The 107,169-nt window shown below is 59.6% G+C and carries 122 protein-coding genes, 6 tRNA genes and 3 rRNA genes (2 of these 131 only partly in view); 70 read left to right on the forward strand and 61 right to left on the reverse strand.

Features of this window, described 5'->3' with window-relative positions:
- The 3 genes from AA0Z93_RS16460 to dnaQ form a co-directional block, all read left to right on the forward strand.
- Positions 1 to 504, forward strand: partial view of a class I SAM-dependent methyltransferase gene (locus AA0Z93_RS16460; protein WP_413047876.1) — the 3' portion only. It extends 255 nt beyond the left edge of the window; the window shows 504 of its 759 coding nt (coding positions 256-759); its start codon lies off the left edge, out of view; it ends in the stop codon at positions 502 to 504.
- Between the two features lie 47 nt (positions 505 to 551).
- Positions 552 to 998 carry a ribonuclease HI gene (gene rnhA, locus AA0Z93_RS16465; RefSeq protein WP_296263882.1) on the forward strand — a complete coding sequence of 149 codons (447 nt, stop codon included), beginning with the start codon at positions 552 to 554 and terminating at the stop codon, positions 996 to 998.
- Positions 999 to 1,082: 84 nt separating this feature from the next.
- Positions 1,083 to 1,823 (forward strand): DNA polymerase III subunit epsilon, encoded by a 741-nt coding sequence (dnaQ, locus tag AA0Z93_RS16470; protein ID WP_413048415.1) that lies wholly within the window; start codon positions 1,083 to 1,085, stop codon positions 1,821 to 1,823.
- 176 nt (positions 1,824 to 1,999) lie between these two features.
- On the opposite strand, the gene AA0Z93_RS16475 is transcribed toward dnaQ, so the two are convergent.
- Positions 2,000 to 2,218: a hypothetical protein gene (locus AA0Z93_RS16475; protein ID WP_413047875.1), complete on the reverse strand. Its 219-nt coding sequence runs from the start codon at positions 2,216 to 2,218 to the stop codon at positions 2,000 to 2,002.
- 154 nt (positions 2,219 to 2,372) lie between these two features.
- On the opposite strand from AA0Z93_RS16475, the gene AA0Z93_RS16480 reads away from it, so the two are divergent.
- From AA0Z93_RS16480 to AA0Z93_RS16515, 8 genes are all read left to right on the forward strand, one after another.
- Positions 2,373 to 2,930, forward strand: a complete 558-nt coding sequence (locus tag AA0Z93_RS16480; protein ID WP_413047874.1) for an NADPH-dependent FMN reductase — start codon at positions 2,373 to 2,375, stop codon at positions 2,928 to 2,930.
- A gap of 72 nt (positions 2,931 to 3,002) precedes the next feature.
- Positions 3,003 to 4,022, forward strand: coding sequence for an AraC family transcriptional regulator (locus AA0Z93_RS16485; RefSeq protein ID WP_413047873.1), 1,020 nt, complete (start codon positions 3,003 to 3,005; stop codon positions 4,020 to 4,022).
- Positions 4,023 to 4,097: 75 nt separating this feature from the next.
- Positions 4,098 to 8,624 (forward strand): NEL-type E3 ubiquitin ligase domain-containing protein, encoded by a 4,527-nt coding sequence (locus AA0Z93_RS16490; RefSeq protein WP_413047872.1) that lies wholly within the window; start codon positions 4,098 to 4,100, stop codon positions 8,622 to 8,624.
- A 159-nt stretch (positions 8,625 to 8,783) separates the two neighbouring features.
- Positions 8,784 to 9,551 carry an SDR family NAD(P)-dependent oxidoreductase gene (locus AA0Z93_RS16495; RefSeq protein WP_413047871.1) on the forward strand — a complete coding sequence of 256 codons (768 nt, stop codon included), beginning with the start codon at positions 8,784 to 8,786 and terminating at the stop codon, positions 9,549 to 9,551.
- A 21-nt stretch (positions 9,552 to 9,572) separates the two neighbouring features.
- Positions 9,573 to 10,766: an acetyl-CoA C-acyltransferase gene (locus tag AA0Z93_RS16500; protein WP_413047870.1), complete on the forward strand. Its 1,194-nt coding sequence runs from the start codon at positions 9,573 to 9,575 to the stop codon at positions 10,764 to 10,766.
- Between the two features lie 8 nt (positions 10,767 to 10,774).
- Positions 10,775 to 11,902: an acyl-CoA dehydrogenase gene (locus AA0Z93_RS16505; RefSeq protein ID WP_413047869.1), complete on the forward strand. Its 1,128-nt coding sequence runs from the start codon at positions 10,775 to 10,777 to the stop codon at positions 11,900 to 11,902.
- Between the two features lie 13 nt (positions 11,903 to 11,915).
- Positions 11,916 to 12,689, forward strand: coding sequence for an enoyl-CoA hydratase (locus AA0Z93_RS16510; protein WP_413047868.1), 774 nt, complete (start codon positions 11,916 to 11,918; stop codon positions 12,687 to 12,689).
- A gap of 263 nt (positions 12,690 to 12,952) precedes the next feature.
- A complete protein-coding gene (locus AA0Z93_RS16515) occupies positions 12,953 to 13,357 on the forward strand; it encodes a TraR/DksA family transcriptional regulator (RefSeq protein WP_413047867.1) in 405 nt (134 codons plus the stop codon).
- On the opposite strand, the gene AA0Z93_RS16520 is transcribed toward AA0Z93_RS16515, so the two are convergent.
- Positions 13,348 to 13,671: a hypothetical protein gene (locus AA0Z93_RS16520; RefSeq protein WP_413047866.1), complete on the reverse strand. Its 324-nt coding sequence runs from the start codon at positions 13,669 to 13,671 to the stop codon at positions 13,348 to 13,350. The two genes, AA0Z93_RS16515 and AA0Z93_RS16520, sit on opposite strands and share 10 nt — an antisense overlap.
- A gap of 307 nt (positions 13,672 to 13,978) precedes the next feature.
- Between AA0Z93_RS16520 and AA0Z93_RS16525 the strand changes: the two genes are divergently transcribed.
- Positions 13,979 to 14,449 carry a hypothetical protein gene (locus tag AA0Z93_RS16525; protein ID WP_413047865.1) on the forward strand — a complete coding sequence of 157 codons (471 nt, stop codon included), beginning with the start codon at positions 13,979 to 13,981 and terminating at the stop codon, positions 14,447 to 14,449.
- A 206-nt stretch (positions 14,450 to 14,655) separates the two neighbouring features.
- On the opposite strand, the gene AA0Z93_RS16530 is transcribed toward AA0Z93_RS16525, so the two are convergent.
- The 7 genes from AA0Z93_RS16530 to AA0Z93_RS16560 form a co-directional block, all read right to left on the reverse strand.
- Positions 14,656 to 15,018: a Na+/H+ antiporter subunit G gene (locus AA0Z93_RS16530; protein WP_413047864.1), complete on the reverse strand. Its 363-nt coding sequence runs from the start codon at positions 15,016 to 15,018 to the stop codon at positions 14,656 to 14,658.
- Positions 15,015 to 15,293 (reverse strand): K+/H+ antiporter subunit F, encoded by a 279-nt coding sequence (locus AA0Z93_RS16535; protein ID WP_413047863.1) that lies wholly within the window; start codon positions 15,291 to 15,293, stop codon positions 15,015 to 15,017. Before AA0Z93_RS16535 ends, AA0Z93_RS16530 begins: the two co-directional genes overlap by 4 nt.
- Complete coding sequence (locus AA0Z93_RS16540) at positions 15,290 to 15,778, reverse strand: Na+/H+ antiporter subunit E (protein WP_413047862.1); 489 nt, start codon at positions 15,776 to 15,778, stop codon at positions 15,290 to 15,292. The genes AA0Z93_RS16535 and AA0Z93_RS16540 overlap by 4 nt, the downstream gene beginning before the upstream one ends.
- On the reverse strand, positions 15,775 to 17,454 hold the full coding sequence (locus tag AA0Z93_RS16545; protein ID WP_413047861.1) for a monovalent cation/H+ antiporter subunit D: 1,680 nt from the start codon (positions 17,452 to 17,454) through the stop codon (positions 15,775 to 15,777). The genes AA0Z93_RS16540 and AA0Z93_RS16545 overlap by 4 nt, the downstream gene beginning before the upstream one ends.
- Positions 17,451 to 17,795, reverse strand: coding sequence for a Na+/H+ antiporter subunit C (locus AA0Z93_RS16550; RefSeq protein ID WP_413047860.1), 345 nt, complete (start codon positions 17,793 to 17,795; stop codon positions 17,451 to 17,453). The genes AA0Z93_RS16545 and AA0Z93_RS16550 overlap by 4 nt, the downstream gene beginning before the upstream one ends.
- On the reverse strand, positions 17,795 to 20,710 hold the full coding sequence (locus AA0Z93_RS16555) for a monovalent cation/H+ antiporter subunit A (RefSeq protein ID WP_413047859.1): 2,916 nt from the start codon (positions 20,708 to 20,710) through the stop codon (positions 17,795 to 17,797). Before AA0Z93_RS16555 ends, AA0Z93_RS16550 begins: the two co-directional genes overlap by 1 nt.
- A 154-nt stretch (positions 20,711 to 20,864) precedes the next feature.
- Positions 20,865 to 21,806 carry a DMT family transporter gene (locus AA0Z93_RS16560; protein WP_413047858.1) on the reverse strand — a complete coding sequence of 314 codons (942 nt, stop codon included), beginning with the start codon at positions 21,804 to 21,806 and terminating at the stop codon, positions 20,865 to 20,867.
- Between the two features lie 83 nt (positions 21,807 to 21,889).
- On the opposite strand from AA0Z93_RS16560, the gene AA0Z93_RS16565 reads away from it, so the two are divergent.
- Together AA0Z93_RS16565 and AA0Z93_RS16570 are read left to right on the forward strand one after the other, a co-directional pair.
- Complete coding sequence (locus AA0Z93_RS16565) at positions 21,890 to 22,450, forward strand: helix-turn-helix domain-containing protein (protein WP_413047857.1); 561 nt, start codon at positions 21,890 to 21,892, stop codon at positions 22,448 to 22,450.
- A 326-nt stretch (positions 22,451 to 22,776) separates the two neighbouring features.
- Positions 22,777 to 24,585, forward strand: coding sequence for an aminopeptidase P family protein (locus AA0Z93_RS16570; RefSeq protein WP_413047856.1), 1,809 nt, complete (start codon positions 22,777 to 22,779; stop codon positions 24,583 to 24,585).
- Positions 24,586 to 24,626: 41 nt separating this feature from the next.
- On the opposite strand, the gene AA0Z93_RS16575 is transcribed toward AA0Z93_RS16570, so the two are convergent.
- Together AA0Z93_RS16575 and rhtA are read right to left on the reverse strand one after the other, a co-directional pair.
- Positions 24,627 to 24,908, reverse strand: coding sequence for a hypothetical protein (locus AA0Z93_RS16575; protein ID WP_413047855.1), 282 nt, complete (start codon positions 24,906 to 24,908; stop codon positions 24,627 to 24,629).
- Between the two features lie 174 nt (positions 24,909 to 25,082).
- Positions 25,083 to 25,970 carry a threonine/homoserine exporter RhtA gene (rhtA, locus tag AA0Z93_RS16580; protein ID WP_413047854.1) on the reverse strand — a complete coding sequence of 296 codons (888 nt, stop codon included), beginning with the start codon at positions 25,968 to 25,970 and terminating at the stop codon, positions 25,083 to 25,085.
- Positions 25,971 to 26,582: 612 nt separating this feature from the next.
- Here rhtA and AA0Z93_RS16585 point away from each other — a divergent pair.
- The 6 genes from AA0Z93_RS16585 (at position 26,583) to AA0Z93_RS16610 (ending at position 32,552) form a co-directional block, all read left to right on the forward strand.
- Positions 26,583 to 28,119, forward strand: a 16S ribosomal RNA gene (locus tag AA0Z93_RS16585).
- An 86-nt stretch (positions 28,120 to 28,205) separates the two neighbouring features.
- Positions 28,206 to 28,282, forward strand: a tRNA-Ile gene (locus AA0Z93_RS16590).
- Positions 28,283 to 28,288: 6 nt separating this feature from the next.
- Positions 28,289 to 28,364: transfer RNA gene (locus tag AA0Z93_RS16595), tRNA-Ala, on the forward strand.
- A gap of 257 nt (positions 28,365 to 28,621) precedes the next feature.
- A 23S ribosomal RNA gene (locus AA0Z93_RS16600) occupies positions 28,622 to 31,513 on the forward strand.
- A gap of 126 nt (positions 31,514 to 31,639) precedes the next feature.
- Positions 31,640 to 31,755: ribosomal RNA gene (gene rrf / locus AA0Z93_RS16605) — 5S ribosomal RNA — on the forward strand.
- The 16S, 23S and 5S rRNA genes sit together here with 2 tRNA genes alongside, the layout of an rRNA operon.
- A 179-nt stretch (positions 31,756 to 31,934) precedes the next feature.
- Positions 31,935 to 32,552 (forward strand): tRNA-(ms[2]io[6]A)-hydroxylase, encoded by a 618-nt coding sequence (locus AA0Z93_RS16610; protein WP_413047853.1) that lies wholly within the window; start codon positions 31,935 to 31,937, stop codon positions 32,550 to 32,552.
- A 24-nt stretch (positions 32,553 to 32,576) separates the two neighbouring features.
- Here AA0Z93_RS16610 and AA0Z93_RS16615 read toward each other — a convergent pair whose 3' ends face one another.
- A complete protein-coding gene (locus AA0Z93_RS16615) occupies positions 32,577 to 32,897 on the reverse strand; it encodes a DUF883 family protein (protein ID WP_413047852.1) in 321 nt (106 codons plus the stop codon).
- 130 nt (positions 32,898 to 33,027) lie between these two features.
- Here AA0Z93_RS16615 and AA0Z93_RS16620 point away from each other — a divergent pair, with 130 nt between their 5' ends.
- The gene (locus tag AA0Z93_RS16620; protein ID WP_413047851.1) at positions 33,028 to 33,291 is read left to right on the forward strand and encodes a hypothetical protein; all 264 of its coding nucleotides are present in this window, start codon (positions 33,028 to 33,030) and stop codon (positions 33,289 to 33,291) included.
- A 79-nt stretch (positions 33,292 to 33,370) separates the two neighbouring features.
- On the opposite strand, the gene AA0Z93_RS16625 is transcribed toward AA0Z93_RS16620, so the two are convergent.
- The 9 genes from AA0Z93_RS16625 to AA0Z93_RS16665 form a co-directional block, all read right to left on the reverse strand.
- Positions 33,371 to 33,859: an LEA type 2 family protein gene (locus AA0Z93_RS16625; protein ID WP_413047850.1), complete on the reverse strand. Its 489-nt coding sequence runs from the start codon at positions 33,857 to 33,859 to the stop codon at positions 33,371 to 33,373.
- A gap of 78 nt (positions 33,860 to 33,937) precedes the next feature.
- Complete coding sequence (locus AA0Z93_RS16630; RefSeq protein ID WP_413047849.1) at positions 33,938 to 34,909, reverse strand: glutathione S-transferase family protein; 972 nt, start codon at positions 34,907 to 34,909, stop codon at positions 33,938 to 33,940.
- Between the two features lie 91 nt (positions 34,910 to 35,000).
- Positions 35,001 to 36,002: a glycosyl transferase family protein gene (locus AA0Z93_RS16635; RefSeq protein WP_413047848.1), complete on the reverse strand. Its 1,002-nt coding sequence runs from the start codon at positions 36,000 to 36,002 to the stop codon at positions 35,001 to 35,003.
- The gene (locus tag AA0Z93_RS16640; RefSeq protein WP_413047847.1) at positions 35,999 to 36,334 is read right to left on the reverse strand and encodes a TusE/DsrC/DsvC family sulfur relay protein; all 336 of its coding nucleotides are present in this window, start codon (positions 36,332 to 36,334) and stop codon (positions 35,999 to 36,001) included. The genes AA0Z93_RS16635 and AA0Z93_RS16640 overlap by 4 nt, the downstream gene beginning before the upstream one ends.
- Positions 36,331 to 36,627, reverse strand: a complete 297-nt coding sequence (tusB, locus tag AA0Z93_RS16645; RefSeq protein ID WP_413047846.1) for a sulfurtransferase complex subunit TusB — start codon at positions 36,625 to 36,627, stop codon at positions 36,331 to 36,333. Before tusB ends, AA0Z93_RS16640 begins: the two co-directional genes overlap by 4 nt.
- Complete coding sequence (gene tusC, locus AA0Z93_RS16650; protein WP_413047845.1) at positions 36,627 to 36,986, reverse strand: sulfurtransferase complex subunit TusC; 360 nt, start codon at positions 36,984 to 36,986, stop codon at positions 36,627 to 36,629. The genes tusB and tusC overlap by 1 nt, the downstream gene beginning before the upstream one ends.
- A 2-nt stretch (positions 36,987 to 36,988) precedes the next feature.
- Positions 36,989 to 37,381: a sulfurtransferase complex subunit TusD gene (tusD, locus tag AA0Z93_RS16655; RefSeq protein ID WP_413048414.1), complete on the reverse strand. Its 393-nt coding sequence runs from the start codon at positions 37,379 to 37,381 to the stop codon at positions 36,989 to 36,991.
- 77 nt (positions 37,382 to 37,458) lie between these two features.
- Positions 37,459 to 38,838, reverse strand: a complete 1,380-nt coding sequence (locus tag AA0Z93_RS16660; protein WP_413047844.1) for a nucleobase:cation symporter-2 family protein — start codon at positions 38,836 to 38,838, stop codon at positions 37,459 to 37,461.
- 176 nt (positions 38,839 to 39,014) lie between these two features.
- Positions 39,015 to 39,686, reverse strand: coding sequence for a Bax inhibitor-1/YccA family protein (locus AA0Z93_RS16665; protein ID WP_413047843.1), 672 nt, complete (start codon positions 39,684 to 39,686; stop codon positions 39,015 to 39,017).
- 123 nt (positions 39,687 to 39,809) lie between these two features.
- Between AA0Z93_RS16665 and AA0Z93_RS16670 the strand changes: the two genes are divergently transcribed.
- Positions 39,810 to 39,897 (forward strand) — tRNA-Ser (locus AA0Z93_RS16670).
- Here AA0Z93_RS16670 and AA0Z93_RS16675 read toward each other — a convergent pair.
- Entirely contained in the window at positions 39,884 to 40,204 is a 321-nt protein-coding gene (locus AA0Z93_RS16675) for a hypothetical protein (protein ID WP_413047842.1), read from the reverse strand. The genes AA0Z93_RS16670 and AA0Z93_RS16675 overlap by 14 nt on opposite strands.
- Before the next feature lie 218 nt (positions 40,205 to 40,422).
- Positions 40,423 to 40,665, reverse strand: coding sequence for a DNA methyltransferase (locus AA0Z93_RS16680; RefSeq protein ID WP_413047841.1), 243 nt, complete (start codon positions 40,663 to 40,665; stop codon positions 40,423 to 40,425).
- A 612-nt stretch (positions 40,666 to 41,277) separates the two neighbouring features.
- On the opposite strand from AA0Z93_RS16680, the gene AA0Z93_RS16685 reads away from it, so the two are divergent.
- Positions 41,278 to 41,445 (forward strand): hypothetical protein, encoded by a 168-nt coding sequence (locus AA0Z93_RS16685; protein ID WP_413047840.1) that lies wholly within the window; start codon positions 41,278 to 41,280, stop codon positions 41,443 to 41,445.
- Between the two features lie 423 nt (positions 41,446 to 41,868).
- On the opposite strand, the gene AA0Z93_RS16690 is transcribed toward AA0Z93_RS16685, so the two are convergent.
- The 5 genes from AA0Z93_RS16690 to AA0Z93_RS16710 form a co-directional block, all read right to left on the reverse strand.
- Positions 41,869 to 42,876 (reverse strand): alpha/beta fold hydrolase, encoded by a 1,008-nt coding sequence (locus AA0Z93_RS16690; protein WP_413047839.1) that lies wholly within the window; start codon positions 42,874 to 42,876, stop codon positions 41,869 to 41,871.
- 166 nt (positions 42,877 to 43,042) lie between these two features.
- Entirely contained in the window at positions 43,043 to 43,969 is a 927-nt protein-coding gene (locus AA0Z93_RS16695) for a pyridoxal-phosphate dependent enzyme (protein ID WP_413047838.1), read from the reverse strand.
- Positions 43,966 to 45,174 carry an MFS transporter gene (locus AA0Z93_RS16700; protein WP_413047837.1) on the reverse strand — a complete coding sequence of 403 codons (1,209 nt, stop codon included), beginning with the start codon at positions 45,172 to 45,174 and terminating at the stop codon, positions 43,966 to 43,968. Before AA0Z93_RS16700 ends, AA0Z93_RS16695 begins: the two co-directional genes overlap by 4 nt.
- On the reverse strand, positions 45,171 to 45,962 hold the full coding sequence (locus AA0Z93_RS16705; protein WP_413047836.1) for an alanyl-tRNA editing protein: 792 nt from the start codon (positions 45,960 to 45,962) through the stop codon (positions 45,171 to 45,173). Before AA0Z93_RS16705 ends, AA0Z93_RS16700 begins: the two co-directional genes overlap by 4 nt.
- A complete protein-coding gene (locus AA0Z93_RS16710; RefSeq protein ID WP_413047835.1) occupies positions 45,959 to 46,669 on the reverse strand; it encodes a serine O-acetyltransferase in 711 nt (236 codons plus the stop codon). The genes AA0Z93_RS16705 and AA0Z93_RS16710 overlap by 4 nt, the downstream gene beginning before the upstream one ends.
- A gap of 168 nt (positions 46,670 to 46,837) precedes the next feature.
- Here AA0Z93_RS16710 and AA0Z93_RS16715 point away from each other — a divergent pair, with 168 nt between their 5' ends.
- The 5 genes from AA0Z93_RS16715 (at position 46,838) to AA0Z93_RS16735 (ending at position 52,941) form a co-directional block, all read left to right on the forward strand.
- Positions 46,838 to 48,184, forward strand: a complete 1,347-nt coding sequence (locus AA0Z93_RS16715; RefSeq protein ID WP_413047834.1) for a PLP-dependent aminotransferase family protein — start codon at positions 46,838 to 46,840, stop codon at positions 48,182 to 48,184.
- 138 nt (positions 48,185 to 48,322) lie between these two features.
- Positions 48,323 to 49,306 (forward strand): phosphogluconate dehydrogenase (NAD(+)-dependent, decarboxylating), encoded by a 984-nt coding sequence (gnd, locus tag AA0Z93_RS16720; protein WP_413047833.1) that lies wholly within the window; start codon positions 48,323 to 48,325, stop codon positions 49,304 to 49,306.
- A complete protein-coding gene (zwf, locus tag AA0Z93_RS16725; protein WP_413047832.1) occupies positions 49,303 to 50,808 on the forward strand; it encodes a glucose-6-phosphate dehydrogenase in 1,506 nt (501 codons plus the stop codon). Before gnd ends, zwf begins: the two co-directional genes overlap by 4 nt.
- Before the next feature lie 63 nt (positions 50,809 to 50,871).
- Positions 50,872 to 52,668 carry a glycoside hydrolase family 15 protein gene (locus AA0Z93_RS16730; protein WP_413047831.1) on the forward strand — a complete coding sequence of 599 codons (1,797 nt, stop codon included), beginning with the start codon at positions 50,872 to 50,874 and terminating at the stop codon, positions 52,666 to 52,668.
- A 60-nt stretch (positions 52,669 to 52,728) separates the two neighbouring features.
- A complete protein-coding gene (locus AA0Z93_RS16735; RefSeq protein ID WP_413047830.1) occupies positions 52,729 to 52,941 on the forward strand; it encodes a hypothetical protein in 213 nt (70 codons plus the stop codon).
- On the opposite strand, the gene AA0Z93_RS16740 is transcribed toward AA0Z93_RS16735, so the two are convergent.
- The 3 genes from AA0Z93_RS16740 to nhaR form a co-directional block, all read right to left on the reverse strand.
- A complete protein-coding gene (locus AA0Z93_RS16740) occupies positions 52,924 to 53,574 on the reverse strand; it encodes a YceH family protein (protein ID WP_413047829.1) in 651 nt (216 codons plus the stop codon). The genes AA0Z93_RS16735 and AA0Z93_RS16740 overlap by 18 nt on opposite strands.
- 100 nt (positions 53,575 to 53,674) lie before the next feature.
- Positions 53,675 to 54,886 (reverse strand): serine/threonine transporter SstT, encoded by a 1,212-nt coding sequence (gene sstT / locus AA0Z93_RS16745; protein WP_413047828.1) that lies wholly within the window; start codon positions 54,884 to 54,886, stop codon positions 53,675 to 53,677.
- A 56-nt stretch (positions 54,887 to 54,942) separates the two neighbouring features.
- A complete protein-coding gene (gene nhaR, locus AA0Z93_RS16750; RefSeq protein WP_413047827.1) occupies positions 54,943 to 55,851 on the reverse strand; it encodes a transcriptional activator NhaR in 909 nt (302 codons plus the stop codon).
- A gap of 132 nt (positions 55,852 to 55,983) precedes the next feature.
- Here nhaR and AA0Z93_RS16755 point away from each other — a divergent pair, with 132 nt between their 5' ends.
- Positions 55,984 to 56,736: a TerC family protein gene (locus AA0Z93_RS16755; RefSeq protein WP_413047826.1), complete on the forward strand. Its 753-nt coding sequence runs from the start codon at positions 55,984 to 55,986 to the stop codon at positions 56,734 to 56,736.
- Between the two features lie 39 nt (positions 56,737 to 56,775).
- On the opposite strand, the gene AA0Z93_RS16760 is transcribed toward AA0Z93_RS16755, so the two are convergent.
- Complete coding sequence (locus AA0Z93_RS16760; protein WP_413047825.1) at positions 56,776 to 56,931, reverse strand: hypothetical protein; 156 nt, start codon at positions 56,929 to 56,931, stop codon at positions 56,776 to 56,778.
- A 192-nt stretch (positions 56,932 to 57,123) separates the two neighbouring features.
- On the opposite strand from AA0Z93_RS16760, the gene AA0Z93_RS16765 reads away from it, so the two are divergent.
- Complete coding sequence (locus AA0Z93_RS16765) at positions 57,124 to 57,810, forward strand: peptidase C39 family protein (RefSeq protein ID WP_413047824.1); 687 nt, start codon at positions 57,124 to 57,126, stop codon at positions 57,808 to 57,810.
- Positions 57,811 to 57,848: 38 nt separating this feature from the next.
- Here the strand turns inward: AA0Z93_RS16765 and AA0Z93_RS16770 are convergent, their stop codons facing one another.
- Positions 57,849 to 59,132, reverse strand: coding sequence for an NAD(P)/FAD-dependent oxidoreductase (locus AA0Z93_RS16770; protein WP_413047823.1), 1,284 nt, complete (start codon positions 59,130 to 59,132; stop codon positions 57,849 to 57,851).
- Between the two features lie 200 nt (positions 59,133 to 59,332).
- On the opposite strand from AA0Z93_RS16770, the gene AA0Z93_RS16775 reads away from it, so the two are divergent.
- The 4 genes from AA0Z93_RS16775 to AA0Z93_RS16790 all read left to right on the forward strand — a co-directional run bounded on the left by AA0Z93_RS16775 (position 59,333) and on the right by AA0Z93_RS16790 (position 60,949).
- Positions 59,333 to 59,409 (forward strand) — tRNA-Val (locus tag AA0Z93_RS16775).
- A gap of 172 nt (positions 59,410 to 59,581) precedes the next feature.
- Positions 59,582 to 59,658: transfer RNA gene (locus AA0Z93_RS16780), tRNA-Val, on the forward strand.
- Between the two features lie 207 nt (positions 59,659 to 59,865).
- Positions 59,866 to 60,435 carry an SPOR domain-containing protein gene (locus AA0Z93_RS16785; protein WP_413047822.1) on the forward strand — a complete coding sequence of 190 codons (570 nt, stop codon included), beginning with the start codon at positions 59,866 to 59,868 and terminating at the stop codon, positions 60,433 to 60,435.
- Between the two features lie 88 nt (positions 60,436 to 60,523).
- On the forward strand, positions 60,524 to 60,949 hold the full coding sequence (locus tag AA0Z93_RS16790) for a GTP pyrophosphokinase (protein ID WP_413047821.1): 426 nt from the start codon (positions 60,524 to 60,526) through the stop codon (positions 60,947 to 60,949).
- A 17-nt stretch (positions 60,950 to 60,966) separates the two neighbouring features.
- On the opposite strand, the gene AA0Z93_RS16795 is transcribed toward AA0Z93_RS16790, so the two are convergent.
- The 10 genes from AA0Z93_RS16795 to AA0Z93_RS16840 form a co-directional block, all read right to left on the reverse strand.
- Positions 60,967 to 61,209, reverse strand: coding sequence for a DUF1654 domain-containing protein (locus AA0Z93_RS16795; RefSeq protein ID WP_413047820.1), 243 nt, complete (start codon positions 61,207 to 61,209; stop codon positions 60,967 to 60,969).
- Between the two features lie 153 nt (positions 61,210 to 61,362).
- On the reverse strand, positions 61,363 to 61,923 hold the full coding sequence (locus AA0Z93_RS16800; RefSeq protein ID WP_413047819.1) for an NUDIX hydrolase: 561 nt from the start codon (positions 61,921 to 61,923) through the stop codon (positions 61,363 to 61,365).
- A gap of 2 nt (positions 61,924 to 61,925) precedes the next feature.
- On the reverse strand, positions 61,926 to 62,681 hold the full coding sequence (locus tag AA0Z93_RS16805) for a GntR family transcriptional regulator (RefSeq protein WP_413047818.1): 756 nt from the start codon (positions 62,679 to 62,681) through the stop codon (positions 61,926 to 61,928).
- 88 nt (positions 62,682 to 62,769) lie between these two features.
- Complete coding sequence (locus tag AA0Z93_RS16810) at positions 62,770 to 63,159, reverse strand: carboxymuconolactone decarboxylase family protein (protein ID WP_413047817.1); 390 nt, start codon at positions 63,157 to 63,159, stop codon at positions 62,770 to 62,772.
- A 136-nt stretch (positions 63,160 to 63,295) separates the two neighbouring features.
- The gene (locus tag AA0Z93_RS16815) at positions 63,296 to 63,781 is read right to left on the reverse strand and encodes a flavin reductase family protein (RefSeq protein ID WP_413047816.1); all 486 of its coding nucleotides are present in this window, start codon (positions 63,779 to 63,781) and stop codon (positions 63,296 to 63,298) included.
- 14 nt (positions 63,782 to 63,795) lie between these two features.
- On the reverse strand, positions 63,796 to 65,277 hold the full coding sequence (locus AA0Z93_RS16820; protein WP_413047815.1) for an aldehyde dehydrogenase: 1,482 nt from the start codon (positions 65,275 to 65,277) through the stop codon (positions 63,796 to 63,798).
- Positions 65,274 to 66,107 (reverse strand): alpha/beta fold hydrolase, encoded by an 834-nt coding sequence (locus tag AA0Z93_RS16825; protein WP_413047814.1) that lies wholly within the window; start codon positions 66,105 to 66,107, stop codon positions 65,274 to 65,276. Before AA0Z93_RS16825 ends, AA0Z93_RS16820 begins: the two co-directional genes overlap by 4 nt.
- Positions 66,108 to 66,166: 59 nt before the next feature.
- Complete coding sequence (locus tag AA0Z93_RS16830; RefSeq protein WP_413047813.1) at positions 66,167 to 66,763, reverse strand: amino acid synthesis family protein; 597 nt, start codon at positions 66,761 to 66,763, stop codon at positions 66,167 to 66,169.
- 231 nt (positions 66,764 to 66,994) lie between these two features.
- Entirely contained in the window at positions 66,995 to 68,038 is a 1,044-nt protein-coding gene (locus tag AA0Z93_RS16835; protein ID WP_413047812.1) for an LLM class flavin-dependent oxidoreductase, read from the reverse strand.
- A 92-nt stretch (positions 68,039 to 68,130) separates the two neighbouring features.
- Positions 68,131 to 68,616, reverse strand: a complete 486-nt coding sequence (locus AA0Z93_RS16840) for a flavin reductase family protein (protein WP_413047811.1) — start codon at positions 68,614 to 68,616, stop codon at positions 68,131 to 68,133.
- A gap of 313 nt (positions 68,617 to 68,929) precedes the next feature.
- On the opposite strand from AA0Z93_RS16840, the gene AA0Z93_RS16845 reads away from it, so the two are divergent.
- Positions 68,930 to 70,342, forward strand: a complete 1,413-nt coding sequence (locus AA0Z93_RS16845) for a purine-cytosine permease family protein (RefSeq protein WP_413047810.1) — start codon at positions 68,930 to 68,932, stop codon at positions 70,340 to 70,342.
- A 191-nt stretch (positions 70,343 to 70,533) separates the two neighbouring features.
- Here the strand turns inward: AA0Z93_RS16845 and AA0Z93_RS16850 are convergent, their stop codons facing one another.
- The gene (locus AA0Z93_RS16850; protein WP_413398537.1) at positions 70,534 to 72,390 is read right to left on the reverse strand and encodes a methyl-accepting chemotaxis protein; all 1,857 of its coding nucleotides are present in this window, start codon (positions 72,388 to 72,390) and stop codon (positions 70,534 to 70,536) included.
- A 103-nt stretch (positions 72,391 to 72,493) separates the two neighbouring features.
- On the opposite strand from AA0Z93_RS16850, the gene sohB reads away from it, so the two are divergent.
- On the forward strand, positions 72,494 to 73,513 hold the full coding sequence (gene sohB / locus AA0Z93_RS16855) for a protease SohB (RefSeq protein ID WP_413047809.1): 1,020 nt from the start codon (positions 72,494 to 72,496) through the stop codon (positions 73,511 to 73,513).
- A gap of 150 nt (positions 73,514 to 73,663) precedes the next feature.
- Positions 73,664 to 73,737, forward strand: a tRNA-Cys gene (locus AA0Z93_RS16860).
- Positions 73,738 to 73,834: 97 nt separating this feature from the next.
- On the opposite strand, the gene AA0Z93_RS16865 is transcribed toward AA0Z93_RS16860, so the two are convergent.
- Positions 73,835 to 74,884 carry a tyrosine-type recombinase/integrase gene (locus AA0Z93_RS16865; RefSeq protein WP_413047808.1) on the reverse strand — a complete coding sequence of 350 codons (1,050 nt, stop codon included), beginning with the start codon at positions 74,882 to 74,884 and terminating at the stop codon, positions 73,835 to 73,837.
- Positions 74,885 to 75,299: 415 nt separating this feature from the next.
- On the opposite strand from AA0Z93_RS16865, the gene AA0Z93_RS16870 reads away from it, so the two are divergent.
- Both AA0Z93_RS16870 and AA0Z93_RS16875 read left to right on the forward strand, forming a co-directional pair.
- Positions 75,300 to 76,178, forward strand: coding sequence for a hypothetical protein (locus AA0Z93_RS16870; protein ID WP_413047807.1), 879 nt, complete (start codon positions 75,300 to 75,302; stop codon positions 76,176 to 76,178).
- Positions 76,179 to 76,193: 15 nt separating this feature from the next.
- Positions 76,194 to 76,733: a hypothetical protein gene (locus AA0Z93_RS16875; RefSeq protein WP_413047806.1), complete on the forward strand. Its 540-nt coding sequence runs from the start codon at positions 76,194 to 76,196 to the stop codon at positions 76,731 to 76,733.
- Between the two features lie 146 nt (positions 76,734 to 76,879).
- On the opposite strand, the gene AA0Z93_RS16880 is transcribed toward AA0Z93_RS16875, so the two are convergent.
- The 6 genes from AA0Z93_RS16880 to AA0Z93_RS16905 form a co-directional block, all read right to left on the reverse strand.
- The gene (locus AA0Z93_RS16880) at positions 76,880 to 77,125 is read right to left on the reverse strand and encodes a DUF4224 domain-containing protein (protein ID WP_413047805.1); all 246 of its coding nucleotides are present in this window, start codon (positions 77,123 to 77,125) and stop codon (positions 76,880 to 76,882) included.
- 39 nt (positions 77,126 to 77,164) lie between these two features.
- Positions 77,165 to 77,662, reverse strand: a complete 498-nt coding sequence (locus AA0Z93_RS16885) for a hypothetical protein (protein WP_413047804.1) — start codon at positions 77,660 to 77,662, stop codon at positions 77,165 to 77,167.
- Positions 77,663 to 77,713: 51 nt separating this feature from the next.
- Positions 77,714 to 78,061: a DUF4406 domain-containing protein gene (locus AA0Z93_RS16890; protein WP_413047803.1), complete on the reverse strand. Its 348-nt coding sequence runs from the start codon at positions 78,059 to 78,061 to the stop codon at positions 77,714 to 77,716.
- 301 nt (positions 78,062 to 78,362) lie between these two features.
- On the reverse strand, positions 78,363 to 78,524 hold the full coding sequence (locus tag AA0Z93_RS16895; RefSeq protein ID WP_413047802.1) for a hypothetical protein: 162 nt from the start codon (positions 78,522 to 78,524) through the stop codon (positions 78,363 to 78,365).
- On the reverse strand, positions 78,521 to 79,015 hold the full coding sequence (locus AA0Z93_RS16900; RefSeq protein WP_413047801.1) for a hypothetical protein: 495 nt from the start codon (positions 79,013 to 79,015) through the stop codon (positions 78,521 to 78,523). Before AA0Z93_RS16900 ends, AA0Z93_RS16895 begins: the two co-directional genes overlap by 4 nt.
- A 65-nt stretch (positions 79,016 to 79,080) precedes the next feature.
- Positions 79,081 to 79,809 (reverse strand): hypothetical protein, encoded by a 729-nt coding sequence (locus AA0Z93_RS16905; RefSeq protein ID WP_413047800.1) that lies wholly within the window; start codon positions 79,807 to 79,809, stop codon positions 79,081 to 79,083.
- Positions 79,810 to 79,859: 50 nt separating this feature from the next.
- On the opposite strand from AA0Z93_RS16905, the gene AA0Z93_RS16910 reads away from it, so the two are divergent.
- Positions 79,860 to 80,792, forward strand: a complete 933-nt coding sequence (locus tag AA0Z93_RS16910) for a hypothetical protein (RefSeq protein ID WP_413047799.1) — start codon at positions 79,860 to 79,862, stop codon at positions 80,790 to 80,792.
- A gap of 30 nt (positions 80,793 to 80,822) precedes the next feature.
- On the opposite strand, the gene AA0Z93_RS16915 is transcribed toward AA0Z93_RS16910, so the two are convergent.
- The 3 genes from AA0Z93_RS16915 to AA0Z93_RS16925 form a co-directional block, all read right to left on the reverse strand.
- A complete protein-coding gene (locus AA0Z93_RS16915) occupies positions 80,823 to 83,012 on the reverse strand; it encodes a DNA cytosine methyltransferase (RefSeq protein WP_413047798.1) in 2,190 nt (729 codons plus the stop codon).
- 52 nt (positions 83,013 to 83,064) lie between these two features.
- Entirely contained in the window at positions 83,065 to 83,829 is a 765-nt protein-coding gene (locus AA0Z93_RS16920) for a hypothetical protein (RefSeq protein ID WP_413047797.1), read from the reverse strand.
- A 654-nt stretch (positions 83,830 to 84,483) separates the two neighbouring features.
- Positions 84,484 to 85,077 (reverse strand): hypothetical protein, encoded by a 594-nt coding sequence (locus AA0Z93_RS16925; protein ID WP_413047796.1) that lies wholly within the window; start codon positions 85,075 to 85,077, stop codon positions 84,484 to 84,486.
- 216 nt (positions 85,078 to 85,293) lie between these two features.
- Here AA0Z93_RS16925 and AA0Z93_RS16930 point away from each other — a divergent pair, with 216 nt between their 5' ends.
- Together AA0Z93_RS16930 and AA0Z93_RS16935 are read left to right on the forward strand one after the other, a co-directional pair.
- Positions 85,294 to 86,298, forward strand: a complete 1,005-nt coding sequence (locus AA0Z93_RS16930; protein WP_413047795.1) for a putative phage abortive infection protein — start codon at positions 85,294 to 85,296, stop codon at positions 86,296 to 86,298.
- Between the two features lie 144 nt (positions 86,299 to 86,442).
- Positions 86,443 to 86,622 (forward strand): hypothetical protein, encoded by a 180-nt coding sequence (locus AA0Z93_RS16935; protein WP_413047794.1) that lies wholly within the window; start codon positions 86,443 to 86,445, stop codon positions 86,620 to 86,622.
- A 208-nt stretch (positions 86,623 to 86,830) separates the two neighbouring features.
- Here the strand turns inward: AA0Z93_RS16935 and AA0Z93_RS16940 are convergent, their stop codons facing one another.
- The 6 genes from AA0Z93_RS16940 to AA0Z93_RS16965 all read right to left on the reverse strand — a co-directional run bounded on the left by AA0Z93_RS16940 (position 86,831) and on the right by AA0Z93_RS16965 (position 90,319).
- Complete coding sequence (locus AA0Z93_RS16940) at positions 86,831 to 87,091, reverse strand: hypothetical protein (RefSeq protein WP_413047793.1); 261 nt, start codon at positions 87,089 to 87,091, stop codon at positions 86,831 to 86,833.
- A gap of 17 nt (positions 87,092 to 87,108) precedes the next feature.
- Positions 87,109 to 87,492, reverse strand: a complete 384-nt coding sequence (locus AA0Z93_RS16945; RefSeq protein WP_413047792.1) for a response regulator transcription factor — start codon at positions 87,490 to 87,492, stop codon at positions 87,109 to 87,111.
- Between the two features lie 646 nt (positions 87,493 to 88,138).
- Positions 88,139 to 88,330, reverse strand: a complete 192-nt coding sequence (gene csrA / locus AA0Z93_RS16950) for a carbon storage regulator CsrA (protein ID WP_413047791.1) — start codon at positions 88,328 to 88,330, stop codon at positions 88,139 to 88,141.
- Between the two features lie 58 nt (positions 88,331 to 88,388).
- Positions 88,389 to 88,568 carry a hypothetical protein gene (locus AA0Z93_RS16955; RefSeq protein WP_413047790.1) on the reverse strand — a complete coding sequence of 60 codons (180 nt, stop codon included), beginning with the start codon at positions 88,566 to 88,568 and terminating at the stop codon, positions 88,389 to 88,391.
- 430 nt (positions 88,569 to 88,998) lie between these two features.
- Positions 88,999 to 89,493 (reverse strand): hypothetical protein, encoded by a 495-nt coding sequence (locus AA0Z93_RS16960; protein WP_413047789.1) that lies wholly within the window; start codon positions 89,491 to 89,493, stop codon positions 88,999 to 89,001.
- 79 nt (positions 89,494 to 89,572) lie between these two features.
- Positions 89,573 to 90,319, reverse strand: a complete 747-nt coding sequence (locus AA0Z93_RS16965) for a LexA family transcriptional regulator (RefSeq protein ID WP_413047788.1) — start codon at positions 90,317 to 90,319, stop codon at positions 89,573 to 89,575.
- A gap of 36 nt (positions 90,320 to 90,355) precedes the next feature.
- On the opposite strand from AA0Z93_RS16965, the gene AA0Z93_RS16970 reads away from it, so the two are divergent.
- The 13 genes from AA0Z93_RS16970 (at position 90,356) to AA0Z93_RS17030 (ending at position 97,340) form a co-directional block, all read left to right on the forward strand.
- Positions 90,356 to 90,595, forward strand: a complete 240-nt coding sequence (locus AA0Z93_RS16970) for a hypothetical protein (RefSeq protein ID WP_413047787.1) — start codon at positions 90,356 to 90,358, stop codon at positions 90,593 to 90,595.
- On the forward strand, positions 90,561 to 91,520 hold the full coding sequence (locus AA0Z93_RS16975) for a phage antirepressor KilAC domain-containing protein (protein WP_413047786.1): 960 nt from the start codon (positions 90,561 to 90,563) through the stop codon (positions 91,518 to 91,520). The genes AA0Z93_RS16970 and AA0Z93_RS16975 overlap by 35 nt, the downstream gene beginning before the upstream one ends.
- 1 nt (position 91,521) lies before the next feature.
- Positions 91,522 to 92,490: a phage replication protein gene (locus AA0Z93_RS16980; RefSeq protein ID WP_413047785.1), complete on the forward strand. Its 969-nt coding sequence runs from the start codon at positions 91,522 to 91,524 to the stop codon at positions 92,488 to 92,490.
- Positions 92,477 to 93,256, forward strand: coding sequence for a hypothetical protein (locus tag AA0Z93_RS16985; protein ID WP_413047784.1), 780 nt, complete (start codon positions 92,477 to 92,479; stop codon positions 93,254 to 93,256). The genes AA0Z93_RS16980 and AA0Z93_RS16985 overlap by 14 nt, the downstream gene beginning before the upstream one ends.
- Positions 93,256 to 93,513 carry a hypothetical protein gene (locus AA0Z93_RS16990; RefSeq protein WP_413047783.1) on the forward strand — a complete coding sequence of 86 codons (258 nt, stop codon included), beginning with the start codon at positions 93,256 to 93,258 and terminating at the stop codon, positions 93,511 to 93,513. The genes AA0Z93_RS16985 and AA0Z93_RS16990 overlap by 1 nt, the downstream gene beginning before the upstream one ends.
- Positions 93,510 to 93,641, forward strand: coding sequence for a hypothetical protein (locus AA0Z93_RS16995; protein ID WP_413047782.1), 132 nt, complete (start codon positions 93,510 to 93,512; stop codon positions 93,639 to 93,641). The genes AA0Z93_RS16990 and AA0Z93_RS16995 overlap by 4 nt, the downstream gene beginning before the upstream one ends.
- Positions 93,638 to 93,934: a DUF1364 domain-containing protein gene (locus AA0Z93_RS17000; RefSeq protein ID WP_413047781.1), complete on the forward strand. Its 297-nt coding sequence runs from the start codon at positions 93,638 to 93,640 to the stop codon at positions 93,932 to 93,934. Before AA0Z93_RS16995 ends, AA0Z93_RS17000 begins: the two co-directional genes overlap by 4 nt.
- The gene (locus AA0Z93_RS17005) at positions 93,931 to 94,359 is read left to right on the forward strand and encodes a VRR-NUC domain-containing protein (protein ID WP_413047780.1); all 429 of its coding nucleotides are present in this window, start codon (positions 93,931 to 93,933) and stop codon (positions 94,357 to 94,359) included. Before AA0Z93_RS17000 ends, AA0Z93_RS17005 begins: the two co-directional genes overlap by 4 nt.
- Complete coding sequence (locus AA0Z93_RS17010) at positions 94,356 to 95,654, forward strand: tyrosine-type recombinase/integrase (protein WP_413047779.1); 1,299 nt, start codon at positions 94,356 to 94,358, stop codon at positions 95,652 to 95,654. Before AA0Z93_RS17005 ends, AA0Z93_RS17010 begins: the two co-directional genes overlap by 4 nt.
- A complete protein-coding gene (locus AA0Z93_RS17015) occupies positions 95,651 to 95,941 on the forward strand; it encodes a hypothetical protein (protein ID WP_413047778.1) in 291 nt (96 codons plus the stop codon). Before AA0Z93_RS17010 ends, AA0Z93_RS17015 begins: the two co-directional genes overlap by 4 nt.
- Entirely contained in the window at positions 95,938 to 96,255 is a 318-nt protein-coding gene (locus AA0Z93_RS17020) for a hypothetical protein (protein WP_413047777.1), read from the forward strand. Before AA0Z93_RS17015 ends, AA0Z93_RS17020 begins: the two co-directional genes overlap by 4 nt.
- Positions 96,256 to 96,261: 6 nt before the next feature.
- Positions 96,262 to 96,651 (forward strand): antiterminator Q family protein, encoded by a 390-nt coding sequence (locus AA0Z93_RS17025; RefSeq protein ID WP_413047776.1) that lies wholly within the window; start codon positions 96,262 to 96,264, stop codon positions 96,649 to 96,651.
- 269 nt (positions 96,652 to 96,920) lie between these two features.
- The gene (locus tag AA0Z93_RS17030; RefSeq protein WP_413047775.1) at positions 96,921 to 97,340 is read left to right on the forward strand and encodes a UDP-N-acetylglucosamine acyltransferase; all 420 of its coding nucleotides are present in this window, start codon (positions 96,921 to 96,923) and stop codon (positions 97,338 to 97,340) included.
- A 147-nt stretch (positions 97,341 to 97,487) separates the two neighbouring features.
- On the opposite strand, the gene AA0Z93_RS17035 is transcribed toward AA0Z93_RS17030, so the two are convergent.
- The gene (locus tag AA0Z93_RS17035) at positions 97,488 to 97,784 is read right to left on the reverse strand and encodes a hypothetical protein (RefSeq protein ID WP_413047774.1); all 297 of its coding nucleotides are present in this window, start codon (positions 97,782 to 97,784) and stop codon (positions 97,488 to 97,490) included.
- 165 nt (positions 97,785 to 97,949) lie between these two features.
- Between AA0Z93_RS17035 and AA0Z93_RS17040 the strand changes: the two genes are divergently transcribed.
- From AA0Z93_RS17040 to AA0Z93_RS17110, 15 genes are all read left to right on the forward strand, one after another.
- On the forward strand, positions 97,950 to 98,321 hold the full coding sequence (locus tag AA0Z93_RS17040) for a chemotaxis protein (protein ID WP_182387794.1): 372 nt from the start codon (positions 97,950 to 97,952) through the stop codon (positions 98,319 to 98,321).
- Complete coding sequence (locus AA0Z93_RS17045) at positions 98,321 to 98,650, forward strand: hypothetical protein (protein ID WP_413047773.1); 330 nt, start codon at positions 98,321 to 98,323, stop codon at positions 98,648 to 98,650. The genes AA0Z93_RS17040 and AA0Z93_RS17045 overlap by 1 nt, the downstream gene beginning before the upstream one ends.
- Complete coding sequence (locus AA0Z93_RS17050) at positions 98,647 to 98,847, forward strand: hypothetical protein (protein ID WP_413047772.1); 201 nt, start codon at positions 98,647 to 98,649, stop codon at positions 98,845 to 98,847. The genes AA0Z93_RS17045 and AA0Z93_RS17050 overlap by 4 nt, the downstream gene beginning before the upstream one ends.
- A 222-nt stretch (positions 98,848 to 99,069) precedes the next feature.
- A complete protein-coding gene (locus AA0Z93_RS17055) occupies positions 99,070 to 99,402 on the forward strand; it encodes an HNH endonuclease (RefSeq protein ID WP_413047771.1) in 333 nt (110 codons plus the stop codon).
- A gap of 297 nt (positions 99,403 to 99,699) precedes the next feature.
- Entirely contained in the window at positions 99,700 to 100,245 is a 546-nt protein-coding gene (locus tag AA0Z93_RS17060) for a terminase small subunit (RefSeq protein WP_413047770.1), read from the forward strand.
- Positions 100,245 to 101,930: a terminase large subunit gene (locus AA0Z93_RS17065; protein ID WP_413048412.1), complete on the forward strand. Its 1,686-nt coding sequence runs from the start codon at positions 100,245 to 100,247 to the stop codon at positions 101,928 to 101,930. Before AA0Z93_RS17060 ends, AA0Z93_RS17065 begins: the two co-directional genes overlap by 1 nt.
- A complete protein-coding gene (locus AA0Z93_RS17070) occupies positions 101,927 to 102,088 on the forward strand; it encodes a hypothetical protein (protein ID WP_413047769.1) in 162 nt (53 codons plus the stop codon). Before AA0Z93_RS17065 ends, AA0Z93_RS17070 begins: the two co-directional genes overlap by 4 nt.
- On the forward strand, positions 102,081 to 103,382 hold the full coding sequence (locus AA0Z93_RS17075; protein WP_413047768.1) for a phage portal protein: 1,302 nt from the start codon (positions 102,081 to 102,083) through the stop codon (positions 103,380 to 103,382). Before AA0Z93_RS17070 ends, AA0Z93_RS17075 begins: the two co-directional genes overlap by 8 nt.
- A gap of 3 nt (positions 103,383 to 103,385) precedes the next feature.
- Entirely contained in the window at positions 103,386 to 104,243 is an 858-nt protein-coding gene (locus AA0Z93_RS17080; RefSeq protein ID WP_413047767.1) for a head maturation protease, ClpP-related, read from the forward strand.
- Positions 104,240 to 105,433, forward strand: coding sequence for a phage major capsid protein (locus tag AA0Z93_RS17085; protein WP_413047766.1), 1,194 nt, complete (start codon positions 104,240 to 104,242; stop codon positions 105,431 to 105,433). The genes AA0Z93_RS17080 and AA0Z93_RS17085 overlap by 4 nt, the downstream gene beginning before the upstream one ends.
- Positions 105,434 to 105,482: 49 nt before the next feature.
- Complete coding sequence (locus AA0Z93_RS17090; protein ID WP_413047765.1) at positions 105,483 to 105,995, forward strand: hypothetical protein; 513 nt, start codon at positions 105,483 to 105,485, stop codon at positions 105,993 to 105,995.
- 3 nt (positions 105,996 to 105,998) lie between these two features.
- Entirely contained in the window at positions 105,999 to 106,340 is a 342-nt protein-coding gene (locus AA0Z93_RS17095) for a head-tail connector protein (protein ID WP_413047764.1), read from the forward strand.
- Entirely contained in the window at positions 106,337 to 106,663 is a 327-nt protein-coding gene (locus AA0Z93_RS17100) for a phage head closure protein (RefSeq protein WP_413047763.1), read from the forward strand. Before AA0Z93_RS17095 ends, AA0Z93_RS17100 begins: the two co-directional genes overlap by 4 nt.
- Before the next feature lie 8 nt (positions 106,664 to 106,671).
- A complete protein-coding gene (locus AA0Z93_RS17105; protein ID WP_413047762.1) occupies positions 106,672 to 106,839 on the forward strand; it encodes a hypothetical protein in 168 nt (55 codons plus the stop codon).
- A 3-nt stretch (positions 106,840 to 106,842) separates the two neighbouring features.
- On the forward strand, positions 106,843 to 107,169 hold the 5' portion of the coding sequence (locus AA0Z93_RS17110; RefSeq protein ID WP_413047761.1) for an HK97-gp10 family putative phage morphogenesis protein. Its footprint extends 174 nt past the window's final position; the window shows 327 of its 501 coding nt (coding positions 1-327); the start codon lies at positions 106,843 to 106,845; its stop codon lies off the right edge, out of view.

The raw sequence follows: 107,169 nt of genomic DNA on the forward strand, positions 1-107,169 counted from the left end.
GAGGAGCAGGCCTGGCCGCTCAGCGAGCATGCGGCCGATGTCGTGGTGCTGCAGCATGGCCTGGACTTCAGCCTCTCGCCCCACGGGCTGCTGCGCGAGGCCGCCATGGCCGTGCGCCCCGGTGGGCACCTGCTGGTGGTCGGCGTCAACCCCTGGAGCACCTGGGGCATGCGCCATCTGCTCGGTAAGGGCGCCTTGCGCAAAGCGCGCTGCATCTCGGCGTCACGGGTCGGCGACTGGCTCAACCTGCTGGGCTTCGCGCTGGAGAAACGTCGGTTCGGGTGCTATCGTCCGCCGCTTTCCTCCAAGGCTTGGCAGCAGCGCCTGATGGGTTGGGAGCAGTGTGCCGGTCGTTGGCAACTGGGCGGCGGCGGGGTCTACGTGCTGGTGGCGCGCAAGATGGTGGTGGGCCTGCGGCCCCTGCGCCAGACGCGCCGGGAGCCGATGGGCAAGCTGTTGCCCATGCCGCTGGCCAAGGTCAATCGCCGGCGCAGCGATGGCTGAGCGTCGCCGCTGCCGAGCCTCGATCATTTCAAGCGAATAGGCAGTACATGACCGATAGCGTCGAGATCTACACCGATGGTGCCTGCAAGGGCAATCCTGGCCTGGGTGGCTGGGGCGTTCTGATCGTCTACAAGGGCGCGGAAAAGGAGCTCTGGGGTGGCGAGCTCAACACCACCAACAACCGCATGGAGCTGATGGCCGCCATCCAGGGCCTGATGGTGCTGACCCGTGAATGCGACGTGGTGCTCACCACTGACTCGCAATACGTCATGAAGGGCATCACCGAATGGATGAGCAACTGGAAGAAGCGCGGCTGGAAGACCGCCGCCAAGGAGCCGGTGAAGAACGCCGACCTCTGGGTGTTGCTCGATGAGCAGGTCAACCGCCACAACGTGACCTGGAAATGGGTCCGCGGCCACATCGGCCACCCTGGCAACGAGCGTGCCGATCAGTTGGCCAACCGTGGCGTCGACGAAGTCCGCGCCAGCCGCTGACCGCTCGTACCTCCGCCCGGCGTCGCAGGCTGGGCTGGGGTACAATCGATGCCTTTTCCTGTGATGCAAGTTGGAGTCACCCGCGTGGAGCAGCAGCAAGACAAACGGCTCATCATCCTCGATACCGAAACCACCGGCATGCCCGTGACTGAGGGGCACCGGGTCATCGAAATCGGTTGTGTCGAAGTCATCGGTCGGCGCCTCACCGGCCGCCATTTCCATGTCTACTTGCAGCCCGACCGCGAAAGCGACGAAGGCGCCATCGGCGTGCACGGCATCACCGATGCATTCCTGATCGGCAAACCGCGCTTCGCCGAAGTGGCCGACGAATTCTTCGACTTCATCCAGGGCGCCACCCTGGTCATCCATAACGCGGCGTTCGACGTCGGCTTCATCAACAACGAATTCGCCTTGGTCGGTCAGCAGGATCGCGCCGACATTTCGCTGCATTGTCCGATCCTCGACACCCTGATGATGGCGCGCTCGCGCCACCCGGGCCAGCGCAACAGCCTCGATGCCTTGTGCAAACGCTATGGCATCGACAACTCCGGGCGCGACCTGCACGGCGCCTTGCTCGACGCCGAATTGCTGGCGGACGTCTACCTGGCCATGACCGGTGGCCAGACCAGCCTGTCGCTGGCTGGCAGTGGTGGCGAAGACGAAGACGGCTCCGCTGCCCGGCCCAGCGAGATTCGCCGGATCAGCGGTCGCCAGCCGGGTCCGGTGTTGCTGGCCAGTGCCGCCGAGCTGGAGGCCCACGCCGAGCGCCTGACCGCCATCGCCAAGGCAGCGGGTGCGCCTGCGCTTTGGGAAAACCTGGGTTGAGACACTTGGCCGGCCTGCGTGCACGAGGGTGGTCGAGATAATGCGTCAGGCGTGCAGCAGCCGCTGACATGAAGGCTGGCCCCACACAGACTGCTGTCATATGTGGGGCCATGTGGGATACCCCGTTGCGTCTGCGGCGATCCAGGGGCAGGTGGGGCACCCGTCCCCAATCATGGTCAGGGGACGCGAATCAGCTCCACGCCGCTGTTGACCAATTCGAAACGGTTTTCGCCCAAATGGTTGACGCGATCGCCGATTGCCAGACGGTAAGTGACGATGGGCGAACCCAGCGAGCTACCGTCTTCCTGCAGGGTCGATTCCTGGAATTCATGAACGGGATAGATGCGGCCTTCAGCGTCACGTGCGTGGAACTGGCCGACCATTACTGCTGCCATGGGCGAGGAAACCTCTGAAATATTAGGAAATGTCTACAGCCATAGACCGATACAGCAGCCAGTAAGTTTTCCGCCGAACTGAAAAAACCCTGAACACGCGCAGTGGTCATCTATAACTACAGCCATTCATTCACAGCAGAGTCGGGAAATCGCCATGAGCCATGAGTATTCGGTAGCCGTCGTCGTCGGCAGTCTGCGCAAGGATTCCTACAACCGTAAAGTGGCCCGCGCGCTCGCGGAGCTCGCGCCCTCCAGCCTGTCGCTGAAGATCGTCGAGATCGGCGATCTGGCCATGTACAACGAAGACATCGAAGCCGACGCGCCTGCGGCCTGGACGCGCTTTCGCGACGAAATCCGCGCGAGCGACGCCGTATTGTTCGTCACGCCCGAGTACAACCGCTCGATTCCCGGCTGCTTGAAAAATGCCATCGACGTGGGCTCGCGGCCGTATGGCCAGAGCGCCTGGAGCGGCAAGCCGACGGCGGTGGCGAGCGTATCGCCCGGTGCATTGGGCGGCTTTGGCGCCAATCATGCCGTACGCCAGACCCTGGTGTTTCTCGACATGCCGTGCATGCAAATGCCCGAAGCCTATGTCGGTGGCGCTGCCAACCTGTTCGACGACGCCGGCAAGCTGAACGAGAAAACCCGCCCCTTCCTGCAATCGTTCATCGACCGCTTCGCCGGTTGGGTGAAGCTCAACCGTTCGGTCTGATTCGAGCGGGTTTGTCCGGGTGGGCCAGCTAGGTAAGATGGCCCACTTCCTTGAGCCTGGGTGCCCGCGGTGATGAGCGACAAAGACACCATTTCCATGCACTTGGTGCGCGAGGCACTCCTGCAAAGTTGCCCAGCCGGGTCTGACAGCCATGCCCTGTTGCAACGTCTGGGCATCGACCCTCAGTCCGTTCAGCAGCCTGACGGCCGTCTTCCCAGCCAGACCTACGCCGCCTTGTGGCGGCGCCTGGCACGACAATGCGACGACGAATTCTTCGCCATGGACCCACGCGGTTTGCCGCTCGGCAGCCTGGCCTTCATGGGGCGTGCGAGTGTGGTCCAGGCCAGCGTTGGCGACGGGCTCGAGACCGCGCTGCAATACCTGGGCCTGGCATTGGCTCACCTCAAACCTCGACTGCTGCGCGAGCGCAGTATCGCGCAGATCGTGCTAGACGAACCCCATCCGGCGCCACAGCGCGCCTTCGCCTACTTCACGTTGTGGATGATCGTCCACGGTCTGGCCTGTTGGCTTGCAGGGCGACGCATTGCCATTCTGGCCGTAGACCTGCGTTGCGCTGCGCCGCCGTTCTGCGATGACTACCGGGTGATGTTTTCCGAAAACCTGCGCTTCGATCGTCCAACCACGCGCATGATCATTGCGGCCGACAGCCTGGATCAGCCGATTCGGCGCACCGTTCAGGAGCTGCAGCAGTTTCTTGCCCATGCGCCGGGCAACATTTTGGTCCGCTACCGGGACCCCTCCAGCCTGGGACGACGCATCCGCACCGACCTGCTGGCCCAGGATCCGGCGCAATGGCCTGACGCGGCCTGCTTGGCCAAGCGTCTGTGCCTGTCGTTGTCGACGCTGCGACGGCGCTTGGCCGAGGAGGGACAGAGCTATCAAGGCGTGAAAGACAGCGTGCGCCGCGAACTGGCGGTGAGCTGGTTGGCCGATCCGCAGATCAGTCTGGTCGAGGTGGCCGAGCGGCTTGGCTATGCCGACAACAGTTCGTTCTACAAAGCCTTCCGCAAATGGTTCGGCTGCAACCCTGGGCACTACCGCACACTCAGCGGCGCTACCGACCAGCGCTGACTCGTGGAGTGAATTCCAGCTGCTTTTTGCGCTGCCGTTTCTGCACCTTGGACGCTTTTCGTCCAGGAGCTGCTCATGCCCCCTCCCATCGATCCACAAGGCGCGCCCTACACCGACCAGTTCATCAGGTCGTTGCTCAAACCCTGGCTTGCCGACGCCACAGCGGCGCAGATCAACGGTTTGCGTGACCGTTTCCAGGCTTACCGCATCAGCCATGAGCGCGTTCGCCAGGCTACCGTCGAGCTCATTTCGTTGCAGGACTTCGCCAAGCGGGCGTTCGACCGGCATCTGGCCAGATTTCTGCCGCATGGTGCAAACGTCGAGCAGCTGGAATGGCTCGTGGTGAGGCCAAGCATTCCCAGCATTTCGATGCCCGGCTGGACCATCTTGCAGCCGGTTTACCGCCGTGAACCGGCGTTGTTGAGGCTGATGCAGAACTTCCCTGCCGATACGTCCTACCCCATTGGCACAGGTTTGGTCACGGCCGGTGGCTTCGACCTGTTGACACCCGATACCGATGCCTTGATCGCGCAGTGTCGTCTTGCCGATGTCGGCGCCGCCTACCAGCAGTTGCTCAACGATACCTTCAGCGAACAGACCCGCGCTCTGTTGGCCGAAGACAAGCGTGCCGGCTGTCTGCTGACGGCTGAAGTGGCTTTGCTCAAAGGACGGTTGTCCGCTCCCGCGCACGCGGCGCTGGAGAACTTGCTCCGCTCGAGCGCCACTGCTTGTGGCGATTGCCTGCAGGCGACTGTGGTGCGCGTGAGCATGCTCGGTCGGCTGTTGGCGGATGTCCTGGCCATCGAACTGCGCGATGCTCAAAACCGATGGCAAGGCGTGTTGCTGTACATGCCAAGCGATCCGGTTCGCGCGTTGCGTACGTTCGCCAATTGGACGCAAGTGCATACGGCCTTGCTGGACGATCTGCGGGCGCAGTCCGATCACCAGACGTTCGCGCAGCTTGTCGGTCTGGAGCAGCGACCTGCGTTTCTCAAGCAGCTCGGCCAACGACTGAAGGACGATGTGCCTGACCTCGAAGTGCAGGCGCAAGCGATCGCAGGCGATCCCTTCACGCAGTTGGTGGCCTCGCAAGTGGAGACCCTCAGGGCGGACGCCAAATTGCTGTTGGTGCCCTCGTCGCTGGCCGACGCCACGGCGGCGCGGGAGCGGCGTGAGCAATGGCAGAGCGCCGGATTGGCGTTGGCAGGCCTGGCCGGCTTCTTCGTTCCGGTGGTGGGCGCGGTGCTCCTGGGGCAAATGGTGGTGCAAGTGCTGTCGGAGGCCTTCGAAGGCGTGCAGGACTGGAGCCATGGGCACCAGCACGAAGCGCTGGAGCATTTTCTGGGTGTCGCTGAGACGGTCGCCGTAACCGCAGCCGTGGCCGGCGGCGCCACCTTGGTAGCAAGGGGGTTCGCTCGCAGCCGGCTGGTCGATGGCTTGCAACCGGTGATCCTGGACAGTGGCGAGAAACGCTTGTGGTCGGCCGATCCAAGTGCTTACGAGGTGCCGGCTCCGCAAGCCCAACTGCAGTCCGATGGCCTCTACGGCGATGGCAAGCGGCGTTGGCTGCGCATGGGCGAGGCCTGGTACGAAGTGCACCGACCCGATGTCGACGGGCCATGGCGGTTGCGCCATCCGCAGCGGCCGCACACATATGGCCCACCCGTACAGCACAACGGCGAGCGCGGCTGGCGGCTGTTCCTGGCCCGGCCCTTGGAGTGGCATGACGAATCACAGATGCTCAACACCCTTTGGCCCCACGACCCCCCGCTGAACGTCAATCAAGTTGAGCAGGTGTTGAGGATTGCCGGTACTGACGGGGACGAGTTACGTGGCCTGTTGGTGGAGAGTCGGCCGCTGCCGTTGAACTTGCGTGAAGCGATGCGGCGTTTCGAAGGGCGCCTGCGCATCGATCGATTCTTCACTGGACTGGCTCAGGGGCATCCCACCCAAGACGGGCAGATCCAAGCATGGTGCCTTTCGCAGCCGAACATCGCCGGGCTCGATGCTGATTCCATGCGGGAAACGCTCTTGGCGCAGGAAACGGCCCTGCGTCGTCCGCTGTTGGAGCACCTGACCCAGATGCGCTTGCCCGACGAGGCATTGATGCGTTTGGTGCAACGAGACTTTCCCAGTTTGGCAGATGCGTATGCCGAAGAAGCGATCCGCGAGGTGGGCGAGGTCGAGCGAAAACTGGCGCTGATCGAGCGCCGCCTGCCCATGGCCATGGCGCAGAGGGCGCGGTCGATCAGGCAACAGGCTCGCTTGAGTCGAGCGATCGAAGGCATGTATTTCGCCGAGTCGTTCAGCGATGACACAGCCGACCTGGTCGTCGCCTTGCTGCGCCGTCTGCCGCATTGGCCTTCTGCGTTCAATATCGAGGTGCGCGCGGGCAGTGCATGGGGGCGTCGTATTGCGATCATGAATCCTCAGGCCGACCCTCAGACACTGCGAATCCTGGTGCACTCGGGGGAGCGCTTCACGCTGTACGACGGCGACGAACGTGCTGTGGAGCTGGAACTCGACCATTCGCAAGACGTGTTCGAAACGCTGGCAGCGTTGCTCTCGCACGATCAGCTGCAGCAGCTTGGCCTGGGTATGGCCTCGAAGGCGACGGGTTTGCGCGATCGCTTGCTCCGGCAATTGCCCGAAACCATCGATCGTCGGTTGGAACTGCTGGGCTGGCGCGCCGAGGCGCGTAGGTTCAACCCAGGCCAACGCTTGCCCGATGGCCGTGTGGGTTATCTGCTCAATGGCCGGGGCCGGCCGTCGCATGCCGATCAGGTGCTACGCGATCGTATCCGAGCCATTTTCCCAGGGCTCAGCGAAGCCGACGTGGATCGTTATCTGGGCGTTCTACAAGCGTCAGGCCTTTCGCCTTTCGATGCGTTGCTCGAGCAGGAAGTCGCTTGGTGGCGCTTGGACCGGGCGCTCACTCGCTGGACGCACGAACAGTCGGATAGCAATATCCGCACTCGGTGCCAGCAACTGGCGTTGCGTTTGCGAAATTGCTGGAGGCTGCTTGGCAGGCGTACATCGGGGCCGGGCGGACTCGGCTTCGAGGAACGTCTGGACCTGAGCGGCATATCCATTCAGACGCTACCGGAATTACCAGACGGGGTTGAATTCGATCATATCTCGGTGCTCGTGCTGCGCAACATGCACCTGCGCGAGGCGCCCACGAGTTTCCTGCAGGCATTCCGCAATCTGCGCAGGCTCAACTTGGGCAGTAACGAGTTGGAACGCATACCCGTTGGTCTGGCTTACATACCGAGTCTGGAAGCGTTGAGCCTCGACCACAACCGGATTCGCCTGAGCATACAGGGCGAGAATATCCTGAGCAGTATGTCGAATTTGCGATCTTTGAACCTCAGCTACAACCCCTTGGTGTCGTTCAACAGAGGCCTGCACCATTTATCCCGCTTGTACTGGATCAGCCTGCGCAACTGCCAGTTGAGGACCTGGCCAATGGGTCTCGATCTGTGCAGCTTCCTGGAATCGATCGACTTGCGTGATAACCATCTGAATGCCATTCCAGAGACCGTGCTGCAGATGCCCTTGGCCTTCCGGCGGACACTGATGGTGCAGAACAACCCACTCGACTTCAGGCAACTGCAAGCTTTGTTGAGCGTGGAGCCTCATCCCGTGGCCCATGCAGGCGGGCTTGCCGTTCCTGAAGTGGGATTGTCGCCGAGCGAGGCGCGTGAAGAATGGCTCGGTCGAACGTCGGACACTCAACGCAGCCTGCATGCGACTCGGTGGGACAATCTGGCGGCCCACCCTGGCAGCAGCGGGCTGATCGACTTGTTCGGACAACTCTCCCGTACCTCCGATTTCGTCCAGGCGCCTGCCCATTTGAGTGAGCAGGTCTGGTCGATGATCGCTGCGCTGGACAGCGATAGCGGGCTGCGCGAAGCGATTTTCAGCCGTGCCAACGAACCTACCACTTGCGCGGACAGCGTGGCCGAGCGCTTCAGTGACTTGCAGGTGCAAGTGCTGGAAACCCAGGCCAATGCCGAAGCCAACGTTGAGACCGAAGCTGATGAGCAAAGTCGCGCGATGCGGTTGATCGCCTTGGGTCGGCGTCTGTGGCGCTTGGCGCGCGTGGAGGCGTTCGCGCGACAGGACATGCAACAGCGTGTCGCCGAGGACCGTGGAGTCGATGAGATCGAGGTGAGCCTGTATTACCGGGTGCGCTTGGCCGCCCCCCTGGATTTGCCGTTCCAGCCTGCCAGCATGCATTACGTGCGAATCGCCAACGTGCCTCAGGAAGACCTGGATCGAGCCTTGGAGTACGTGCGCAATGGTGAAACCGACCAGGCGGTGGCCGAGAGTCTGGTACAGCGCCCGTTCTGGCAACGTTATCTGCAAGCACGCCACGAGCAGGCCTTCGCTCGGGTTCAGGAGGACTTCGATAGCGAAGGCTCGGCACTGGACGAGCAGATGGACAGCCTGAGCAGCGAAGTGTATCGCCAGCGTTGGGATGAGCTGAGTGTGCGTTGCGAAAGTGCCCTTGAGGCGCTGCGTCTGCAATTGACGCTCGAGCTGCTCGAGACCCTCGACACGCAAGTGCCGTCAGGCTCGAGCGCTCGCACCCGCTGACGACGGCCGGCATTGGCCAAAGCGGTCATGCACGCTGACGGCTTTGACCATTGCCCCCGTTCTGCGCACGGCGCGAACATGCTCGCCACGACGGTGATGCCGATTTCCTGCTGCGTAACGACCACCCAAGCACCGTCGTTGAGCATGAGGACGACGGACATGATCATCGACAATTCCCATTTCATCATCAGTGGCGCAGCTTCCGGGCTCGGCGCGGCTACTGCGCGCATGCTCGTCGAGGCCGGTGCGCGGGTCACCCTGCTCGACCTCAATGCGAGTGCGGTGCAGGCCAAAGCCTGCGAGCTGGGTGCCAACGCTCGCTTCGCCGTCGCCGACATCCGCGACGAAGGCGCCACCCAAACGGCACTGGACCGTGCGCTGGAGGATTTCGGCAGCCTGCATGGATTGATCAACTGCGCAGGCATCGTGGCCGGTGAGAAAGTACTGGGCAAACAAGGACCGCATGCGCTCGACAGCTTCGTGCGGGTCATTGGCGTGAACCTGATCGGCAGTTTCAACCTGATGCGTCTGGCCGCCGCAGCCATGGCCGACAATCCGGCCAATGCCGAGGGCGAGCGCGGAGTGATCATCAACACCGCCTCGGTCGCTGCCTTCGATGGTCAGATCGGACAGGCCGCCTATGCGGCGTCCAAAGGCGCCATAGCCAGCATGACGTTGCCCGTTGCGCGCGAGCTGGCCCGTCATGGCATCCGCGTGATGACCATTGCCCCCGGCATCTTCGAAACGCCGATGATGGCAGGCATGAGCGAAGACGTGCGCGCCTCGCTCGCCGCCGGTGTGCCGTTTCCAGCGCGCCTGGGGCGTCCCGAGGAATACGCGGCGCTGGCGCGCCACATCATTGAAAACAGCATGCTCAATGGCGAGGTGATCCGTCTGGACGGCGCCTTGCGCATGGCCGCTCGTTGAACTTTCACAAGGAGACTGTTCATGCCGCTTTCCGCTGACCCCATCGTCATCGTCAGTGCCGTGCGCACGCCTATGGGCGGGCTGCAAGGCGATCTCGCATCGAAAACCGCGCCACAGCTGGGCGCCATCGCCATCGCGGCCGCCGTCGAGCGGGCCGGCGTAGCGCCTGCCGAGGTGGAACAGGTGCTGTTCGGCTGCGTTCTGCCCGCAGGCCTGGGCCAAGCTCCCGCGCGCCAAGCGGCGTTGGGAGCGGGGCTGCCGACTTCGACCACCTGCACCACACTGAACAAGATGTGCGGCTCTGGCATGCAGGCATTGCTGCTCGGCCACGACCTGCTGCGTGCAGAGAGCGCCGATGTGGTGGTGGTCGGCGGCATGGAAAGCATGAGCAACGCGCCCTATCTGCTCGACAAGGCGCGCAACGGTTACCGCATGGGCCATGGCAAGGTGCTCGACCACATGTTTCTCGACGGTCTGGAAGACGCCTATGACAAAGGTCGGCTGATGGGCACCTTCGCCGAGGACTGCGCGCAAACCCACGGTTTCAGCCGCGAGCAGCAGGACGCCTTCGCCATCGCCTCGCTGACCCGTGCCCAGCAGGCCATGGCGGCGGGTCGCTTCAGCGCCGAGATCGTTCCGGTGCAAGTCGCCGAAGGCAAGCAAACGCGGGTGGTCAGCGAAGACGAGCAGCCGCCCAAGGCACGTTTGGAAAAAATCCCCCAGCTGCGCCCCGCGTTTCGCGCCGACGGCACGGTGACCGCCGCCAATGCCAGTTCGATCTCCGACGGCGCCGCGGCGTTGCTGTTGATGCGTCGCTCCCAGGCCGAACGGCGGGGGCTGACACCATTGGCGCTGATCCATGGGCATGCGGCCTTCGCCGACGCGCCCGGCCTATTCCCCACCGCGCCCATCGGCGCCATCGAACGCTTGATGGCACGTACCGGCTGGTCCTTGGCCGAAGTCGACCTGTTCGAAATCAACGAAGCCTTTGCCGTGGTGACCCTGGCGGCGATGCAGCGACTGGCGCTGCCCCATGACAAGGTCAATGTGCACGGTGGCGCCTGTGCCCTCGGTCATCCTATCGGCGCCTCGGGGGCGCGGATCGTGGTGACGCTGCTGTCGGCGCTGCGTCAGAACGGCCTGCGTCGGGGCGTGGCCGCCATCTGCATCGGCGGCGGCGAAGCCACGGCGATCGCCGTCGAATGCCTGTACTGAGGTGAGCCATGTTGATCGATGAAGAGCAGCAACAGATTGCCGACGCCATCCGCGGGTTCGCCCAGGAGCGGCTCAAGCCATTCGCCGCGCAGTGGGACAAAGCCCATCGCTTTCCTCGCGAAGCCATCGACGAGATGGCTGCCCTGAGTTTGTTCGGCATGCTGGTACCGGAGCAGTGGAGTGGCAGCGACACCGGCTACGTGGCCTATGCCTTGGCCCTCGAAGAAATCGCGGCCGGGGACGGCTCGTGTTCGACCATCATGAGCGTGCACAACTCGGTGGGTTGCGTGCCGATCCTCAACTTCGGCAACGAAGTGCAGAAGCAGCGCTTCCTCACGCCATTGGCGCGAGGCGAAATGCTCGGTGCCTTCGCCCTGACCGAACCCCAGGCAGGTTCCGACGCCAGCCGCCTGAAAACCCGCGCCCGGCGCGACGGCGAGCATTACGTGCTCGACGGCAGCAAGCAATTCATCACTTCGGGGCAGAATGCCGGCGTGGTGATCGTCTTCGCCGTCACCGACCCCGAGGCGGGCAAACGTGGCATCAGCGCCTTCATCGTGCCGACCGATACGCCGGGCTACCAGGTCGCGCGGGTCGAAGACAAACTCGGCCAACACGCCTCCGACACCTGTCAATTGCATTTCGACGGGCTGCGCATTCCGCTCGCCAATCGTCTGGGCGAGGAGGGCGAGGGGTATCGTATCGCCCTGGCCAACCTAGAAGGCGGGCGCATCGGCATCGCCGCACAGTCGGTGGGGATGGCCCGAGCGGCGTTCGAGGTGGCGCGCGACTACGCCCGCGAACGGCAAAGTTTCGGCAAGGCGCTGGTCGAGCATCAGGCCGTGGCATTCCGTCTGGCCGACATGGCTACGCGTATCGCCGTGGCGCGGCAGATGGTGCTACATGCCGCAGCGCTGCGCGATGCCGGGCGCCCTGCGCTGGTGGAGGCGTCGATGGCCAAGCTGTTCGCGTCCGAGATGGCCGAGCAGGTCTGCTCCGATGCCTTGCAGACCTTGGGCGGATATGGCTATCTGAGCGACTTCCCGCTGGAACGGATCTATCGAGATGTGCGTGTATGCCAGATCTACGAGGGCACCAGCGACATCCAGCGCATGGTCATTGCGCGCAACCTTTGAAGGAGCAGATTGCATGGCATTCGAAAGCATCGTGTTGGACATCCACGGCAAAGTCGGGCTGATCACCCTCAACCGCCCTCAGGCCCTCAATGCCCTGAACGCGCAGATCGTCGCCGAGATCAATCAGGCTCTCGACCAACTGGAACGCGATCCGCAGATCGGCTGTGTGGTGCTGACCGGTTCGGCCAAGGCCTTCGCTGCGGGTGCCGACATCAAGGAGATGGCCGAACTCAGCTACCCGCAGATCTACACCGAAGACCTGTTCAGCGACGCCGACCGCATCGCCAACCGGCGCAAGCCGATCATCGCCGCGGTGTCGGGCTTCGCCTTGGGTGGCGGCTGCGAACTGGCGATGATGTGCGATTTCATTCTGGCCGCCGACAACGCCAGGTTCGGTCAGCCCGAGATTAACCTCGGTGTACTGCCCGGCATGGGTGGCACCCAGCGCCTGACCCGCGCCGTGGGTAAGGCCAAGGCCATGGAGCTGTGCCTGAGCGGTCGCCTGATGGATGCCGAAGAGGCCGAGCGCGCCGGGCTGGTAGCGCGTATCGTGCCTCAGGCCGACCTGCTCGAAGAGGCGTTGAAAGTGGCGGCCACCATCGCCAGCAAGTCGATTCCTGTGGCGATGATGGTCAAGGAAAGCGTCAACCGTGCGTTCGAAGTCACCCTCAGCGAGGGCGTGCGTTTCGAGCGGCGGGTGTTCCATGCGGCCTTCGCCACTGAGGACCAGAAAGAGGGTATGGCCGCTTTCGTCGCCAAGCGTGCGGCCCAGTTCAAGGATCGCTGATGCGGTGTCACGCCTTGTTGCCAAGCGTAGTGACGAGCGGCGCTACCTCGAGTGCCCGGCCGTTTTGATGCATTGCCAGACCCATGAATGCACGCCTTTTCAGAACCGGTCGATTCATTTAGGTTGCCCACCGCGACGCGGCACCTTAGACTGCCGCCCCCTGCAAACGAGCGTCGCACTGGCGCTCGAACAATTCCGTTGCCTTTGCGCGACGCTGGCGGCCCACGGGCCGCCCAAATGCACCTATTTTCATAGAGAAGTCGATGACCAAGGAACAGTTACTGGCCATGTCGGCCGATGACTACATGAATGCCGATCAGCTCGCCTACTTCACTTCGCTTTTGCAAGCGATGAAAGTCGACACCCATGAGCGCATCGAGCTGAGCCGTAGCACCATCGAGAGCCTGGACACCCCGTCGGACCCTGCCGACGTCGCTTCCGTCGAAGAAGAGCGGCACTGGCTGGTCAATGCCATTGAGCGCGACCAGCGTCTGTTGCCGCAGCTGGAAATGGCTCTGGGTCGCATCGTGGACGAAAGCTTTGGCTGGTGTGACGACAGCGGCGAACCTATCGGCTTGCAGCGTTTGTTGATCAGCCCCACAACCAAATACTGCATCGAGGCCCAAGAGCGCCACGAGCAGCTTGATCGCCACTCGCGTCAGGTGTGATCGCCAGATTGTCGGAAAGCCCCAGAGAGAAATCCCTGGGGCTTTCGCATGTCTGCGGAAAAGAGAAGGCTGAACCTGTGCATCGGCATGGGGTCAAGTGCTGGCGTCACGCGGTGTGAGAGCTCGAGCGATTTGGCCAGTAAGCAGGCATCCAGGTGCAGTCGGCGAAACCCCTTGATCCGGCCGGTGGCACTTTCCATGATGTGGAAGAAGTCCACGCCCGCTGGAATGACGATGAATCGCGGTAAGTTTATGCCGAGCTTTGCGTAGGGGCTGTCCTTTTCCTCTCGACGAATTTCGGTGTTTTCGTGCATATTCTTTTCTCGGAATGTTCGGGTAGATGCCAAGGCTGATTTTCTCTGAAAGCCTGGATATCTATCGCGCCTTTGTTAGCCCTTTTGTTGTCAGACGTTACGTCTCGTTTCGACAGAAAACACCGCGTGCCTGATTGGGGAAACGACTTAAGCCGGGATGTCACCATTCCTGCACGGGCCGTAGCCTACTTCGACAGACATGGTACGCGGTGATCAGTAGTCTTCCACTTCAACTTGAAGTCCCGCTGCCCGGTCTTGCGCGTATGCCATCCGGGAGCAGGGTGTAACCGTTTCGAGGATTTATTCATTGGCAGTCAGTACGCTGGATACACACGCATTGTTTGTCCTGGGTGATTTGCGTGCCCAACTCGTCAAACTGTTTCAGGGGCGTTTCGTTTACATCAGCGAACAAAGCCCGGAAGGGTTGTACATGGCTGAAGTCGATCTTGAAAACGCGTTGGTGGTCGACGATAAGCAGCGCCTGGAGCTCAAGGTCGGTGACCATTTCCGCGCCGCCGTACTGCCCAGCCGCGAGGGTGGGAAGCTGGAGCTACGCTTTCGCGACATCAAATTCAACGTTTATGGCGTCGGCGATTACGCCTTCGTTTCGGTCGAGCAAGGCGAAGGCATCGTGTTCCGCGAAGGGCATGGCGTCATGTTGGTGTTCGCCGCGCATCAACAAGTACCCGAGGGTCTGGGCAAGCTGCTCAAAGCGGTGACTGGCAAGGTTGCGAAGTGGCGTAAGGGCGAGCTGACCACGTTCAAGGCCAGTGAGTGACATCTGCTCAGCCTCAGTGCTCGCTTCGCAAGGTTGATGATGATCTTGCACATCAAGCTAATGCAATGCACTGGCTGAGCAAGCGAGACGAGCCTCAGGGAAGCTGGCATGGTCGGGGTCGCAACTCAGCTCTATCAGACACGTCCGCTAGCGCTGGCCAGGCAAACGTGCCGCGAACTGCAGCGGCTTGCAGGTGGCCAGCGATGCTAGTTACCTCCGTCCCGTCCGCTGACCTCTTCAGGCACATCCTCACCCGCAGCGCGTTTGCGAAACAGCGCTGCCCTGGCCAGTAGCAGCGTCGTGACCGGCACCGTGATCGACAGCAGAATCGGTATCAGCCAAGCGTGCAGTACCAGGCTTTGCTTGAGGCTGGAAAAATACAGGATCGATGCCAGCGCCACGCACCACGCTCCCAGCGTCGAGGCTAGAGCCGGAGGGTGCATGCGTTGGAAATAGTCTTTGAGACGCACCAGCCCAAATGCACCCAACACTGCGAACGAACTACCGGTCAGCAGTAGCACTGCCGTGATCGCTTCCAGCCAGAAGGGCAGTTCGACACTTTCGGTCATTCGATCACCTCGCCTCGCAACAGGAATTTGGCCAGTGCGAACGAGCCTACGAAGCCGAATAGCGCAATCAGTAGCGCACCTTCGAAGTAGGTGTCACTGGCATAACGGATGCCCAGCACCAACATCATCAACATTCCCAATATGTACAGGTAGTCCAACGCCAGGACCCGGTCTTGCGCGGAAGGGCCGCGAAACAGCCTGACCAGCGCCAGGCACATGGCGATGCTGAGGATGAACAAACTGGCAAGAACGGTATTGGCGAGCAGCCCGGTCATTCGAAGATCTCCATCAGGGGGCGTTCGTAGACGCGCTTGAAATGCTCGATGAAGGCGGCTTCGTCTTCGAGATGAAACACATGCAACAACAACGTGCTACGGTCCAGCGCCAGTTCGGACCAGACCGTGCCCGGCACGACCGTGGTGATCATCGACAGCGCAGCCAGCCCATGTGTGTCGCGCAGATCCAGAGGAATATGGACGAATACCGAACGGGGTGGACGAGAGCTCAAGGTCAGCACCTTGACCGCCACTTGCAAGTTGGAGTGGATGACATCGTAACCTACGCGCCCGATCAGTTTTGCAATGGTCCAGGGACGCCTTACGTGAGCATGCTGAGGGCGAAGTGGGGCAAGAAGCAGCGGTGCGAACAGCGCAAGCCCAGCCGCCAGTAAGATGTTGCCAGGACTGACCGAAAGGTTGAGCAACAGCCACAGTACGAAGAGCGCTGCCGATAACAAAGGTGCAGGGAACAGACGGCTCATGGCTGCGCCTCCAGTTGCGGGTTGGTCGGCCCTGGCAGGGGTTTGCTCGACAGCACGGCCTCGATGTAGCGGTCTGGCGTTTGCAGGCTGGCGGAGGCGTCTTGGGTATATCTGAGTACAGGTTCTGCTTTGATGCTCAAAGCCAGGCACAATCCCAACAGGATCACGATCGGTACGCATTCGTAGCGGCGCAATACAGGAGATGGACGTTCTCCGGGTTTCCAGAACCGCTGGATACCTACTCGCCCGAAAGCGATCAGCGAGGCCAGCCCCGACAGCACCAGCAAGGTGATCAGCGACCAACCGGTGAACGGCAATGTTTGCTCGGGTGCCACACCCAGGCCTAGAGGATTGAATAGCGCACTGATCAAGCCCAGCTTGCCGATAAAGCCCGACAGCGGGGGCATGCCGATGACTAGAAGGGCGCAGGCGATGAAGGTCAAGCCAAGGAACGCCATGGTCCAAGGAATCACCTGGCCGATGACCGCCTTTTGATTGTCGTCGAGGTTGATTCCCCGTGGCGGATGGAGGGACTCCAGCGGTGCTGGCACGGCATCTTCTTCATCGTACAGCGGCTGCTCGTTGGCCGAACGCGAGCGTTCGATCAGTTCGGCCAGCAGGAACAGCGCGCTCAATGCCAGTGTCGAGCTGATCAGGTAGAACAGTGCGGCGCCGGTCAGCATGGGTTGGCCGAATCCAACCGCCGCCAGTAAAGTCCCGGCCGATACCAGAATGCTCAGCGATCCCATGCGTTCCAGACGTTGCGCTGCCAGTAGCGATACCGCCGCCACCGCCAAGGTGGCCAAGCCACCGTAGATCAGCCACTGGCCTCCAAAATGCGCCGACGCCCCTGCCTGACCGGAAAACAACAGCATCCATAGGCGCAATATGGCGTACAGGCCTACCTTGGTCATGATGGCAAAAAGCGCTGCCACCGGTGCGCTGGCTGAGGCGTAAGCCGGGACCAACCAGAAATTCAGCGGCCATATACCTGCCTTGGCCAGGAAGGCTACTGCCAGGATCGCCGCGCCGGCGTGCAGGAGTCCGCGGTCCGCTTCGGGCACCAGTGGGATTTTCAACGCCAGGTCGGCCAGGTTCAGTGTTCCCGTAACGCCGTAGATCATGGCTGCGCCGATCAGAAACAGTGATGAAGCGAACAGGTTGATCGCGATGTAGTGCAGGCCGGCCTTGACCCGTGCGCGCCCAGAGCCGTGCAGCAGCAAGCCATAGGAGGCTGCGAGCAGCACTTCGAAAAACACGAACAGGTTGAAAAGGTCCGCCGTCAGAAAGGCTCCATACAGACCCATCAGCTGCACTTGGAACAGCGCATGGAAACTGGCGCCGGCGTTGGCCCAGCGTGCACGGGCGAAGAGCAGGGCGCTAACGCCGAGTATCCCGGTAAGGGTCAACATCAACGCTGACAGATGATCGACTACCAGCACGATGCCAAAAGGCGCTGGCCAATTGCCGGGCAGGTAGACGCCAATCGATTCGGCAGACCCCTGGCTTTTCACCCACAACAGCAAAGTCACCGCAACACTGAGCCCGACGCAACTCGAGAGCAGGTTCAAGCGCGCCTTGAGCTGGCGGTGTTTCTCGCCGAGCAGCAGCATAAGGGCTGCAGTCAGCAGCGGCAGCAGAATGGGCATGACGATCATTTGGTTCATCAGACTCATTCTTCGCGCTCCCGGCCATCGACATGGTCGGTCCCGGTCAGCCCCCGCGAAGCCAACATCACAACCAGAAACAGCGCGGTCATGGCAAAGCTGATGACGATCGCGGTCAGTACCAGCGCTTGTGGCAAGGGGTCGGTGTAGTGCAGTAAGTCTTGCGGTACACCGGCTTTGATGATCGGTTCCTTGCCGATGAAAAGGCTGCCCATGCTGAAGATGAACAGGTTCACTCCATAGGAAAGCAGGCACAAGCCCATGATCACTTGATATGTACGTGGGCGCAGAATCAGCCATACGCCCGAGGCGGCGAGCACTCCGATGGCAACGGCAATCACTTCTTCCATCAGGCAGCTCCTGCTTGCTTGGGTTTGCTCTGGCCGCCTGGGCGGTAGGCGCGGATCGACTGGTGGGCAAGGGCCGTCAGAATCAGCAGGGTCGACCCGACCACTACGCTGAACACGCCGACATCGAACAGCAGTGCGCTGGCCACATGCATCTCACCTAGCACTGGCAAATCCAGGTGAGCGGTGTGGGTGGTCAGGAATGGGTAGCCCAGGGTCATGGCGCCGACGCCTGTGAGCGTTGCGCACAGCAGGCCGACACCCATCCAGCGTAGAGGCCGCAAGCTCATCTGCGCTTCGACCCACTGGGTGCCCGCCACCATGTATTGAAGAATGAATGCCACGGACATCACCAGGCCCGCGACGAAGCCGCCCCCAGGTTGGTTGTGGCCTCGCATGAACAGATACATCGACACGAGCAGCGCCATCGGCAACAGCAGTCGCACCAACACCGCAGGCACCATCATGAAGCCCAGCGCAGTGTCGGCAGCATTGCGCGGGTTGACCAGATCGGTGATCACGTCGGGAGCCAGGCGGCGCTGCTGGGCAGGCAACTGCATGGTTTCCTTGGGCGGCCTGAAGCGTCGCAGCAGGGCGAATACGGTCATGCCCACCGCTACCAGGACGGTGATCTCGCCGAGGGTGTCGAAGCCGCGGAAGTCGACCAGCATCACGTTCACCACGTTGGTGCCGCCGCCTTCGGGCAGGGCCCGGCTCAGATAGAAGGAAGAAATGATGTTGGGCGTAGGGCGCGTCAGCATGGCGTAGGACAGCAGCGCCATGCCGCCGCCGACCAGGCTCGCTAATACAAGGTCGCGCACTCGACGCATCCGCGCGCGGTCCAGGCTGCCTGGTAGCGGCGATACGCCCTCCAACCGCCGTGGCAGCCAGCGCAAGCCAAGCAGAATCAATACGGTCGTCACCACCTCGACCACCAGTTGGGTCAGCGCCAGGTCGGGCGCCGAAAACCAGACGAACGTGATGCAGGTCATCAGGCCACAGACGCTGACCATCGTCAGTGCCGCCAAGCGATGGTACTTGGCTTGCCAGGCAGCGCCGATGGCACAGGCGATCGCGATCAGCCAAAGCGCCACGAACACGCCCGAGCCCGGAATCTTCGGTCGCTCGCCCCAGGTCAGGCCGCTGTAGAACATCGGGATCAACCCCGCCATGAATGCAGCCAGCACCAACATGAACAGCTGGGTTTGCAGACGACGGCTGGTCAACGATCTCTCGATTCGTTGCGCCAACAACATAAGATGGACCTGACCTCGCTCGAACAGCCGTTTGCCGTTCAATCTTCCAATCAGCGGGGGGTAGTGGAAACGGCCACGGCGCAGTTGCTTGCGCAGCACGAGATAGAGCACGACGCCACCCGACATGGCCACCAGGCTCATGATCATGGGCAGGTTCCAGCCGTGCCAGATGGCCAGGCTGTATTCCGGTAACGGTCCGCCGACCACGGGCAATGCCGCAGCGGCCAGCAGGGGAGCAATGGATTGCGCCGGAAAAATACCGACGACCAGGCAAGCCAGGACCAACAGCTCGACCGGCGCGCGCATCCAGCGTGGCGGCTCGTGGGGAATGTGCGGCAGATCTTTGGCAGGTGGGCCGAAGAACACATCGACCGTGAAGCGCAGCGCGTACGCCACGCTGAATGTACCGGCGAGGGTGGCAATGACCGGTAGTGCGATTTCGACCCACACCGACGAGCTGATGAAAACGGTTTCCGCGAAAAACATCTCTTTGGACAGGAAACCATTGAGCAGAGGTACGCCAGCCATCGAGGCGCTGGCGACCATGGCCAATGTCGCCGTGTAAGGAAGCAGACGGAACAAACCACTCAAACGCCGAATGTCGCGGGTGCCGCTTTCGTGGTCGATGATGCCTGCGGCCATGAACAACGACGCCTTGAACGTAGCGTGGTTGAGGATGTGGAACACTGCGGCGACCGCCGCCAGCGGGCTGTTCAGCCCCAGTAGCAGGGTGATCAAACCCAGGTGGCTGATGGTCGAATAAGCCAGAAGTCCTTTCAGGTCGTTCTGGAACATGGCGGCGAAGGCGCCTAACAGGAGCGTGCAAGCCCCTGCGCCGCCGACGATCCAGAACCACTCCTCACTGCCTGAGAGTACAGGCCAGAACCTTGCCAGCAGGAAGACGCCCGCCTTGACCATGGTGGCCGAATGCAGATAAGCCGATACCGGCGTAGGAGCTGCCATTGCATGCGGTAGCCAGAAATGAAAGGGGAATTGAGCGCTCTTGCTCAGCGCACCGATCAGGATCAGTGGCAGAAACACCGGATACAGCGCGTGCTGGCGAATCGCGTCACCCGCCGCGAGGATCTGGTCGATATCGTAACTGCCCACCACATGCCCCAACAGCAAAGCGCCGACCAATAGGCACAAGCCTCCCGCGCCAGTCACCATCAGCGCCATGTAGGCGCCGCGCCTGGCATCGGCCCGGTGGTGCCAATAGCCGATGAGCAGGAAGGAAAACAGGCTGGTCAGTTCCCAGAAGAACACCAATTGAATGAGGTTGCCGGATATCACCAGGCCCAGCATGGCGCCCATGAACGCAAGGAAGAATGCGAAGAACCGCGGCACTGGGTCTTGCGGAGACATGTAATAGCGCGCATACAGCGACACCAGCGTGCCTATGCCCAGCACCAGGAGGCTGAACATCCAGGCGAAGCCATCCATGCGCAAGACGAGGTTGAGCCCTAGACTCGGAAGCCAGAGGAACTCTTCGCGTATGACACCGCCGTCGGCGATTTGCGGGTAGAGAAATGCCACCTGGAGGGTGCCGGCCAGCGCTACCACTCCCGCAAGAATGGATTCGGCATTGCGCGCGTTGTGCGGCAAGACGGCCGCCAGGCAACTGCCTATGAAGGGCAGAAGCAATAGCACTATCAAGGACATAGCGTTCCAATCGGCAGGAGTTTGCAAAGAATGATACGTGCCGGAATGTTGATCACCAACACGTAAGCTGTCGCAGAATCCTACAAACCGACGGCAATTTCGTACTTTTCTATTACATGGTTTGTCGATTTGCCGCGGTTGGCATGGGGCGCTGCTAGATTTTGTCCTCGCAGCATCGCCCAGGTTCAAAGTCTTTGCCGGGTTTGGGTCGGCGTTGGAGCTTGAGTTCGCTGACCACCACTGCAAGCACGATCAGGCCTGCGCCGACCAACGCCAGGCCAGGCAGGCGTTCGCCGGCGAGTCGTCCGATCAGACCGGCCCATACCGGCTCGCCGGCGTAGATGAGCGTTGCCCTAGTTGGCGATACCGATTTCTGTGCCCAGTTCATCGCCACTTGAATGATTGCGCTCATCGCGCCCAGGCCCAGTGCGCTGAGTACCAGAAGCCATGAGACGTCAGGCACCGACTCTTGGGTCGGTGCCATCATCAGGAATGAAAGCAGCGAGGCTGTGGCCAATTGCACGACGGTCACTCGCCGCACATCGACCTTGCCTGCATAACGGCTGATCAAGATGATTTCGGCAGCAATGGCTATGGCGCTCACCAGTGTCACGCTTTCGCCCCAGCTCAACTCCAGCGTGCCTGCTTGGGGCCCTGCCAAAAGCATCAGCCCGATGAATGCCAGGCAGATGCCCAGACTGGGCATGAGTCCCGGGCGACGGCCGAGCACCAACCATTGCAACAACGGAACGAAAGGCACATACAGAGCCGTGATGAACGCCGACTGGCTACTGCTGATCGTCTGTAGACCCATGGTTTGCAAACCATAGCCCAACATGATGCAGATACCGATGAACATTCCGGCCTTCAGCTCAAGCAGCGTCAACCTGGGCAGGCTGCGCGAGCAGATCATGCCCACGAATACAGCCGCTGCCGCAAAGCGCAGCCCCACGAAAAACATGGGTCCACTGACCGCCATGACGTTGTGCACCAGAAGGAATGTTCCTCCCCATAAGAAGGTGATGAAGATCAACACCATCTCGGCTCGGCTCAACTGAAACGAATGGTGCGGCTTGCGGTTTGGAGCATTGTTCATCGACTTGCACGCTCGAAGAGGGCGGCGCACAATCGCCGCAAAGTGAGCAGTATACTGCGCAATCCAGAACAGTGAGCAAGGGTGTGTCCAAATCTTCCGAAGGTCGTGGATCTGTGCTGCAGCACGTGAGTTTTAACGTCCGCCAGTTGCGCATTGCGGCTGCCATGAGTCAGACCGCATTGGCGGAACGTTCGGGTGTCAGTCGTAGAATGCTCGTGGCGATCGAGGCGGGTGAGAAGAACGTCAGTCTCGCGACGCTTGATCGTGTGGCCCATGCGCTACACGTGCCCTTCAGTCAGCTGATCCAGGCGGCAGATGAGCAGAACGATCGCCGCATCAATGAATTGGCTTGGGTTGGCAAGGCCGGCAGCAAGGCTGTTTTGTTGGGTGCAAGCCCGTCCACGCGTGAAGTGGAGCTATGGGAATGGCGCCTTGAACCCGGCGAGCACTACGTCAGCGAGGCCGATGCAGAGGGCTGGAGCGAGCAGATCTATATCGCTGAAGGGTGCTTGACCCTCGTTATCGAAGGTGCCGAGCATGTTTTGCCCGCCGGCGATTTCTTCGTGTTCGCCAGCAACTGCCAATACGGGTACCGCAATGACGGTGACGTTTTGGTCCGGTTCGTACGAAATGTCGTGATTTGATTCAGTGTCTGCGCCCGCTCAAGCTCGGGCTCAGGGCTATGGCGGTGGTCGACCGAACGTGCCGCTAGGCGTCAGGGGCCACTGAGCCAGCCCATAGTCAGTTCGCATTATTTGGTGTCGTGGTGGCTGTATCTATGTGGCGGCGTTTCGTCATGCTTTGCATTCCATTGCGAAGACCGCTTTGTAAGCCTCCAAGGACTTCTGTAGGAAAAGGCTATAAATGTTGTCGAATTTGCCGCATTTAACGGAAGGAGTTCAGTGCAGGCTATGAGCACGGGCTGGGCTGCTACAGTGGGACTCTTGACTAATTTGGAGGCGAAGTGTGCATGAGTAATCAGTCCTTGGTTCTGCCAACCGTGCCGCACCGTATCGCGCAAATGCGCGAGGTGATGCAGCGCGCGGGTGTGGATGCGCTATTGATACCTTCCGCCGACCCGCATCTGTCCGAATACCTTCCCGAGCATTGGCAGGGTCGCCGATGGCTTAGCGGCTTTCAGGGTTCGGTCGGCACTCTGGTCATCACTGCGCGATTTGCCGGGCTGTGGGCTGACAGCCGTTACTGGGAGCAGGCGACGGTCGAACTCGACGGCAGCGGGGTGGCGTTGATCAAGTTTGAGCCGGGTCAGCTTTCGCCTGCGCAGTGGCTGGTTGAACAGGTGCCAGCCGGGGGTGTGGTAAGCGTCGACGGCAATGTGATGGCTTTGGCCAGCGGCCGCGACCTGCGTGCCAATCTGGAAGCGCGCGGCGTTGTTCTTCGAACGCATGCCGATTTGCTGAACGACGTTTGGACCGATCGTCCCGCTCTGCCACGCTTTCCTGTGTATGAGCACGAATTCCCTTACGCCACTGTCAGTCGCTCCAGCAAGCTCGCCGCGCTGCGTGAAACCATGCTTCACAAGGGCGTGCAAGCACACGTCATCGCTGCGCTTGACGATATCGCCTGGCTATTCAATCTGCGCGGCAGCGATGTGGCCTACAATCCGCTGTTTCTCGCCTACGCATTGGTCGAGCCGCAGCGTGCGCTATTGTTCATCGACAAAAGCAAAGTCGACGAGCCCTTACGCCGCTCGCTTGAAGGCGATGGCATAGAGCTGCGTGATTACAGGGACATAGACAGGGTTTTGCAGACTCTTTGCCCTGGCACGCGGCTGCTTCTGGATCCGGCTCGAGTCACTCTGGGGCTGGTCGCAAACCTTCAGCCCGATATTGAGCTTATAGAAGCCATCAATCCTATCCAGCTTAATAAGTCACAAAAGGCTGATGGCGACATGGTCCATGTTCGACATGCGATGGAACAGGACGGTGCTGCTTTGTGCGAGTTCTTCGCATGGCTTGAGTCCAGTCTGGGCCTTCGAGAAGTGACTGAGCTTACCATCGACGAGCAACTGACTGCTGCCCGGTCCCGGCGCAAAGACTTTGTTTCGCCAAGTTTCGCCACTATTGCAGCGTTCAACGCGAACGGTGCCATGCCACATTATCGTGCCACTGCCCAATCACATGCTCGGATCGAAGGTAACGGTCTACTGTTGATCGATTCTGGAGGGCAGTACCTGGGAGGTACGACCGACATCACCCGGATGGTGCCTGTCGGTGAGCCGAGCGCCGAGCAACGGCACGATTGCACGCGTGTGCTCAAGGGTGTCATCGCTTTGTCACGCGCGCGCTTTCCTGAGGGCATCCCTTCTCCAATGCTAGATGCGATCGCGCGTGCGCCGATTTGGGCTGAGCAAGTGGATTACGGTCATGGAACCGGGCATGGCGTGGGCTACTTTCTCAACGTTCACGAAGGGCCCCAGGTGATTGCCTTTCGTTCGACGGCTTCGGAGCACACAGCCATGCGTGCCAGGATGATCACCTCGATCGAACCTGGCACCTATCGTCCTGGGCGATGGGGTGTGCGTATCGAGAACTTGGTAGTGACGCGCGATGTAGGCTGCAGCGAATTCGGCCGTTTTCTGGATTTCGAGACCCTGACCCTGTGTCCGATCGATACGCGTTGCCTATTGATCGACATGCTTGATGCGAGCGAGCGTGGATGGCTCAACGCCTACCATGACCAGGTATTCCACCGCCTGGCCCCGCTGCTGGAGCGCGATGCGCTGATTTGGTTGGAGAAGCGTACTCAAAGCATTTGAGTGCTTTTTGTGGGGCAGCCGGCAGGGCTGCCTTGGAAGTCTCAACGGCAAATGACGATCATGCTGCGGCTGGTGTAGCCAGCCGGATTTATGCCAAAAAGATAGTCGCCAGGCTCGGATTTCGCAGCGCCTGAACGAGCGATGACCTTGTAGTCCTTAGGGGTGCAGGCGCTAGCGGCACTGCTGAAACACTTCTCCCAGGAGGAGGAGAGGCCCGAACAGTCAATGTGCAAGCCTTTTTTACCCCGTTTGACCTCGGTTTTGGTATTCGCGGCGCACGCCGCCAAAGCAAGGATCGCCAGGATGAGGACGATACGTTTCATTTCTGTCCTTATACATGCCGGGCCGCTGACCTGGCAGTGTGGTAATCACAGGGTTGGATCCTGGCTGCATGCCAGATCACATCGACTCAGGTAAAGCTGCTGAAGCGGAGATCAGCTTAAATCGAGCCAATGAGTGGAACAATAGTTTCGGTGTGAATGCAAACAATTCTTACATCAGTCGACTGCCAGGGGAGGAGCTGTTTGTTCGCGCATGGTCAAGGTCGCACCTACGGAAGCGATGATGATCGCCAAAATCGCCAACCATTGGGTCTTGGTCAGCGTCTCGCTGAGAAAGATCAATCCGGATAGCGCAGCGATCGCAGGCTCGATGCTCATGAGCGTGCCGAAGGTGCGTGCCGGAAGCCGGGTGAGGGCAATCATTTCGAGGCTATAGGGAAGAGCCGTGGATAAAATAGCCACGCCTAAGGCTGCCGGGATGAGTGCGGGGTTCAGTAGTGCGTTGCCTGCATGCGCGACACCTACTGGCGCGATGAAAACTGCTGCGATGACGACGCCCAAGGCGGCGGTTTGTACGCCATGCTCTGATCCGGCCTTTTGACCGTAGAGAATGTAAAGTGCCCAGCATGCTCCAGCACCCAAGGCGTAGCTGGCGCCGACCAAGTCGATTGCTGTACCTGATCTGCCAAGAGGTATCAGAAGAGCAAGCCCGGTTACCGCCAATAGGATCCAGATGAAATCAACCAGGCGGCGTGAGCCTAGAAGGGCCACGGCTAGAGGGCCGGTGAATTCCAAGGCAACGGCAATACCTAAAGGAACGGTTCGCACCGACATATAGAAAAGCAGGTTCATACCGCCAAGCGCCATTCCATAAATGATCACGCTGCGCCATGTGTTGACATCCATACGGACTCTCCAGGGCCGGAGCAGGAGCACCATGATCACGCTGGCGAAGATCAGTCGAAGAGAGGTAGTGCCTTGTGCACCTATAAAAGGGAATAGGCTCTTAGCCAGCGAGGCGCCAGATTGAATGGAAAGCATCGCAATCAGCAGAAGGCCGACAGGAAAAATCACGCCTTTGAAAGGGCGGAGAGAGGTGCTCATAAATGGCGCATGTGTCCTGGGAGATCGGTTGTGTGCACTATGTTGCGCAATGTGGCGCGTTGACGGCAAGCGGGTTTTTATGAGGTGGCTGTAAGGGAGCCTGAGAAAATGTCTGCTCAAGATGCGAATAAGCGCTTGACGCCTCCTCAGATCTCTTTATACTGCGCACCACTTCCGGGGCAAACGGAACGGAAAACTCCTTGAGATTCAATGAGTTGAACGTTTTCTGAAAGCTGGAAGCGTTTCGATCTACTGATCGGCAGCGGTGAAAAAGGCAGTTGACAGCAGGTTGTAACGCTGTATGATTCGCCTCCCGCTACGAGAGATCGCAGCGAGCCAAGTGGTTGAAGTTGAACGAGATTCTCGCAAAACACTTCAAAATAAACACTTGACAGACACTGAGGACAGCGTAGAATGCGCGCCTCGGTTGAGACGAAAGGCTCAACCAACCGCTCTTTAACAATTTGAATCAAGCAATTCGTGTGGGTGCTTGTGAGTACGGACTGATAGTCACCAAGATTATCAGCATCACAAGTGACCATGCGAGAAATCACATAGTCATTTGAGATTGCTGAGCCAAGTTTAGGGTTTCTTAAAAACCCAAGCAGTATTGAACTGAAGAGTTTGATCATGGCTCAGATTGAACGCTGGCGGCAGGCCTAACACATGCAAGTCGAGCGGATGAGAAGAGCTTGCTCTTCGATTCAGCGGCGGACGGGTGAGTAATGCCTAGGAATCTGCCTGGTAGTGGGGGACAACGTTTCGAAAGGAACGCTAATACCGCATACGTCCTACGGGAGAAAGCAGGGGACCTTCGGGCCTTGCGCTATCAGATGAGCCTAGGTCGGATTAGCTTGTTGGTGAGGTAATGGCTCACCAAGGCGACGATCCGTAACTGGTCTGAGAGGATGATCAGTCACACTGGAACTGAGACACGGTCCAGACTCCTACGGGAGGCAGCAGTGGGGAATATTGGACAATGGGCGAAAGCCTGATCCAGCCATGCCGCGTGTGTGAAGAAGGTCTTCGGATTGTAAAGCACTTTAAGTTGGGAGGAAGGGCAGCTAGCGAATACCTGGTTGTTTTGACGTTACCGACAGAATAAGCACCGGCTAACTCTGTGCCAGCAGCCGCGGTAATACAGAGGGTGCAAGCGTTAATCGGAATTACTGGGCGTAAAGCGCGCGTAGGTGGTTTGTTAAGTTGGATGTGAAAGCCCCGGGCTCAACCTGGGAACTGCATCCAAAACTGGCAAGCTAGAGTATGGTAGAGGGTGGTGGAATTTCCTGTGTAGCGGTGAAATGCGTAGATATAGGAAGGAACACCAGTGGCGAAGGCGACCACCTGGACTGATACTGACACTGAGGTGCGAAAGCGTGGGGAGCAAACAGGATTAGATACCCTGGTAGTCCACGCCGTAAACGATGTCAACTAGCCGTTGGAATCCTTGAGATTTTAGTGGCGCAGCTAACGCATTAAGTTGACCGCCTGGGGAGTACGGCCGCAAGGTTAAAACTCAAATGAATTGACGGGGGCCCGCACAAGCGGTGGAGCATGTGGTTTAATTCGAAGCAACGCGAAGAACCTTACCAGGCCTTGACATGCAGAGAACGTTCCAGAGATGGATCGGTGCCTTCGGGAACTCTGACACAGGTGCTGCATGGCTGTCGTCAGCTCGTGTCGTGAGATGTTGGGTTAAGTCCCGTAACGAGCGCAACCCTTGTCCTTAGTTACCAGCACGTTATGGTGGGCACTCTAAGGAGACTGCCGGTGACAAACCGGAGGAAGGTGGGGATGACGTCAAGTCATCATGGCCCTTACGGCCTGGGCTACACACGTGCTACAATGGTCGGTACAGAGGGTTGCCAAGCCGCGAGGTGGAGCTAATCTCACAAAACCGATCGTAGTCCGGATCGCAGTCTGCAACTCGACTGCGTGAAGTCGGAATCGCTAGTAATCGTGAATCAGAATGTCACGGTGAATACGTTCCCGGGCCTTGTACACACCGCCCGTCACACCATGGGAGTGGGTTGCACCAGAAGTAGCTAGTCTAACCTTCGGGGGGACGGTTACCACGGTGTGATTCATGACTGGGGTGAAGTCGTAACAAGGTAGCCGTAGGGGAACCTGCGGCTGGATCACCTCCTTAATCGACGACATCAGCCTGCTGATGAGCTCCCACACGAATTGCTTGATTCATTGTACGAAGACGATGCTGTAACGCGACCCTGTTATAGGTCTGTAGCTCAGTTGGTTAGAGCGCACCCCTGATAAGGGTGAGGTCGGCAGTTCAAATCTGCCCAGACCTACCAGCTTCTGGGGCCATAGCTCAGCTGGGAGAGCGCCTGCCTTGCACGCAGGAGGTCAGCGGTTCGATCCCGCTTGGCTCCACCACCTTTTAGCATCGTTTGCTGTTCAGAACTTAGAAATGAACATTCCACCCAGGTCATCGGGTGCGCTGAATGTTGATTTCTGACTTTTGTCAGATCGTTCTTTAAAAATTCGGATATGTGATAGAAATAGACTGATGGCCACTTTCACTGGTGGTGATCAGGCTAAGGTAAAATTTGTGAGTTCTGCGCGAGAGCGCAACATGCGAATTTTCGGCGAATGTCGTCTTCATAGTATAACCAGATTGCTTGGGGTTATATGGTCAAGTGAAGAAGCGCATACGGTGGATGCCTTGGCAGTCAGAGGCGATGAAAGACGTGGTAGCCTGCGATAAGCTTTGGGGAGTCGGCAAACAGACTGTGATCCAGAGATCTCTGAATGGGGGAACCCAACCAGCACAAGCTGGTTATCTTGTACTGAATACATAGGTGCAAGAGGCGAACCAGGGGAACTGAAACATCTAAGTACCCTGAGGAAAAGAAATCAACCGAGATTCCCTTAGTAGTGGCGAGCGAACGGGGACCAGCCCTTAAGTTGGTTTGAGAGTAGTGGAACGCTCTGGAAAGTGCGGCCATAGTGGGTGATAGCCCCGTACACGAAACGCTCTTATCAATGAAATCGAGTAGGACGGAGCACGAGAAACTTTGTCTGAATATGGGGGGACCATCCTCCAAGGCTAAATACTACTGACTGACCGATAGTGAACCAGTACCGTGAGGGAAAGGCGAAAAGAACCCCGGAGAGGGGAGTGAAATAGATCCTGAAACCGTATGCGTACAAGCAGTGGGAGCCTACTTTGTTAGGTGACTGCGTACCTTTTGTATAATGGGTCAGCGACTTATATTCAGTGGCGAGCTTAACCGAATAGGGGAGGCGTAGCGAAAGCGAGTCTTAATAGGGCGTTTAGTCGCTGGGTATAGACCCGAAACCGGGCGATCTATCCATGGGCAGGTTGAAGGTTAGGTAACACTGACTGGAGGACCGAACCGACTACCGTTGAAAAGTTAGCGGATGACCTGTGGATCGGAGTGAAAGGCTAATCAAGCTCGGAGATAGCTGGTTCTCCTCGAAAGCTATTTAGGTAGCGCCTCATGTATCACTGTAGGGGGTAGAGCACTGTTTCGGCTAGGGGGTCATCCCGACTTACCAAACCGATGCAAACTCCGAATACCTACAAGTGCCGAGCATGGGAGACACACGGCGGGTGCTAACGTCCGTCGTGAAAAGGGAAACAACCCAGACCGTCAGCTAAGGTCCCAAAATCCTGGTTAAGTGGGAAACGATGTGGGAAGGCTTAGACAGCTAGGAGGTTGGCTTAGAAGCAGCCACCCTTTAAAGAAAGCGTAATAGCTCACTAGTCGAGTCGGCCTGCGCGGAAGATGTAACGGGGCTCAAACCAGGTACCGAAGCTACGGGTATCACCTTTGGTGATGCGGTAGAGGAGCGTTCTGTAAGCCTGTGAAGGTGAGTTGAGAAGCTTGCTGGAGGTATCAGAAGTGCGAATGCTGACATGAGTAACGACAATGCGAGTGAAAAACTCGCACGCCGAAAGACCAAGGTTTCCTGCGCAACGTTAATCGACGCAGGGTTAGTCGGTCCCTAAGGCGAGGCTGAAAAGCGTAGTCGATGGAAAACAGGTTAATATTCCTGTACTTGCAGTTATTGCGATGGAGGGACGGAGAAGGCTAGGCCAGCTTGGCGTTGGTTGTCCAAGTTTAAGGTGGTAGGCTGAGATCTTAGGCAAATCCGGGATCTCAAGGCCGAGAGCTGATGACGAGTTGCCTTTAGGCGACGAAGTGGTTGATGCCATGCTTCCAAGAAAAGCTCCTAAGCTTCAGATAACTGGGAACCGTACCCCAAACCGACACAGGTGGTTGGGTAGAGAATACCAAGGCGCTTGAGAGAACTCGGGTGAAGGAACTAGGCAAAATGGCACCGTAACTTCGGGAGAAGGTGCGCCGGTGAGGGTGAAGGACTTGCTCCGTAAGCTCATGCCGGTCGAAGATACCAGGCCGCTGCGACTGTTTATTAAAAACACAGCACTCTGCAAACACGAAAGTGGACGTATAGGGTGTGACGCCTGCCCGGTGCCGGAAGGTTAATTGATGGGGTTAGCGCAAGCGAAGCTCTTGATCGAAGCCCCGGTAAACGGCGGCCGTAACTATAACGGTCCTAAGGTAGCGAAATTCCTTGTCGGGTAAGTTCCGACCTGCACGAATGGCGTAACGATGGCGGCGCTGTCTCCACCCGAGACTCAGTGAAATTGAAATCGCTGTGAAGATGCAGTGTATCCGCGGCTAGACGGAAAGACCCCGTGAACCTTTACTATAGCTTTGCACTGGACTTTGAATTTGCTTGTGTAGGATAGGTGGGAGGCTTTGAAGTGGGGACGCCAGTCCTCATGGAGCCATCCTTGAAATACCACCCTGGCAACTTTGAGGTTCTAACTCAGGTCCGTCATCCGGATCGAGGACAGTGTATGGTGGGTAGTTTGACTGGGGCGGTCTCCTCCCAAAGAGTAACGGAGGAGTACGAAGGTGCGCTCAGACCGGTCGGAAATCGGTCGTAGAGTATAAAGGCAAAAGCGCGCTTGACTGCGAGACCCACACGTCGAGCAGGTACGAAAGTAGGTCTTAGTGATCCGGTGGTTCTGTATGGAAGGGCCATCGCTCAACGGATAAAAGGTACTCCGGGGATAACAGGCTGATACCGCCCAAGAGTTCATATCGACGGCGGTGTTTGGCACCTCGATGTCGGCTCATCACATCCTGGGGCTGAAGCCGGTCCCAAGGGTATGGCTGTTCGCCATTTAAAGTGGTACGCGAGCTGGGTTTAGAACGTCGTGAGACAGTTCGGTCCCTATCTGCCGTGGACGTTTGAGATTTGAGAGGGGCTGCTCCTAGTACGAGAGGACCGGAGTGGACGAACCTCTGGTGTTCCGGTTGTCACGCCAGTGGCATTGCCGGGTAGCTATGTTCGGAAGAGATAACCGCTGAAAGCATCTAAGCGGGAAACTTGCCTCAAGATGAGATCTCACTGGGATCTTGAATCCCCTAAAGGGCCGTCGAAGACTACGACGTTGATAGGTTGGGTGTGTAAGCGCTGTGAGGCGTTGAGCTAACCAATACTAATTGCCCGTGAGGCTTGACCATATAACACCCAAGCAATCTGCCAAGACGCAGGTTGTGTGTAAGACGCATCGCCGAAGATTCGCACACAGATCATCACATATCCGAATTGGCTGGCCCGTCGGCAACGACGTACCGGCAACCGAATTTCTTGACGACCATAGAGCATTGGAACCACCTGATCCCATCCCGAACTCAGCAGTGAAACGATGCATCGCCGATGGTAGTGTGGGGTTTCCCCATGTGAGAGTAGGTCATCGTCAAGATTCATTTCGCAAAACCCCTATCTGCGCGAGCAGGTAGGGGTTTTGTCTTTTCTGAAAACTTCAAGTATTCATTGATCGACCTGTTCAAGGATCGTTGATGTATCCCGGTAAGAACCTGACGTAGGCTACTACATCGGTATAATCGCCCATCCAGCAAGATCCGCGTATTTGAGAGAGCCATGTCCCTGACACCCGAAATCGACGCTTTTCTAGGTTGCCATACTCCTGACGCCTGGATTGAAGCCGCGCTCGCAGATCAGGAAACCCTGCTGATCGACCACAAAAATTGCGAATTTAAGGCCGCCAGCACTGCGCTAAGTCTGATTGCCAAATACAACGGGCATCTTGATTTGATCCATATGATGTCGCGTCTGGCGCGTGAAGAGTTGGTGCATCATGAGCAGGTCTTACGCATCATGAAACGCCGAGGTATAGAGTTGCGTCCAGTGTCCGCAGGCCGTTATGCCTCAGCACTGCGTCGCGCGGTCAGAGCGCATGAACCGGCCAAATTGGTAGACACGTTGATAGTAGGCGCTTTCATCGAGGCTCGCAGTTGCGAGCGCTTTGCAGCTTTGGTCCCTCACCTAGATGAAGAACTTGCCACCTTCTATCACGGTTTGTTGAAAAGTGAGGCACGGCATTACCAAGGATACCTGAAGCTTGCCTATCATTATGGCGAGCACTCGGATGTCGATAGGGTGATCGGAAAGGTAAGAGAGGTCGAAGCTGGATTGATCAGTTCCGTAGATCAGGAAATGCGTTTCCACAGTGGTGTGCCATCAGTCGGGGCCGCTTGATCCCTCAAACGGCCCGGATCTGATTTAGTAACGGCGGCCCAAAAGCAAACCGACTACGAGACCAAAACCTGCCGAAACAGCCACTGTCTGCCATGGATGACCACCGATGTACTCTTGAGTGGCTTCAACGGCAGGTTGCGCTTTGTCGCGAAGGCTGCTTGCGGCATCGCGAGCTTCGCGTAGCTTAGTGCTAATCTGCCCGCGTAGGGTTTCTGCCTCTTCGCCTACCAATGTCGCACTTTGGCTGAGTAATTTTTCAGACTCCTCGATCAACGATTGCAGGTCGCTAAAAACTTGGTCCTTGATCTGGTCGGTGTCGACTTGTGCAGTGGATTTCCTGGGCATGGATACGTCCTCGTTGAGTGGGAATACAGAAATGGATACCGTTGGGCAAGGAAAGTTGCAACCGGTTTCCGCTCCCTGGGGTCTCCCGTGTAGAATGCCGACCTCGTTTTCAGGCAGGAGGACCATCGGCATGAGTTTCAATTTGGCCAACATGAGCTTCGTCGAACGCGCTCAAATCGAGGCTGAGAAATCCAGGCTCTTCGACTTCTGGCAAGGCAACCTCGGTAAGGCCAAGGGCGAGGCGGCACGGCTCATCTCTGAGAAATCCCGACGCAAAGGCAAATGGTCCGAGTGGGCCAGAGCAGAGTTGGATGCCTTGAGTCCCGCAGAGTACGGAAGCCTGGTACGCCTTGAGGTGAACAAGATGATGGCTGCGGCTGGCAACAACCGCTGACAGCGTTTGCGGGAATAGCGCGGCATATGAGCCAGCGCCTATCCCTTCCCGAAGATGGGTATAGGATAAAGCTACTCGCTCACATGCCGTCGTCTCTAGCCATATTCAAGCGTCCTTTTTCTTCAAAACGTACGATGCCTGATGACCCGGTTGCCAGCTTTCCTCGCAATCGATAAGGCATGTCCTCGAGCGATATCGTCCGCCTCATACCGTAAGCCTGGCGTATTATCGCCAACGCGCTCACGCTCACAGGCACTGCAAAGACCTGTTCGCCATACCCTTCGATATGCCCTTGCTGGCTGCTGACGCCCGAAGCGAACGGTTGCCCATTGATGCTCAGGTTCACGACCAATCCTTTGACGTCCAGAGAATCCTGGTTCGGATTTTGCGCTCTAAGTTTGAGCTCCATGCGTAGCTCAAGATCTTCTCCAGGCAGTGGCTCGATACCAATCACGGTGACCCTCACTGGGTCTCGGGGCGCAAGCATGGAGCAGGCGCTAAGCGCAAAGATCAAGGCTAGAGCCATCAGTAACCACATGGGAAAGGAAAAACGCGTTGGTACAGTCATGAGCAGGATCCCAGGGTAAGCCCAATTCGTCGTTGGGGTTGTGTCAGGCAAGATCGCTCTCTGTGCATGGCATCTGTATCAGTTCGATTGGACGGCCTGCCAGATTCCACGGCCCGGTAGACGCTCCCGGTCGTGTTGTGTATTGAATTCCTGCTGTGGACCCTTGGGCACGATCCCATTCGGATTGATGGTCGTATGGCTCAGGTAGTAGTGCTTTTGAATATGCTCCATATTTACGGTCGAAGCGATACCGGGCCACTGGTACAGCTCACGTAGCCAATTCGACAAGTTAGGATAATCGTAGACACGGCGCAGATTACATTTGAAATGCCCATGATATACAGCATCGAATCGTATCAATGTCGTGAACAAGCGCACATCCGCCTCGGTCAGGTAAGCCCCGGCCAGATAGCGGCTGTGTTCGAGTCGACCCTCCAGCGCTTGCAGTTCACTGAAGACCCCATCGAAGGCTTGCTCGTAGGCTTTCTGCGTTGTGGCGAAGCCAGCCTGGTAGACGCCATTGTTGACGGCTGGGTAAATGCGCGAATTGAGCTCGTCGATGGTGGCGCGTAGCGGCTCAGGATAGAGGTCTAGAGTATTGCCGGTTGATTCGTCGAAGGCTGAGTTGAATATGCGGATGATGTCCGCCGACTCGTTGTTGACGATACGCTGCTCTTGGCAGTCCCACAGAACCGGAACTGTCACACGTCCGTTGTAATGAGGGTCGTCTTGGGTATAACGCTGATAAAGGTATCGAAGCCCGTCAAGCTTGTCGCCGGTCGAGCCCTCGTGCTGATCGAAGGTCCAGCCGTGCTCGGCCATCCGCCAACTCACTACAGACACGTCGATCAGTGGGGCCAGGCCCTTGAGTTCGCGCAAGATCAGCGCACGATGCGCCCAGGGGCAGGCCAGTGATACGTAGAGGTGGTACCGACCCGATTCGGCTTTGGGCAACGGGTTGCGTCGTTGTGCCTGCTCGCGTTTGAACGCGCCTTCCTCATCGCTTTCGTACCATTGGTCATGCCACTGCCCATCGATCAAAAGGCCCATGCCGTCTTCCTCGCAACGTGATGTTTGCCGTTGGAGCCCAGCAGGCTGGCAGTGTTCGAATGGATGGCATAAACGTTTCTGTTCGTGGGTGTTATCGAGCGGTGCCGCGTGCACTCCAGTATTGGCGCGCTGTCTCGAATGCCTGCTCGCGCTCGCTGCCTAAACCGCGCAATGCCAGGGCCATGGTGGAGACGATCGCCAATTCACCATAGCTGTCATGCGCTTTGCCCTGCCAGACATCCATAAGGTTTTGGGGTTGCAAGGTTGCGGGCTTTACATGGCGCTGTGCACTCAGTGCAGGCCATTGCTCGTCCCAAGCCTGACCACCGGTTGCACCGTATAGATGACTGAGCACGTCCGGGTTGATCTCGATTTCGCCGCCGTCACCTTTGACTACGATGGCATGGTCGCCCAATAGTTGACTGGCCTCACGGTGTACGGCCTGGTAGCCAGGGTGGAAAATGCTTTGCAAAGCGCAGCGAGCGGCCAACGGGTTGAGTACCCGAGCCAGCGAATGGATGGGGGAGCGCAAGCCAAGCAGGTTGCGCAGGTCGATCATTCGCTGCAGTTGTGGCGCCCAGTCTTGCAGCGGGAAAAAGGCCAGGGCGTGTTGGTCCAGCGCACTGGCCACCGCCCGCCAATTGCGACACAAGGGAATGTCCAGCAGACCGAGCACTTGCTCGGTGTAAAGCCGCCCTTCGGTATGCGCTCCACCACCATGTAACAGGATACGTATGCCATTGGCTGCCAGACATTTGGCCGCAAGCAGATACCAAGGCAGATGGCGCTTTTTGCCAGCATAGGTCGGCCAATCGAGATCAACCGCGATGCAGGGCGGGTTAAGATGCTGGCGTAGCGCCTCGGTGAATCCGGCCAACTCCTCGGCGGTTTCTTCCTTGTGCCTGAGCAGCATGAGGAACGCGCCTAATTGAGCGTCTTCTACCTGTTCTTCCAACAGCATGCCCATAGCAGCTCTAGCTTCCTCACGAGTCAAGCCTCGCGCTCCACGTTTGCCTTTGCCAAGCGTACGGACGAATTCGGCGAAAGGGTGCTCGGCAGGTGTTACCAGAGTTAGGGGACGTGGTTCGGTCATATGCAGTTGGTCGGTTTGGGAAGGCCGGCAAGCTTGGCGGCGAGCTTGGCAGGAGTGCCGTTAAACAGGCGATTCAAATGAGAGCTACTGCCTTTTTCCGGGCCTAGATGGAGGGCGGCATATTTGACCAGGGGTCGGGTAGCAGGCGATAGCTGATACTGTTCGTAGAAGGCTCTGAGCAGGGCGAGAATCTCCCAATGATCGGGTGTCAGTTCGATGCCTTCACGCTGCGCCAGCAACAGCGCTACAGGCTCGGACCACTTGTCCAGATCGACGAGGAAACCTTCTTCATCCAGGCTTGCCGAGTGTCCGCAGATGTCCAACGCGTTCATAGCCAGCTGTTCACCTTATCGTAATACAGCGACAGTTCAACGAAGCCTGGATAGTCGAGACCTTTGGCGTAATCCTGAGAAATGGCCCTGGCGTACAGATCTTCTTGCAACGCGAACAAGCGCCCCTGCAGTTGCGCGGCACGCAACTGCAATGCGGTTTCACTGCCTGGGCGCAACCCGCTGACTGCCTCGCCACACAGCAGTAAAGCGTCTTTAGCGCCGAGTATACGCAGGCAGCTGTCAAGCCGGTCATCGCTCCAGAGAGCATGCGCGATTATGTGCAGGGTTGCCATTAGAGGGTCACCACTTGGTCGAAACGCTCGAACAAGACGCTCAGTTCATCATCATCGAGCACTTCGACGGCCAAAGCCAAGGACTGTTCGCCGAGGCCGCGCCTGACCAGGCTGGAACGGCTGGCGAACAGTTGGTCGACGCCGAACATGGGCAATGCTTGCAAATTGGCGCTGAGGTTCTTTTGTTCAAGATGCACAGGTTGCTGGTCGATCGCCAGTTGCAAGACACCGTCATCGAGAAACAGCATGCCTAGCTCCAGATCGAACGCGCCCCCTGCCAAGGCGATGTCCAAGGCTTCGCGAGCTCCTGGGCCACTCCAGGGTCCTTGGCGGCTGATGACCAGCATGGATTTGGCCATTCTCAATCGCCTCCGAAACAGATCAAGCGATCAGCCAGCTGCGCCGCTTCATGCAGTTGGCCCAGGCCGGACAACTCCCAAGGCGCTGGCAGGTTCGCGGCAGGTCGCTGGTAGCGCTGGGCTTCTTCCTGATTGAGCACGCCACGCCGCAACGCTGCGGCGATACAGACGACTGCGTCGAGTCGATGACCCTGGATGAACGCACGCCACTGCATGGCGACATCGGTTTCGTCTTGGGGTACGACGATATTGGCCGAGGCGCTGTTGACGCCATCTTGGTAGAAGAACAAGCGCGTAATGTCATGCCCACTTTCAAGCACCGCTTCGGCGAAACGCAGTGCACGACGGGAGGAGGGCGCGTGGGCGGGAGAGAAGACCGCGATTGCGAATTTCATGGACGACTCTGACAGAGAACTGCCGCCATGATAGAGCAAAAAGCCTTGAGCGGCAGTCTCTGCATTGTTGCCGCGGCTCAAGAGCAACGGCCGCCTTCGGGCAGAAACCAGTTGAGCAGCAGGGCGCAGATTCCACCAGTGGCCACGCCGGATTCCAACACGGCGCGCACGGCGCTTGGCATGTGGGCTAGGAATTCGGGCACCTGCGCCACCCCCAATCCTAGGGCGAGGGACACGGCGATGATGAGTAGCGCCCTACGATCGAGCGTCGTGCTGGCCAGGATGTTGATGCCCGACGCCGCTACTGCGCCAAACATCACCATGGCCGCTCCGCCCAATACCGGTTCAGGCACTGCCTGGATGATACCCGCCACGCTCGGGAAAAGCCCCAACAGCACCAGCATGGCAGCGATCCAGATGCCGATGTGGCGGCTGGCAATACCGGTCAGCTGAATAACGCCATTGTTCTGGGCAAAGATCGAGCTGGGGAAGGTATTGAATATCCCTGCCAGCAGCGAGTTGGCACCATTGACCAATACACCGCCCTTGATCCGCTGCATCCACACCGGGCCTTCGACTGGTTGCTGCGACACTTTGCTGGTGGCAGTCACATCGCCGATGGCTTCCAGGGAAGTCACCAGGTAGATGACCAGCATGGGGATGAACAATGCCCAGGAAAACCCGAGCCCAAAGTGGAGGGGGGCGGGTACCTGAAACAAGGCCGCCTCGTGCATGCCAGTGAAATCGAGCCTTCCCAGGTAACCGGCCAAGGCATAGCCGGCCACCAGTGCAATCACGATCGCACAACTGCGCATCCAGACCACGGGAATGCGGTTGAGCAACACGATGATTGCAAGTACCACCCCCGAAAGCAGCAGGTTTTCGCGGTTGGCGAAGGTACCGTCGGCCATCGCCGAAAAGCCGCCACCCATGCTGATCAAGCCGACCTTTATCAGCGTAAGGCCGATCATCAGTACGACGATCCCGGTTACAAGAGGCGTGATCAGGCGTTTGACAAAGGGCAAGGTACGTGAAATGCCCATCTCGATGAACGAGCCCGCGATCACCACGCCAAAAATGGCTGCCATCACTGCTTCTACGGACGTGCCTTGCTTGACCATCAACGATCCGCCGGCGATCAATGGCCCGACAAAGTTGAAACTGGTCCCTTGCACGACCAGCAGCCCTGCGCCAAACGGCCCGAAGCGCCGACACTGAACGAAGGTTGCGATGCCGGAGATCACTAGCGACATGGACACGATCAGATTGGTATCGCGTGATGACACACCAAGTGCCTGGCAGATCAGCAGGCCAGGCGTGACGATTGGTACGATGATGGCTAGCAGGTGTTGCAGGGCTGCCAGAATACCGATCCAAGGGCGAGGTTTGTCATCAAGCCCGAGGATTAGATCGTGGGAAGGCGCAGACGCGCCAGTACCGTGCTCGTGCGAACTCATGGAAGGCTGCCCCAGGGAAAAAGGAGCGCATTCTACGGCCCTGATGGTCGTTGGGGTAGAGGAACGGGCTGGGCGCGTGCCGCATGCTTAGGAAAGAGGAAAGCGGGTGATACCGATCCAGAGACAATGAAAAGCCCGCCGAAGCGGGCTTTGGACAGCGGGTTAGCAAGAAGGCATCAGTCGTCGCGGCCCATCAGGCCGAACAGCTGCAACAAACTGACAAAGAGGTTGTAGATCGATACATACAGGCTGATCGTCGCCATGATGTAGTTGCGCTCGCCGCCGTGGATGATCGCACTGGTCTGGAACAAGATGCAGACCGACGAGAACAGGACGAAGCCGGCGCTGATCGCTAGCTGCAAGCCACTGATCTGGAAGAAGAAGCTGGCAACCACAGCACCCAAAAGAACGAAGAAGCCTGCTGTGATGAAACCGCTGAGGAAGCTCATATCCTTACGGCTGATCAGCACGTAGGCCGACAGGCCACCGAACACCAGCGCCGTCATGGCGAATGCCGAGCTTACGACCTCGGCGCCACCAGCCATGCCTAGATAGCGGTTGAGAATCGGGCCGAGGATGAAGCCCATGAAACCGGTCAGAGCGAAGGTTGAGACCAAGCCCCAGACAGAGTCGCGCAGCTTCGCGGTCAAGAAGAACAAGCCATAGAAGCCGATCAGCACCATGAATACGTTAGGGTAGCCGACACGCATCTGCTGGGCGATGAAGGCCATGACGCCGCTGAAGGCGAGGGTAAGTGCCAATAGGCCGTAAGTGTTGCGCAGGACTTTGCTGACCTCCTGCTGCTCGATCTGCTGACCGTCCCGGACGGCGTAATCCTGTTCGCGCATGGCGACGCTCCTGTGGGTATTGAAACATGTAGTCGCAAGAGCATATCAGAGCCCTGAGAAAGCGCGACATAGAGAGTTTGACAGCTTGTGTCATTGAGGTATTATGGCGCCCGCAAAACAGCTGGAAGCGTGGCCGAGTGGTTTAAGGCAACGGTCTTGAAAACCGTCGATGGGCAACTATCCTAGGGTTCGAATCCCTACGCTTCCGCCACGTTCAAACCCCCGACGAATCGGGGGTTTTTGCGTTTTTGGGGCGCGCAAAATTCCTGAGTGATCGGCTCAGTACAGCGTCTATTTTGGAAGCGCTTCCGGTACTTTTCCTGTCTGATGGGTTTTGCCAACGCTCCGACCCTTCGGTGAACGCGTTTTGTGATGTCGCCCTTGATGTGTCCCAACAGCATGCTCGCGTGCTCGACAGCGGTGATCTCCGACGCGGCCTTCGGGCGAATGTCGCGGAACTGGAACTGAGTGATGCGGCCGGCAAGCACTTGGTTTCCTGCTGCAGTTGCTGCTTTCACTGCTCCTCCCGCGCATCGTCCCAGCGATGCCGGAGCATCGCAGCAGTGACACGCTTAACCCGACTCAGTCAGCAGCAGGTAAGGAGACGAGTACGCGTGATGCCGTTCCTGCATTGTTCGGGTACGCACGCATGGCCGCTCCTCACCGGAGTAACGTGGACTGAATGGGAAGGGGTAGGTCGTTACGCGGCTGGTGTGTGGTCCAGCAGAAAATCCATCTACGCCGCGCCTTCGATCCAGGCCGTGCCGATGCGCTGGCGGGAGAGGGCTGAATATTCGGGGTTCAGCTCGCAAATGACCGATTGGCGACCTTCCTGCATGGCGACAAGCGCCATGGTGCCGGCGCCGCCGAACGGGTCGAACACCAGCCCGCTGCGTGGCGCACCGGCCAGTACGCAAGGCCGGATCAGGTTGGGCGGGAAGGTAGCGAAATGGGCGCCTTCGAAGCTAGCGGTGGCCACCCTTCAAACACTGCGCTCGTTCCGCGTTTTCGTCGTAGTCGACATCAGCGCGGCGGGCGCGGTGCTGGTTGGTCTGGCCATGCTCGCAACTGGTGTATTTGATGTTGCGCGCGAAGCTATTGCGTCTGCTCCCGCCAACGGCCTTCATCGGTCCGTTGGTCTTTGCGGGCTGGCGGCTGCTCCCGGCCTGGCTGCCTACGTCCTGGCTCCACCGCTAGACTAAGCTGGCTGGCGTAGCAGCCGCCCAGATCCACCCACAGCGTGCCGTCATCGTGCAGCATGCGCCGGACCTCGCAAAGTACGGCGACCAAGTTGTCGACAAACTCACGCGCAGAGGCCTCCAGCCCGATTTGGCGGTCGACGCCGTAGTCACGCAACCCGAAGTAAGGCGGGCATCGTGATGCAGGTATGCACGGACCGATCCGGCAGCATCCGCATCATATCGATGCAGTCGCCCATCAGAATTCGGTGTTGCTGAGTCGTGGCTTGCTCCGTGCGGGCAGGTGCCGCCTTCGCCAGGCAGGCGTTATCGTTGATTAAGGGAAGTCTCTCCCTCCGTTTGAGCCAGATATCGAACCCTGATAGGGTCGAAGCTCTATTCAAGGAGCCTGTATGAGGAGAATCAAGATTTTTGCGTTGACTGCTGGCGCCGTCCTTATGGCCCTGTCGAGCATTGCCGTCACCTTCAAAGGCTTCACTGCAAACCACTGGAACTTGGCTACGGTACCCATCTTTGTGGCATTAGCCAGTTCGTTTTGGAGGCTGGCCAAGGCTTCGTGAGACGTTGAAGGGCAGCACACCAACCAAAAGTAAAGAGGTGATGGGTTTGCGTGAGCGGCTCAAGGCGTTCCAGCTATGGTTCAACCCCAAGCGCAGGCGGTGGGCCGGCGTGACGCTGATAGCGCTCGGGGTGGTCGGGATGTTTCTCAATCCGCAAAGCCGCTGGGGCTTGGTGCTTGGGACTGGGATCTATTGGTTTTGCACGGCATTGCCGCCTGTACTCGGCGGAAAGCGTTGAGGCGCTGTAGGGCAGTTCGAGTTCAGGTCTGGCGGACCTTGAAACCGAACATGCACTCGATGTCGTGGTACTCGCAGCGTTGATATGCCTTGTACTTGCCGAGCAAGCCCAGACAACCTATTCCAACAGCCACCCCTCGCCCTCGATCCAGCGCGAAGTGCAATAGCGTTCGGCCCCCCGAAGAATCACTTCCCTAACCACCCCACCAAAGTCTCATTGAACGCCCTCGGCTCCTCCATCTGCGGCGCATGCCCCAACTTGGCGAACTCGATCAGCTCAGCGCCCGGTATGGCCTTCTGCGCAGCCTTGCCAAGCGCCGGATAGTCCCCAAGCTTGGCTTTCACTTCTGCCGAAGCGATATCGCTGCCAATCGCCGTGGTATCGGTTTGTCCGATCATCAACAGGGTAGGCACCTGTATCTTGGGAAACTCGTACACCACCGGCTGCGTGAAGATCATGTCGTAGACCAGCGCTGAGTTCCAAGCCACCGCCTTCTTGCCAGGCCCGGCGTTCAAACCAGCCAGCATGTCCACCCACGTATCGTACTCGGGCTTCCAGCGGCCGTCGTAGTAGGTCTTCTGTTCGTAAGCTTTGATGGATTGGGCGGTGACTTTCAGTTCACGCTCGAACCACTGGTCCACCGTTCGATAGGGCACCCCCATGGCCTTCCAGTCTTCCAGACCGATCGGGTTGACCAGTACCAGCTTCGACGTATCGGTGGGGTACATCAGCGCGTATCGAACGGCCAGCATACCGCCGGTCGAGTGGCCGACCACGCTTGCCTTGTCGACCCCCAAGTGCTGCAACAGTGCGTGTGTGTTGTGGGCCAGCTGCTGAAACGTGTACTGGTAGTGTTCAGGTTTGCTCGAAGAACAGAACCCGACTTGGTCGGGTGCGATGACCCGATAACCTGCTTCGCTGAGCTGCTTGATAGTGCCTTCCCAGGTCGCTGCGCAGAAGTTTTTGCCATGCAGCAAAACGGCCGTGCCTAACGTCGATTTGCGATCCTTGGGCGGCACGTCCAGATAGCCCATCTGCAGATCCTTGCCCTGCGACCTGAATGCCAGCTGTTTCAAAGGATAGGGGTAGGCGAAACCTTCCAGCTGCGGGCCATAGACATTGGCCGCGCTGGCCTGCTGCACACCTGCGCACAACAGGCCGACGAGGGCTGACGATCGTATTTTGCTTTTCATGTTCGCTTGTCCCTATCTTCAGCACTTGCGCCCCCTCGATAACCCCGGGGGGCATGACGACAAATGTCGACGACTCCTTCTACGAGAACGACGCGCGGGCAATAATTCCCCACCGCAGCTGCTAATTTAGGCCAAGCCCCACTTTCGGCACGCCTGTTCTTTGCCATCATCCCTCGCACCGCGCAGCCGAACGCTGCGCGTGCTCGGCCACCGACTTCTGTAGGTCCTGATACCAGAAGCCCGCGTCGTAGGCGATGGTCACGATCGTTCTGTGCGCATGCGCAGGTTGACGCACCATGCGTTGAGCCACCGCCAGACAGGCTGCTGCCGTATTGCCGACGAAGGCGCCGCTCTGCATATAGAAGGTGCGCTGCGCCATCAGCATCTCTTCCTGTGTAACGCTGCAATGCCGATCCACCAGTGTCCAGTCCAGAAAGGGCGGGCAGACGCCGACCGCCATGCCTTCGAAGCGATGGTCGGCGAAGATGCCTGCTTTCGAATCGCAGCCCGCCGGATCGACCAACACGGTTTCGACGTCGAAGCCATGATCTTTAAGCCCCAGGGTGATACCGGTGAAACTTGCGCCGGTGCCCGCGCAGCCTACGAACAGCACCTCCTTGCCAGCCCGCGCTTTGATCAATTGGCAGGCCAGTTCCGTGGCGGTCTGGTAGCGGTGCGCGTCGACGCCCACGGTATTGTTGAACTGATCGGTGTAGAAGTACGACTTGCCCAACGCGGCTTGCTGCTCCAGCCGATGCATCACCACGTCCTTGGGCGTAGCGCCTGCCAACAGCATGTCCTTGCCGATCAGCGTGGCACCGAAGCATTCGAGCAGATCACGTTTGGTCTGGCTGAAGCTCAGCCCCACCGCCAGCTCCACGGCGATGTCGTGGCGGTGACAGGCGGCGATCAAGCCGAAGCCGAAATTGCCGCCGGTTTTCTCGATGACGGTGGTCTCGCCCGGCACGATGTCGCCGCTGCGCACCGCACAGTCGATGATGTGCTTGGCGGCTCGGTATTTATGGCTGCCACCCGGGTTGTGCATTTCCAGCTTGGTGAGAATGCGCTCGGCGGTGCGGATCAGTTTGCTCATTTGCTGGTGCTCACGGCCGTGTAGTGCGACTGCGCGTTGCCATGCAAGACATAAAGAGTCGCCAACAACAAGGCTACGCATAGCCCCAGGCACAGTGCATTGCTGCCCACCCAGCCGATCGAGCCAAGCAGCACCGCCGGCGTGAAGGCGCCCAAGGTCGCGCATACGGCAATGGCCAGATCGTTCTTGCCCTGCATGTGCATGGCACCGGGGCTGTTTTGCAGACTCTGCGCCAGCAGCGCGCCGCCGCCGACGTAGGTCAGGTTCCAGCCCAGGCCCAGGACGATCAACGAAACGGTCATGGCCGCGTAACCGTGCAAGGTCATGTTGAGCAGCGTGCAGCCGATGAGCATGGCCAAGCCCGTGCACAGCGTGGTGCGCAGACCCAGTTTCTCGATGATCGTGCCAGTGAAGAAGGAGGGCGCGAACATGGCGATGACATGCCATTGGATCGCCAGACGCACGTCGGAGAAGGAATCGTGCATATGTTGCATGTGCATCGAGGCCTGAATCATCAGCAGATTCATGATTCCGTAGCCCACGGCGGCGATCGCCATGGCAGTGACCAGAGTCGGGGTGAGAGGGGTAGGGGCGTCGCTGTCGTTCTTCGGTGTTTGCGCGCTGGCCGAGTCGGCTGGGGAAGCGGGCAAGCACACCGCGATCAGCAGCGACAGGCCGGCCAGGACGATGAACGCGGCGTAGCACAGCGAGAACAGCGCATAGCCCGCCACCTCACGCAGTAGCTCGGTCAAAGTCGGGCCGACCACAGCGGCGATCACGCCACCTGCCACCACCAATGACAGCGCTTTGGGCTTGAGCGCTTGCGCGAGATGGTCGGTGGCAGCGAAGCGGTTGAAGTTGGCGAATGCGATGTACACCCCCAGCGCGGCGTGGCTAAGCACCAGCAAAGCGAACTGCCGATGCTCGACCGCCAGAAAGCCACTGACGCCAGACACGACCAGCGGCAGCGCGCCGAGCATGAACGCCGGTTTGCGGCCGATGCGGCTCATCAGCCGGGACACAGGGTAAGTGGCCAGCATCACACACAGAAACTGCACGCCGTAGGGCAAGGTGGACCACTGCGCAGCCGGGGCCAGCGCCGACCCGACGATGGCGGCCATGGTCACCGACATCACCGCCGTGGTGAGGTTGATCGACTGGGCGGTGAAATAGAGATAGGTGCGGCGGGGCAGGCGAGGATTCATGCGCGCTGCTCCCGGTAGATCGACAGGTCGGTCGATGCCTCGGGGAATTCGCAGATCAGCCGCTCCTTGCTCTTGCCCAGGCGTTTGCGGCGCACGCTCAGCCGGCCTATGCGCTGCGGCGATTGCAGGTGGGTGCCGCCGCACGGGATCTCGATGCCACGGTACGACCATAGCCGTGCGTCTTCCAGGCCCTGTACGGCGGTGTTGCCGATCACGTCTTCATGGGCGATCAGCTCATTGGCCAGGCGCTCGATCTCGCGCACTTCCTCAGCGCTGAAAGATTCTTCCACAAGGAAATCGAAGCGCGCACCGTCTTCCTTGATGTGGCAGCCGATGGTCCATTGTTCCAGCTCCTGACGAAGCTGCACGGCTGCGGCGTAGAGGAAGTGGCTGGCACTGTGAGACAGCGTCAGACGATCACGGCGCAGCGCATCGATGCTGATGCGCGCCGGCATGTGCGCCGTCACCTGCTCCAGGAGATGCAAGTCGTCCGGATGGATCATATGCAAAATGATGCCGCCCAACTTTCCGCCTTTGAAACCGTCGAGGCGAATGGGCGTACCGTAGAGTTTCTTTGCCCAAATGAAGCGCAGCGTGCCGATCGGTAATTCGATCGTGCCGTGATCGGCCTCCTGACCGCCGCCCTCGGGATAGGCCACGGTGCTGTCGAGTTCCAAGGCGTCGGCATGTACGCGCGTCACCTGTGTGACGGCCGAAGTGAGGTATTGATCTTGGTAATACAACTTTTCGGTGCTGCGCAGTACTTCATTGTTGAGTAATGTGTTCATGGTTCCATTACCATTTGCAGGGAAGTTTTAACCTGCACTCGGGCGCGCGCAGGGACGTCTTTGCTAATGATGCAATTAGGGCCGATGAACACGTCATCGCCGACGCTCACCGGGCCCAGAACACTGGAAAACGCACCGATCTGGACGCGGTTGCCGATGCGTGGATGCCTGGCGCTGGACGGGTTGTGGCCGATGCCGCGGGCGCCCAGGGTGACACCGCCGAGGATGTAGCAATCGTCGCCGATGACGCTGGTTTCACCGATGACCGTGCCGATGCCGTGATCGATGATGAAGCGCTCGCCAATGCGGCTGCGAAAGTGGATTTCCGCCCCCGAGAGCATCTTGCCGCGGCGCGACAGCATGCCGGCCAGGCACTGCGCATCGGCGATACGGTTGCCCAGGCGCAGGTGTATCTGGTGCGCCAGGCGGTAATGCAGCACGGCTGCATAAGAGGTGTAACTTCTGGCGATGAAGACCGGGTCGAAGCCCGAGGCTGGATCTTTGCAGGCGAAGGCCAACAAGTCTTCATGGCATTGTTCGGCAACTTCCAGAATCAGCGAAGTGTGATTGATTATTGAAAAATCCTGCGTCGAGCAGCACTCCAGTAATGCGGCCGTCAATAGGTTCTTAATCGTACAGAACGACTCCGGCTCATAATGAACGGGCAGCCGAACGGGTGCAGGGGATTGCATGTCCATGTGGGCCATTGATGCGTTTTCCAGTTATCTGGTCTTGGGTATTGGCGTTGACAGTGGATGAAGTGAGAGACGCCGCTGAAGTGATAGTCGCACTATTCGAACTGCCGCAAACGAACAGTCGACAAGCTTTTCAGTTAACTGTTAGCATTTATTTTCTAACGGTTTGGCGGTGGCCCCATGAGCAACAGCGCGCTGTACGACGACTTGAAACAGCGGCTGGCGAAGGGTGAGTGGCTGGCCGGTCAGCGCATGCCGTCGATTCGCAAGTTGGCGGGAGGCGGGCACAGTTACCACGATGCCGTGTCGGCCTATGCACGGCTGGTCAGCGAAGGCGAGTTGACCGCCTTTCCCGGTCGCGGCTACTTCGTCACCAGCAGGGCCGCACAGATCGCCGTCAGCCACGACCCGCTCAGCATGGACAGCGACCCGCTGTTCCGCCTCCTGCAAGGCGGTCAGCACTACACCAAACTCGGCTGCGGTTGGTTGCCGCCGCAATGGCGCGACACCGAATCGCTGGCCAAGGCCATCCGCCGAACCGCGCGCCTGGAGCAGAGCTCGCTGGCCGAATACGGCGACATCCTCGGTCACCTGCCCATGCGCAAGCAGTTGTGCGTGCACATGAAACGCCAGACCCGCGTGGAAGCCCGACCCAGCCAGGTCATCACCACCCTTGGCGCGACCCAGGCGCTGGACCTGCTGGCGCGTTTGCTGATCAAACCGGGCGACCACGTGTTCGTCGATGAGCCAGGCAATGGCAACCTGATCCGTCTGATCCAGCTCGCCGGTGGCCAGGTGGTCGGCATTCCACGCGGCCCGGACGGCCCGGACATCGCCGAAATGCAGGCCTATTTGAGTACGCACAAGGTCCGCGCATTCTTCTGCAACAGCACCTTGCACAACCCCACCGGTGGCAACATCAGCCCGCACAACGCCTTCAAGGTGCTGCGCCTGGCCATCGAGCACGAGTTCTATGTGGTGGAAGACGACGTCTACGGCGATTTCAGCCCAGGCGTGCGGCAGACCTTCGCCGAGCTCGACAACCTGGAGCGAGTCATCTATATCGGCAGCTTTTCCAAATGCCTGTCGGCCTCGCTGCGGGTGGGTTACATCGCCTGTGCGCAGGAGCTGATCGAGCCGCTGACCCGCTTGAAGTTACTGACCTGCGTGGCCGTGCCGGCGTTTTGCGAGCGCTTCGTCAACACGATTCTGTCAGACGGTACCTACGCGCGGCACATGAAAGACGTCCAGCAACGGCTGATCAGCCAGCAGGTGCAGACCCAGCAACTGCTGCTGGCACGGGGCTGGCGCTTCGACATCGAACCGCAAGGCGGCATGTTCATCTGGGCCTACCACCCGGACTTACCGAATCTGCAACCACTGATCACCACTCTCGAAGCGCAGAAGATCCTGCTCATGCCAGGCTCTGCCTTTGCCGTGACGCGCGACTACCAGCGCTATGCACGGATAAACTGCACGCATTTTTCCCAGGAGGTCGCGCGATATTTCACTGTAAAGGCGTCTTGAAGACGTCCATTGGCCCGCTCTCAGCAGGACGGAGCCACCGTAGTAATGTGCTGCAGGTGCTGAACCCTCAGCAGACCCGCTGGACTAATCTGAATATCTTCATTCTCTTTTCATCTCATTAAGTAGGAGCACCGGCACATGCAATTAGGAATCGTCGGTCTTGGCCGCATGGGCGGCAACATTGCACGACGCTTGATGCGCGCGGGCCACCAGATCGTGGCCCATGACCGTGACCTTCAAGCCGTACAAACCTTGGCCGGCGAGGGCGCCACGGGGGTCCACGACCTGGCTGAAATGGTCAAGGCACTGCAAGCGCCCCGGGCCGTCTGGGTCATGCTGCCGGCTGGCGCTCCCACCGAGCAGACCATCGCGCAACTGGCCGACTTGCTCGAACCCGGCGATTCGATCATCGACGGTGGCAATACCTTCTATAAAGACGACATGCGCCGCGCCGCCGAGCTGGCGAGCCGTGGCATGCACTATCTGGATGTCGGCACCTCCGGCGGCGTGTGGGGCCTGGACCGTGGCTATTGCATGATGATCGGTGGCGAGAAAGACGTCTTCGAGCGCCTCGAACCTCTGTTCAGCGCTTTGGCCCCAGGCGTTGGCCAGATTCCCCGCACCCATGGCCTCGAAGGCGAGCACCAGCGTGCCGAGCACGGTTACCTGCACGCCGGCCCCCCCGGTGCCGGGCATTACGTGAAGATGGTGCACAACGGCATCGAATACGGCCTGATGCAGGCCTATGCCGAAGGCTTCGACCTGCTGCGCAGCAAAGGCAGCGACGAACTGCCCGAAGACCAGCGCTTCGACCTCAACCTGCCGGAGATCGCCGAAGTCTGGCGCCGTGGCAGCGTCATCACGTCCTGGCTGCTCGACCTGACCGCCGACGCCATGGTCGCCGACCCGCAGCTGTCGCAGTTCAGCGGCTCGGTGTCCGACAGCGGCGAAGGGCGTTGGACCATCGATGCCGCCGTCGAGCAGGCCACGCCGGTGCCGGTGTTGTCCAGCGCGCTGTTCGCCCGCTTCCGTTCGCGCCAGCAGCAAGGCACCTTCGGTGACAAAGTGCTCTCGGCCATGCGTCTGGGCTTTGGTGGCCACGTCGAGAACAAACGCCCATGACCGCACAGAAGACGCCTGCCGCTCCGCCCTGCACGCTGTTTCTCTTCGGTGCCAGCGGCGATCTGGTCAAGCGCCTGCTGATGCCGGCGCTGTACAACCTCAGCCGCGACGGTCTGCTCGACCGCAACCTGCGTATCGTCGGTGTGGACCACAACGCGTCCACCGCCGAGGCGTTCGGCGAGCGCCTGCACGACTTCCTCGCCGAGCGTGACGCCGGCGGCGAAGGCGCGCCCAAGAGCGTCGACGAAAAACTCTGGGCAAGTCTGGCCAAACGGCTGGACTACCAGACCGGCGACTTCCTCGACATGGCCACTTACCAGGCCATCGGCGAGCGCATCGCCAGGACCGACCACGGCAACGCGATCTTCTACCTCGCCACCTCGCCACGTTTCTTCCCGGAAGTGGCGCAGCGCCTTGGCGAAGCCGGCCTGCTGGACGAGTCCGCAGGCGGCTTTCGCCGCGTGGTGATCGAAAAGCCGTTCGGTACCGACCTTGCCAGCGCCCAAGCGCTTAACGCCTGCCTGCTGAAGGTGATGAGCGAGCGGCAGATCTACCGCATCGACCATTACCTGGGTAAGGAAACGGTGCAGAACATTCTGGTCAGCCGCTTCTCCAATGGGCTGTTCGAATCGTTCTGGAACAACCACTACATCGACCATGTGCAGATCACGGCGGCCGAGACTGTGGGTGTTGAAACCCGGGGTGCGTTCTACGACGGCACCGGCGCCTTGCGTGACATGGTGCCCAATCACCTGTTCCAGCTGCTGGCGATGGTGGCCATGGAGCCGCCGGCGGCCTTCGGCGCCGACGCCGTACGTGGCGAAAAGGCCAAGGTCATCGGCGCCATCCGCCCATGGTCGAGCAAGCTGGCGTTGAAGAACTCGGTGCGCGGCCAGTACGCGGCGGGCAAGCGCGGCGACAAAGACTTGCCCGGCTATCGTCAGGAGGACAACGTCGACCCCGCCAGCCAGACCGAAACCTACGTGGCCCTGAAGGTGATGATCGACAACTGGCGCTGGGCCGGCGTGCCGTTCTACCTGCGCACGGGCAAGCGCATGAGCGTGCGCGATACCGAAATCGCCATCTGCTTCAAGCCAGCGCCTTACGCACAGTTCCGCGATTCGGCCCTGGCACGGCCCAAACCCAACTATCTGAAGATCCAGATCCAGCCGAACGAAGGTATGTGGTTCGACCTCCAGGCCAAGCGGCCAGGCCCGGAATTGATCACACAGAACGTCGAGCTGGGCTTCGCCTACAAGGACTTCTTCAACATGACCCCGGCCACGGGCTACGAAACGCTCATCTACGACTGCCTGACCGGTGACCAGACGCTGTTCCAGCGTGCGGACAACATCGAGAACGGCTGGCGCGCGGTGCAGCCGTTCCTCGATGCCTGGGCCAGCGGCGGCGAGGTGCACGAGTATCCGGCCGGTGAAGACGGCCCCGAGGCCGGCAACGAACTGCTGACCCGCGACAAGCGGGAATGGCATGGGCTCGGCTGACGGCAGAGCCTGACCCTGGGTACCGGCTGCAGCGACTTCCACCCTCATTGTCAAGGACACCCGATGCCCGCACTGATCGAAGACTATGCCTTGCTCGGCAACTGCCGCAGCGCCGCCCTGGTCAACCGCAACGGCTCGCTGGACTGGCTGTGTCTGCCGCGCTTCGATGCGCCGGCCGTGTTCGCCAGCCTGCTGGGCAACGAAGAGAACGGTCGCTGGCGTGTCGCGCCGACCGACACCGTCGAGCATAGCGAGCGTCGATACCTGGAAGACACGCTGGTGTTGGAGACGCTGTACGTCACCGCTACAGGACGCGCCCGGGTCCTCGACCTGATGCCGCTCAACGATACCCATTCGGTGGTGCGCATCGTCGAAGGTCTCAGCGGCGAGGTCAATTTCGAGATGGACCTGGTGTTGCGTTTCGACTACGGCCGTAGCGTGCCCTGGGTCGAGAAACTCGACCCTCTGACCTTGAGCGCCGTGGCCGGACCGGATCGGGTGATCCTCAGCAGTACGGTTGCAACCCACGCCATGGACCACCACACGGTCGCACGTTTCCGGGTCGGCGAAGGTAGGCGGGAAGTGTTCAGCTTGCGCCACCAGCGCTCGCACCTGCCGGTGCAGCCGGGGTTCGATGCCGACGAAGCGCTCAAGAGCACCATCGATCAATGGCAGACTTTTGCCGGCCGTTGCCCGGAGGTCGGTGCCTACAGCGCGCAGGTCCGCCGTTCGTTGATCACCCTCAAAGCCATGACCTACGCCCCCACGGGCGGCATCGTCGCGGCCGTGACCACGTCCTTGCCCGAGCGGATCGGTGGCGAACGCAATTGGGACTATCGCTTCTGCTGGTTGCGCGACGCCACCATGACATTGCTCGCTTTCATGAACCTGGGCTACGTCGACGAAGCCCAGGCTTGGCGCGAGTGGCTGATGCGCTCGGTGGCCGGCAACCCCGAGCAGATGCAGATCATGTACGGCCTGGCGGGCGAGCGCGACCTGCAGGAATACACGCTGCCGTGGCTGGCCGGTTACGAGCATTCGCAGCCGGTGCGGGTGGGCAACGCCGCAGCCGATCAGCGCCAGCTCGACATCTATGGCGAAGTGGCCGACGCCATGAGCCAGGCGCTCAAGGCCGGTCTGCCGCGTCATCCGCGCAGCGCCGCCATCGCCCGCTTGATCCTGCCGTACCTGAAGAGCATCTGGCGCGAACCGGACGAAGGCATCTGGGAGGTCCGCGGTGGGCGTCAGCACTTCGTGCATTCCAAAGTCATGGCCTGGGTGGCCTTCGATCGTGCGGCGAGTTTGGCCGAAACCCGTGAAGACAGTGGCCAGAGCCAACATTACCGGCAGGTCGCCGAGCAGATTCACCGTGAGGTGTGCGAGCAAGGGCTGGATCCAAGCGGGCAATATTTCGTCCAGGCCTACGGCTCCAAGGAAATGGACGCCAGCCTGCTGCAAATCGCCTTGACCGGGTTTTTGCCAGCCGACGACCCGCGTTTTCTGCGTACGCTCGAGCAGATCGAGCAGCGCTTGCTGCATGAGGGTCTGGTGCTGCGTTACGACACCGACAACTGCACGGATGGCTTGACGGCGGGCGAGGGCACGTTTCTGGTCTGCACGTTCTGGTTGTGCGACGTCTACGTGCTGGTCGGGCGTCAGGCCGAGGCCGAGGCGCTGTACCAGCGCTTACTGGACTTGACCAACGATGTCGGTCTGCTGGCCGAGCAATACGACCCGCAAAGCCAACGCATGTTGGGCAACTTCCCGCAGGCGTTCAGCCACATCGGCATCATCAACACCGCGCTGAACCTGTATCGGGCGCAGTGCCCGGTGCGCGACCGCGCCAGCGGCGGCGAGTAGTCGCTCGCAAAGGGGGAGGGATGGCTATAGTGAAGCCATTCCCTCCTTCGGAGCCTGCCCATGCGTTTGATCAGTCGCGAACCTTGGTGGCACGTGCCGCCCAAGCCCGGTCAGCACGAGCAGGACCTGCACTGGGGTTATCTGGAAATCTATGCCGATGGCAGTACGGTGTTCGTCGATCAACGCCCGACCGCGCGTGAGCTGGCCGAGCGCAAGAGTTGCCGCCACTTTCCCGATGCCGACCCGCCAGCGCGGTCAGCCTTCGAGCGCTGACAGGCGCGCTTCCAACGCGGCGATACGTGCTTCCAAAGCTTCCAGGCGATCGTCGGAAACGCTGTCGGAGGCACGCGGCTGATCGCTCGTGCCATGCAGGCGCGCGGCGAGCGTGGCCTCGATGTGCGCAGGGTCGCCCAGCGCATGGGTGTATCGGTCTTCACGCTGGCCCGACTGACGCGGTAGGTGCAGAGCGAATTCGCGGGTCACCAGACGCTCGAGCTGATGCTGGACCTGGTCCAGGTCTTCGAACGCGTGCAGGCGCTGGCTGCGGGTCAGCAACTCGCTCAACGTCTGCGGGCCGCGCAGGAACAACAAGCCGAGCAGCACGCGCTGTGCCGGGACCAGTTCGAACGCTTTGTCCAGACGATGCTCCCAGCGGTCGGCGCGGCTGCCCATCTGCAAGCGGGCCAGGTCCTGCGTTTCGAGTGCGCGCAGCGCTTGCCCGACCTGCCCGGCAGACAGGTTCATCACCGGCTCCCGGCTGGTCTTCTGGTTGCAGGCGACGACCAGCGCGTTGAGCGTCAGAGGGTAGCTTTCCGGGCTGGTGGCCTGCTTTTCGATCAACGCGCCGAGGACGCGCACTTCGACGTCGTTCAAGCGTGCTTCGTCGGCGCTTTGCTGTTCTGACATGGCCTTGTCTCGATGCAATGAAAAGGCCATTAGCGTAGGGGGTGTGCAGGGCTTAGGCAATCGTTCCCCGAAGGGGCCAGCACAGGGCTGGCCGTAAGAATCAGGCGCTGCGCCGTTCCATGGCTTCGCACGCGGCGGCGGTGAACAACACGTCGGTCGACGAATTCAGCGCGGTTTCCGCCGAATCCTGCACCACCCCGATGATGAAGCCGACCGCGACCACCTGCATGGCGATTTCGCTGGGAATGCCGAACAACCCGCAGGCCAGCGGGATCAGCAGCAACGAACCGCCGGCCACGCCCGATGCGCCACACGCGCAGATCGAGGCCACCACGCTGAGCAACAGCGCCGTGGGCAGGTCCACCGCAATGCCCAGGGTGTGCACGGCGGCCAAGGTCAACACGGTGATGGTGATTGCAGCGCCAGCCATGTTGATGGTCGCGCCCAGTGGGATCGATACCGAATAGGTGTCTTCATGCAGGCCGAGCTTTTCCGACAACGCCAGATTGACCGGAATGTTGGCCGCCGAACTGCGGGTGAAGAACGCGGTGATGCCACTTTCGCGCAGGCACATCAGCACCAGGGGATAGGGGTTGCGGCGGATCATGCAGAACACGATCAGCGGGTTGATCAGCAACGCAACCGCGAGCATGCAGCCGATCAGTACAGCCAGCAGGTGCAGGTAGCCCAGCAAGGCTTGCAGACCGGCCTGGGCCAGGGTCGAGGCGACCAGGCCGAAGATGCCCAGGGGAGCGAAACGGATGACCACGCGTACCAGGTCGGTCACCGCCGTGGCCAGGTCCTCGGTCAGGCCGCGGGTCGCCTTGCCGGCCTTGCGCAGCAACACACCCAGACCGATCGCCCACGTCAGGATGCCGATGAAGTTGGCCTCGACCAGCGCTTTGACCGGGTTTTCGACAGCGCTCAGTACCAGCCCTTGCAACACTTCGCTGATGCCGCCAGGCGGGCTCATGTTGGTTCGCGCGCTATTGAGCACCAAGGTCGACGGAAACTGCATGCTTGCCACCACCGCCAGCGCGGCTGCGGAAAAAGTGCCGAACAGGTAAAGCCAAAGGATCGGCCGGATGTGCGTCTGCTGGCCTTGCTGATGGTTGGCGATCGATGCGATCACCAGCACGAATACCAAGATCGGTGCCACGGCCTTGAGCGCCGTTACGAATAAGCTACCCAGTAGCGTCAGACTCGTCGCGACGGTGGGTGCCAGGACGGCCACAAGGATACCGGCGACCAAGCCGATGACGATCTGGGTAACCAGGCTGGTACGGGTGAGCAGACGCAAGACAGTGGACATATACAGCGAAGCCTCGAAAAGTGAGCCGCGGACTCTACCATAGACGTTCGCCCCGCTCAGACGTCCGGGTTCCCCTGAAACAGCTCGCGCCGAGCCCCCTGGGCGATCGCCACGATGCCCGGATGCTTGACCTTGCGTTCGACGGAGATGGCATAGAACGCCTCGGTCACTGCGTGGGTTTGGCCGATCTGCTCGACGGCGCATTGCCGGCAGACTTCTTCGGCGATCACACTGGGCGCGACGAACAGGCCGCTGCCGGACTGGCCGAAGGCCTGCATCAGCGCGCTGTCGTCGAACTCGCCGACGATCTTGGGGTGTACCCGTTGCTCGGCGAACCAGCGCAGCAAGCGGCTGCGCAGCATGCTGTCCTGCCCAGGGATCAGCAACGGAGCGTTGTCCATGCAGGCGGGGAAGGGCAAGACGAGCTGGCGGGCAAGGGTGGGTGTCGCGAAGAAGCTCAGGCCCGATTCACCCAGTTTCTGGCTGTGGCCCTTGATGTCGAGATGGTTGGGCATGGGGCTGTCGGAAATCACCAGGTCCAGCCGCTGGATGGCGAGGTCGGCGAGCAAGCGCTCGAGTTTGTCTTCGCGGCAGCTGATCCGCAGTGCCCGATCCCGTTCCATGGCCGGTGCCAGCAGGCGATAGACGATGGACTTGGGCACCACGTCGGCCACGCCCACGCGAAACAGCACTTGTTGCCGGTCGGGCGCGGCCCGCAGCACACCTTCCAGTTCACTGGCGATCTGAAACATCTGCTCGGCGTACTCGAGCGTGCGACGGCCGCTTTCGGTCAGTTCGAGCTGACGGCCCACACGCTGGAACAATTCGATGCCGTGGGTCTGTTCGAACAGGCTGATTTGTCCGCTGATGGTCTGTGGCGTGAGGTTCAACTGTTCGCTGGCGCGGGCAATGCTGCCGGTCTTGGCGGTGACCCAGAAATAGTGCAATTGACGGTAGTTGAGCATTTGAAACATTTGGTTCGAGAAAAGCGAAGTATACCGGGTAAAAAAACGAATTTTCCTGATGTTTTGCCTTGTCTATTCTGTGCGCGATCCCGCGCCTAGCGCGCCTCAACGACTTTTGCAGAGACTTGACCCATGGACTACCTATTGCAACTCGCTTCGAACCCGACCGCCTGGGTGGCGCTGGCCACGCTGGTGGCGATGGAAGTCGTCCTGGGTATCGACAACCTGATCTTCATTTCGATTCTCACCAACAAACTGCCAGAGCAGCACCGCTCCAAGGCTCGGCGCATCGGCATCAGCATGGCATTGGTCATGCGCTTGGGACTGCTCAGCACCGTCGCCTGGATCGTGCAGTTGACCGAGCCGGTGTTCGAAGTGTTCGGCCATGCGTTTTCCTGGAAAGACATGATCCTGATCGCCGGTGGCCTGTTCCTGTTGTGGAAGGCCACCAAGGAGATCCATGAAAGTGTCGACCCGCACGGGTCCAAGGAAGAGGCCAAGGCCGGCGCCACGGTGACGCTGGGCTTCTCGGCGGCGATCGTGCAGATCCTGATCCTCGACATCGTCTTTTCCATCGACAGCATCATCACTGCCGTGGGCATGACCGAGCACCTGCCGATCATGATCATCGCCGTGATCAGCGCCGTGGTCGTGATGCTGGTGGCGGCCGATCCGCTGGCCAAGTTCATCAACGACAACCCGACCGTGGTCATGCTGGCGCTGGGCTTCCTGATCATGATCGGCATGACCTTGATCGCCGAAGGCTTCGGCGCGCATGTGCCTAAAGGTTATGTGTATGCGGCGATGGCGTTCTCGACCTTGATCGAAGTGCTGAACATTCTGTCGCGCCGTGCCCGGACCAAGCGCAGCGCTACGGAAGGCTGATGAGGGGCGCCGAGCCACTACGGCCAGGCGCCTCGGTGGTCAGTGCGGGGCCGTCTTGCGCAAGTTGGCGTGGGATTGGGTGCTGGGCGGCAGGGGAGCGTGGCGGCGCAGGATGCGCATCACGCCCCACAACATCGCCAAGGCCACGCTGGCCCACATGGCTATCAACATGAGTATCGCCATCGTCAGAGTCATGATCGGCTCCTTCCCCAGGAACGCATGATTGGGTGGTGGATACGAACTCAAGTCTAGCTGCAAGTCGAGAGGGCTCGATGCCCTTCGGTCCAGCATCCGCGCTTCGCGCCGCATTGTACCGAATGCGATGCGCGGCCTATGATCGTGGGCCTTGCCGAGCGTCGTTCGCTTGGCCCTGACAAGCGAGAGCCCATGTCGCAGCATTCTTTTTTCTTGCGCGGTTCCATCTGGCGCCGCTGGCTGATTGCAGGCTCGGTATTGCTCGGTCTGAGTGGATGCGCTGGCGCGCCTGCGCCGTTGCCGCAAGACCTGGCGCAGCGCGTCGAAATCGGCAGCGTGCCGTTTTTCCGCGGCAATGCTCACCACGGCGGAGCGCTGGCGCTGGCGGCCATGCTTTCACAGCAAGGGGTGAACATCACTCCGGGCCTGCTCGACGGTCCGTTGCGCTTGCCTCAAGAGGCCGATCGGCTGGAGACCTCGATTCCGCGCGTTGCCCATGAGTACGGCATGGTCGTGTACCCCTTGGACAAGCGGCTGGACGCCTTGCTGCGACAGGTGGCGGCGGGCAATCCGGTGCTGTTGCGCTATCGGGAAGGTTCGAGCTTCTGGGCCGAGCCACGCTACGCGGTGATGATCGGTTATGACCGCTACAAGCAACAGGTGCTGTTGCGCGCTGGCATGAGCCGGCGACTGTCGATGGACTTCAAAGCGTTCGAACAGGTGTGGGCAGAGCAGGACAGCTGGGCGGTGCTGATTCAGCCGCCGCGGCGGTTGCCCGCCCAGGTCGATCGCGGCCGTTGGTTGCATGCGGCCGACGCTTTGGCGCGCGATGGTCAGGAGGTGGCGGCGCGCCAAGCGGTCAGTCGCTTGCAGGAGTAAGGCGTGAAGGTGGTGCGGGCAAGTGGCCCGCACCTTGCTCAGAAGCCGAACTTGTCGCGCAGGCTGTAATACCAGGCGCCCAGAGCGCTGAACGGCACGCGCAGCAGCTGCCCGCCAGGGAAGGGGTAGTGCGGCAGGCCGGCAAACGCATCGAAACGCTCCGCCTGGCCGCGCAATGCCTCGGCCAGCACCTTACCGGCCAGATGGGTGTAGGTGACGCCATGGCCGGAACAGCCTTGCGAGTAGTAGATGTTGTCACCAATACGGCCCACCTGGGGCAAGCGCGACAGCGTCAGCAGGAAGTTGCCGGTCCAGGCGTAATCGATCTTGACGTGCTTGAGCTGCGGGAAGGCTTTGAGCAGCTTGGGCCGAATGATCGCTTCGATGTTTTCCGGGTCGCGGGCGCCGTACACCACACCGCCGCCGAAAATCAGGCGCTTGTCTTCGGTGAGGCGGTAGTAGTCGAGCAGGTAGTTGCAGTCTTCCACGCAGTAGTCTTGCGGTAGCAGGCTATGGGCCAATTCGTCGCTCAGCGGCTCGGTGGCGATGACTTGGGTGCCACACGGCATGGACTTGGCGGCAAGCTCAGGGACCAAGTTACCCAGATAGGCGTTACCGGCAACGATGATGAATTTGCTGCGAATCTTGCCCTGTGGGGTATGCACCACCGGATTGGCGCCACGCTCGATGCGGATGGCCGGCGACTGTTCATAGATGACGCCACCGAGGGATTCCACGGCCGCCGCTTCGCCCAGGGCCAGGTTGAGCGGATGGATATGGCCGCCGCTCATGTCGAGCAAGCCGCCGATATAGTTCTCGCAGCCCACCACTTCCCGTATGCGCCGTTGGTCCAGCAACTCGAGCTGAGTATGCCCATAACGCTCCCAGAGGCGCTTCTGCGACTCCAGGTGGTCCATCTGCTTGGGCTTGAGGGCTGCGAACACGCCGCCGTCCTTGAGTGCGCAGTCGATGCCGTAGGTGGCTACACGCTCGCGAATGATACGGCCGCCTTCGAAGGCCATCTGCCCCAGCAAATGTGCCTGTTGCTGGCCGACGCTACGCTCGATCACGTCGATATCACGGCTGTAGCTGTTGACGATTTGCCCGCCATTGCGTCCGGAGGCGCCGAATCCGACCTTGGCTGCCTCGACAATGCTGACCTTGAAGCCGTTTTCGAGCAGGAACAGGGCGCTGGACAGGCCCGTGTAGCCGGCACCGATGATGCAGACATCGGTTTCCACCTCACCCTGTAGCGCCGGACGTGGCGGCACCGCATTGGCCGAGGCGGCGTAATAGGACTGCGGGTAAGGAGTATTAGCCATGACGGGGTAAACCTCGTGTTTTGTATTTTTAACGTTTTCGCGCATGCTATCAATAATAATAAACACCCGCTAGCCGCCGTCGAAAAAACACCTGCCAACGCACGCCGTGGCGCGAAGCCATAAACTGATTAGGATTCAGGAAGTTAGCGCAAAAAAGAGTTGACAGTGGTTTGCGATCGCGTAGAATCCGCCCACACGACAGGCACATAGCTCAGTTGGTTAGAGCACCACCTTGACATGGTGGGGGTCGTTGGTTCGAATCCAATTGTGCCTACCAAATCGACGAAAAGGGCGACCCTCACAGGTCGCCTTTTTTGTATTTGCATTCTGCCCTACAGCTTATAGGGCGCGCCGAAGGTAATGAGGCTGGGTCACGCAAATTTTTGATTAAGTTGAAGAAAAGCGCTTTACAGGGAAGCAACTGCCCTCTAATATGCGCCCCACACGACAGGCACATAGCTCAGTTGGTTAGAGCACCACCTTGACATGGTGGGGGTCGTTGGTTCGAATCCAATTGTGCCTACCAAATAAAGCCCCGCTTTGCGGGCAGTAAGAAGGGCGATCCGCGAGGGTCGCCCTTTTTTCGTTCCATGTCTCTGCGGTTTTCGAGCCGCGGCATTGTGTCGCGCAATGTTGCAAGCCGCGTCCCCAGCGGCGTTCCGACTTCACTCGCATAGCCGGTACCAAAGGTTCGCCATGCTAGAATCGACCCTTCGAAACGGGAGATAGACGCGTGCGCAAACTGGCAGTGGTAATGGCGGCGATGGCCTTGGTCGGCTGTGACAATGAAGTCGAAGGCGTGCACAAGCAAGTAGCCGAACACCTCAGCAATCCCAAGACCGCCAAATTCGCCAACGTGCGGATCGATACCCAAGGTACCCTCTGCGGGCAGTTCCGCGGCAAAGACGACCAAGGCCAGTACGAGGCCTACCGCAGTTACGTCGCCATCAAGCAAGACGGCCAGTACAGGATCATCGTCGACGACTCGGGCAATAACCTGCAGATCCGCGAAATGTGTGGCGGTGCGCAATTGCAGCGGCGCGCCGAAGCGGTGGCCGATCAGCCGGCACCCGATGGCTGGGATGTGGAAGTGGTGCAGGGCGCGAACATGGGTGCGGTCAGCGACATGACCGCGCGGCTGCTGGAAAAAAGCATTCCTTCATCCGTCGAATACCGCGACGGTAAGCCGGTAGTGCTCATGGGGCCATTTCCGAGCAAGGCCGAGGCCGAAGCACGCAAGGCGGACGTGATGGCGCGGCTGGGAACCGATTCGGTGGTCATCCAGCATGGTATCGACCGCTGAAGCAAGGGCGACGGGCGCGCAAGGCTCGCGCATGGGGCATCCTCCCGGCTATGCTTGAACATGCACAGCCACATGCAAGGGAGGCCTGATGTCTACAGTGGAAAAGGCCATCGTGATCGCGGCCATTGCCCACGCCGGGCAGGTCGACAAGGGCGGTGCTGCGTACATCCTGCATCCGTTGCGGGTCATGATGCAGGTGCATACGCCCGAAGAGCGCATCGTCGCCGTGTTGCACGATGTGCTCGAGGATACGACGGTGAGCTTGGCCGATCTCGTCCGTGACGGTTTCAATCTCAAGACCCTGGCCGCGTTGCTCGCGCTCAGCCGACGGGCTGGCGAGCCCTACGAAGACTTTGTCGTGCGCCTGGGGAGTGACCCTTTGGCGCGGGCGGTCAAGCTGGCCGACCTTGCCGACAACAGCGATCTGACACGCATTCCCCGGCCCAGTCCAGCCGACCTGCAACGGCTACACCGCTATCATCAGGCCAGCGCCTATTTGCAGGCGCTGAGGTAGGCGGGGCGCATTCGGATTCAGTCATCCTTTGGCACCGTCCAGAACACCTGCACGCCACCGTCGTCGCGGTGGGCCAGTGTGACGTTGTCGTTTTCCGCGATTTCCTCGAGCAGAGTCTCCCAGTCTTGTGGCGACTCGTCGGGCAGCCGGTAGATCAGAGCCGCCTTGCTGCGCTGTGCGGTAGGCCCGTTGATGATCTTTTGAATGCGGGTGCCCAGTTGGACGTAACTGCTGGGCGTCTGCGGCGCGGTGCTGGCCATGAAAGGCTTCCTAGGTGGCTGGATGTGCGTACAGTATTTGAGCCCACGGGGTTGCGCAAGCCTCCAGATTGGCTGGCTCGCGGTTTTCGCGTTGGTTGAGTTGGAAAAAACGAAACAGATTGCTGCCAAAGAGACGGGCGTCGCTAACGCTCATCAACGCATGAAGTGCACTTTGCCGGTATCGTCATTACCCATGTACATGCCATAGACCCCGGCCTGACGCTCGAGAATGTAGCGCTCCAGGATCTGCCGTATAGCAGGGTAGTAGATCTCGTCCCAAGGGATTTCACCCGGTTCGAAAAAACGGTAATCGAGTGTTTCCGGTCCGTATTGCCCGGTTTCCTCGGCAGCCATCGCGCGGAAGATGATGTACACCTCGCTGATTTTCGGCACGCTGAAGATCGAGTAGGGCGAGACGATTTCGGCGCGTACGCCCGTCTCCTCCCACACTTCGCGCAAGGCAGCCTCTTCGGTAGTCTCGCCCGCTTCCATGAACCCGGCCGGCAACGTCCAGGTGCCGGGCCGCGGCGGGATGGCGCGCTGGCAAAGCAGGTACTTGCCATCGCGCTCGATGATGCAGCCAGCGATGATCTTGGGGTTCACGTAATGGATGTAGCCGCAGGTGCAGTACAGCCGCTCGTGCGTGTCGCCGGGCGGCACGCCCCGAGCGAGCGCCTGGGTGCAAAGAGGGCAGAAGCGCGGGGCATTGGGCATGGTCAGCGGCCTATGCGAGGATCCTTGACGGTCAGGGGTTCGGCGATCGCGCGCAGCGAAGTCGTCGTGTCGTCCTGTTTCTGGCGCAGGTATTCCAAAGCGACTTTGGCAGCGGCACGCACATGGTCGACCGAAGCCTGGTGGGCGGCCTGCGGATCGCCGCTCTTGATCGCTTCGACGATTTTTTCCATCTCATGGTTACTGGCGCCACGGCGGTTCTTCTGCGAAACGGAGGTGGCGCGCAAGTAGCTGATGCGCGCCTGCAACTGACGCAGCTGTTGGGCGGCAACGCGGTTGCCCGAACCCTCTAGAAGCACATCGTAGAAGCCTTGCACCGAATCGAGCACCTGCTGCAACTCGCCCTGTTCGAGCGATTCGCGGTTTTCTTCCAGGGCACGTTCCAGAGCACGGATGTCCTTGCTCTTGGCATTGAGGGTGAACAACTGCACGATCAGCCCCTCGAGTACGCAGCGCAGCTCATAGATGTCACGCGCGTCTTCCAGGGTGATGATGGCGACACGTGGCCCCTTGGCATCGGCGAACTCGACCAGCCCCTCGGACTCCAGGTGGCGCAGCGCCTCGCGCACCGACGTACGGCTCACGCCCAGGCGGTCGCAGAGGTCGCGCTCGACCAGGCGGTCGCCGGGCAGCAAATGGAAATTCATGATCGCGCCGCGCAGTTTGTCCAGCACGATTTCACGGAGGGTGACGGGATTGCGATTGACCTTGAAGCTATCGTCGAGGGGCTGGCGTTTCATCAGGTGCGCTCTAATAGAGGCTGTGCGCCAACATCGTGGGAGCACCCAGGGGTCGGGTGCTTCCCGCAGTGGTTCAAACAGCCCGTTGTTATCGGGTTGACTCCGCGTCGGCTTCGGCGAACGCCTCACGGGCCAGGCGGAAACTGTCTACCGCTGCGGGGACGCCACAGTAGATGCCGACCTGCAGCAGGATCTCGCGAATCTGTTCACGGCTCAGGCCGTTGCGCAGTGCGCCGCGGATGTGCAGCTTGAGTTCGTGAGGGCGGTTGAGCGCGGAAATCATGGCCAAGTTTATCATGCTGCGCTCTTTGAGCGACAAACCATCCCGACCCCAGACATGACCCCAGCAGTATTCGGTCACCAGTTCCTGCAAGGGTTTGGTGAATTCATCGGCGTTCTGGATAGAGCGATTGACGTATTCTTCGCCCAGCACCTTAGTGCGGATTTCCAAGCCTTTTTCGTACTTTTCGTTGCTCATGCAGCGCTCCGAAATAAAAACGGGGGCCACGACCGAGGGTGAGTCGCGTAGCCCCCTAAAAGAGTGCGCGTGCCTTGGGCGGCCAAGGGTCAACTGACCTTGCGCAGCGCCAGGCCAAGGCATCGCAGCCGATCGATCAGCCCAATGCTGGCAACGCGCCGAGCTTGCCGCGATGGTAGACCATCGGCGTCAGCGGTTCTGCCGGCAGAATCAGGTTCTTCACCTCACCGACGATGATTGCGTGGTCGCCGCCATCGTACTCACGCCACAACTCACATTCGATCACCGCCGTCGCCCTGGGCAGCAGCGGGTTGCCCAGCTCGCTCATGTGCCACTCGATGTCCTTGGCCTTGTCCTTGCCTTTACCGGCGAAGGCATAAGCGGCGGCAGTCTGCTCGGCCGACAGCAGGTGGATCGCAAACTTCTTGCTGTCGCGCAGGATCGGATAAGTATCCGACGCATAGTTTGGGCAGAACAGCACCAGCGCCGGATCGATCGACAGCGCGCTGAACGCGCTGGCGGTGATGCCGACGATGCCGCCCTCGGCATCCAGGGTGGTGACCACCGTGACACCGGACGGGAAGGAGCCCATCACCTCTTTATAGATGCCAGGTTCGATCATCTTGGCGTTACCTCTTAGCGCATCACGAAGGGATCGGGCATCGGCGCGGTGGACAGGTTGATCCACACGGTCTTCAGCTCGGTATAGGCCAGCACCGAATCGATGCCGCTTTCACGGCCGTAGCCGCTGTTCTTGAAGCCGCCGATCGGCGCCATGGCCGATACTGCCCGATAAGTGTTGACCCAGATGATGCCCGAGCGCACGTCGCGGGCCAAGCGGTGGGCGCGGCCCAGGTCGCGGGTCCAGATGCCGGCGGCCAGGCCGAACTGCGAGTCGTTGGCCATGGCCAGCGCCTCTTCCTCGGTTTTGAAGCGAATCACCGAGGCCACAGGGCCGAAGACTTCTTCCTGCATGATGGTCATCGAGTTGCTGTCGCACTCGAACAGGGTCGGCTCGTAGAACCAGCCATCGCCCTCGACCTCGGCACGTTTGCCGCCCAGGTGCAGCTTGGCGCCTTCGGCTTTGGCCGCCGCGACCAGGCCCTCGACCACGGCCAGCTGTTGCGCGGTGGCCATGGGCCCCATTTCACTGGCGTCGTCTTGCGGATTGCCGATACGGATGCGCTTGGCGCGCTCGATCAGGCGGCTGACGAATTCGTCGAAGATCTCGTCCTGCACCAGCAGGCGCGAGCCGGCGACGCAGCTCTGCCCGGAAGCGGCGTAGATACCGGCCACCGCGCCATTGATGGCGCTGTCCAGATCGGCGTCGGCGAAGATGATGTTGGGCGACTTGCCGCCCAGCTCTAGGGACAGTTTGGCGAAGTTCTCGGCACTGCTGCGCACCACATGGCGGGCGGTCGCCGCGCCGCCGGTGAAGGCGATCTTGCGCACCAGCGGGTGGCGGGTGAGGGCGGCGCCGGTGGTCGGGCCGTAGCCGGTGACCACGTTGACCACGCCGGCCGGAAAGCCCGCTTCGAGGGCCAGGCGGGCCAGCTCGAGAATGGTCGCCGAGGCATGTTCCGAAGGTTTGAGCACGATGGTGTTACCGGCCGCCAGCGCTGGCGCCAGCTTGATCGCGGTCAGGTACAGCGGGCTGTTCCACGGAATGATGCCGGCCACCACGCCGATCGGCTCGTGCACCGTGTAGGCGAACAGGTCGGGCTTGTCCAGCGGTAGGGTGCCGCCTTCGAGCTTGTCGGCCAGGCCTGCGGTGTAGTGGAAGAACTCGGGCAGGTAACCGACCTGGCCGCGGGTTTCGCGGATCAGCTTGCCGTTGTCGCGGCTTTCCAGTTGCGCCAGGTGCTCTTTGTTCTCGGCGATCAGATCGCCCAAGCGGCGGAGCAGCTTGCCGCGCGCCGTGGCGGTCAGGCCGCGCCAGGCACTGCTGTCGAACGCGCGCTGGGCTGCCTGTACGGCCAATTCCACATCGCTTTCATCGGCGTCGGGCAGTTGCGACCAGGCTTGCGCGGTGGCCGGGTTGAGGCTGTCGAAGGTCTTGCCGTTCTGCGCATCGACCCATTGGCCGTCGATGCACATCTGGAAACGTACGAGGGTCATGCCACTATCCCCTTGGCTGATTCGTTGAGGGTGCGCGCGTGCGTGAGGAAGTCCAGCAGCATCTTGTTGACTTCGCGTGGCGCTTCGACCGGCATCATGTGCCGTTGTTCGGCCAGCACCACGCTCTGCGCATTGGGAATGCGCGCGGCCAACTGGCGCGCCATGGTCGGTGTGGAGCCTGCGTCCAGTTCACCGGTGGCGATCAGCGTAGGCGCTTGGATGCTGCCCAGATCGTCGGCGCGGTACATGTCCTGGGTCGCGAACAGCGAATAGGTGGTGTGGTAGCCCGACGGGTCGTTCTGCGCCAGCGTCTGGCGGATGGCGGCGACCTGCGCCGGATTGGCGGCCTTGTATTCGCGGCTGAACCAGCGGTCCAGCGCCGCATCGACGTTGGCGTCAGGGCCCAGCTCGGCGGCTTGGGCCGCGCGCGCGATCACGCCGGCACGCTGTTCGGTGGAACGGTTGAACACGCTGTTGAGCACCACCAGCGCCGACAGGCGCTGCGGGTAGTGCAGGGCGAAGGCGCGTGCCACCAGGCCGCCCATGGAGAAACCGATGACCGTGGCCTGGGGGATCTGCAAGTGGTCGAGCAGCTCGGCCAGCTGGTCGGCGTAACCTTGCAGCGGGGTGTCGGCAGCGGGTACGCGGCTTTGGCCATGGCCAAGCATGTCGTAGCAGATGACGCGGTGGTCGTTGGCCAGGCCCACGACCTGTCCGCCCCACATTTCCTTGTTCAGGCCCACGCCGTGGATCAGCACCACGGGATGCCCCTGGCCTTGGCTCAGGTAGCTGGTCCCGGCCGGCGTACGTTCAGCGACAGGCTGAATCATGGATGACGCTCCTTGAAAGCCGGCACGCTGAAGAGTCGCCCCGGCTTGTCTGGTTGTTGTTATTGAGCGTTGGCTTTCTCGGCAGCCAGTTCTTCCAGATCGATGTAGCGGTTGCCAATGCGTGGGTGCAGACGGCCACCGTCGGCAGCACCGAGCACGATGACGATCTCGTCGGCACGTGGCGCGTCTTCGATCTGCATTTCCAGGGTGATGTAGTGCGAACGCAGGCCTTCGTCGTCCTTCTGCATCATCGGGATCTGGATGGAGGTGCCCGGGCCGCCGCGCTTGTTGGTGAAGCTCAGGTAGCTCTTGGCTTGTACCGCTTCGCGATAGTGGTTGCCGAAGCGCAGGGTATGGATGACGGCCGAGGCGTGCTCGATCTCGCCATCAGCGCCGACCACGGCAGCTTTGCCGTAGGCTTCGATCTTGTCCGCGCCACCGATGGCGGCGGTCAGGCGCTCGACCATCAACGCACCCAGCTCCGAGCAGTTGGCACGGATTTCCGGCTTCAGGTCTTCGACGAAACCACGGCCTGCCCAGGGGTTCTTGATCACGACGGCCAGGCCGACCATGGTCACGGGCTTTTCGGCGGCTTTGAAGCCTTCGATGCGGGTCTCTTCGGAGTAGGTGACGATCTTGCGGATTTCGAAACTCATGAGCGGCTCCTGGGGAGGTTATCGGGTCTTGTTGTCTGATGGTATACCATAATATTTGTTCTGCAAGTGCCGGTGCCAAATTTCCCACGTGCTGTTGATCAAAGGTGCACTGCTCCGGTATTCGCGACGCGCCCTGTGCCGGTTTGCATGCCGAGGCTTAAAAAAAAGCCCGCACCGGGACCGTCGGTCTCCAGGGCGGGCGCGTCCTGCACTCAGTCAGGCAGTGGGAATTCAAGCGAAGGCGGGCACCACTTCCTTGATGAACAGCTCGAGGGATTTCTTCTTCTCGGCATGCGGCAGGCTGTTGTCACACCAGAAGCTGAATTCGTCGACGCCCAGTTCCTGGTAGTACTTGATGCGCGCGATGATTTCTTCGGGCGTGCCGATCATGGTGTTCTTGCGGATGTTGTCCAACGCGAAGGCCGGCACCTCGGCGAACTTCGACTCCGGGCTCGGCTCCAGGAAACCGTTGACCGGCGTGGTCTTGTTGCCGAACCAGGCATCGAAGGTGCGGTAGAAGCGCGAAATCGCTTCGGCACCGACTTTCCAGCCTTCGGGTTCTTCGGGGCTGTGTACGTGGGTATGACGCAGCACCATCAGCTGTGGACGCGGCACGTCCGGGTTGTTGTCGAGCGCGGCCTGGAATTTGTTCTTCAGATCCAGCACTTCTTCGTCGCCCTTCATCAGCGGGGTGACCATGACGTTGCAGCCGTTGGCTACCGCGAAATTGTGCGAATCCGGGTCGCGCGCTGCGATCCACATCGGCGGCATGCCGCTCTGCACAGGCTTGGGCACGCTGGTGGAGGTGGGGAACTTGTACACCTCGCCTTCGAAGGCGTAGTCGCCTTCCCACAGCTTGCGTACCACCGGAACCATTTCACGCAGCGCCTTGCCACCCTCGGTGGCGGGCATGCCATTGGCCATGCGGTCGAATTCGAACTGGTAGGCGCCACGGGCCAGACCGACTTCCATGCGACCGTTGCTGATCACGTCGAGCAAGGCGCATTCGCCGGCCACGCGGATCGGGTTCCAGAAGGGTGCGATGATGGTGCCGGCGCCCAGGTGGATGGTTTCGGTGCGCGCGGCCAGGTAGGCCAGCAGCGGCATGGGGCTGGGCGAGATGGTGTATTCCATGGCGTGGTGCTCGCCGATCCATACCGTGCTGAATCCGCCTTTTTCGGCCATCAGGGTCAGTTCGGTGAGGTCTTCGAACAGCTGGCGGTGGCTGACCTGGTCATCCCAACGTTCCATGTGCACGAACAGCGAAAATTTCATGGGGTACTCCTCGACGCGTGAAAGGTGTCGTCTGCCGGGCAGACGCCATGTAGCTCGACGGGCGCATCGGCGCCCGTGCGGTGATCAGGAAGTCAGGCGAGGGACGGCAGGCTGGCCATCTTGCCGCGGCAATACACCATCGGCTGGGCGGGCTGCTCGGGCACGATCAGGTTGAGCACCTTGCCGACCATGATGGCGTGGTCGCCACCTTCGTATTCACGCCACAGTTCGCATTCGATGACGGCAGTGGCGCCGGCCAGGATCGGGTTGCCCAGTTCGCTCAAGGTCCACTCGATGCCGGCGGCCTTGTCTTTGCCCTTGCGTGCGAAAGCATAGGCTTCGGTCTGCTGTTCACCGGAGAGCAGGTGAATGGCGAAGCGCTTCTGCTGGATCAGCACTGGGTAGGATTCGGAGGTGTAGTTGGGGCAGAACAGCACCAATGGCGGTTCCATCGACAGGGAAGAAAACGCACTTGCAGTCAGGCCGACGATCGCGCCGTCGTCATCGAGCGTAGTGATGACGGTGACGCCGGAGGGGAAGGAGCCCATGACGTTTTTATACACGGTTGCGTCGATCATGACGGAGTCCTCGAAGGGGAGCGGTAGGCCGCTTTTTATCGTTGATGTGTCTGATGGTATACCGTAATACCCAATTTGCAAGCACAAATTTCTGGACGCAAAAAAACATGATGGGCGGCTGTAGGCCACGGTTTACGGGGCCTCTATAGAATTACGGAAAGATCGACTGCTGAGCTGAAACGTATCAGTCAGCGAATTTTCCTACGGATCAGTGTTGTCAAAAAGTTGGAATACCATAATATGGTCTTCAGCTGAGAGGCCGCCACGATGCGGTTTCCTACAACGATAAAAACGACCTCCGAGCTCAAATCCTATGTCCCAGCCGTCTTCGCAAAAGCAGTTTGTCGAAAACCACACGGTCGATTACGTTCCACCTGCCGAGCGCCATGGGAAGGCGCGCGACCTGTTCACCCTCTGGTTCAGCACCAACATCGCGCCATTGCCCATCGTCACCGGGGCCATGGTCGTGCAGGTGTTCCACCTGAATCTGCTCTGGGGGCTGATCGCCATCGCCCTGGGGCACTTGCTCGGTGGGGTGGTGATCGCCCTGGCCTCGGCCCAGGGGCCGCAACTGGGCATTCCGCAGATGGTGCAAAGCCGCGGTCAGTTCGGGCGCTACGGCGCGTTGCTGATCGTGTTCTTCACCGCGCTCATCTACGTCGGCTTCTTCATTTCCAACATCGTGCTGGCCGGCAAGTCGATCCATGGCATCGCGCCGAGCGTGCCCATGCCGACCGCCATCGTCGTCGGCGCCCTGAGCGCCACGGCCATCGGTGTCATCGGCTACCGTTTCATCCATAGCCTGAACCGCATCGGCACCTGGGTGATGGGTTCGGCGTTGCTGGCCGGCTTCATCATGATGTTCGCCCAGGACCTGCCCGCCGACTTCTTCAGCCGCGGTGCCTTCAACCTGTCGGGCTTCATCGCCACCGTGTCGCTGGGCACCATCTGGCAGATCAGCTTCTCGCCTTACACCTCCGACTACTCGCGCTACCTGCCGCGTGAAGTGGGTATCGCCAAACCGTTCTGGGCCACTTACTTCGGCGCCACCCTCGGTACCATCCTGTGCTTCAGCTTCGGCGCGGTCGCCGTGTTGTGCGTGCCGGAAGGCACCGACGCCATGGACGCGGTGAAACAGGCCACCGGCTGGCTGGGCCCGATCCTGATGGTCCTGTTCCTGCTCAACATCATCAGCCACAACGCCCTCAACCTGTATGGCGCGGTGCTGTCGATCGTGACCGCGATCCAGACCTTCTTCGCCCACTGGACGCCGAGCATCAAGTTGCGCGTGGTGCTGGCCTCGGTGATCCTGCTGGCCTGCGGCACGGTGGCGCTGAACGCGTCGGCCGACTTCATCGGCCAGTTCATCGGCTTGATCCTGGCGCTGTTGCTGGTGCTGGTGCCTTGGGCCTCGATCAACCTGATCGACTTCTACCTGATCAAGAAAGGCCAATACGACATCGCTTCGATCTTCAGCGCCGACGGCGGTATCTACGGCCGCTTCAACCATCATGCGATCATCGCCTACGCCTGCGGCATCCTGGTGCAGCTGCCGTTCGCCAACACCTCGCTGTACGTCGGCCCTTACTCGAACATCGTCGAGGGTGCGGACCTGTCGTGGGTATTCGGCCTGCTGGTGACGGCGCCGCTGTACTACTGCCTGGCGACCCGCTGCAAGAACGGCAAGGGCATCAAGGCTGGCCGCGTGGTACCGGTCAATCATTGAGTCAAGCGACGACGCCGTATGAAGAAGGGCCGCCGATGCGGCCCTTTTTCTTTGTTGCAGCGATGCCCATGCAGGCTCCCCGCTTTAGGTGTTGCGCGCTTCGATTGCCAGACCCAGAGCCTGACGCACCGCAAGCGATCGAGTGGCGAGCGGTACGCGTTCCGAGCGATGCCGTCTTCAGAGCTTGAACTTCAGAGCTTGAACTGTGCCACCAGACCATTGAGGTCCACTGCCAGGCGCGACAGGTCCTGCGCCGCTGCGCTGGTCTGGTTGGCGCCCGCCGAGGTCTGCATGGCCAGGTCGCGGATGTTGACCAGATTGCGATCCACTTCGCGCGCCACCTGCGCCTGCTCTTCCGAGGCGCTGGCGATCACCAGGTTGCGCTGGTTGATCGAGGCGATGGCCTCGGCGATCACTTCCAGTGCCTGGCCGGCGCCCTGAGCCACGCTCAAGGTACCGTTGGCGCGGCCCTGGCTGTTCTGCATGGCGTTGACCGCACGGCCGGTGCCGGTCTGGATGCCAGCGATCATTTCCTCGATCTCTTCGGTCGATTGCTGGGTGCGGTGGGCCAAGGCACGGACTTCGTCGGCCACCACGGCGAAACCGCGGCCGGCTTCCCCGGCGCGCGCCGCTTCGATGGCGGCGTTGAGCGCCAGCAGGTTGGTCTGCCCGGCGATCGCGCCGATCACGTCCAATACCCGGCTGATGTCGTTGACGTGGCTGGCCAGTTGTTCGATCTCTTGGGCGGTGCTGGCCACGTCGCTGACCAGATGTTCGATGGACGCCAGCGCCTGGTTGACCTGCTGACGGCCGTCGCGGGTGTTCTGGTCGGCGCCCTTGGAGGCGTCGGCGGTGCTGACGGCGTTGTTCGCCACTTCCTCGACCGCAGCGGTCATCTGGTTCACGGCGGTGGCGGCCTGGTCGATCTCGGCGCTTTGCTGGTGCAATCCGCGGCTGGTGTCTTCCGTCACCGTGTGCAGCTCTTCGGAAGCCGAGGCCAATTGGTCGGAAGAGGCAGCGATCTTGCGCAGCGTGTCGCGCAGGTTCTGCTGCATGCCGGCCAAGGCGCGCAACAGCAAGGCAGGCTCGTCTCGTCCTTGTACGGAGATGGTGTGCGTCAGATCGCCGGTCGCGACGCGTTCGGCCACCGCTACGGCATCGGCCAGGGGGACGACGATGCTGCGGGTGAGGAGGGTGGCGATGGCGGCCAGCGCGAGCATAATCACCACCAAGGCGACGACGATCACCGTGAATGCTTCGTCTGCCACATCGCTGGACACTTGCGACGCATCCCGCGCGCCATCGCTGTTGAACGTTATCAACGCGCCCAGTGCGGTCATCATCGCATCGGCGTCGGCTGCCAGCGGGCCTGTGACCAAAGCTCTGGCCTCGGCTGCCTGGCCATTGTTCATTTGCTCGAACACCTGCGCCTGGCCATCGCGGTAACGCTGCCAAGCGCTATTGAATGCAGCGAACAGGACCCGGTCCTGTTCTTCCACGATGGTTTGGCGGTAGTCCTCGATGCGTGCCAGCAGCTGCTTGTCGAGCTCCTGCGTCGTGCTCAGGTTGCGCTTGCGCAGTTCGGCGTCGTCGTCCAGCAACGTGCGCAAGGTCATGGCGCGGGCACGGCCAATGTCGGTGCCAACGTCGCTCAGGGCAGAAATGGCCGGCAGCCAGGTGATGCGGATTTCGTCGGTAGCGGCGTCCATCTGCCGTGTCTCGTACAGCGCGAGCAGGCCCATCGTCAGCACTAGCACGCCCAAGAGGGCGAACATGCTCGCGGCCCGTCTACCGATCTTCATATTGCGAAACTGCATGGGTTGCTCCTGAACGTTGGCGGCACGTCGCCAGAGCGTGGTGTGAGCGGCTACCCAGGAGCCAGTCTCTGGAGACGATGCGCAGTGGGGCAAGGCGATCCTTACCTTCCGGGTATTGCGGCCAAAATGATTACACAACGCCACTATCCTGAACAGCGCTAGAACGCGGGTTTCAGGGCCTTCGGCAGACTTTGCAAGGGGGTTGGCAATAAAGAGCGGCGCAGGCGCCATGGAGGTTCGTGGCAGTGCAATGTCCGGTTAGAACCGGGCCGTACCCATCCGCCTCGCGCTTAGGTAGGATGAGCCTCTTTATTTCAGTATTTCCGAGGGCACCGTGGATTTTCTTGCCGAGTACGCAAGCTTTCTCGCTAAGACCGCAACCGTGGTCATTGCGCTGTTGGTCGTGTTGTCAGCCTTCGTGGGCCTACGCGGCAAAGGCCGGCGCAAGGCCGGGGGGCAACTGCAAGTCACGCGCTTGAACGATTTTTACAAAGAACTGCGCGAGCGGCTCGAATCCGGTCTTCTGGACAAAGCCCAACTCAAGACGCTGCGCAAACAGCAGGCGAAAGCCGAAAAGCGTTCGCGTAAAGACCAAACCACCGATAAACAGCGTGTGTTCGTGCTGGATTTCGACGGCGACATCAAGGCCTCCGCCACGCAAAGCCTGCGTAACGAGATCACCGCCTTGCTCACCTTGGCCACGCCCCAGGACGAAGTGGTGCTGCGCCTGGAAAGCGGTGGCGGGCTGGTGCACAGCTACGGCCTGGCCGCTTCGCAACTGGCGCGCATCCGCCAGGCTGGCATTCCCCTGACCGTGTGCATCGACAAGGTGGCCGCCAGCGGCGGATACATGATGGCCTGCATCGGCGAGAAGATCGTCAGCGCGCCATTCGCCGTGATCGGCTCGATCGGCGTGGTAGCCCAGGTGCCCAACGTTAACCGCCTGCTAAAGAAGCACGACATCGATGTCGAAGTGCTCACCGCCGGCGAATACAAGCGCACCCTGACGGTACTGGGCGAAAATACCGAGAAGGGCCGGGAGAAATTCCAGGAAGACCTCGACATCACCCACGAGCTGTTCAAGAACTTCGTGACCCAATACCGTCCGCAGTTGCACATCGACGAAGTGGCCACTGGCGAAGTCTGGCTGGGTGTGGCGGCGTTGAACCGGCAGCTGGTCGACGAACTGGGCACCAGCGACGAATACCTGAGCACCCGCGCCCGTCAGGCGCAGTTGTTCCATCTGCACTTCGCCGAGCGCAAGAGCTTGCCCGAGCGCATCGGCATGGCCGCCAGCGGAGCAATGGAAAGCGGGTTCGTCAGTCTTTGGAGCAAGCTGGGTCGCTGGCGTTAACACCTTGAGTGGCTTGGAAATTTTTTCACGGGTGGGGTTGCAAGGTCTGGGGAATGCGGACATAATGGCCCCCATCGAAACGCAAACAGCTTGAAAAAGTCGTTTAGTTTCAAGGAGATAGCTAAGTTTGATGCTAGCTCCGAACTTTGAGGCCGAGTAGCAAAGTGGTTATGCTCCGGATTGCAAATCCGTCTACGCCGGTTCGATTCCGACCTCGGCCTCCATATTCGAAAGCCCCGCAGATTCACGTCTGCGGGGTTTTTCTTTTGAGTCGAAAAACTAGCAGTTCCGAAACTTTTGGGCAGGAGTTCCGAAACTCGGTCATTTAGTAGGGCTCGCGATTACCCCCACGCGGCGATAAACCCGCTCTGTGATTCCTTCCTTGGAATGGCCCAGCAGCAGGCTGGCCTCGGCCACATCGTTGATCTCCGAAGCGGCTTTCGGACGGATGTCTCTGAATTGAAATTGGGCGATGCGCGCTGCCAGCTCAGGGTTCTTTAAACTGATGGCTTGCAAACGTGCAGCCTCTCGCGCTTCGCTCCATCGGTTTCGAAGCATGCCCCAACTCATGCGCTTGCCGTGCTCGTTCAAGATGAAGAACGGGGAGGCATGTTGCTGGGTGCGCAGCTTGATGCGCTCCAGAAGCGTGCCGAGGCTGTTGTTCACGCCGTTCACTTCTAGGATGATCCTCAGCCGCTTACCGGTCTTGCCTTGGCTCACCAGCAGATGGCTCCCTTCCACATCATCTTTGCGCATGGACAGCACGTCTGACGGCCGTTGGCCAGTCAGGTACGCTAGGTCCATCGCGTCCTTCAGCTCCTCTGGAGCTGCTTCATAAACTGCGAGCCACACGGTTTCATTGGCGTAGAAGTCGCGCGGTTTCTCCTTGTTCTTCCTGATGCCCAAGCAGGGATTTTCTTTGACCGTCAGCCCCCATTCCCTGGCTGTATTGAACACATGCGAGAGTAGAGCAATTTCCCGATTGGCGCGGGTTTTGCCTGAGCGGGAGTCGCGGTAGTGGGCGATCATCGACGGCGTGATCGCGTCGATCGGCGCAGGATCGAACACAGTCCGGAGCTGTTTGAGCTCGTAGACGTTGTCTTTCTGGGTTCTCGGGGCTTTCTTCGGGATGATGTGCTTTTCGTACTGGTCGAAAATCCCTTTCATGGTGGTCAACTCGACGGGGGCCGACTTGGCTTCCAACTCAGCCCACTTGAGCTTGGCTTTTGGGAGATCGGTACCGAGGGGGATTTCTTTTCCTACCTGGTCGCGGTAGTAATACCCGACCCACACTTTGCCGCTTTTTCTAACTCGCTTGCGCCGGTACATGCCCGGCGGCAGGTCGCGGTTCTCGGGCCTTCTAGGGCGCATTTGATTTTACTCTAGGAAAATTGAGTTATGAGCCCCTGCTGAGACTGGGGCAATTGCGATTGTATAAATCAGGCTGCAGATGTCGTTGCTGGCACGAATCCCGACTCACCAACCCACGAGCGATCCACCCGGTCAGGGGGGGCGCCACCACTATTCGTCCGAAAAAGCCGCAATTGAGCTACATAGTCAAGGTTCAGCTGGTGGTAGCTACAAGTGCCGGGTACATTACGCATGCGCGGACCTGTACGCTCATTTCAGATTTTGCAATCCGAGATGAGAGTGGTGGTTTGCGGAAAAGGCTGGTGCTGTAAGTGAACGATTACCCACAAGCCGTAAGCCTAATCCAGGTGGTGTAGGTTAGAGCTATACTGAATTAGAGAAAATTATTCTCTGGCTGGAAATAAAAGGATTTTCAATGAAGGTTTACTTTACTCCTGTAAAATTGGTAGCCGCAAGTAACAGGTTGAGTCTCAGGCAGTTCTTTGATGAGCTAGTAAGAACATATGCGGGAGAGGCAGATTTCAGATCTTTGGATAAAGAGGTTAAGTTTAAGTTTTTCGATGACAAAGATTCATTTATAGTTGTAGTTCTCACAATCAAGGATATAAAGAATTTTTGCGAGGGAGACGACGATGGTGTTGATTTTACTTGGAAGATAAGTGGCGACTTATCGAATAAAATCGCTGAGACAAATATATTGGTTATTAGTAAAGCAAATTACGCTGGCGCCTATCTGAATAACGAGGGTTCAGTGCGTTTGAATAGTTTTGAGTCCAAGATGAGGTGGATTTTTTTAAAAAAAATACGGAACACGTACAATCATGCAAAGCGAAGTGAAAAGTTCAATGTTAGCCGGCTAGTGGATTCGGCAGACATAATAAATAAGGTTTCTCGCTTTAGTGAGATTGATGAGATAAATGCAACTTTCACTTATCCGACTACTTCTTCGAGAATGAATAGCTCGATATTCAAGGCCGCTAAGAGTATTAGGATGGTTCAACGTGTAGGACATTTTTCTCTTAAGACTAAATCTAGTAAACAGGAAATGGCTGATTATCTAGAAGGGCTTGTCAAAAAAGGGTACTCTGGCGTCAGCGTAAAAGGGGTGGGTCCGATGAATATGGCAGGAGAAACCATCGGTATTGCTGATGCAGTCAACAGTATTTACTCTATGGAATATTCCGATTATATATCATCATTAAACGGCGTAAGTTTGAGTAAGTTTTTAAGTTGTGATTTGTTTAAAGATGCTAAGAAAGAGATACTTTCCAATATTTTGGTTAAGAAAGCTTAGCACTTTGGAGGAGCCATGCAAAAAACAATTCTCTTCATCTGCTGTGTTACTGCGGTTGTAGTTTACACGCTAACCCTTGCTGTTGCTCGAGAGCTAGCGGGTTGTTGGGATGTCGTAGTCTCTGCTTACCATACGGGAGTTAGAGGGTACGTGTTTGCGGCCTTTTTAGGTGCGTCCTCTTTCTTGATCTCCTTGCTGACTTTTCTTGTAATCAATATCAAAGAGAAAATGTTTGATAGTTCTGACTACTTAAAATTATATGTGATGCATATGAATTTGAGTGAAGGTGATTCAATTCCTAAAAAAGACCTGTACAAGCCTCTTAGGTTGATAACTAGCATGTTGGTAATCGCTATATTTTTATGCATTGTTTCGTCTGTTACTCAGCTTACCTTGGGTTTTTCAGACAGCAAGGTAGTATTATTGATTCCGACATTCATCCCTTTTTTAGCTGTGTCCTTTTTAACATCTTCTCTTTTCCAAATATACAGTCTTATCAAGCAGTGGTTAAGTGCTGATGATAGCTTTATCGTTGTGTCTCAAGAGCATCTGTAGTAGAAATTGCTCCTTATAATCTTTTAACATGACAAGCGGATTACTGATTTTTAGTATGAGGGAGATGATAGTAAAGTAGGCCTGCGATTCGTATCCTAAGGAGGATTTTTCGCTGCTAAAGTAGTCTTCTATACTCTATTTCGATTTTACTTCAACTGTGAGAAGTCTGGCACCCATGCGGACTTGAGAGGTGTTGGGGGGAGGGTCGGCGTCGATTCCACAACGAGACCGCTCAACATGAATCTAGCATATTGGCGACCTACAAGAGGGCGGCCACCGCGGCTTTCAACAAAGTGCCAGCCGTGAGAACTCAGCCAACGGCGCTGATATGCCCGAGGTTTATAGCCGGTGATTTCCACCAGTTCGGTATCCGTGAGGATTTCGGTTTCCATAGGTTGGTCTCCGCGCCGCCGGCGGCGGCAGGTTGGTGGTCAGGCTGGGATTTTTGCGAGCACCGCGTCGACGACCTTGAGTGCCCGTTGGGCATCGCTCACGTAGGCCGGGTCAAAGCCGCCGGCGTAATGGATGACTCGCTGGCAGGCATCGAGCTCTTTGCGCGCCAGACGCAAAGCCTGAACCAGCTCCTCCTGCAGCTCGCCCTCGGCACGGCCAATGTCCCAGAAGCGCTGGCACCAATGGCCCTCGGGCAGCGGGGTGCCGTTCTGCTTCCCGCCTACCATCGCGCCCACGGCTGCATCGCAAACTCCGCGCTTGTAGGCATTGTCGCCATCCAGGCTCAGGCCGCCGCGCCGGCGCAGCGTGGATACCACATCGTCAGCTTCGACGCCTGGGCCTTTCAGCAGGATGTCCTGCTCTGGCTCGTCAGGCACGTAGATGATCAGCGACAGCTTGGCCCCAGGCGTGAGGTGCTCACTGATTGTCACCAACGCATCGTTGGCGACTTCGTGGAATCGGTTGACTGCGGACATAGGAAATCCTCGCCCGCGCGCATCGGCGGGCTTCAGTAGTAGGGGAAGGGGTTAGGAGACTTTGGTGAGCCAGGTATCGGCCATACGCAGGAAGGTGCTGAGCGGGTAGACAGGCAGGCCCAGGCCGCGCGCCAGGTCCACCTCAACCTTGGCGCCGCGCGATGCCTCCCAGCCAGGCAGCGTCACGATGCAGTCGACCTTGGCGATCTGGGCCACGGCCATGCGCATGTATCCGAGCCAGCTACCACAGGGTGGCACCGGGCTTTCTGCGGGATTCTCGACGTGCAGGCCGTATACCGAACGCAGCTTGAATGCTGCGTTGTTGAAGGCTGGATAGTTGAAGTCGGGCAGGCCGGTCATGGGGCCAGAGAGATAGATGCGACGAGCAGAGTTGGTCATGACGAAACCCTCTCTACCACAGTCGCCTTTGCGCGTTCAATGGTTCCGAATTTGCTCCGGCGCTGAATATCCTTGAGGTTCCGGCACCCGTACATCATTAGGCCAGAGGTGAGTTCGCGCCGTGTGCGGCCTACCTCCATGATTCCTTTCACGCCATGCCGGCACAGCACGTAAGCGCTCTTGTAAGTCCCATCACGAAGCATGATGGTGTAGAAAGACAAACGCACTGCCATGCGCCAACTGTCGCTGTCGTCGGACGGGCGCATGCGGCGGGTGTACAGTTGACCCTTTCGATACTTGCTCACAGCTCATACCTCTCATCAATCCAGCGCCCAGGCGTCAGTGCGGGTGTAGGTTCGGGTTGTTGTTCGTGCGGGGAGAGCTGGCGGCCGGGTTCGGCGTGCGCCAGGTCTGCGCTGACGCCGGTGGCCAGCAGCAGTAGGCAAAGGGCGAGGCGGGTCATGGCTGCACCTCGCCGGCGTCAGGAATCTCGTCGAATTTATAGGTCTTGATGACGCGCTCCTGCACGCCTGCAACCCTGATGAACTTGGCTTCTTGCACCCATGGATAGGCGTCGGGGTCACCATGTTTGCCGCCACCGCTCATCTCGCAGAAGGCCAGTGCGCGGCCATCAGACAAGATGAAGGCTTTCACGTCGACCTCGTAATTTCGCCCCCAGCTGTAGTGGCACCATTCGGCAATGCCGCTGACATCAACTGCGCCGTAGCGGGCCTCGTTGACGGCGTCGTCATGCTCGTTTTCTTCAAATATCACCTCCAGCAGATCGCCCGGCGCTGCGGCGAGGAAGGCGTAGTCGACCGCAGCAGACTGGCCATCGTCATCGGTGAAGGTGTAGTCGTAACCGAAGTCCAAGCCTTTGCGCATGACCAGCAGCATGGCCATCTGGCTTGCGGTCAGAGTGCTGAGAGATTCGTGGATGTTTTCGTTGAGCACGCGCACTCCTTTGCCGCCATATCGCGGCAGTGAATAGAGGGGAGAGGGGTTACAGCGGGGTGGGGTTACTGCTTGCGCTCAAGGGCGGCGCGGGCTTGCCAGCCCTCCCAGGAATCCTGAATACTGGGATTCCTGTAGTCTTCGGGGCAGTCTTCGTCGCGCGCCAGGTTCCAGACCCGGTGGTGGTACTCGAAGGCCGCCCGCTCATCGATCTCAACCGGCGCGCTCGGCTCTGCGCTGGCGGATAGAGCCTCGATGCGGCGAATAAAGCCGCGCTCATGCGCCCACCGCTCGCCATTGAGCCGGAACTTTATATCTCTGAGCAACGCCTGCGCCTCGGCCAGCTGGGCGCGCAGGGTTTCGAGTTCAGCACGCTGATCGCAGACCACTTTCCAATGCTTGCTGACGCCTTTTCGCAGCCGCTCAAGCTCGTCAGGGTCGTCTCGGGTGTAGACCTGGGCGCTACCGTCCTCACTGCACAGGTCCGGGGCGTTGTCCGCCACCAGCAGCGTCATGCCGGCGAACAGCTCGGCGGTACCGCCTTCAAGCAGCCAACTCGGTGCAAGGCCGCCGTCGCCATCATCAGTCAGGGTTGCCACTGCCGTGAGCATGATCGGCATGCTCTGGTGCTGCTGGGCTGGCTGGCCGAACTGCGCGCAAATGGCTTCCCAGATTTCGCGTGCGCCGCCACCACATGCACGGGCTTGAGCAGTGATCAGCTCCGCCAGTTCTTCCGAAAGCTCGCGGGGGAAGCTGACCATCTCTGTATTGCTGGATCGGTTTTCTGTGGGCATGGGAATACCTCAAAGCTATGATTGACGCTTTGCTAATTGGGACTAGTTCCATGACTAACAAAGACACATTCGGATTTACCTGCTTCAACGGCTATCTTGCGTGGGTGGTTTTCCACTCTGGTCAGGCTTTTTGCTATGTCCCACAATATGGCGATTGGTATGAGAGTAAGTACGATCTGAATGGTTTGGATGTAAATGTTGACTCCGCGCGCATTTTTCTCGAACGAAGTGGTGTGCATATCAAGGGGGATGGGGTACGTATGAATCTTCAACCCGGCCAGTATTATCCGCGTATATGGCGTGGAACATTAAAATCTGGGCTGCTGTCGGACTCTTACGATAAGCTTAACCCCTTTGCTGCGTATGGAAGCAGCTACAACCAGAGTATAGTCGCGGCTGAAAGCCTCATGATGGCAGTTAAAGAAGTCTTTCGGTATGTCGAGCCCGCTACGGATAATTCAAGCAGCTATAGTCACCGATTGCGTGAGTTATTAATATTGCTTTGTACTGAGATTGAAGCCTGTTGGTCTGGAGTGCTTAAGGCAAACGACATGGAGTTGGGTGACATACATAGGCTCACTACAAAAAACTATATAAAGGTGTGTACGCCTTTGAGGCTTACAGAATGGAAAGTGCGTCTCAAAGACTATGATCTCGAATTCCAACCATTCCGCTATTGGAATTCTTTACAGTCCACGAAAAGTCTATCTTGGTACAATTCCTATAATGCCGTTAAGCATGACCGGGAAAAGAACTTTTATTTAAGCACTCTTGGCAATGTTTTGGAGGCGGCAGCGGCGTTGCACATCATGCAGGTGGCGCAATTCGGGCCGGGAGTTTACGAAATGTTGCGTCAAAACCGTTTTTCCATTTTCCATATTAGTCAGATGCCCGAAATCACTCTCTCAGAGATTTACCTTTCGAACAAAGTTTCAGATGAAAAATTTGACTTCCCGATTAGGCTGGCAGGTTGTCGAATCTGACATTTCTAAGGAGGGCAACCGTCTAAAATTTCAAGCTGCAGCGGCGTTTTCTTGAATAATCTTCCAAGGGTCATTTGCACGGGCCAAGGCGGCCATTGGGGGCGGGCTGACGCTGTTGCCGCACATGTGTACCTGCTCAGTCTTCGTAAACGGTTTGCCATCGGCGCCGCGGTCTGTCACATAGTCAGCCGGGAAGCCCTGGGCGCGGTACAGCTCGTGCGGCTGCAGCATGCGCAGGCAGATGTCGACGATTACATAGGGCGTGCCCTGCACGTAAACGGTGACCAGCGCCAGGCGATCCTTGGTGGTGATGGTCGACAACGGTTCATCGCAGGCGCTGACGTTGTGCGTGCCGTAGTAGCGGATCAGGAACGCGGCGACTCGCAGGGCGCCTTCCTCGTGCTCTGGCGAAAGCTTGTACTCGACCAGAGCGTGGTGCTCGGCGCCGGCGGTCATTGTCGGTACCGGCTCTTCGGCGCCGCGGCCGGTGCAATTCCGGCGTAGCGTTGCTAAGTGCGCAGTCGTAAGCCGTTGCTGGCTACCGGTATTTGTTACCGTGCTTATTGGATCGCTCATGGGCCGGCCGCAGGTTGTGTTGAATCCGCCGTTGGCCTGCTCAATGAACGCTGTGTACACTCCCAGCGCATGGGCGGCGCCTGCCGGCCGCTTGTAGTTGCCACCGCTGGTGATAGTCGGCACCGGCTCGGTTGCAGCGGAGCCCTCGCTATCGAAGCGGAACTTCACCATGTGGGCCGAGGCCAGCGCGCGGTGGCTGCGCGTCATAAGCGTGCCCAGCGGTTGGTCCGGCGTCACGGGCAGGCCGGCATACTGCGGGCCGCCGGCACCGACCAGCACCGCCGAGGCCAGCGCGCGGCCGTTGCTCGCGGTCACTGTGCCCAGCGGGTCGCCTGCATCCTTGCAGCCTGCGCCCCAGCGCTGGGGTCCGCCTGGGCGGCCTTCGCCGTGCGCGGCGGCAATCATTACCGGACTCGCCATCATCAGCTCACCACGGTTGGCCGCGGTGACCGTCGGCAGTGGATCGGCCGGATCGTTGACGCGATCGGCACCCTGATGTGTGGCCGGCAGAATCACCGCGCTCGACAGCGCATGCTTCACGCCGCCGGCCACTACTGTGCCCAGCGGCTGATCCAGGCCTGGCACCCGCGGCGCCTGGCCCTGGCGCTCGCCGTAACCGGTTTGCACTAGGGTAGGGCTGGCCATGGCGAAGGAGCCTCCACGCGGCCAGCTGGTGACAGTGCGCAGCGGCTCCTGTGCTGATTGCGCGAGTTCGCCGGACCAATTGGCGATCGGCACGATGAACGGGGCCGTGCTGTCCAGTACGAACTTGTGCATACCCTTGGCTACCCGGCGCAGGGTTGCATCAGCCAGCGACTTCTTGCGGCCGAAAATGCTCTTGCTCGGCACGCTCCAGTCGATGCAGTCGGCAGCAGTACGCCACTTCTGTTGGCCCTTGGCCGGGCTCTTGGCGTGAGTTGGTTCGGGCCACACGATCGGCTGGCCATCGCAGCGCGCCAGCATGAACAGCCGTTCGCGGCTGGTAGGCGCACCGTAGTCGCAGGCCTTCAGGATCCGCCACTCCACCTGGTAGCCCATGCCTTCGAGCAACTGGACGAAACGGCGCCAGGTTGTGCCGCGCCGCTTGGGGTCCGGCACTAGGAACTGCTGGTGCACCGGCACGCGCTCGCCCGGACCTGCCACAGTGCCGTCCAGCTTCATCACGCGGCCGGTGGCCTTGTCACGTTTGGCAATCAGCCGGCCCCACTGCAGGATCTGCTTCACGTTCTCCAGGCTGATGACCCGCGGCCGCTTTTTGCCCGCCCACTTCAGGCCGATCCACGACAGATTACGAATCTCCCGCTTGCGCGGCTGGCCACCGGCGGCTTGGCTGTGGTGGGTGCAGTCGGGCGACATGTGGAACCAGCCGACCGCACGCCCCTGGCACTCAGTGTCGGGGTCGCCGTCGAACACGTCCGTGATGAAGTGCCGGGCGTGCGGGTGGTTCACGGTGTGCATGCTGATCGCGGCCGGGCTGTGGTTCTTGGCCACGTTCACCGCACGGCCCAGGCCCATTTCCAGACCGGTACCGGCGCCGCCGCCACCGCAGAAGAAGTCAACGACGATCTCATCGTCTTGGGGATTGAAGCCCAGTCCGTACTGGGTCTTGAAGTCGCTGGGGTCTTGCTTGCGTTTCGCGCGCATGGGCGTTCCTCGCCTGGTGGCGTGTCAAATAGCTTGTGGGATCGATAAAGAGTCAGGCAGAGGCGATGATGTCGGCCTCTGCCATTTCGCAGAAGAATGAGCAGGAGGGGATTTTCTCGTTGCGGCGTACCGGGCCGTCGCCGAGGTCGCGCAGGGAAAAGCGCACGTTGGTGTCGCGATTGCGGAACAGGTAGGAGCCTGAGCCCAAGTCATCCTGGATCACGCATAGCGCTTCAAACTGATCTGGGAAGTCTTCGCGGATCGCCCGGAAGTAACCTTCGCCGCCTTTCACGCAGCCGATGCAGTTGGCGTTCTCGTAGCCCATGCGGTACATCAGCGGCAGCTCAATGCCCGCGCGCTGGATCATGGCCTTGCAGTCCTCCTTGCCCAGCCCGCGCTCAATCAGCGGCGCTATTGCCGGCCTGTCAGGGTTACGCTCAAGGAAGTCTTCAAACCTGCCGACCTCTTCGGCGGTGAAGCCGAAGACCATCACGTCGCCTGGGTTCTTCCAGGCGTCGAGCAACCGGCGCTTGAGGATCTTGGTACACGGCGCGCCGAACTGGTTTTTCATATAGCGCTCGCGCCTGAAGACCTCGGTTGCGTCCGCCCCGTATTTTTCGTCGCGCAGGATGGTGATTGGCTGCCCGAACCAAACCTCGCAGTCCTGGGCGAACCGGCGGTTATCTTCGTGCTCGTTGGCGAGGAAGGCGTTCACGATCTGGACGTCGTGGGTGGCGCTGTATTCGGCCAGGGCCAGCTTGGTGGCTACCGCCGAGGCGGCGCCGCAGCTGAACTGGCACACGATTCGAGGTTGCATGGGCGCTCCTCGCCGGGCAGGCGTTATCGTTGAAGGAGAATTGGCACTTGAGCGCGGCAGGGGTGCTTCAAGTTGAAGCGAGCACCGGGTAGCCGCATTGGATATGCTTGAGCACCTGAACATGGAGTCGAGGTGGTTTAGTGAAAATTGTTATTTATTTGCTCGTTTTTTCAGTCATTTCAGGATGCTCTTTTCAGCTTGGCAGGTCGGCCGAGAGCAAGAGAGAGAGGAAAAGATTATAGAAATGTATCAGCGTGGGGGTGAGATTGCTCGGCAGGCGGAACTTAAAAAAGCTCATGAGGAATGGGATCAACAGCAAATCGAAAGAGCATCGAAGACATGCACCTGGCCGGCTTGGCTGTGCGGCTCGTAGCGTCAGATCTAAAAATATAGGGGTGATATGCTTCGCCGCTCACAGCACAAGGAGAGTGGCAATGGGGTGGAGAAGAAAGCTGGTAGCGTTGAGACAGCGATTCACGCGCCGGCAGCGTCTAGTTGTGGGCGGCGCAGCGTATGTGATCGCCTTGGTAGGATCTTTCTCATACCCAAGCAAGCACTGGATTTACCTGCTGATATTTGCGGTCACCGTCTTCAGCAGCGCCTGGTCACCAGAAGTGCATCGGAAAGGCTGACACGCTAGAGGGCAGCGCGGGGTCAGGCGGCCGGTTCAGCGCTTGGTGCGGGCTTGGGCTGGTAGACCAGCGTGCCGTCGAGGATGGCGGCCTTGATCGCTTCGAACTCCCAGGCGTAATACTGGGATTCGACGTAGATGCGCAGCTCTGGGTAGTCGTGCTGCTTGCGGCGGATGAAGGCTTCGGCCGCTTCCTTGGTGAAGTGGCTATTCACGATCTCCCACCGCTTGTTCCAGCCAGTGACCGTGTGGTCGTCGAGTTCGCTCAGGAACTCCCACTGATCGTCAGTATCCAGTTCAAGGAAATTGCACTCGTATCGGTCGTGCACAGCCAGGTCGATTTCGTGCTGCTCTTCCTCGTCGAGATCTGCCCAATATTCCTCAGGGCTGAACCAGGTGCTGCCATCCAGGCAAACCGCTGTGCCTTCGGCATAGTCAGGTTCGAACCCATAATCGACCCGCTTCTGCTGCACGGTGAATAGGGCGCATGCCGTGTGGTGCCACTTTACGCCCTGGCCGTTGCAATGGTGACGAAGGCGGGTAACGAAGTCCGCCCAGGTCTCGGCGGTCATTTGGTGCCCGGTTGCTAGGCTTGGGCCGGCTTCAATGTTGCTCATGGCTTTCTCCATGCATGCGCCGCCCTCCGCGTGTCTAAGGTGCCTGCTCTGGCACTGGCTTACGGTTCGGGGTAGAGGAAAGGTCAGCGGCGGGTGATTTTTCAACAATCTTAACGAACACGTGACGATCAGCACGGGGTCGCCTAGTAGTGGCATTTTGCCGGATATTAGTGTTTGATGGGCATCCCCATTGATTGATGTGCTAAGGAGAGCAAGTTGAGTTGGTTCGCACTGCAAGTGGAAGCATTGAGCTATCAAAACTTAATGGGCGCAAGGCGCTCAGCGGAGAAACTCTCTGAGAATTTCATAGAGAATTCTATTTCTGACTATGGCGGTTTATTCTTCTCTGTGTCTGTGCTGATAGTACTAGCCCTGGGAGGTTGGCTCTATCGAAAGTCTAAAACTTCGCAAGGAACTGTTGCTAGTTTTTTCAGAGTTGCAATAGTCCTGCTGTTTGTGTTGTTTGTGTACTCTATGTTTACTGTAGGCCTATTGTGGGGTGTACCGTTTAATGAGATACCCGATCATGTTCGAGAGGGAGTTTTTGGAGATAGTTTTGGTACCTTGAATACTCTATTCTCAGGGCTAGCTTTTGCTGGCGTCTTGATTACATTGTTATTTCAACGGAAAGACTTGACGGAGACTCGCGATCAGATATCTAGGCAGCAGATAGAGTCGCAGTTTTATATTTTGTTAAGTCACCAGCAGGAGTTAGTTAGAAGCTTTGATGTGCAAACAAAAGATGACAATATTGTGATAGCTAAAGGTCGAGACTGTTTCCGGGAATGGGTTCTGGCTCTGACGCAAGCCTATAAGGATGGTTTAGCATATAAATTGGATCATCCTCGGCGCTTAAGCTACCAAGCTATCTATGTTGCGGGACAAAATGACCTCGGCGTATATTTTAGAAGTCTCTATGCTTTGTTTCGTTTTATTGACGAATCGGGCCACGAGGAATCGCAAAAGCTGGCGTCGATCGTCAGATCGTTGATTTCCGATTATGAGCTGGTTTTATTATTTTATAACTGCCTGTCTGAAAAAGGGGAAAAATTCTCCCAGTATACCGAGCGTTTTGCTCTATTTGACAATCTTGATGAAAGCCTGCTCCTAAACGAGGAAGAACTACATTTATTTGCTGAAAGCGCCTACGGGGGGAATCAGCGTTTGATTCTTAAGAGAGCGAATATTATTGCCGGTGTCGCCGATGCGAAGGCTCCATAATTTCTGCTTACAGTTCTATAATCAAACGGCAATGAAATATGTGGTCATAGTTGACGGAGATTTGGTAACAATTGGCAGCAGTTTGTGATGCTGTGTATGACGTCGGGCTACTAGGTCACTGACTGTAGCCCCGCGAAATCGAAGTTGTTCTCCCTCGATGGTCTTCCTGATGAAGCGGCCTTAGGTGCCGAGGCGTTTGGTTACGAAGTGTCGTCTAAGGCATTTGCTGCTATTGGTGGTCACCAAGCCGACAATGTAGGCTTTTACAGCGGCGCGATTTTTGCTGGTTTCCTCGCGCTGCAGCTGTTTTTTGTTGTCGTCTAGGCTGCTTCCTTGACCTGCTGCACCTGATCAAGCTAGACGCGGATGCGTTCTGTGATCGACTGATGAACGGATAGTGAGTCAGGCCCGTCGCGGTACTGGGTGAAAGCATCGAGCACTTTTACGATGCAACCGCTGCCCAAGCAGCTGTCGTTGCTAACCTTGAGCTCTGCCAGTGTAGCTACGCGCTTATCTGAGATGCTGGGTCTATTCATTCCAAGCCTCGCCTGCTGGCTGCGCCGGCCTCCATTGCCGAGGCAAAATGCAGCGCGGTCTGGTAGCTGAATGCGAAGCCCTGTACCGAACCGGTAGCCATGTCGACAACGTCCCAGACAGTGCCATGGCTGGCCACCTGGTAGCGCGGCGCGCCGATCTTGGCGCGGGTCTCGGCACGCAGGGTGCGGCTGCGCTCGAGCAGCGCCGCGAGCACGGCCAACTTTTCCTGAAAAGCAGGATGCATGATGGTTTGCATGGGTGATCCTCGGTGGGTCAGGCGTAGTGGTCGAAGGCCTCGACCTTGCGGGCGATGCGCACGAAGGCTTCGCGGCGCTCGGGTGCGCGGCGGTCGCGGCGCATGGGGTCGGTGTCGCCAAGGGCTGCGTGCACGGCCAGCAGGCCGGCCAGCGCGATGCACAGTGGGCTGATGATCTGGCGGCTCATGGCCTTGGTAACCGCTTCGATGCGGCGCCCGACCTCGAGCTTGTACAGCACCGTCTCGATACGGTTGGCGGCGGTACCAGGGCTGATGCCCATGCGCCGCGCGATTTCCTTGGTGGTCAGGCCTTGGGCAACCCATAGCAGGGCTTCCAACTCGCGAGGTGCCAGCGCCTGTCCGAGCTGGCCAGTCCATGTACCGCAGGTGATCTTTTCCATGAGTCGTCTCGGGGGACTGCATTGGTCAGGCGCCAGGCGCAGTGACCAAACTGGGCGTGAAAAGCCAGCCTGGCGCCTGCCAATGCAGTCGATGGTTGTTGGGGGAGGGTGCCGGCGCCGGAGCTGCCCGGATGCGTCTGGACTGGCCTGTCGGCCCCGGACTCGCCTGCGTGATGCGATCTGCATCGATGATTCGGCTTGCTGACACCTGCCAGCGCATATGGCTAAGCCTGATACCCGCGCTTTATCTTGGTAACCAGCCTTGCGGCCGGTGAGCGGGGCCTGGCATCACGGCTACTGGGTTCCGATTCAAGCTGAATCTCGATGAAGATGACCCGCGTGTGCGGGATTGGCCGGGGCGCAGTTGCCCGGGCGTGGAGTAATGCAGGGGGCCGCATTGCGCGGTGCAGAATCGTCCGCATCGGAGATTGATCGGAACACCAGGGCGCTGGCCTGCTTACTTCCGCTACGCAGATCTTTTACGTACACGTCCGCAGTAGCTCGGACACAGGGGATTTAAGCGGTCTTTACTCATCCGGCGTTGCAGCTCGCTCGAGCACGCTCCGATCAATCTCCGATGCGGCCTGCGATGGGGAGCAGGGCATCGGGCAGTTTTCGGCAGGCTGCCGTGGCGCTGATTGTTCGGTTAGGCAGCGGCTTCGGCCTGGGTCTGTGCCTCGGCCTTGATACGTTCGTGGATCTCGCTCCGGTGCACAGCAACATCGGCCGGCGCTTCAACGCCAATGCGTATCTGGTTGCCCTTCACCTGCAGCACCGTCACGCGGATGTTGTCGTTGATTACGATGGTTTCGCCTGCCTTGCGGGTCAGTATCAGCATGGTCCTACTCCTTGGTTGATTTCCCGTCTGGCCCGCGGCGGCAGGCCAGCCAGTGAAATCAGGCCGCGCGCACTTTGCTGGCACGGGCCATCAGGTGCTTGCCGTCTACGTCCACCACCAGGTAATCGCCACCACCTCGGCCGGTGCCGCGATTCTCCGTCTTGACGTACTTGCCTTGACGATCGGTGCCGCGCGGGTTGGTGAGGATGACGGCCTGGCCTTTCGTAAACTCGCTCATGAGAGCTCCTTTGCTGTTGGGGTGGTTTCCCGTCTGGCCCTGCTGCCAGGGCCACCCGGTGAAACCCGTCCAAACCATGCCGTGCCGCGGCTATCCCCACCTGGCCGGGTCACACATTTCGTGGACGGTGTTATTCCCGGCTGGCTGCATGGTTTGGCGTCCTCCCAATGAGGGGAGTCCGGCAGCTTCCAGAGGCTGCGTGGTCGACGACTTAGCTTGTCCCGACCCAGGTGATGGCCTGGGTGCGTCGAGGTGGTCACGTCTGGTTGTTTAAAGAGCAATGGCAGCTGATGCTGCCTGCCGGATGTGAACCGGCAATGGAATAAATATGTACCGAAGGTTCACATGAGTCAAGTACCAAAAGTACATAATTTTCCTTTGGGCAAAAAAAAACCCGCTTGGAGGCGGGCTTTTGTACGCGGGAATTTTTTCACTGCTCAGTGAGCATAACCTTCTGACTGGATCCAGGAGCGACGGTTATCTCTTTAGCGATGTATCCACCTTGGCTAGCTAGGCCGTATTTCGATGGGGCCTCCCAGGTCACAAGGCCGCCAATGTAATACTGACCAGCTGGAACCTGCTTGAAATCAAAGCTGCCTGTAGCATCGGCTTGGGTTCTGAAAGTGTATTGGCGGACGCGAGGATCCGGGGTGTCGATCGGCAGTTTAGATTGATAGGCTTTGTAGAATACCTTGGAGTATGAGGTAACTGGGAACAATTGGATCTCGCTGCCAGCGCCCACCTTTACGTCCCCACCTCGAGTCTTAAGAAATACCTGGCCTGTTACAGTGGCATCGCCGATGCGAGGAAGCGTTTGGTACTCTGCTTCGGGGAAAGGTGGGTAGTGAACGTTCTGTTGAGTCGGCACCGGCGCACAACCATAGAGGGCAACTGCAGCCAAGGCTGATAAGGCAATGTATCGCATTTCAACGGGTCCATTCGTGGAGTGTGTATCCGGATGATAACAAATTGACACCTTGAACCCGAGGAGCGCCAAGGCCGATCTAGAGGACTGATCGTGGCCATTTAGCATCAACCACCCGGCCTACCAATTGCCATGTCGTGTCGACCTCGACGGTCGGGAACGCTGGGTTTAGCGGCTTAAGGTACGCCCTTCCGCAATCCCAAATGAACTGCTTGAATGTTGCCTCATTAGAGTCAATCAGCTTGGCCACAACGAACTGTCCGTGCTCGACGTCAGCGCCGGGCGCCACAAGTATTACCATACCTTCGGAGAAGGATATTCCATTTGGCGACGTCATAGAGGGACCGCGCACCCTCAGCCAGAACCCATGCGGCCCAGCCCAAGCATCCGATGGGTAAACCTCGCATGAGGCGATGTTCGAAATCTCAATAGCTTCCATCGGCATCCCGGCCTGAACCCAGCTGATTTCCGGGTATTCATAATATCTAACAGGGCCTGACGCAGGTTCAATGTTTGCGTCAAAGCCTGACGTTTCCTCGGTCATTCCCCCATTGCCATATTCGAGCCATTCCACTCGAACCCTGAGCGCAGAGGCGATCCTGAGCATTTTTGCCCCGCCCGGTATCGACTCTTCATTGAGCCATTTGCTCGCTGCTTTCGGCGTGACACCTGCAATGGCAGCGAGGCGCGCGCCAGCGCCCCAAGCCTGAATGTCGTTGGCAGCAAGAGCCTTCTTAAGGCGAGCCGCAAAGGCCGCCCTCAATTCTTCTATGTGAACCATAGGTTCAATATCGCATGCGCTTGCATGTACTTTCAGTTCCGACATAATATGTACTTAAAGTTCATATCTCACGGAGGCCCTATGCAGGCACTCAAGAAAGCGGTCGACGACGCAGGTGGTGTGGCTGCCGTCGCGCTCGCCTGTGGGAAAAGTCGCCGAGCCATCTACAAGTGGCTGTCATCCGGCTGCCTTCCTCGTACCGACTACACCGGTGAAACCAAATACGCCGAGAAGATTGCGGCGCTTGCCAAGGCGAAAGGGAAGCCCTTCAAGGCTCAGTGCCTGCTTGCACAAGTCGCTCCAGCCAAAACTGTGGCCTGAGCATCACAGCCACGGGATGAATTTTGCGGCCAGCGGCCTTGCGCCGAAAGATGCCCAACACGACTGGCGTTTCATCCAGTACCTAAATCGCAGGCATAAAAAAACCGCCTGGCAGGGCGGCTTCTTCAACAACATTTCGAGGTCGAGTATGCACCGGGCAATCGATGCGATCAATACCCAGGCAGGTTCGGTGCTTCGCGCCAGCCCGCGCCACCTCATGTCCACCCGTGAGGTGGCCGAACTCACGGGCAAGAGCCACGACAATGTGATGCGCGATGCCCGCTCCTTAGCCAAGAGGGGTGTCCTCAAATCTGAGGAGACCCCCTATGTGCACCCTCAGAACGGGCAGAGCTACGCCGAATTCCTGCTCTCCCAACGTGATGCGCTGGTATTGGTTTCCGGCTACAGCGCCGAACTGCGCGCCAAGATCATCGATCGCTGGCAGGAGCTGGAGGCGCGCGTGGTGGCCCAAGTCCAAATCCCGACCAACTTTGCCGAGGCTCTCCGTCTGGCTGCCGACAAGGCCGAGGAGAATCAGCGCCTTCAGGACGTCTTGGCCAAGCAGGCTCCGAAGGTCGCCGCCATCAACCGGCTGGCCGGCGCTGGCGGGGCAATCTGCATTACAGATGCGGCGAAGCAGCTGCAGCTGGCGCCATCAAGGCTGTTCGCTTGGCTGGAACAGAACCGGTGGATCTACCGCCGCGCGGGTTCGACACGCTGGATCGCCTTTCAGCCACGTATCACTGCCGGCTTGCTCAGGCACAAGGTCACATCGCTCAGGCCAGACCTCGAATCGGGTGGCGATCGCGCTACTTTCAGCGTGCTGGTGACCACAAAAGGCCTTACCTACCTGGCCGAAAAGAACATTGGGGGCGCTCAGGCCGTCACCGATACGAAGGCCCAGCGTCCCTTGGAGCGCACCTGACATGCAATTCACCCTGACCATCAACCAGGTCAAGGCCTTGGAGTGGGGGCTCAACTCCCAGCAGGCGCTGCTGTTCGCATTCGTCTACGGGTGCCCGAGCTGGGCCAAGGCGACAACGACCGACAACGGCGTCTTTTTCGTGCTCAGCAAGGCCAAGATCATTGAAGAGCTGCCGCTGCTGACCGACAAGCCGGACACGGCCTATCGCATGCTGAAAGCACTACAGGACGTTGGTCTGATCGAGCTCTCGAGTACGTCGAATGTGACCCTGTTCCGCCTCACCGACAAGGCAGCGGCATGGAACAAGAAAGAGGATGGGTCGGAAAAATATCCGACCTTGAAGGCGGGCAAGGAGGGTCGGAAAAAAATCCGATCTACCTCGGAAAAAAATCCGAGCATGGTCGGAGAAAAATCCGATCCAGGGTCGGAAAAATCTCCGACAAATCAAGATACCAGTAATCACGATACCAATCAGGATACCAATCACAGCTTGCAGGATACCCCGGCTGCGCCGTCGCAACCCACGGGGCTGGCGCTGGTTCCGGCAGGTGCGCCGCGGTGTGAAATTCCCGAGGACATGCCCGGTCCGAGAGACCCCGAGTGCAAAACGTTCAAGGCATGGGCGAACTATGCCGTGGCCTACCGCAACCGATACAAAACCTGGCCAGTCTGGAACGCCAAGGCTGGCGGCCTGCTCGGGCAGTTGGTCGACCGCCTCGGCGCCGATGAAGCCCACCAAGTCGCGGCCTACTTCCTGAAGATCAACGACGCCAGGATCATCAACGGCTGCCACAACCTCGGTGACCTGCTGGCCAAGTGCGAGTCTTACCGTACCCAGTGGGTGACCAATCGCCAGATGAATGCGACTACGGCGCGCCAGCAAGAGCAAACCCAGGCAAACATCAACGCCGCTCACGACGCCGCAGACTCCATACGTAACCAAGAGGGCAAGCGCAATGCTTTCCTGTAACCAGATTGCCGAACTGGCTGGCGCTGTTTGCGCTACCGCAGAAGCCATGGGTCAAGCCATCAGCGCCGCCGGGGCCAGGCTGATTGCCGAAGACCTGTCCGCCCACGAGCCTGAGGTAATCGTCGGGGCACTACGGGCCTGCCGCCGAGAGCCAGCCGGGCGCTTGTCCTTGGGCATGGTCCTGAAGCACATCCACGCTGCCGATGGCCGACCAGGCAAGGACGAAGCCTGGTCGATCGCGCTGGCCGCCAGCGACGAGCATGAAACCGTTGTGCTCACCACCGAGATCCGCCAGGCCATGATCGCCTCCACGCCGATTCTCGAAGCGAACGACAAGATCGGCGCCCGGATGGCGTTCATGAGCGCCTACGAGCGACTGGTTAGCTTTGCCCGCGCCGAGGACAGGCCGGCAGTGTGGGAGGTATCACTCGGTTTCGACTCGGCCCGCCGCGTCACCGCAATTGAGACTGCGGTTCGTGCGCAACTGATCAGCCAGGACCGTGGCGCCAAGTACCTGGCCGATCTGTGTATTGCACCCATCACCGAAGACGGCCAGGCGATCGCCGGGCTGCTCACCGGTGAAAAGCGAACACACGTCAGCGTCCATGTCCGCGAGAAGCTGGGCGAGGTCCGCTCGATCTTGGCCGCCTCGAATATCCGTAAAGAGCGCCAGCGCATGAAGGAACAGCAGCGCAAGCGCGTCGACACCTACCTGCGTAAGCGCCAGGCGCGCGCCGCCGTTGCCCAGCTGAGGGGGATGCACTGATGGACACCAACAAGATGCGCGAAGAGTTCGAGGCAGCTTTCGTTGCTGAGCAAGTTCGCCTGCTTGGCGAAGGATTCCGTAGCTCAGCGATTTATATGATTTCGCAAAATGTCGTCACGGTGCGATCAGCTTGGTGGGCTTGGCAAGCCTCTCGCGCCGCCGTTGTGGTTGAGGTGCCGAACGAGATCGGCGACGCCCCCCGCGAATGTCGCGATGGGATCGAGGCTGCAGGTCTTCGCTGGAGATTCCGCCCATGAAGCGCACTTGGACCATAACCGTAGGCACCCGCAGTTTCTCGATGGTGCTGTTGGAACAGGCCTTGGATCACGCCGGGGCGCTGCGTGAGGCTCAGCTGATCTGGCCGGCGTGTGAGGTGAGTGCGTGAGGCAGACGAAACTGACCAAAGCTGCTCGCGGTCGAGAGTGCCAAGTGCGCATCCCCGGCGTGTGCAACGGCGATCCTGAAACCACTGTGCTGGCGCACTACCGCATGGCCGGTACCTGTGGCGTGGGCAGCAAGCCAAACGACCTGCAGGGCGCTTGGGCGTGCAGCTCCTGCCACGATGCGTGCGACGGGCGCGGCAAGGTGCTCGACCGTGCCACTGCGCGCCTATACCACGCCGAGGGCGTGATGCGAACCCAGGCGCAACTGATCAGCGAAGGGGCGCTGCGCCCATGACGACCCTGGCCATCCGCCCGTTCAAGCCGCGCCAGTCTCGCGCCAAGCCCGTCGACCGCGAGGGCCAGGAGCAGGCCGCGCTGATGACCGAGCTGCAGCTGCGCTTCCCAGCCGCGTTCAAGCTGATCTACCACGTGCCCAACGGTGGCCACCGGGTGAAGCTGGTCGCCGCCAAGCTTAAGGGCCAGGGCGTGAAGGCCGGCGTTCCCGACCTGGTGCTGCCGATGGCGCGCGGCGGGTACTTCGGCTTGTACATCGAGTTCAAGGCCATGCCGCCCTATGACGCTGCGGTGTCGCCCAGCCAGGATGCCTGGCTTCAGGCGCTGGCTGCGCAGGGCTACCTGGCGATTGTCTGCCGGGGGCGGATCGATGCCATGGAGGCAATTCACGCTTACCTGCTGCAGCCAGCCACGGTGGCCGCATGACCGCCACTCGCGAAGTAAAATTCACCGACGCCGAGGTGCGCCGGCAGTCCGCCGACCGATCCGTGCGTGATCTGCGCGACCCGCGCCACCCCGGCCTATATCTGCGCTTCTGGACCGACCGCACCCGCGCCACGTGGCACCTGGTGCGCGGAAAACGCTGGGTGCCGGTCGCCCGCTGGCCGGACCTGGGCGCGTCGGCGGTGCTGGCCGAGCTGCCTGCCATCCGCCAGCGCCTGATGCGCGACCCAGCCACGGCGCCGATCGCGGCCGGCATGGCTACCGTGGGCGAACTACTCGAGTGGTATGGCAAGCGCATGGCCCTGGATCGCTCGCTGTCGGCCAAGCGCAAGGCCGGCGCCCGCTCGGCCATCGCCCAGCACCTGCTGCCGTGCCTGCACGACCTGTCGCTGGCCGACGTCACGGCCGACGCGCTGGACAAGCACCTGATGTGGCCGTGTCAGGCCAGGGTGTCGGTGTCGTACCTGCGCCAGATGTTCGCGCTGCTGCTGACCGCCATGCGGCAAGCGCTGAAAATGCAGCTGATCGACACCAATCCCATGGCCGGCATGCGCTTCAGCGACTTCACCAAGGCCCGCATCCTGCCCAAGGCGGCGCGACTGCGCGGTGTGCAACTGGCCGACCTGATGCAGCAGCTGGCCCAGGCCTTCGAGAGCGACCCGGGTGACGCCATGCTGGCGCTGATGATGCTGGCCCATGGCACGCGCATTGGCGAAACCCGCATGGCGCGGTGGGACGATATCTCGCTGGCAGCTGCCGAGTGGTTCATCCCGGCGGCCAACACCAAGACCCGTACCGAGCACCGCCTGCCACTGACCGAGCAGATCCGCGCGCTGCTGATCCGGTACCGGGCCGGCCAGCGGGCCGAGGGCTACCAGGGCGTCTACCTGTTCCCGAACCGCCGTGGCCTGTGCCTGAGCGAGAGCCAGGCGAGCATGGTGTTCACGCGGCTGGGGCAGGGCGCCTGGACCAGCCACGACCTGCGCAAGGTGTCGCGCACCACCTGGACCGACCTGGGCATCGACGGGCACATCGGCGAGATGCTGCTGAACCACACGCTCGGCAAGATCGCCAGCACATACATCCACACCCAGGCCATGGAACAGCGCCGCGCAGCCTTGGAGAAGTGGCACGGCTGGTTAGACGGTATCGGGTTCGCAGCGATTCACGGCCTTACAGAGACCTTATCCGAGATTTCGCAGAATCCGGTGCAGACAGCGGATTGCGTGGCCTGCGAGGGTCTTACTGAATTTGTAATTGGTGAGGATTCAAAATGAGCCAGAACTTCAAAGCGGGCGACCTCGCACTGACGCTTGTGTTCGATACCGAGATCCGCCAGGGCAGCCAGGTTGAGTTGGTGGAGCGCATTCAGAAAGGTCAGATGCTGGTCGGGAAGAAGGGCCAGATGAAGGCTCCGACAGCTGGCTGGTACGTGGCCCATCCGGCCGCCAGGCAGAAAGTTGCCTATGGGGAGTCAGAGCTGATGCCACTGCGCGGTGATGGGGTTCCACTGCCCGAGCTAGATATGCAGGAGAATTGTTTCCTGTTCGATGTGCCGGCATGAGGAAAAGCCACGGCCCGGCCTTCAAGAAGGCAGTGATCGAGTTGGCCCGATGCCCAGCGTGTCGCGGTCGAGCGGTCGTCACGGGTGTGTTTCACGATCTGCCCTGCAACAGTTGCAACGCCTCGGGCTGGGTAGCGGCCGGTACCGGCGAAACCTTGGACCTGGCCGAGTTGGTGACCCAGCTCAACATGAAGTTGCAGGCCGCGTTGCGGAAGATCGAGCAAATGAAGAACGCCCCGGCCCCTGGGCCAGAGGCGCAGTACCAGACCAATAACCGTCGCGGCGCCGGCGGCACGAACTACACCGGGGATTGAGAGCGAATGAAGAAACGAACCTATACCGACAAGGCCATGGGCGACACCGCGTACATGCTTGAGCAATGGGGGTGGTGGCGCATGGATGGAATGGGCGTTCCGCAGTACGTCTGCCCGCTCTACGCGCTGATGCGCGACAACATTCCCTCTGTGGGCGGCCCCAATCAGTACGTCATCACCGATGACTTGGCCCTGGCCGTAGACGGCGCAGTGGGTCGCCTGACCCGACGCAACGCACAGATGGGTGGCTTCATCTGGCTGTATTACGGCGCCAAGTGGCCTGCGTTGCGCATCGCCCGGGAGCACGGGATTGGCGAAGCGAAGGCGCGGGAGCTGATTAACACCGGTGTGGCATGGATTGATTGCGCGCTGGAACAGCTGCGAGAGGCTGCATAGAAAAAGCTTTCCGCGCGGATAAACCCCTGTTTTCATAGCAGCGTGTCCAGCTTGAAACAGCGCGACACAGGGAGCCCCGGCCGAACGCCGGGATTCTTTGTATGCAGCCAAAGTCGATTTTGCGATACTGAAACGCCATCAAGCCAAGGAAGACGCTGATGTGCTTTCGAGCTTTACCCGCAATGATTTTGATGTCTCTGCTAACAGGCTGTGTTTCCGCCCCGCCTCTCAATTTTTCGTTACAGAACATTGAGCCCTCAAGGCACTCTATGGACGCCGATTTGCGAAGCGTGTCCGTATCCTTCGCAGCCCCCTCTGAGCAAACAGGTGAGGTTCCTTCCAATGGTGAAGGCATTCCGTTGCTTTGGGAGAGGGCACTAGTCGAAGCGGTTAACAAACGCTCGGTTTTTGATGACGACTCAGCGAACAAAGTGAATCTCTTCGTCAAGATCAAACAGCTAGATCCACCGGCGGGCGGTATCACCATGGTTACCGACGCCACCGCCAGCTATTTGCTCGTTAGCAGGAAGAGTGGTGCGACGCTCTTGGAAGAGACGATTACAACGAAAGGCTCAGTGCCTCCGGGATACGCGTTTGCCGGTTATGTACGCGCCAAGGAGTCCATCAATCGTGCAGTGCAGAATAATATCCGTGAGTTTATCGAAAGGCTGGATTCAGCTAATAGGTAACTCGTGAGTTAGGCCAGGGCAGGCATTTCCACTCCATTTAAGCTTCGGCACACGCCTGGGCTTTGTCGTTTCAGTGAGTGCACACGAAGCCAACCTGCGTGAAAGCGAACGCAGGTTGGCAGAAGTCGAATGTCGACACAGAACTTTTCAGAAGCCCAAGAATCTTTCCGAGGTGGCTGGGTGTTTGATTTCACCCTTAGTCGCTTTCGCTCGATTTTTAAGATCAGTCACGATCATCTGATCTTTGTAATCCATGAACTCAGTTTCGAAGTAGAGAATGTCCCGGATGCTCTCCGCTGTACCGAGCGCCTCGATTGCATAAGAAGATGGCGTTTCTTTCACTTTGAATGTGGCTATCGCGTTCACCTTCTTAATGAACGATTCATGCCGCAAGGCATAGCCTTCGTCGTGTTCGAAACGGAAATTGATTACGAAGCGTCCCATCACTCAGTCCCTTGCTGTGATTACGAGAATAGATGAAGGTAGCACAAGGCCACCTAAGGGCAATCGAGTCCAGACGAAGTGCTGCAAATTAGCGATTGGCACCGACCATCTGTACCCATTTCAAGCCTCGGCACTCGCCGGGGCTTTTCATTTCTGGAGCAATTGATGGACCCGACCGATCTCGGCCCAGGCACAGCCACCTGGCTGGGTGGTACGGGCACCGTCCTGCTGGGCGGCTTTCTGTGGCTGCGCAAATTCCTGTCAAAGGACGCTGCCGATCGGGCAATGGACAATGCCGATATCGGCACCGTCCGCCGCTTGAACGAGCTGCTCGACTCAGAGCGCGAGGCTCGCAAGTTGGCTGAGGCCCGAGCCGATCAGTTCGCCAAAGAGCGCAACGACTTGGCCGCTACGGTTGGCCGCATGGAGGGCAAGATTGAGGCGCTCACCAGTCAGGTGGGCCAGCTCACTGACCGTGTGACGATGCAAAGCGAAGAGATTGCCCGCCTTCGCACCAAGCTCGGAGGTATGTCGTGATGGACAGATGCGCATTGGAATTCATCGCGCGCCGTTGGTGGCGCCGGGTCGAAGTGTGGGCCATCGCCCTGCTGCTGGTTATTGGTGGTGGGTTCGGTGGCTACCAGCTAGCTCAGTGGGCGCTGGCTCGGAACTACCTCGAGCAAGTCGCCGAGATCCGCGCCGCCTATGACGAAGCCGGCAAGCAGCGTGATCAGCGCCTGGATGAACTGGCACGCCAGACGGGCAGTGCTGCAGCCAAGGCGTCTAAGGCCGCTACCACTGCCACCCAGGCAGCCGACAAGGCAGACGAAGCACTCAACCGCGTACAGAGCGAGGAACGGCCTTGATCACGCTGACCACTACCAATGGCAACAAGCATTACATGGCACCCTCTGCTATCGCCCGTGTAAGCGAGGCCGGTGCCAGTTCTCAATGGCATGGCATCTGCGCCATCGTCCATACGTTCGATGGCCAGACGCTTGAGGTGCGCGAGCGCGCGGCTGACATCGCCAGTGAATGCAGCATGCGGCGGGCTGATCAATGAAGACTTCTGACCAGTCATCTCTTCAGTACCTGCTGTCCTCACGGCCGCTGGTCGTTAAGCGTAACGGCCCATACGTCTGCCTTCACGATGCTTTCAGTGGTGAAGTGCTGGCAGGCCAGAACAGTGTCCAGTTGATTCAAGAGCCCGGCGAGATCACTCGCTTAGTTGTTGAGTTCCAGTGCGATGGTAAGTACGTCCGCCTACAGGGAGACTGATGTTGCTATGGCCAGACTCAAGACCATTCGCCCGAAGCTCAGTGAAGGATCCGGCAGCCTCATCAAGACCGTCACGCCAGGCAGCTGGCGCAGCGGCATGACCAGCTCGCAGCGTGGCTACGACTACCGCTGGCAGAAGGCTCGCGAGCGGTTCCTGTACGACAATCCGTTGTGCGCCTACTGTGCCAAGATAGGTCGCACGACTGCTGCCAGTGTTGTTGACCATGTCACGCCGCATCGTGGCGACAAGGATCTTTTCTGGAGCCAGGCCAACTGGCAACCGCTGTGCAAGCATTGCCACGACTCGATCAAACAGGCCGAAGAGCGAGCAACCTCTTAACTCCGTGCAAGCTCGGTGCTTGATCTGTCCGGGAAAAATTTTCACGTCGTGGACCCGAGGAAAAATTTTCGAGTACTTGGCGGACGCTTGGGAAAAAAATCGAACACGTGCAGACCTCATTGTTTAAAAGGTCGATCACGTGAAAACCCCGGCCAAAAAAAACCGAACACGTCGCAGGCTCTAGACCAAAAAAGTTACTCGTAGCCCTGGGGGGGGTCAAAAGTTCAGCCTTTTCGCTCAGCTAGACCACCCCTGACCTCACGTACAGATTTTTTTCCCCCATAGGATTTTTGTTAAATGGCTTTAACATCCCGCAAGCGCGCATTCATCGCTGCGCTGAGGGAAGGTGCGTCCAATCGGGACGCTGCTGTGGCGGCCGGCTATTCCGAGAAGACAGCGTCTGCGGCGGGCTCTCGGCTGGTCAAGGACAAGGACGTGGCGGCCGAGCTGATGAAGCTGCGCGCCCTTGGTCTGATGCCACCAGATGTTAAAGGCGATGTTAAACCGGATGTTAAAGCTGGACCCGCCCCAAATGGGGCGACCGGGGGCGAAGCAGCGCCTGAACCGGGCCCGGAAGCGGACGATCCGACCGAGCAAGAGCCTGCTGGCTTCGACCTAGCGCAGGCGCTCCTGCACCGTGATCCGAAGGACTTCCTCCTGTCGGTGATGAACGACATGGGCACCGAGCCGAAGCTGCGCGTCGACGCGGCCAAGGCGTTGATGCCGTTCGTTCATCCACGTAAAGGCGAAAGCGGCAAGAAGGACCAGGCCCAGGTCAATGCCGAGAAGGCGGCCACCGGTAAATTCGGCACCCGCCGCGGCCCGCTGCAGTCGGTGAAATGATGGAGTGGTCAACCGCCTGCCCAGACTGGGAGCGGCGCATCGTTGCCCGCCAGAGCCTGATCCCATTCAGCCCGTTGTTCCCGACCGAGGCCGAGGAAGCCTTGGAGGTGTTCGGTGCGCTGCGCATGGTCGACGCCACCGGCAGCCCGCTGATGTCGGAAACCGTGCGTGACTGGGTCAACCAGTTCGTGGCCGCGATCTTCGGGGCTTACGATCCTGACGAAGGCCGGCGTCTGGTCAGCGAGTTCATGCTGCTGATCAGTAAGAAGAACGGCAAGTCGACCATCGCCGCGGGGATCATGCTTACCGCGTTGATACTCAACTGGCGGGCGTCCGGTGAGTTCATCATCCTGGCCCCCACCAAGGAGATCGCGGACAACTCATACCTTCCAATTCGGGACATGGTCAACGCTGATGACGAGCTCAAAGCCTTGCTCAAGGTGCAGGACCATCTACGCACGGTGACGCACCGCCAGACCAACGCCACCTTGAAGGTGGTCGCGGCAGATAGCGAGACGGTGTCGGGCAAGAAGGCTATCGGCGTCTTCGTCGACGAACTCTGGGTATTCGGCAAGCGCGCCAACGCCGAGGCTATGTTGCGCGAGGCCACCGGCGGGCTGGCGTCTCGGCCCGAAGGCTTCATCATCTGGGCAACCACTCAGTCTGATGCACCGCCTGCCGGCGTCTTCCGGCAAAAACTGATGTACGCACGGAAGGTGCGCGACGGTGAAATCGTAGACCGGTCGTTCCTGCCGGTGCTGTATGAGTTCCCCAAGGCCATGCTCGACGCTGGAGCGCATCGCGACTTCTCCAACGCCTACATCACCAACCCTAACCTGGGTCTATCGGTTGATGAGCCATTCATCGAGCGCGGGTATGCGCAGGCGCAGCTGGACGGTGAAGAGTCGTTCCGCGGTTTCCTGGCCAAGCACCTCAACGTTGAAATCGGTTTGGCGCTTCTCTCAGATCGTTGGGCGGGCACGGATTTCTGGGAGGCGCAGACCTCCGAGCTGTGCCGCACGCTGGAAGACCTGATCGAGCGCTGCGAAGTGATCGATATCGGCGTCGATGGCGGCGGACTGGATGACTTGCTTGGCTTGGCAGCTATCGGGCGCGAGCAGGGCACACGGCGCTGGCTGACTTGGACGCATGCCTGGGCTCACCCTTCAGTGCTCGAGCGGCGAAAAGCTGAGGCGCCGCGCATTCGTGACTTCGCGAAGGATGGGCACTTGACCCTGGTCGAACGCATTGGAGACGACATCGAGGCAGTGGCGGTGCTGGTCGCTCAGGTGGAGCAGGCCGGTCTGCTGGACAAAGTTGGGCTGGACCCAGCAGGCGTTGGAGCGATCCTCGATGCGCTGGAGGCTGCTGGTATACCGCGCGAAAAGATCGACGGCATTTCACAGGGCTGGCGCTTGGGCGGAGCGATCAAGACCGCCGAGCGCAAGTTGGCCGAGGGCACGCTACTGCACGGTGGCCAACCGATGATGGCCTGGTGCTGCGGTAACGCCAAAGTCGAGCCACGCGGCAACTCGATCCTCATCACCAAGCAGGCTAGCGGCTCGGCCAAGATCGACCCATTGATGGCGCTCTTCAACGCCGTGACGCTGATGGCCCTCAACCCAGAGGGGCAGGGCGGCATGGAAAACTTTATGGCCGGTATTCGGGATCCACTGATCGCATGAACGCATTTCACTACTTCATCATCTGCGCGCTGTGCGGATTCGGCCTGGCTTGCGTAGGTGTCTGGATGCTGGCGGGCACTGGCTGGGCGTTGCTCTCCGGCTCCGTCAGCCTCTTCAGCATCGCAACGTTCATTCGTCGAGGGCTGAGCAGTGATTAAAACCCTCTCTCAAGCGCTCGGTACCGCTGCGGCCAAGCCCTCGGCGAGCATGAGCGGCTGGCTGGGCAAGACCATTCGGTTGTCGGACGGCGGATTCTGGAGTGCCTTCTCAGGTGCTCAGTCCAGTAGCGGAAAGGGGGTTACGGTCGACAAGGCCATGCGCCTGTCGGCGGTCTGGGCCTGCGTGCGCATCATCTCAACTTCGGTCGCAGGTTTGCCACTCAGCATCTACCGGCGCCTCCCGGACGGCGGGCGTGAGACGGCCCGAGACTTCCCGCTCTACGACGTGGTGCACAACAGCCCGAATGAGGACATGGCAGCCTTCCACTTCTGGCAGGCAGTCGTCGCTTCGATGTTGCTGTGGGGCAATGCCTATTGCGAGATTCACCGGGCCGGTGGCCGGGTCATCGCGCTGGACTTCCTGATGCCGTCGCGGGTAACACCGGAGGCGGACGACGATGGTCGGCTGCGGTATTTCTTCCAGCCACGCAAGGGCGCTCGCCGGGAGATCGCCCGGAACGACATGCTGCACATCCCGGCCTTCACGCTCGATGGCCGGATGGGATTATCGGCGATTCGCTATGGCGCCGACGTGTTTGGATCGGCAATGTCGGCCGACGATGCAGCCAACACCACTTTCAAAAACGGCATGATGCCCACCGTGGCTTTCTCGGTGGACAAGACGCTCAATCCAACGCAGCGCGCTGAATTCCGTGAGTACGTCAAGACGGTCTCAGGTGCGCTCAATGCAGGCAAAAGCCCGGTCTTGGAGCAGGGCGTGAAGCCCGAAATGATCGGCATCAATCCTGCCGATGCCCAGTTGCTCGAATCCCGTGGACACAGCATTGAGGAGATTTGCCGGTGGTTCGGCGTACCGCCCTGGATGATGATGAAGACCGACAAGGGTAGCAACTGGGGCACCGGTCTTGAGCAGCAGCAGATCGCGTTCCTGACCTACTGCATCATGACGTACACGGCGCCGATTGAGCAGTGCGTCAATAAGCGCTGCATGACGGCGGTTGACCGGATCAAGCATTACTCGGAGTTCTCACTGGAAGCCTTCCTGCGCGCTGACAGCACTGGTCGCGCCGCTTACCTCAGCACTATGGGGCAAAACGGCTACATGACCAGAAACGAAGGTCGACACAAAGAGAACCTGCCGAGCATGCCCGGCGGCGACATCCTCACCGTGCAATCTAACCTGGTGCCGCTTGACCAGTTGGGCAAGCAGAACGATAGCCAAGCCGCGCGCGCGGCGCTGATGAACTGGCTCAAAAGCGACCCCGAGGAGTAACCCATGAAACACAAGATTCAGTCTCGCGGCTTGCGCAGCGAGATGAGCCCGCGTGCGCTCGATAAATGGAATCCGGCCATTCAGGCTGCCGTTGAGAACACCACTGAGACCATCACCGTATACGGCGTGATCGGCGAGGACTGGTACGGGGAGGGCGTGACCCTCAAGCGCATCGACGCGGCATTACGCGCCATTGGCGATCGCGAGGTGACCGTCTACATCAACTCGCCCGGCGGCGACATGTTCGAAGGGATCGCCATCTACAACCGCCTACTCGAGCACAGCCAGAAGGTCACCACCAAGGTGCTGGGCATGGCGGCCAGCGCGGCGTCGATCATCTATCTGGCTGGCGCCGAGCGTCAGGTGGCCAGCAGCGCGTTCCTGATGATCCACAACTGCTGGACGTTCCTAGCCGGCAACCGTCACTACCTTCGCGACGTGGCCGACGACATGGAAGAGTTCGACGCCGCCATGGCCGACCTCTACGCCGAGACCAGCGGCCAGACGCCTGAAAGCATGGCGGAGCTGATGGACGACGAGACGTTCATTCGCGGCAAGCGCGCCGTAGAGCTCGGGTTGGCCACCAGCATCCTGGCTGCGGGCGAAGTCACTGAGCGTGAGACCGAAGAGTCCGCCCAAGCCAATGCGCTCAAAGCCATGGATACGGCGCTCGCCAAAGCCGGCATGCCCCGGTCCGAGCGCCGCGAACTGTTCGCCAGTTTCAAGTCCAGCACGCCTCGCGCTGCTGGCGGGGGTACGCCTCGCGCTACCCCGACCGACAAGCCGAACGCTGTCGCGCCAGACCTCTCCGCCTCACTGAGCGCGGCAACCAACCTCTTGAACTCTCTGAAAGGTAAATGACCGTGGACTATGAAGCCCAAGTCAAGGAAATCAACGCCGCCCTCAAGGGTATCGGCGACCAAATCAAAAACCAGGCCGAGGCGACCGAGAAGCAAATCAAGGCCTCCGGTGCGATGAGCGAGGAAACCCGGGCGAAGGTGGACGAGTTGCTCACCAAGCAGGGCGAGCTGAGCGCGCGCCTGGGCGAAGCTGAGCAGAAGCTGGTTAACGCTAGCCGTACACCAGCTGACCGCGAAGAGCCGCAAAAATCTGTCGGCGCACTGGTCGTTGGCAGCGAAGAAATGCAGGGCATGAACTCCTCTTTCCGTGGCTCGCGTCGCGTATCGGTACCGCGCGCTGCCATCACCACGGCTACTGGTGGCGCTCTGACTACTGCTGATCGCCAGCCAGGCATCATCGCCCCGCCTCAGCGTCGTCTGACGATTCGTGACTTGGTGGCGCCTGGCACCACCGAGGCCAACTCCATTGAGTATGTGCGTGAAAGCGGCTTCACGAACAATGCTCGAACTGTCGCCGAGAACACCGCCAAGCCTTACTCCGACCTGACTTTCGCGCTGGCCACCGCAAACGTACGCACCATTGCGCACCTTTTCAAAGCCAGCCGGCAGATGCTCGACGATGCGCAGGCGCTGCAGAGCTACATCGACGCACGTGCCCGTTACGGTCTGCTGATGGCCGAAGAAGCCCAGTTACTGTACGGCAACGGCACTGGTGCCAACCTGCAGGGCCTCATGACGGTCGCCCAGATGTACGCCGCTCCCGCAGGCGTCACTGTCACTGGCGAGCAACGTATCGACCGCTTGCGTCTGGCGCTGCTTCAGGCAGAGCTGGCCGAGTTCCCGTCGGATGGCATCGTGCTCAATCCGATCGATTGGGCTGCGATCGAACTGACAAAGGACGGCGAAGGCCGCTACATCATCGGTGAACCGCAAGACGGTACCACCCCACGACTGTGGAATCGCCCGGTGGTCTCGACCCAGGCCATGACCCAAGACGACTTCCTCGTGGGTGCCTTCAAGCTCGGTGCGCAGATCTTCGACCGCATGGAAATCGAAGTACTGATCTCGACCGAGAACGACAAAGACTTCGAGAACAACATGGCCACCATCCGCGCCGAGGAGCGCTTGGCCTTCGCTATCTACCGCGGCGAAGCGTTCGTCACCGGTCCGCTGACTGGCACCGGTTCGTAATCCCTTCACCTCAGAGGCGCCAGCGATGGCGCCACACAGGAGCGACCTCATGGCAAACGCCAAGAAGCAGGATAAAACCAGCACGGTACCGGAACAGGCTGCAGCGGCTTCCAAAGACCAGAGCGTAAACGCACCGTCCGGCGGCAACGACGCTAGCAATGCGGACGCGGCCGCGGGCGGTGCAGCAACCATCAGTCCTCTTGCTAACTCTGGCGTCAGCGCGATGCCGCAAGCGGGAGATCCGGTAACAGAACTGCCGGTGGAGATGTCGCCATTGACCAACCTGGCAAAGTATGGTGCGGGTGGCAGCGCCCTACCGGGCCAATCGGGTCAGATCGGCGACGTGCTGCATGCTTCCCAAAAACCAGCAGATTTGGACGAGCTAACCTTGAGCACGTCGGTCGAAGTGAATCCGGCCAAAGTCACGGTGTACCCGCTGCGGTCATTCATGGACGAGGGCGAGTTGCGCCGCCGCCGCGGTCCAGGCTACCTGGTACCGCGCCTTCACGCTGAAGACCTTGAGCGCCGAAATCTGGTATCGCGCACTCCGCTGGAGGAGTAACGGATGTCGGTGATCAGCATGACGCAGGCCCGCGCGCACCTGCGCGATCCAGACGATGACGACGACTATCTGCAGCTGCTCATCGATTCTGCTGAGCAGTCGGCCATGAGCTACCTCAATCGGCAGGTCTACGCTGATACACAATCGATGGCAGAAGCGGTTGCAATCGGCGCGGCAGGGGATAACCCCATGCTTAGCAATGCTCCGTTCAAGTCGGCCTGCTTACTGATCCTGGGTCACTTGTATGCCAACCGGGAAGACGTCGTCGGCGGTATCAGTGTTGCCGAACTGCCTAGAGGCTCGCAGTCCCTTCTCACACCCTACCGGGTCGGGTGGGGTATATGAGGGCCGGTCCGCTCCGCCATCGTTGTCTTGTTACCTTCCCCCACCGAGAGCGGAATGCCTCGGGCGGCGCCATTCAGGTATGGATACCGGCCATGCCCGATCATCTGTGGGCTGAGGTTCGGTCCCCGAATGGTCGCGTGAACGCTGTTGCTGAGAAGCTGGACGCTGTGGTCACGGCGGAAATTATCGCTCGGCCACGCAGCGACATCGCAGCTGGCTGGCGTTTAACCAAGCGCGGTATCACCTATCAGGTGGAAGCCGTGCTTCCCGATAACGACCAGACCCTGATGAGACTTCTGTGCTCATCAGTTCCTAACCCATGAGGTGAACCATGAAAATTCGAGCACTGGGCCCATTGACGGGCGCCACTGGTGAACGTGAGCAAGGCGAGGAATTCGAGGTGACCAAGGAGCAAGCTGAAGGCCTTATCGCCCGCGGTTACGCCGAGGCTGTCGTCGACACGGACAAACCCGCGAAGGCTGCAGTAGCCAAGGAGTAGGCCATGGCGCGCCGTTCCAGCTTGCGCGGTGACATCAAACTGCGCCGCACGCTGCGCAACATCCACAAGACGATGGACAACGAGCTCAAGCCGGCCATGCAGAAGTCAGCCGACCGCGTGCTGGCCAGCATGAGGCAGATGATCCCCCAGGACACCGGAGCCGCCGCCCAGGCGCTGAAGGTGTACGTTTCGCCCAGCGGGCTGGACGCTCAGATTGGTATCCGCGGAAAGCGCGACAACCGCAAGTTCTTTTATCTGCGCTTCATCGAATACGGCACCAAGGGTTACGTGGGTGGGAAGCGCTCCGGCAACCGCAACCGCAAAGTGAAG

It is taken from the genome of Pseudomonas phoenicis, assembly GCF_047302395.1.
In the GTDB taxonomy this organism is placed as follows: domain Bacteria; phylum Pseudomonadota; class Gammaproteobacteria; order Pseudomonadales; family Pseudomonadaceae; genus Aquipseudomonas.

Bases quoted from the DNA above. Each gene is read 5' to 3' on its own strand.
- rnhA (WP_296263882.1), top strand. From the start codon at position 552: ATGACCGATAGCGTCGAGATCTACACCGATGGTGCCTGCAAGGGCAAT.
- AA0Z93_RS16475 (WP_413047875.1), bottom strand. From the start codon at position 2,218: ATGGCAGCAGTAATGGTCGGCCAGTTCCACGCACGTGACGCTGAAGGC.
- AA0Z93_RS16480 (WP_413047874.1), top strand. From the start codon at position 2,373: ATGAGCCATGAGTATTCGGTAGCCGTCGTCGTCGGCAGTCTGCGCAAG.
- AA0Z93_RS16485 (WP_413047873.1), top strand. From the start codon at position 3,003: ATGAGCGACAAAGACACCATTTCCATGCACTTGGTGCGCGAGGCACTC.
- AA0Z93_RS16490 (WP_413047872.1), top strand. From the start codon at position 4,098: ATGCCCCCTCCCATCGATCCACAAGGCGCGCCCTACACCGACCAGTTC.
- AA0Z93_RS16495 (WP_413047871.1), top strand. From the start codon at position 8,784: ATGATCATCGACAATTCCCATTTCATCATCAGTGGCGCAGCTTCCGGG.
- AA0Z93_RS16500 (WP_413047870.1), top strand. From the start codon at position 9,573: ATGCCGCTTTCCGCTGACCCCATCGTCATCGTCAGTGCCGTGCGCACG.
- AA0Z93_RS16505 (WP_413047869.1), top strand. From the start codon at position 10,775: ATGTTGATCGATGAAGAGCAGCAACAGATTGCCGACGCCATCCGCGGG.
- AA0Z93_RS16510 (WP_413047868.1), top strand. From the start codon at position 11,916: ATGGCATTCGAAAGCATCGTGTTGGACATCCACGGCAAAGTCGGGCTG.
- AA0Z93_RS16515 (WP_413047867.1), top strand. From the start codon at position 12,953: ATGACCAAGGAACAGTTACTGGCCATGTCGGCCGATGACTACATGAAT.
- AA0Z93_RS16520 (WP_413047866.1), bottom strand. From the start codon at position 13,671: ATGCACGAAAACACCGAAATTCGTCGAGAGGAAAAGGACAGCCCCTAC.
- AA0Z93_RS16530 (WP_413047864.1), bottom strand. From the start codon at position 15,018: ATGACCGAAAGTGTCGAACTGCCCTTCTGGCTGGAAGCGATCACGGCA.
- AA0Z93_RS16535 (WP_413047863.1), bottom strand. From the start codon at position 15,293: ATGACCGGGCTGCTCGCCAATACCGTTCTTGCCAGTTTGTTCATCCTC.
- AA0Z93_RS16540 (WP_413047862.1), bottom strand. From the start codon at position 15,778: ATGAGCCGTCTGTTCCCTGCACCTTTGTTATCGGCAGCGCTCTTCGTA.
- AA0Z93_RS16545 (WP_413047861.1), bottom strand. From the start codon at position 17,454: ATGAGTCTGATGAACCAAATGATCGTCATGCCCATTCTGCTGCCGCTG.
- AA0Z93_RS16550 (WP_413047860.1), bottom strand. From the start codon at position 17,795: ATGGAAGAAGTGATTGCCGTTGCCATCGGAGTGCTCGCCGCCTCGGGC.
- AA0Z93_RS16555 (WP_413047859.1), bottom strand. From the start codon at position 20,710: ATGTCCTTGATAGTGCTATTGCTTCTGCCCTTCATAGGCAGTTGCCTG.
- AA0Z93_RS16560 (WP_413047858.1), bottom strand. From the start codon at position 21,806: ATGAACAATGCTCCAAACCGCAAGCCGCACCATTCGTTTCAGTTGAGC.
- AA0Z93_RS16570 (WP_413047856.1), top strand. From the start codon at position 22,777: ATGAGTAATCAGTCCTTGGTTCTGCCAACCGTGCCGCACCGTATCGCG.
- AA0Z93_RS16575 (WP_413047855.1), bottom strand. From the start codon at position 24,908: ATGAAACGTATCGTCCTCATCCTGGCGATCCTTGCTTTGGCGGCGTGC.
- rhtA (WP_413047854.1), bottom strand. From the start codon at position 25,970: ATGAGCACCTCTCTCCGCCCTTTCAAAGGCGTGATTTTTCCTGTCGGC.
- AA0Z93_RS16610 (WP_413047853.1), top strand. From the start codon at position 31,935: ATGTCCCTGACACCCGAAATCGACGCTTTTCTAGGTTGCCATACTCCT.
- AA0Z93_RS16615 (WP_413047852.1), bottom strand. From the start codon at position 32,897: ATGCCCAGGAAATCCACTGCACAAGTCGACACCGACCAGATCAAGGAC.
- AA0Z93_RS16620 (WP_413047851.1), top strand. From the start codon at position 33,028: ATGAGTTTCAATTTGGCCAACATGAGCTTCGTCGAACGCGCTCAAATC.
- AA0Z93_RS16625 (WP_413047850.1), bottom strand. From the start codon at position 33,859: ATGACTGTACCAACGCGTTTTTCCTTTCCCATGTGGTTACTGATGGCT.
- AA0Z93_RS16630 (WP_413047849.1), bottom strand. From the start codon at position 34,909: ATGGGCCTTTTGATCGATGGGCAGTGGCATGACCAATGGTACGAAAGC.
- AA0Z93_RS16635 (WP_413047848.1), bottom strand. From the start codon at position 36,002: ATGACCGAACCACGTCCCCTAACTCTGGTAACACCTGCCGAGCACCCT.
- AA0Z93_RS16640 (WP_413047847.1), bottom strand. From the start codon at position 36,334: ATGAACGCGTTGGACATCTGCGGACACTCGGCAAGCCTGGATGAAGAA.
- tusB (WP_413047846.1), bottom strand. From the start codon at position 36,627: ATGGCAACCCTGCACATAATCGCGCATGCTCTCTGGAGCGATGACCGG.
- tusC (WP_413047845.1), bottom strand. From the start codon at position 36,986: ATGGCCAAATCCATGCTGGTCATCAGCCGCCAAGGACCCTGGAGTGGC.
- tusD (WP_413048414.1), bottom strand. From the start codon at position 37,381: ATGAAATTCGCAATCGCGGTCTTCTCTCCCGCCCACGCGCCCTCCTCC.
- AA0Z93_RS16660 (WP_413047844.1), bottom strand. From the start codon at position 38,838: ATGAGTTCGCACGAGCACGGTACTGGCGCGTCTGCGCCTTCCCACGAT.
- AA0Z93_RS16665 (WP_413047843.1), bottom strand. From the start codon at position 39,686: ATGCGCGAACAGGATTACGCCGTCCGGGACGGTCAGCAGATCGAGCAG.
- AA0Z93_RS16685 (WP_413047840.1), top strand. From the start codon at position 41,278: ATGAGGAGAATCAAGATTTTTGCGTTGACTGCTGGCGCCGTCCTTATG.
- AA0Z93_RS16690 (WP_413047839.1), bottom strand. From the start codon at position 42,876: ATGAAAAGCAAAATACGATCGTCAGCCCTCGTCGGCCTGTTGTGCGCA.
- AA0Z93_RS16695 (WP_413047838.1), bottom strand. From the start codon at position 43,969: ATGAGCAAACTGATCCGCACCGCCGAGCGCATTCTCACCAAGCTGGAA.
- AA0Z93_RS16700 (WP_413047837.1), bottom strand. From the start codon at position 45,174: ATGAATCCTCGCCTGCCCCGCCGCACCTATCTCTATTTCACCGCCCAG.
- AA0Z93_RS16705 (WP_413047836.1), bottom strand. From the start codon at position 45,962: ATGAACACATTACTCAACAATGAAGTACTGCGCAGCACCGAAAAGTTG.
- AA0Z93_RS16710 (WP_413047835.1), bottom strand. From the start codon at position 46,669: ATGGCCCACATGGACATGCAATCCCCTGCACCCGTTCGGCTGCCCGTT.
- AA0Z93_RS16715 (WP_413047834.1), top strand. From the start codon at position 46,838: ATGAGCAACAGCGCGCTGTACGACGACTTGAAACAGCGGCTGGCGAAG.
- gnd (WP_413047833.1), top strand. From the start codon at position 48,323: ATGCAATTAGGAATCGTCGGTCTTGGCCGCATGGGCGGCAACATTGCA.
- zwf (WP_413047832.1), top strand. From the start codon at position 49,303: ATGACCGCACAGAAGACGCCTGCCGCTCCGCCCTGCACGCTGTTTCTC.
- AA0Z93_RS16730 (WP_413047831.1), top strand. From the start codon at position 50,872: ATGCCCGCACTGATCGAAGACTATGCCTTGCTCGGCAACTGCCGCAGC.
- AA0Z93_RS16735 (WP_413047830.1), top strand. From the start codon at position 52,729: ATGCGTTTGATCAGTCGCGAACCTTGGTGGCACGTGCCGCCCAAGCCC.
- AA0Z93_RS16740 (WP_413047829.1), bottom strand. From the start codon at position 53,574: ATGTCAGAACAGCAAAGCGCCGACGAAGCACGCTTGAACGACGTCGAA.
- sstT (WP_413047828.1), bottom strand. From the start codon at position 54,886: ATGTCCACTGTCTTGCGTCTGCTCACCCGTACCAGCCTGGTTACCCAG.
- nhaR (WP_413047827.1), bottom strand. From the start codon at position 55,851: ATGCTCAACTACCGTCAATTGCACTATTTCTGGGTCACCGCCAAGACC.
- AA0Z93_RS16755 (WP_413047826.1), top strand. From the start codon at position 55,984: ATGGACTACCTATTGCAACTCGCTTCGAACCCGACCGCCTGGGTGGCG.
- AA0Z93_RS16760 (WP_413047825.1), bottom strand. From the start codon at position 56,931: ATGACTCTGACGATGGCGATACTCATGTTGATAGCCATGTGGGCCAGC.
- AA0Z93_RS16765 (WP_413047824.1), top strand. From the start codon at position 57,124: ATGTCGCAGCATTCTTTTTTCTTGCGCGGTTCCATCTGGCGCCGCTGG.
- AA0Z93_RS16770 (WP_413047823.1), bottom strand. From the start codon at position 59,132: ATGGCTAATACTCCTTACCCGCAGTCCTATTACGCCGCCTCGGCCAAT.
- AA0Z93_RS16790 (WP_413047821.1), top strand. From the start codon at position 60,524: ATGTCTACAGTGGAAAAGGCCATCGTGATCGCGGCCATTGCCCACGCC.
- AA0Z93_RS16795 (WP_413047820.1), bottom strand. From the start codon at position 61,209: ATGGCCAGCACCGCGCCGCAGACGCCCAGCAGTTACGTCCAACTGGGC.
- AA0Z93_RS16800 (WP_413047819.1), bottom strand. From the start codon at position 61,923: ATGCCCAATGCCCCGCGCTTCTGCCCTCTTTGCACCCAGGCGCTCGCT.
- AA0Z93_RS16805 (WP_413047818.1), bottom strand. From the start codon at position 62,681: ATGAAACGCCAGCCCCTCGACGATAGCTTCAAGGTCAATCGCAATCCC.
- AA0Z93_RS16810 (WP_413047817.1), bottom strand. From the start codon at position 63,159: ATGAGCAACGAAAAGTACGAAAAAGGCTTGGAAATCCGCACTAAGGTG.
- AA0Z93_RS16815 (WP_413047816.1), bottom strand. From the start codon at position 63,781: ATGATCGAACCTGGCATCTATAAAGAGGTGATGGGCTCCTTCCCGTCC.
- AA0Z93_RS16820 (WP_413047815.1), bottom strand. From the start codon at position 65,277: ATGACCCTCGTACGTTTCCAGATGTGCATCGACGGCCAATGGGTCGAT.
- AA0Z93_RS16825 (WP_413047814.1), bottom strand. From the start codon at position 66,107: ATGATTCAGCCTGTCGCTGAACGTACGCCGGCCGGGACCAGCTACCTG.
- AA0Z93_RS16830 (WP_413047813.1), bottom strand. From the start codon at position 66,763: ATGAGTTTCGAAATCCGCAAGATCGTCACCTACTCCGAAGAGACCCGC.
- AA0Z93_RS16835 (WP_413047812.1), bottom strand. From the start codon at position 68,038: ATGAAATTTTCGCTGTTCGTGCACATGGAACGTTGGGATGACCAGGTC.
- AA0Z93_RS16840 (WP_413047811.1), bottom strand. From the start codon at position 68,616: ATGATCGACGCAACCGTGTATAAAAACGTCATGGGCTCCTTCCCCTCC.
- AA0Z93_RS16845 (WP_413047810.1), top strand. From the start codon at position 68,930: ATGTCCCAGCCGTCTTCGCAAAAGCAGTTTGTCGAAAACCACACGGTC.
- AA0Z93_RS16850 (WP_413398537.1), bottom strand. From the start codon at position 72,390: ATGGCGCCTGCGCCGCTCTTTATTGCCAACCCCCTTGCAAAGTCTGCC.
- AA0Z93_RS16865 (WP_413047808.1), bottom strand. From the start codon at position 74,884: ATGCGCCCTAGAAGGCCCGAGAACCGCGACCTGCCGCCGGGCATGTAC.
- AA0Z93_RS16870 (WP_413047807.1), top strand. From the start codon at position 75,300: ATGAAGGTTTACTTTACTCCTGTAAAATTGGTAGCCGCAAGTAACAGG.
- AA0Z93_RS16875 (WP_413047806.1), top strand. From the start codon at position 76,194: ATGCAAAAAACAATTCTCTTCATCTGCTGTGTTACTGCGGTTGTAGTT.
- AA0Z93_RS16880 (WP_413047805.1), bottom strand. From the start codon at position 77,125: ATGGAAACCGAAATCCTCACGGATACCGAACTGGTGGAAATCACCGGC.
- AA0Z93_RS16885 (WP_413047804.1), bottom strand. From the start codon at position 77,662: ATGTCCGCAGTCAACCGATTCCACGAAGTCGCCAACGATGCGTTGGTG.
- AA0Z93_RS16890 (WP_413047803.1), bottom strand. From the start codon at position 78,061: ATGACCAACTCTGCTCGTCGCATCTATCTCTCTGGCCCCATGACCGGC.
- AA0Z93_RS16895 (WP_413047802.1), bottom strand. From the start codon at position 78,524: ATGACCCGCCTCGCCCTTTGCCTACTGCTGCTGGCCACCGGCGTCAGC.
- AA0Z93_RS16905 (WP_413047800.1), bottom strand. From the start codon at position 79,809: ATGCCCACAGAAAACCGATCCAGCAATACAGAGATGGTCAGCTTCCCC.
- AA0Z93_RS16910 (WP_413047799.1), top strand. From the start codon at position 79,860: ATGACTAACAAAGACACATTCGGATTTACCTGCTTCAACGGCTATCTT.
- AA0Z93_RS16915 (WP_413047798.1), bottom strand. From the start codon at position 83,012: ATGCGCGCGAAACGCAAGCAAGACCCCAGCGACTTCAAGACCCAGTAC.
- AA0Z93_RS16920 (WP_413047797.1), bottom strand. From the start codon at position 83,829: ATGCAACCTCGAATCGTGTGCCAGTTCAGCTGCGGCGCCGCCTCGGCG.
- AA0Z93_RS16925 (WP_413047796.1), bottom strand. From the start codon at position 85,077: ATGAGCAACATTGAAGCCGGCCCAAGCCTAGCAACCGGGCACCAAATG.
- AA0Z93_RS16940 (WP_413047793.1), bottom strand. From the start codon at position 87,091: ATGCAAACCATCATGCATCCTGCTTTTCAGGAAAAGTTGGCCGTGCTC.
- AA0Z93_RS16945 (WP_413047792.1), bottom strand. From the start codon at position 87,492: ATGGAAAAGATCACCTGCGGTACATGGACTGGCCAGCTCGGACAGGCG.
- csrA (WP_413047791.1), bottom strand. From the start codon at position 88,330: ATGCTGATACTGACCCGCAAGGCAGGCGAAACCATCGTAATCAACGAC.
- AA0Z93_RS16955 (WP_413047790.1), bottom strand. From the start codon at position 88,568: ATGAGCGAGTTTACGAAAGGCCAGGCCGTCATCCTCACCAACCCGCGC.
- AA0Z93_RS16960 (WP_413047789.1), bottom strand. From the start codon at position 89,493: ATGCGATACATTGCCTTATCAGCCTTGGCTGCAGTTGCCCTCTATGGT.
- AA0Z93_RS16965 (WP_413047788.1), bottom strand. From the start codon at position 90,319: ATGTCGGAACTGAAAGTACATGCAAGCGCATGCGATATTGAACCTATG.
- AA0Z93_RS16970 (WP_413047787.1), top strand. From the start codon at position 90,356: ATGCAGGCACTCAAGAAAGCGGTCGACGACGCAGGTGGTGTGGCTGCC.
- AA0Z93_RS16980 (WP_413047785.1), top strand. From the start codon at position 91,522: ATGCAATTCACCCTGACCATCAACCAGGTCAAGGCCTTGGAGTGGGGG.
- AA0Z93_RS16985 (WP_413047784.1), top strand. From the start codon at position 92,477: ATGCTTTCCTGTAACCAGATTGCCGAACTGGCTGGCGCTGTTTGCGCT.
- AA0Z93_RS16990 (WP_413047783.1), top strand. From the start codon at position 93,256: ATGGACACCAACAAGATGCGCGAAGAGTTCGAGGCAGCTTTCGTTGCT.
- AA0Z93_RS16995 (WP_413047782.1), top strand. From the start codon at position 93,510: ATGAAGCGCACTTGGACCATAACCGTAGGCACCCGCAGTTTCTCGATG.
- AA0Z93_RS17005 (WP_413047780.1), top strand. From the start codon at position 93,931: ATGACGACCCTGGCCATCCGCCCGTTCAAGCCGCGCCAGTCTCGCGCC.
- AA0Z93_RS17010 (WP_413047779.1), top strand. From the start codon at position 94,356: ATGACCGCCACTCGCGAAGTAAAATTCACCGACGCCGAGGTGCGCCGG.
- AA0Z93_RS17015 (WP_413047778.1), top strand. From the start codon at position 95,651: ATGAGCCAGAACTTCAAAGCGGGCGACCTCGCACTGACGCTTGTGTTC.
- AA0Z93_RS17020 (WP_413047777.1), top strand. From the start codon at position 95,938: ATGAGGAAAAGCCACGGCCCGGCCTTCAAGAAGGCAGTGATCGAGTTG.
- AA0Z93_RS17025 (WP_413047776.1), top strand. From the start codon at position 96,262: ATGAAGAAACGAACCTATACCGACAAGGCCATGGGCGACACCGCGTAC.
- AA0Z93_RS17030 (WP_413047775.1), top strand. From the start codon at position 96,921: ATGGACGCCGATTTGCGAAGCGTGTCCGTATCCTTCGCAGCCCCCTCT.
- AA0Z93_RS17035 (WP_413047774.1), bottom strand. From the start codon at position 97,784: ATGGGACGCTTCGTAATCAATTTCCGTTTCGAACACGACGAAGGCTAT.
- AA0Z93_RS17040 (WP_182387794.1), top strand. From the start codon at position 97,950: ATGGACCCGACCGATCTCGGCCCAGGCACAGCCACCTGGCTGGGTGGT.
- AA0Z93_RS17045 (WP_413047773.1), top strand. From the start codon at position 98,321: ATGGACAGATGCGCATTGGAATTCATCGCGCGCCGTTGGTGGCGCCGG.
- AA0Z93_RS17055 (WP_413047771.1), top strand. From the start codon at position 99,070: ATGGCCAGACTCAAGACCATTCGCCCGAAGCTCAGTGAAGGATCCGGC.
- AA0Z93_RS17060 (WP_413047770.1), top strand. From the start codon at position 99,700: ATGGCTTTAACATCCCGCAAGCGCGCATTCATCGCTGCGCTGAGGGAA.
- AA0Z93_RS17065 (WP_413048412.1), top strand. From the start codon at position 100,245: ATGGAGTGGTCAACCGCCTGCCCAGACTGGGAGCGGCGCATCGTTGCC.
- AA0Z93_RS17070 (WP_413047769.1), top strand. From the start codon at position 101,927: ATGAACGCATTTCACTACTTCATCATCTGCGCGCTGTGCGGATTCGGC.
- AA0Z93_RS17080 (WP_413047767.1), top strand. From the start codon at position 103,386: ATGAAACACAAGATTCAGTCTCGCGGCTTGCGCAGCGAGATGAGCCCG.
- AA0Z93_RS17085 (WP_413047766.1), top strand. From the start codon at position 104,240: ATGACCGTGGACTATGAAGCCCAAGTCAAGGAAATCAACGCCGCCCTC.
- AA0Z93_RS17090 (WP_413047765.1), top strand. From the start codon at position 105,483: ATGGCAAACGCCAAGAAGCAGGATAAAACCAGCACGGTACCGGAACAG.
- AA0Z93_RS17095 (WP_413047764.1), top strand. From the start codon at position 105,999: ATGTCGGTGATCAGCATGACGCAGGCCCGCGCGCACCTGCGCGATCCA.
- AA0Z93_RS17100 (WP_413047763.1), top strand. From the start codon at position 106,337: ATGAGGGCCGGTCCGCTCCGCCATCGTTGTCTTGTTACCTTCCCCCAC.
- AA0Z93_RS17105 (WP_413047762.1), top strand. From the start codon at position 106,672: ATGAAAATTCGAGCACTGGGCCCATTGACGGGCGCCACTGGTGAACGT.